The following is a 115,343-nucleotide window of genomic DNA, read 5'->3' on the forward strand; positions in this document are numbered from 1 at the left end:
TTGGAATGGTCCTATCGGAGTTTTTGAATTGTCAAATTTTGCTGGTGGAACCGTAGCATTGGGTGACAGTATTGCTGAAGCAACAAGATTAGGTGCTTTCTCTTTAGTAGGAGGTGGAGATAGTGTTGCATTCGTTAAGCAATTTGGATATGCAGACAAGGTAAGTTATGTTTCTACAGGTGGTGGAGCAATGCTTGAAAGTCTAGAAGGACTTGAGCTTCCTGGTGTAGCTGCTATCAATAATTAATAAGTATAAAAATTCAATATTTTAAAGCCTGCTAATAAAATTAGCAGGCTTTTTTTTGCTGTATTTTTCATTGAGGAATCCTGAATTGATCGTAGTTTCTATTGTATTTTGATATAACCTAAGGTTATAATTTGTTTAGGGGATTTGATTTACTGAATGTTACGTTTTCTTGTCATTTAGCACAGAGAAATTTAAGTTAATTTTCCTACTAAAATTGAAGAATTAATAGCATTTGGCTGATGGTTTTCTCTATTCAAAATTTATTATTATGTTTGAATTTTATAATTATTGGGTTGGCTTTAGGACTATATTTTATAACTTCTATTTTGGATCTGTTCAAGAATATTTTATATATATCCAGCTAATTTTAGTATCTATATTTGAGAGTTATGATATCTTAAATTCATAGTTGTTATGCTTCATTTTTTCTAAATAGTAGTGTAAGCAGGATTAATTCTTGCTCAAAAAATAACTTTTTACTGTTTAATTATGAAGGTAAATTCTAATAAGTATATTGATCTTTCTTTTGAGGCTTATTTTCTACATTTGCGAAGAAGTAGCTTATTCGAGAATCATTTATTGATGTACTTCTATAATGAAATAGAATCTCTGCTTTTATAATCTTACAATAGAGTGTTGTATGTTAATCACTTTTTTGTATTTAGGTTATGAAACTATGGATATAAAATTTTAAGATTACATTTTTATTCAATTTTTAATAAGTATTTACATGAGTTAATATGTTGATTATTAGATTGTATTATCATAATATTTTATTTACACGTTTTATTTTCCAATAATCATTCAGAAATTTCTCTTGTGGTTGATTTATTGTTTTAGCTATTTGATTTACAGTTAATAAGCTGGTTTTATTTATTGTTTTTAAATCTATAGATTTTGTGCAAACACTATTGTTTTTTAATTTTTTTGAAGTTTTAATCACTTTTTACATCTAGGAACAGATTTGAGGATTCATGCAAAGTCAATTTTATATTCATGTTTTATATAGAATTTTATTTTTTTGTAAAATGAAGATAAAATTTTTTACTTAAATTTTTTTAGTAATTGTTTAGGGTGACTTTGTGAGTTTTTTTAAACGAATGCATAATTTAAATTTAAAATTTTGTTTTTGGATAATTATTTGAAAAAGCCTAAAAATTGACTTTCAGAAATGGCTTAAAAATCAAAAAACTATAATTAATTATATATTTATATGTAAAAAGAAATTAGACTTTTATACGGCGTGTTTTTGGGGGAATTATTGTTATTGAATTTATTTTTTTCCTTTTGAGAATGTCATGTACAGTTTTTTTATTAGGTAGAATGTTTTAATGATCTTGTCATGGTTTTTAGAAAGATCATTATTTTGCTTTTTAAGGAGTGGTGACTTATATGATAGAGTAGGGGACTGGAAGAAAAATTAAATTTTAAATGAGTGTTTACTAAACTCCTGATCGTTGTGCTGTTTATATTTTGGAAATAAAAAAACTCAGAAGCAAATTTTCTGAGTTTTTTAAATTTTTTATTCTAAAATGCTAATTATTGGCTTTCAGAAATGGCTTAAAAATCGATTTTCTATCTTTTTTCGATAATATATATCAAACTTGAAAATTCGTTCGAAAATGAGGCTTTTATGTTCGAAATTGTTCCGTAGATACTTGCTTTTAGCCAAAATAGAGGTGATTTTTTATATTTTTCGCTTAGCATAGAGATATAGTATGAATCAAGGATCAATGGTTTAATCTTTCTCATTTTCCAATCTGATTTTTCTGAAATAAGATTTTCCATTCCATTTTTCGAAAAGTGGTAGATGTGTCTAGGAACATCATAAGCTGCCCAATATTCTTTATAATGTTTTGCATCGTATGAAGTAGGGTTGGGAACTGCAATAATAAGAAGCCCTTTCTCTTTTAATTTCGAATGAAAAATATTTAACATTTCATCCTGATTGTCGATATGTTCAAAGACATGCCATAGGGTAATAGCGTCTAAGCTTTTGTCTTCAATCTTTTGAATATCATCCAGAATTTTAGCTTTTGCTATCTTACCTTGTGCTGCTTTTCTGGCATCTGCGTCAGGTTCAAAACCAAAAGTTTCAAAATCATTTTCTATATACTTTACAAATTCTCCGGCACCACATCCATAGTCTAATACTTTTGATCCTTGTTGGATTCTTTCAACAAGAATATTTTTTTTGTACCGAAGATTAAATGACTGAAGAAATTTATATAATTTTTCTTTCAGGCTTCCTGAATCCTGGTGATGGGAAATATAATCTTCGCTTTCGTAGTACTTGGAAATATTAGATGGGATAGGGGTTGTTTTATACACACCCTGGGTTTCTGTTTCTTTAATTTCAAATATTTCCTGTGAAAGAAAATGATCTTTTATTTTCATTGAAGTCGAAATCTGTTATATTAAAAAATTAAGATATTCATCAACTTTAACAAGCTTAATAAATACCTTAATTTTCGTTTTTATTTTTATAAATGTTTCACGTGAAACATTTTCTTTTTAACGTCCTAAATACACTAGTAAAACGTTAATATCAGCTGGAGATACACCACTTATTCTTCCTGCCTGTGCAATTGTCTTAGGACGTACGTTAGTCATCTTCTGTTTTGCTTCTGCAGAAAGACTTGAAAGCTTCATATAATCAAAATCTTCAGGGATTTTAATGTTTTCAAGGCGATTTAGCTTAGCTACATTTTCTTTTTCCTTTTCAATATACCCTTTATATTTGATATTGATTTCCGCTTGTTCTCTTACTTCGTCATTATATTGTGAGGAAGTTTCTTTAATAAAATCAATCTCATCAAGTTTTTCTAAAGTGATATTAGGTCTTGTAAGAATTTGTGCTGCTCTATAAGCTTGATCTACAGGACTGCTTTCTACAGATGCCAGAACTGGGTTGATAACTCCTGGTTTTAAAGAAGTTTCTCGTAAAAACTCTTCAAGTTGCTGACTTTCAGTTATTTTGGTTTCTACTTTTCTTAATCTTTCTTCTTTTGCTAGTCCTAGCTTATATGCTTTCTCAGTTAATCTGATGTCTGCATTATCCTGTCGTAATAAAAGCCTGTATTCTGCACGTGAAGTAAACATTCTGTATGGCTCTTCTGTACCTTTTGTGATTAAGTCGTCAATCAGTACACCAATGTAAGCTTCATCTCTGTTAAGAATGAAATCTCCTTTTTCATGTACTTTATTGTGAGCATTGATTCCGGCAATCAGACCTTGACCTGCTGCTTCTTCATATCCTGTAGTACCATTGATCTGCCCAGCGAAATATAAATTGTCAATCAATTTTGTTTCCAGAGTATGCTTCAATTGGGTAGGAGGGAAGTAGTCATATTCGATTGCGTATCCCGGACGGAAAACTTTTACATTCTCAAATCCTGGAATATGTTTCATTGCTTTGATTTGTACATCTTCTGGAAGAGATGAGCTAAATCCGTTTACATAGATCTCTACAGTTTTCCATCCTTCAGGTTCTACGAAAAGTTGGTGTCTGTTTCTTTCTGCAAAACGATTAATCTTATCTTCAATACTTGGACAGTATCTTGGACCTAAGCTTTGAATTGTTCCATTAAACATTGGGCTTCTATCAAAACCTTCACGAAGAATATCGTGTACAGTTTCGTTAGTATATACAATATGACAGCTTAATTGTTTTGTTAATTTCGGAGTATCAAGGTAGCTGAACTTTTGAGGATTTTCGTCTCCTTTTTGTTCTTCCATTTTTGAATAATCCAAACTTCTTCCGTCAACTCTTGGTGGAGTACCGGTTTTCATTCTTCCGGCTTCGAAACCTAAAGTTACCAATTGTTCGGTGATTCCAAATGCTCTTGGTTCACCCATTCTTCCACCACCTAATTGTTTGTCTCCAACGTGAATTAAACCGTTAAGAAAAGTTCCGTTTGTAAGTACAACTGATTTTGCTTTTATCTCAATTCCTAAAGAAGTAATTACTCCGGTTACTTTATTATTTTCAACAACCAGTTGTTTCACCATATCCTGAAAGAAATCAAGATTAGGAGTATTCTCTAATGCAAGTCGCCATTCTTCGGCAAAAAGCATTCTATCATTTTGGGTTCTTGGGGACCACATTGCAGGACCTTTTGAAAGATTCAGCATTTTAAATTGGATGGCAGATTTGTCTGCTACGATTCCGGAGTATCCACCCATTGCATCAATTTCTCTTACGATCTGTCCTTTTGCGATTCCACCCATTGCGGGGTTGCAACTCATCTGTCCGATGGTCTGCATATTCATTGTAATCAATAGTGTTTTTGAACCCAGGTTGGCTGCCGCTGCTGCTGCTTCACATCCTGCGTGTCCTGCACCTACTACGATCACGTCATATATTTCTGAAATCATTTTTATCTCGCTTATTTAAGCTTTAAACCTTAACTTTAACCTTGATGTTTCACGTGAAACATTTTTGAAGAATGCACTCTAGGTAAACATATATTGTTGCTAGAATTGAGTACTTTAGATATCGGACTTTAAGTGATTATTTAATTCTAATTCTTTAAATCGCTATATTTAGCTAAGTACAGATCCTCCATTCTTCGCATCTCTTTTTCCTCTTCTTCCGTCTTATCTTTATAGCCTGCAAGGTGTAAAATACCATGGGCTAAAACTCTTCTTAATTCATCTTCATAATCTCGGGAAAGGGTAGAGGCGTTGTCTGAAATGCGTTGCAAAGATACGAAAATCTCAGCGCTTATTGTCTTACCTTTTACATAATCAAAAGTGATGATATCGGTATAATAATCATGCTGTAAATAATCCTGATTGATCTTCAAAAGATATTCATCATCACAGAAAATGTAATTGATTTCTCCTAGTTTTTTCCCTTCTGAAAGAATAAGATCTTCCAGCCATTTTTTGTAATCTGTATCTACCGATTCTGGTAAATTTTCGTAAAAGAATTGTATCATTGTATTAAAACCAGTGCCCTAAAATAACACTGAATATGCCTTTTTGATTGTTTTTTAATGAGTGGCTGAAGTTTACTTTTATCTGCCCGAAAGGAGATTTGTAACCAGCCGTAAGTCCAAGCGAGCTGAAATTTACTTTAACTGCATCTTCGAATTTAATGTCATTTGAAAGGTTTGCAAAGCTAAAGTTTCCGCTGATAAAATAGTTTTTATTAAACCTAAACTGAAGATCATTGGATGCTAAAATCACGTTATTGGTATGAAGTTGGGCAAAATAAAATCCTGCGAAACTTTTAAAATTAATAATATTCTGCTCAAATAATCCCCCCAGTCTGAACTGATAATAGGGTGGAAGGTTCTCTCCAAGAGTTACTCCCCCAAATAAGTTTAAGCGGTAGGTAAATTGTTTTCCAAGAGGAATATTAATCTTTAAATCTGCTTTGATCTGAACTATTCGTTTTTCAACTTCGGATTTTAAGAGATCTATAACCTTTCCTTCTGCTGCGAAATACACACCTTTAGTGGGGAATTCCTTATCATCCTGCGTATCTGTTTTAAGAAATACATATGGATTTAGAAAGCGGCTGTAGCGTCTATTATCGCCATTGATTTCCGCTTTAAAGTAATCATGGCTAATACCACCACCGATAGCGTATTTATCCTTCCATACAGACTGTATATAAGCCTCATTTCTCATCCATTCCCATTTATCAATAACATTATTATCTACATTCTTAAGATCAAAGCTCATTCCTGAAGAATAAATACCGAATCCTGGAATATATCCGTTATCAATAAAATAGTTTAGATAATATCGAAGTTTATCACCAACGATGACATCCACCGAAAGGTTTGAATTTTTAAATAATAGTCTCTTTGCTGAATAATTTAAAAGAAGCCCGGTTTTGAAAACTTCGTCATAATGAAGTCCGAATTTTAAGAAATGACGAGCATCATCTTCGGTCACATAAAGCTTTAAATAATTAGCATCATTCTCCTGAACTATATCATAATTGATAAATTTATAGTTGTTGGTAGCAACAAGTTTATCAATCATTTTATTGATGCTTCCATAGGTCTGCAGAGAGGGAAGGCGTAGTCCCATTTTACCTAAAGTATAGTTTTTACCATAAATTTTACTTCCTTCTATAGAAATACTATCTATCTTATATACGTTAGAGTATATGGGGTTTACACGTTGTCTGAGACGGTCAAAAGGACGCTTAGGTAATTGATCCAGTACTTGGGTATATTTTAAGCCTTCTACATAGCCACTGTCGAGAATTTTCTTTTTGTCATCATAGCTTGTAGCAGACATTCCTTTAAGATTAGGCTTAATATTGATGTCTGTATATTTATATTGTTTTCTGGTGTCTCTTTTAATCCCAAAATCAATAACCTGATTAAGGATGGAAATAATGTTATTTAAATCTTCTCTTTTGGAAAGGTCCTGGTTAAGGTCTACACCGATGACAATATCAATTCCTTTGTCTTTTAAAGGCTTTGATGGATAATTTACTGTCATTGCTCCATCTATATAAATACTATCTCCAATTTTAACGGGGTCCATTAAAGAAGGAAATGCTGAACTTGCCATAATAGATTGTACAAGATCGCCTTTTTCAAAGATCTGCATATTTCCACTTTCAAGGTTGGTGGCAACACATAAAAAAGGAATAGGCATCTTAGAAAAGTCCTCGATATTGGAAACATTTTTAAAAAGTTCTTTTAAAAGATAAACGTTTCTCTGTCCTGTACTGATGGAAGAGGGAAGTGTAATTTTCCCATTTTTTAAAGGAATAGATAAAAGATATTTGTCAACAGATTTATTAAAAAAGGTGGTTTCCTGTCTGGATTTTGGATCCATGATCAAAGAATAGAAATCGGTGTCCATGACAATTTTTTCTATTTCTTTACCAGAGTATCCGGAAGCATACAGTCCGCCCACGATAGCTCCCATACTGGTTCCGGAAATATAATCTACTTTTACTCCCAAAGAATCTAATACTTTAAGCACTCCGACATGTGAAAAACCTTTAGCACCACCACCGGCAAGTGATAGTCCTATTTTTGGGTTTTTGGGAATCACTAAATCTTTTCTTACCTGTGATTGAAACCACAGTAACTGGAATACGAAAAGAAGAATCAGGAGTTTTCTCATAGTTAATCTTTTATATAGATCCGCTTCACCCGAGGTGAAATGGATGTTAATACTTCATAGGTTATAGTTTTGCAGTAATCTGCGAATTCTTTTAAACTTGGTTTTGCATTAAATACGGTTACCATGTCACCTTCCTTTACATTAGGAACATGATCCACATTAAGCATCATCATATCCATACAGATATTTCCAACAATTGGAGCCAATGTTTTGTTGACACCAAGGCTTCCAACCTGGTTGCCTATTAATCTTGGAATACCATCTGCGTATCCTACAGGAATGGTAGCAATCTTGGTAAGATGGTCTGTTTTAAATCTTCTGCTGTATCCTACAGATTCGCCGTCTTCTACCATTGATATCTGTGAAATTACGGTTTTAAAACTTACCACAGACTGTAATTGTTTTTGTATTTGAGGATTTGGTGATTCTCCAAGCATTCCTATACCAATTCTTACCATGTCATATTGGTGATCTGTGTAGCTTGTAATACCGGAAGAATTTAAAATATGTCGGATAGGTGCATATCCTAATTTTTCAATCAGATAGCTTGAATTTTTATCAAATGTCTTTAATTGATTAAATGTAAATTCCTTTTCTTCAGGAACATCAGATGATGACAAATGACTGAACATACTTTGAACTTTAAGATTTTTACTACTTAAAGTTTCACTTAGCTGATCCAATTCAAAACCTTTAAATCCAAGACGGTGCATTCCTGTCTCTAGTTTAATATGGATAGGGTATTTCTTATCATATCCTGATTTTTGTACAGCTTCATAGAATAATTCCAAAACTCTGAAGCTATAAATTTCTGGTTCAAGATTGTATTCTATAATAGTCTGATAACTGTGTTGCTCAGGATTCATTACCACAATAGGAGTGGTGATTCCTTTTTTACGAAGTTCAACACCTTCATCGGCAAAAGCTACTCCAAGATAATCGATATGATGATGTTGTAAAAATTCCGAAATTTCATAACTTCCCAAACCATAAGCATTAGCTTTTACCATAGCCATCATTTTTGTCTGTGGCTTTAAAAGAGATTTATGGTAATTGATATTATGAAGAATAGCATTAAGATTAATCTCTAAAACGGTATCATGCTTTCTGAGCTCAAGAATATCTTTTAATTTTTCAATTTCAAATTTTCTCGCTCCTTTTAGAAGAATAATCTGATTTTCTATTTCAGACAAATGTTTACTTTCAATAAGTTCTTTGGTATCTATGAAAGTATACGTTTTAGATTTGAATAATTCACTATATTTTGAAATTTCATCACCAATCAGAAATACAGAATCGAAATGTTGTTCATTGACAAGCTCCGAAACTTCTTCATACAATTCCTGAGAATTAGTACTCACCCCTACGATGTCTGTTAAGACCAAAGATTTTTTCGGTTTATTATATTCATTCAAAAATTGAAGTGCAGTTTTCAAAGAATCGAGATCAAGATTGAAAGAATCGTTGATGACAATATTGCCTTTAATTCCTTCAATTGCTTCAAGCCTCATTTCGACGGCTTTTAAAAGATTGATTTTTTCGACGATCTTTTTATTTTCGACCTGTAACTCCTTTAGGACTGTAATAAGCGCTGTAGCATTGGTTAACGTCGATTCGTCTCTTTGATGAGCAGGAAAACTGATTTCTTCGCCAAAATAGTCAACAATGATGTTTTCATCTTTCGTATTTTTTTTGATGAAGACCTGATTTTTATTTTTAAGCCCGTAAGAGATCAGCTTTTTATCAGCGTATAATTTTTTTATTTTTTCTTCTACTAAAGAATGGTCACCATTATAGATGATCACTTCAGAATCTTTGAAAAGTTTAATTTTTTCATCGATCAGTTCTTCCTCAGAAGAAAAGTTGGCAGCATGTGCCGTTCCGATATGCGTTAATAGTCCAATTTGCGGATGGAAAATATTTTCAAGCTTTTCCATTTCATTCGGATGAGAAATTCCTACTTCAAAAATTCCCAGTTCATGAGAATCATTGATCTGAAGAAGAGAAAGCGGAAGTCCTATCTGAGAATTAAAACTTTTTGGGCTTTTTACCGTTGGAAATTCATTCCACAGACATTGATATAACCATTCCTTTAAAATAGTTTTTCCATTGCTTCCTGTGATTCCGATGGATCGTAAATGAGAATTTTCGAAGTGATGCTTTGCTAATTGTTGCAGAAAATCCACGGAATTCTTAACAATAATCCAAGTTATATTTTCAAACTGTGGATACTCATGTTCAGAAATAATAATATTAATTCCTCTGTCAATGGCAGCTTCAATGAACTTTTCACCAGAATTTTTATGTGTATTAATAGCTACAAAGGCAGTATTCTTAATTGAATAAATAATTCTGCTGTCATAAGCTATATTCTTAACCACTAGACTTTTGTCTCCAATAACCTGTGCATTGGTGATTTCTGTAATTTGTTGTACTGTATAGTTCATTGGTGCCCTTTCTGCTTTATTTTAAGGCGAAAAAGCAATAGGGTAAAATTGCCAAAAGAATAATAGCTCTTATTGTTCAGCTAATTTTTTCATCTTGAAATTTTAGAATATTGCTTTCACGTTTTTCATTTATATTAAGTGAATATATTTTATGTTTGATGCATTCAGCATTTACTGTGCGTCGTATTTATTATTATTTCCTTTTTGAAAGCACTTCATCAATAAATACACGTCGGCTTACAGCTTCATAGCTTTCAGTTTCTCCCAGCTCTACCAGATCGTTTCCTTGGGAAGTTCTCATAGAATAGTTGGCAAGATTACCTGTTCTCTTGCAAATAGCATGCACTTTTGTAACATATTCTGCGGTAGCCATCAAATTGGGCATCGGTCCGAAAGGGCGACCCAGAAAATCCATGTCTAATCCTGCAATTACAACTCGTATTCCGCTATTGGCTAATTGGTTGGCAACATCTACAATGCTTTCATCAAAGAACTGTGCTTCATCTATTGCAACTACATCACAATTGGAAGCAAGCAGAAGAATCTCGTTCGGATTTTCTACTGCAGTACTGCGAATTTTATTCTGATTATGAGAAACTACATCCTCTTCTGAATACCGGATATCCAGTTTCGGTTTAAAAATTTCCACATTCTGTCCTGCCATTTCTGCTCTACGCAATCTTCGGATCAACTCCTCGGTTTTACCCGAAAACATAGAGCCACAAATCACTTCCATCCAACCACTTTGTTTGGAATGATTAATTGTATTTTCTAAAAACATTTGTTAAATTAGCCGTATATTTTCAACATCAAAAGTAAGCAATTTTAATAAGAATCTTATTATGCAAAATATCCAAGATTTAAAGGAAAAGATTTTTTTTGAATCCATGAATATCATCGATAATCTGGACAAAATAAATAATGTGGACGAATTACTTTCCAAGCAAGATCTTGTAGATGAGCTTGCTAACAGGATTTCTTTTTTGAAATTACTGGAAAAAAATATCGAATACTTTGTAACAGAACAGCCCGTTCATCATTCCGAAATCCATACTGTTTCTTTTGCTTCAGGAGAGCTTGAACATCATGATTCCGGAAATGAAGTGACTGAGGAAGAAGCTATTTTTAATAACGAACTCAATGAAATTGATGAACATGAAAATGATAGCTTTATCATTGGATCTGACGAAGAGGAAGCGGTTTTCAATAATCAATTAAACGAAATTGTTGAGAATGAGTTTCATGAAAATATTGTCAGTTTTGTAGAAGAAAACAATGAAGATCAAACAGCTGAAAAAGCTCATGAAAATTCTTCATATGTGGGTGTTACAGAAGAAGAAGCTATCTTTAATAATCAATTGAACGAAATAGATGAAAATGAGCACTCAATTGCTGATGAAGCTGTTTTGAGTTTTGTAGATGAAGAAAAAATTCTTGCTGATGCTCAACCGGATTCTGACGAAGATATCAATGAAGATATGTTTACTAATGAAGACACAGAAGAAGAAGCTATTTTTAATAATCAGTTGAATGAAATAGATACTGATGATGAATCTGAAAAGAATGAAGTAGATTATGCTGTGGTAAGTGATACAAAAGAAAATAAAGTTACTGAGATTATTCCAAGTATTTTTGATACGGAAATGCTTGATGATGAAATATTAATGGAAGAAACTGAAGAACAGTTTGTCACTTCCAATATCTCTTTACAACAGGGAGAATTTGCATCTGAAACTTCTAATGTTGATAATATTCTGAATGAGATCAAAAATGACTATTCCGAAGATGAAAAAGAAGAAGAACAACTTCTGGCAGAAGTTTATGATCGAAGAAAAATTGTTGATATAGATAAACCTGTTCCCGAAGAAACAGAAAAACATCCTTCTGATGAAAGTTTTGAAAACTTAGATGAATACAATCAGGAGAAAAAAATAAAATTAGCCAATATCAAAGGGTTGAAAGTAGTTCAAACTCTCTTTGACGATGATCCTCTAGAAAGAGACTTCCCAAGAGAAAGCCAGTCAACACCAATAAAGGAGGATACGGGAAGTATTATTAAATCTAATATTCCTACCAACCTTATGGAAGTTGAAAAGTCTAAACCAGAGTTTAGACTTGATTTGAATGATAGAATTGCCTTTTCAAAAATGTTGTTTGAAGGAAGCCAGGCAGATCTGAATGATACAGTAGCCCAGCTAAATCATTTCAAAACACTGGAGGAAGCCAAAGAATACCTGAGCGACCTTTATTATGACAGAAAATGGAGTAATGTGGATGAATATGCACAGCGACTTTGGATATTGGTGGAAAATAAATTCTTATAATTTTGAGCGGAATCTTATATTTTGTTCCTACACCGGTTGGGAACCTTGAAGATATGACCTTCAGAGCGGTAAACGTTCTTAAGGAAGTTGATTATATTTTATGTGAAGACACCAGAACTTCTGGAATACTTTTAAAACATTTTGAAATCTCCAAACCTTTGAAATCCTATCATTTACACAATGAGCATCAGGCGACGGAGAAAGTTATTACAGACCTTAAAAACGGTCAGAATATTGCCATTATTACCGATGCGGGAACCCCGGGAATTTCAGATCCGGGTTATTTATTGGCAAAAGCAGGAGCTGATAATGATATTGAAATGATCTGTCTTCCAGGTGCTACAGCTTTGATTCCTGCATTAGTAGTTTCAGGACTTCCGAATAATGAATTTTTATTTGCTGGGTTTTTACCACAAAAAAAAGGAAGACAAACGAAGCTAAAGCAGCTTGCAGAAGAAAAGAAAACCATTGTACTTTACGAAAGTCCTCACAAGATCAATACCACTCTTGAACAGATCAAGGAATTCTTTGGTGAAAATACCAAGGCAAGTTTAAGCCGTGAAATTTCCAAAAAATTTGAGGAAACTAAACGCGGAACAATCACTGAGTTAATTGAATTTTCCAAGAGTAAAACTTTAAAGGGAGAGATCGTTCTTATTGTCAATAATTCTATTTAATTTTTAATTGAAAAAATTAGTTTTTGTATTGTGTTCTACAGTTTGTATGGCGCAAACTAACCAATACACTAAGGTTCTCCTTTCCAAAAAAACAGGGAAGGAGGTAAGCTCGTATTCTGATGGTTTTGGAATTGCTTATGACCCTGTTTCTAAAAAGCAAGGAGTGATAGATGCGAAAGGAAATATTACTTTTGAATCTCAATATAAAGGAGGGATTTCTCATATTTTCAAGAACAGGTTTATTCTTTATTCTGAAGAAGGAAACAAAAGAAAATCTGCTATTATCGACGAAAAAGGAACTGAATTAGTTCCTCTTGAAGATCAGGATTTTAATACGCCATGGTGGAGTAAAGAACGTATTATAGCTTCTAAACAGGGTAAAGAAATCCTTTACGACTATAATGGTAAACTAATTATTCCGGATTCGGATAGAATAAGGTTTGTGGGAAAGGATGCTTTTTTTGTTCTGAGAGATAAAAAATGGTTTCTGTATGATTTCAACGGGAAGCAGATTAGTAACAGAGAGTTTAAAGACGATTACAACTTCGAAAATGATAAGGCACTTATCATTAATGAAGAGAACCAGCCTGAAATCATTGGAAAAAACGGACAGACCTTACATAAATTTTCAAAAAATGTAGTAGATATCAATGCTTATCCTTATTTGATAACTCAAAATAAAGCAACTGGAAAGTATGGATTGATAGATATCAATGATACTCTGATAGCTGATGAAATTTACAGTGATATCACTCCTGAATACTTTGGTAAAAGAGACTATGTTTATCTCCGAAAAAAAGGTAAAGCAACTGTTTTTAATAAGAAAGACCAAAAGCTCTATCCCAATACTTTTAAATATCTAACTCCTTTATTCAATGATCTTTTCAGTGTTTATAGTGATAAAACTGATAAAGCAGGTATTGTAGATTTACAGGGAAATTTAATTATTCCCCAGGAATATGATTATATCAAAAACTTTACAATTGCAGGAAAAGATTTGATTTACCTTAAAAAAGGAAACGAAGAAAAACTTTTTGACACTACACTTAAGAATATTCTTAATGAAGAAGATCAGATCGTTGGTTTTTATCCCGATAATGTTTTGATTAAAAGAAAAGATCAATATTACAGATTTTCTGCTGCCAATCAGTCTGTTAGTGAGCTTAAAGGAATCAAAGTTGTTAAGAACCAAGGTCTTGAATATTTTAATATCCTCAATGAGTATTCCAAGCCTCTTGTTTGTATGAATAAGGATAATCTTTATGGTATTCTTGATGGAAAGGGTACGGAAATTGTACCGTTCGTCTATGAAGATATTATTACGTTTGATAATTTTGAAAATGAAATTGTTGTAAAGAAGGAGGGGAAATATGGGGTATCGAATTTTCAACATGAGCCTTTAACAGACATTGTTTACGATAAATTTTTCTGGATGAAAGAAGTTTTGAAAGTAACCAAAGATAAAAAAACAGACTTTATTTATTTCACCAGGTTTAGAAATGATTTGTAAGTACTTTAAAAAAATGACAGAAAATCTACAAAAAAACTAAGTATTTTAACGATTTCAATGTGTTGAATAACAATTTATAATATCTTTGCAAACCGTTTAATTCCGGAAGGGAATTATAAAGATTGAATGAGTCAGCGAACACAAGCTGAATGAGTTATAAAGAAAATAATTGTCATAGATATGAAAATATTAGAAGGAAAAGTAGCACTAATTACCGGAGCTACAAGAGGAATCGGTAAGGGGATTGCTGAAATGTTTGCTCAGCAAGGGGCAAAAGTAGCATTTACCTACGCCGGCTCTGTAGACAAAGCTAAAGAATTAGAGGCAGCTTTAAGTTCTGTAACCCAAATTAAGGGATATCAGTCTGACGCATCAGATTATGATGCAGCTCAAAAACTAGTGGAAGATGTAATGGCAGAGTTTGGGCAGATTGATATTTTGGTAAACAACGCAGGAATCACAAAAGATAACCTGTTGTTGAGAATGTCCAAAGAAGATTGGGATAAAGTAATCAAAGTAAACTTAGATTCAGTATTTAACCTTACAAAAGCGGTGATTAAGCCGATGATGAAGGCAAAATCAGGATCTATCATCAATATGACTTCAGTAGTTGGAGTAAAAGGTAATGCAGGACAAGCAAATTATGCTGCTTCTAAAGCAGGTGTAATCGGATTTACAAAATCTGTTGCGGCTGAATTAGGTTCAAGAAACATCAGATGTAATGCTATTGCTCCAGGATTCATTGAAACTGAAATGACTGCTGTTCTGGATGAGAAAACAGTTCAGGGATGGAGAGACGGTGTTCCTTTGAAGAGAGGAGGGCAGCCGGAAGATATCGCTAATGCTTGTGTATTCTTCGGAAGTGATATGTCATCATACATTACAGGTCAGACGCTAAACGTAGACGGTGGAATGTTGATGTAAAAAATACAAATAGGCTACACATTTTGTGTAGCCTATTTTTTTATGCAAATTTTTAAATTTTATCAGTTAAAAACTTGATTTTCCTGCTCCTGAACCCTGATAAAAGTAGTTCTTTTTGAAAGCTCTTTAAGCTTGGAAGCCCCTACATACGTACACGTAGAACGTACACCTCCTAGAATATCTTTCACTGTTTCGGCTACAGGACCTTTATATGCAACTTTTACTGTTTTTCCTTCTGAAGCACGATATTCTGCTACACCTCCGGAATGTTTATCCATGGCTGTTTTTGAACTCATTCCATAGAACATACGATATTTTTTACCGTTTTCTTCAATCATTTCACCGCCGCTTTCGTCATGTCCGGCAAACATTCCGCCAAGCATAACGAAATCAGCACCGCCACCAAAGGCTTTTGCAACATCTCCGGGAACCTTACAACCTCCATCTGCAATGATATGACCACCCAGCCCATGAGCAGCATCAGCACACTCAATAATAGCTGATAATTGTGGGTAGCCAACACCGGTTTTCACACGGGTAGTACATACCGAACCAGGACCAATTCCTACTTTTATAATATCAGCACCTACTAAAAGAAGCTCTTCTACCATTTCTCCGGTTACAACATTTCCTGCAATAATGATTTTATCAGGGAAATTAGTCCTTGCTGTCTTCACAAACTCAACGAAATGCTCGGAATAACCATTGGCAACATCGATACACAGAAACTCGATTTTTGGATGCTTTTCTAAGATAAGTCTGATTTTTTCTTCGTCCGCTTTTCCTGTTCCAGTACTTAAAGCAATATACTGATGAATACTTTCAGGCTGACTCTGCAGAAACTGATCCCATTCTTCAGGAGTATAATGCTTGTGAACAGCTGTGATAATCTTTTCTTTGGCAAGTTCTACAGCCATTTCAAAAGTTCCCACGGTATCCATATTGGCTGCAATTACGGGAACGCCACTCCATTTTTTCTGAGTATGTTTAAAAATAAATTCCCTTTCCAGATCTACTTCTGAACGAGACTTCAATGTTGAACGCTTTGGGCGGAACATTACATCCTTAAACCCCAGTTTTATGTCATATTCTATACGCATTTTGTAATTATTTGTCAGAATAAAGGTAGTAAATAATCTCAAATGACTTACTTTTGAAACAATGGATTTTCCTGTAACCTTTCATATATTTGGCAAAACAATTCTTGCACATCCTCTTTTCGAAGCCGTTGGAATGTTTCTGGGTATGAGGTATTATTTTTATCTTAAAAGAAAATCAAAAGAAAAACTTCCATTCAATACTTCTGCTGCCGTTCTCATAGGAGCAACTGCTGGGGCTTTGCTGGGTTCCAAACTGATAGGAAATCTCGAAAATCCCTATTTGATGTTTGATAACTTTAGTTTTCAAAAATTTTGGTCCAGTAATACCATTGTCGGAGGATTAGCATTTGGTTTATTGGGAGTAGAATTGGCTAAAAAAGTAGTGAATCATAAAGAAAGTACAGGAGATCTCATTGTTTTTCCTTTAATGTTGGCAATCATCATTGGAAGAATAGGATGTTTTCTTACTGGGGTTCATGAAGAAACGTATGGTATTCCCACGGACTCTATTTTTGGAATGCATTTGGGAGATGAATACCTTAGACATCCGGTTGCTTTGTATGAAATAGGCTTTCTCATTACTCTTTGGATCATTTTAAAATATATTCAGAAGCTTAGGAAATATCCGTCCGGTTTTCTTTTTCAGATCTTTATGCTGAGTTATTTTACATTTAGATTTTTGTTGGATTTTATTAAACCAAGAATTGAAATTGCAGGAAATCTGGGAACGATTCAGCTTGTATGTATTTGTGTAATTATTTACTACATTTATACTATTAAAAACACCAAATCAAATATTTAAAATGAAACCTTTAACAATTTTAGAAGCGGGTGATCTTACCGGATTGGTAATCATGATCGTTGGTATTATGATTTTGGGAGCTTTGTTCTTTTCTATAGTGATTACTTTTATTGTGAAACTGATCTATGAAAGTAAAGACAACAGAAAATTCAGTAGAAAACAATTTATCCAGACTTTTGTTATTTGCTTACTTGCCTTCGGTCTGATTAGCGGATATATCTGTGGATAAGCATTTTAAAAATCAATTATGCCAGTAAGAAACTATACCTATTACGATTATACCATAAGTCTTTGTCCAGAATGCCTGAAAAGGGTAGGTGCAAAGATCATTATAGAGGATGAAGCCGTTTTTATGACCAAAAGATGTCCGGATCATGGCTTTTTCAAAACAAAAATTGCTTCAGATGTCCATTACTATAAGAACATACGAAACTATAATAAAGCTTCGGAAATGCCTCTTCACTTTGGTACTGATGTAGAATACGGATGTCCGTATGACTGTGGGCTGTGTGTAGATCATGAGCAACATAGCTGTCTTTCTATTGTGGAAGTGACTGACCGTTGTAATCTGACCTGTCCTACCTGTTATGCTATGTCTTCACCCCATTATGGAAGTCATAGAAGTCTGGAAGAAATTGAAGCCATGTTTGATGTCATTGTTAAAAATGAAGGTGAACCGGATGTGGTTCAGATCAGTGGAGGAGAACCTACCATTCATCCTGAGTTTTTCAAGATCATGGATATTGCCAAGTCAAAACCGATCAAACATTTAATGTTGAATACCAATGGAATAAGAATTGCCAACGATCCTGGTTTTGCAGAAAAGCTAGCCACTTATGCTCCTGAGTTTGAAGTATATTTACAATTCGATTCTTTTAAGCCGGAAGTTTTAGAAGATTTCAGAGGAAAAGATCTTACTGCTGTAAGGATGAAAGCCTTAGAAAAATTGAATGAGCTTAACCTTTCCACGACATTAGTGATTGTGCTCCAGAAAGGCAAAAATATAGATGAAATCGGAAAAATTATTGAGTTTGCCCTAAAGCAGAAATGTGTTAGAGGAATTACTTTTCAGCCAGTAGAAATTGCAGGAAGAAACAGAGAAGATTCTGCTCATGAAAAAATTACCTTAACAGAAGTGAGACAGGAAATTATTAATCAGTTTCCGTTATTGAATTCTGATGATATTATTCCGGTTCCGTGTAATCCGGATGCTTTGGCAATGGGTTATATTTTAAAACTTGAAGGAGAAACTATTCCTTTAACCCGTTATATTAATCCTGCCGATCTTCTGAATAATGAATCAAGAAATACCATTGTTTACGAACAGGATCAAGGGCTTCATATGCAGCTGCTGGATATTTTCAGTACCGGTATTTCTGTTGATAAAGTAAAACCTAAGGTTAATCAGTTGCTTTGCTGCCTTCCGGAAGTATGTGCTCCGGATCTGGATTACGATAATTTGTTCAGAATTATCATTATGAACTTCATGGATGCCCATGATTTTGATGTAAGAGCAGTGAAAAAATCCTGTGTTCATATCGTAAACAAAGACCTGAAATTAATTCCGTTTGAAACTATGAACCTTTTCTACCGTGATGACAAGAAAAGCTATTTAGAGGAACTTAGAAAAGAAGATAAGGTATTATTTTAACACAGAAATAAATGAGTATTTCTAGCTAATTTTAAGCATAATCATCTGTGTTGATCTTCGAAAATCTGTAGTCCATCAAAGAATTTGGAATTTTTTATTTCCCATAGATTAAACTGATTTTCACTGATTATTGCGTATAAGTGATGGACATTGCTAAGTAAATCTGCGTTAGCTGCCCAATCTGCGAGAAAAAAACAAAAGCGTGAAATCAAATTTCACGCTTTTTCTATCTTAAAATAACAGTATTATTTAGATTCCTTCACGGCATTAAAAGCCATTACTTCTTCCAATGTTTTCATGTATTCGTAAGCTGTAAGATCAAACTTCACAGGAACAATCGAAATATATCCGTTTGCCAAAGCTGTTTCATCAGCATCTTCAGAATCATCCATATTGTTGAAATAACCTGTTAGCCAATAATACTTTTTACCATGCGGGTTTATTCTTTCGTCAAAGCTTTCTTCCCACTTAGCATTAGCTTGCTTGCACACTTTTACTCCTTTTATTTCCTCTGCAGGTAACTTTGGAATGTTTACATTAAGAACAATTCCTTTAGGCATCGGGTTCTCAAGAGTTCTTCTTACGATATTCTGAATATATTCTTTTGCCTGAGTAAAATCTGCTTCCCAACTGAAATCCAATAAAGAGAATCCAATAGCAGGGATACCTTCTACACCAGCTTCTACAGCTGCAGACATGGTCCCAGAATAGATTACATTGATAGAAGAATTGGCTCCATGATTGATCCCTGAAACTACAATATCAGGTCTTCTCGTAAGGATTTTATCCAATGCCATCTTTACACAGTCTACAGGAGTTCCACTACAAGAATAATCTTTTTGAGGTCCATCAAGAGTTACTTCTTCATAGCTTAAGGTAGAGTTGATTGTGATAGCGTGACCTTTACCACTTTGAGGAGAGTTCGGTGCTACAACAATTACTTCCCCGATTTCGTTCATAAAACTGATAAGATTTCTGATACCAGGAGCTGTAATTCCATCATCATTAGTAACCAGAATAAGCGGTCTTTCCATATATTATCTTAATTTTTTTTTATACAAATGCAGTACAATCTGTTCTTTTGAGAATAGAACAAAGTGAATTTTCAACACATCAAATGTAATCAAAAATAAGACGTAATAAAATAACAGACTTGTTATTCATTGCTTTAAGATGGTGAAAAGATGTTGTATTTCCCGAATTATAAGGATAAAATTTTACCCGTCATTCACCGTCAATAATTAATCAAGCGGTTTCTTTCCTGTAATGATGTTGTAAAGAATAACGATAATAGCTATTACCAATAAAATATGAATTAAGTATCCTGTGCTGATTCCTGGTACGATTCCAAGCATTCCTAATAGCCAAACGACGATGCAGATTACTGCAATTAACCATAATAAACTTCTCATGACATTACATTTTAAAGTTATATGTTTAATTATCAGCATATTTTGTGCCTTTATGAAGGAAAATGAGGTTTTGTGGTACCTATTTATGATTTTTTATGAAACCGTTTTATTTATGAATATCTTTTAACAGTTTAGAATTAATACCCTATTTTACTGTGAACTTGTGTGTTTAAAAATATAAAAAGGAAAGAGGCTGATATCACTTTGAATAAAAATACTTAAAACTGTGCGATATTTGTAAATAAGGTATTAAATTTGATCGTTTGTAACAGTTTGCAAATTATTGCTACTTATTACAATACTTATTTTTCAAAAATTAATAAATAAAGACAGTTTATGTGGAAAAATTTCAAACTGAATAAATTTTTACTTCTTATTCCATTAACCAGTCTAATGTTTTGCTTCAACTCGCCCAAGAACGATGATGAAAAAATGCAGACGATAATGGTGAGTGTAAAAAACACCCTTTCTTACCTGCATTATAGTCCCAAGTCTATCAATGATGCTTATTCTAAGGATGTTTATAAGCATTATTTCGAGTTAGTAGATCCTGCTAAAAGATATTTCCTGCAAACTGATATGGATGAATTCAGTAAGCATGAAACAAAACTTGATGATTATATCAATCAGGGAGATCTTACATTCTATAAATTGACAATCGACAGACTTTACCAAAGAGTAGATGAGATTGATAAGATTACTCAGGATATTTTCAGTAAGCCAATCAACCTTCAGGAAGATGAAACGCTTACCTTGGAACCAAAGTTAAAAAAAGTACCTGCCAACAAACAGGAACAGTATAACGAATGGAAAAAATTCATCAAATACAATATCCTTCAGGAAATTGAATCGATGAACAGCAAAGAGGAATTTCAAAAAGAGAAGAAAGATTCTGTTCAGAAATACAAATTAAAAGATACCATTAAGCTAAAAGTTCTTACTCAGGATGAGAAGATCAAAAAAGCTACAGACGAAGTAAAAGACCTTGTAAAAGATACCTTTACCAGATTCAAAAAGAGAAAGAAAATGGATTGGTTTACTGTGTATATGAATGCTTATACAGAGGTATTTGATCCACATACCAACTATTATTCTCCTAAAGATAAAGAAGACTTTGACACTCAGTTTACAGGAAAAGTAATCGGAATCGGAGCAATCATTCAGGAGAAAAAAGGAAACCTTTACCTTGGAGCATTGACTATTGGAGCACCGGCATGGAAATCTAAGCAGCTTTCAGAAGGAGATAAAATCTTAAAAGTAAGATCAAAGCCAAAAGATGACGCTGTAAACGTTGTAGGAATGCTTTCTGATGAAGCCGTAAGATTGATCAGAGGTGAAAAAGGAACGCCTGTTACATTAACTGTTCAGAAAAAAGACGGTAGTATCAAAGATGTAACAATGGTTCGTGAAGAGGTAGCTATCGAAGATACTTTTGCAAGAAGTATTGTAGTAAACGCACCGAACGGAAAGAAATACGGATTCATCAACCTTCCAAGCTTTAACGCAGATTTTGAAAATTCAAAAGGAAGAAATGCTTCTGATGATATTAAAAACGAAATCGTTAAGCTTAAATCTCAGAATATTGAAGGAATCGTTCTTGACCTGAGAAATAACGGTGGAGGTTCTCTAACGGAAGTAGGTGATATTATGGGGCTTTTCATGGATGCCGGACCTTATGTACAGGTGAAAGACGGAAATGGAAAAATACAGACTCTAAAGAACAAATACGAGGCTCCGATCTGGACAGGTCCGCTAGTGATTATGCAAAACGAACTTTCTGCTTCAGCATCTGAAATTTTAGCTGGAGTAATGCAGGACTACGGAAGAGCAATGATCATAGGATCTCCACAGTCATTCGGAAAAGGTACCGTTCAAACTTTTGTTGACCTGAACAGATTCCTTAATACTGAAGATGATTTCGGATCTTTAAAACTGACGATTCAGAAGTTCTACAGAGTTACAGGAGAATCTACACAGAGAAAAGGAATTGTTTCCGATATTCAGATGAAAGACTTCTTTACTTACGCAGAAGTAGGAGAACGTTATGATGATTTTGCTTTAGCCTGGGATAAAATTCCAGCTACCAAATTTGAAAAACTGAATTATTTCAACATTCAGGCTCTTGAAAAAGCAAGTGCAGACAGAATGGCTAAAAACAGCAACTACCAGCTTTTACTGGAATCTGCTCAATGGAGAGAGAAATTGGATAAAGAAGAAAATATTACTTTGAATATTAATAAGTTTAACGAGCTGATGAAACACAGAAAATCTCAGATCGAAAAGTTCAAAGTACTTACGAAATTTGAAAACGGACTTCAGTTTATCATGTATCCGGCTGAAGTAGAAAGAGAGAAAAAAGATGAAGCTTTCAAAAAGAAATCTGAAATGTGGATCAAGAATCTGAAAAAAGATCTTTACCTGCAGGAAGCAATGAATATTGTATCAGATATGGGAGTAAAATCATAAACATAAAAAAACCGATAATGAAAATTATCGGTTTTTTTATTGAATAAATGGATTACTTAATTTCTACACATCCCACTCTTCCGCCTGCATTTCCTGTAGGCTGAGTATGGAAATCATCGGCTGCGGCATGTACAATAAGCCCTTTACCGATAATGTTTTTGGATTCGTCTGTACATCCAAGACACCATTTATCCGTCTTGAATGTAAGGGTTGCAACTCCGTTTTGATCCGCTACCAGATTCCCTATATCTCCCATATGGAAATGCTCAGCACCCCATTTTCCATGGTCGTTCTTGGATGGGTTCCAGTGTCCGCCTGTAGAGGTTCCGTCTGCCGCAGAGCAGTCTCCTTTTTCATGAATGTGTACTGCATGGATTCCAGGAGTAAGGTTAGTTACATTCAGTTTCATGATGACATCATTCCCTTGTTGGGTAAACTTTGCCGTTCCTCCGGTTTGAGTTCCGCTTTTGGCATTTACAGAATATGTTTTTGTTGTTCCGCATGAAGCAGCTAAAAATGCAAATCCTGCCAATAATGCTAGTGTTTGTACTTTCATTTTTAAATGATTTATAGTAATATTTATGATAAATTTAAAAAAGTTTTTTCAAAGCGCTTTATGATTCTAGTCTTTTTTTTCGGAAGGAGTGTAGATGATACACTATGATTTACCCTGTTTTTATCTTGAAAAACAGCAAGAAAGGACAACAGAAATTTAAAATCAATCAATACTTTTGTAAGTAAAAACTTCTGATTTGGAAGAATATAAAAAACGGATTGTAAAAACAATTCAATACATCAATGCAAACCTTGACGCTGATCTTTCTTTGGAAAAAATTGCAGAGATCAGTGCCTATTCTCCATTTCATTTTCACAGAATATTCAGACTTATTACAGGAGAAACACTTCAGAATTATATTATCCGTAAGAAAATAGAGAAAAGCGCCCTTTTTCTGGCTGTTCATAAGCATGTAGAGATTAAAGAAATTTACCTCGATCTTGGATTTTCAAACCACTCCGTTTTCAGTAAGACCTTTAAAAAATATTACGGATTACCGCCTTCAGATTTTCGAAAAACGGCACCTGAAACTTTTCACAAGATTTTACAAACACAAAGCAAGAACGGACAAATTGATACGGTTTTCAGCCAATACATTTGTAGTATTGAAAACCTATTAAATTGGACTACAATGAATTTAAAAATCGAAGTAAAAGAAATGCCGGAAATGAATCTGGCAGCAGTAATGAGCCTTGGGATTGCTCAGGTAGAACCTTCCTACAACCTATTGATCAACTGGGCAAAAGAGCAGAACCTGTTTCCCAGAGAAAATGTTAAAATGATTTCTGTATACCATGACAGCTTTAAAGTAACACCCGCTGATAAGGTTAGAATTCATGCATGTATGCTATTGGATGAAAAATTGAGAGAACCAAAAGGTGAAGTCTTTTCCGAGACGATAGAAGCAGGAAGATTTATTGTAGGAAGTGGTGAAGTGACCCTTCAGGATTTTGAGCAATGCTGGGTATCATTGTTTCTATGGATGAATGAGCATAATTATTCCGTAAGGAGAACATTTCCGTTTGAAATCTATCATTCCAATTTTAAGGAACATCCGGAAGGTAAAATGATCGTTGATTTCTGCATTCCTATTCATTAATTTCCCGTTCAGTAACAAAACAATACCCTTCAGTAATTATTTTTTTACAGAAGGGTATTGGACGTGTTACTTTTGACATATAAAATAACAACCATGAAAACTCAGGTCTATAAAATATTCTTTCTCATTGCATTTACAGCCTTTATGATGGGGAATGCTCAAATAAAAATCTCTGGAAGGGTAGTGTTTAAGAATAAAGGAATAAGTGAAGTAAATGTCACTCTAAAGGATTCTTATGATGGGGCAACTACAGATTCACAAGGAAACTTCTCTTTTGAAACTTCGGAAAAGGGAAACCGTATCGTCACTTTCACTCATCAGAAATACGAAGAGGTTCAAAAATCGATTGGTATTGAAAATCAGGATATTTCATTAGGTAATATAGATCTTAAAGAACAGATCAGCGAGATTGATGCAGTAGTAGTTTCTGCAGGGTCTATTGAGGCAAGTGATAAGAAAAGAGCAACCGCTTTGCTTACTCCCATTGATATTTATACAACGGCGGGTGCAGACGGGCAGATTTCTTCAGCATTAACCTATCTTCCCGGAGTACAGAAAGTAGGAGGTACGGAAGGTCTTTTTATCCGTGGAGGTACCGGTACAGAATCTAAGATCTTTATGGACGGAAGTCTTATCAATAATTATTTTTCTAACTCTGTTCCCGGAATTGCAGGGAGAGATCAGTTCAATACTTCTCTTTTTAAAGGAAATATATTTTCCAGTGGTGGCTATTCTGCGTTGTACGGGCAGGCGCTTTCCGGAGCTTTAATGTTAGAAAGTGTTGACCTTCCAGATGAAACATCTTATAATTTCGGAATTTCACCCATTTTCCTGAGCGCAGGATTTCAAAAGCTGGGAGACAATAAAAATTACTCCTATGGTGCTACAGCAGGATATTCTCTTTTAAGTCTGATGCAGAAAGTCTTTAATTTTAATACAGATTTTGTGGAAGCTCCGCAAGGGCTTAACGGAGATATGAATTTCAGATTCAAAACAAAATCAGGCGGCTTTTTCAAATATTACGGAATGTTCAATTCCAATAAAATGGGAGTAAAATCAGAAAGTCTAGAGCCCGGATATGATTTCAGTCTGGTAAAACTTAATGGTAAAAATACTTTTCATAATCTATCTTTTAAGCAGAAATTTGGAAAATATCTCCTGAATGTAGGCGGTTCTTACTCTTACAACAGATCAAATCTTCATTTTTCTACGGAAACCAATGATCTTGAATCCAATCAAACTCAGCTTCTGACAGACGGAAATTATCTGAATTTTAAAGCAGTTCTTGAAAGAAAAATCAACAAAATAAGTGCCGTCAGAGGAGGAATTGAATTAAATAATACCGATGAAAACCTGAATTTTGAAACAGTGCAGAAACATTATAAAGACTTAATTTCTTCCGCTTTTGTGGAAACCGATTTTGGCTTCAGTAATGCATTATCTGCGAAAATAGGAGTGAGGGCAGAGCATTCTTCTTTTTTAGATAAAAACAATATTGCCCCTCGTTTTGCTATTGCCTACCGACTTGCAAAAGACTGGACAACTTCTTTAGCTTACGGACTTTTTTATCAGAACCCAGAAAGTAAATACATCAATGCTCCTGCGAATCTTGGATTTCAAAAATCTCAACATTATATTTTTCAGGTTCAGAGGGCTTCAGAGGGAAGAACTTTACGTTTTGAAGCTTTTTATAAAAAGTATGACCATTTGATTAAAACATTTAATGTAACACCGGATAAAGAACAAAATCAGCAGATTCAAACCGCTTTGAATAATGATGGATACGGATATGCAAAAGGAGTGGAGTTTTTCTGGAGAGATAATAAAAAGACATTTAAAAATATCGATTATTGGATTAGCTATTCATACCTGGATTCAAAGAGGGATTTCCTGAATTATCCTGTGAGCCTGCAACCAAGTTTTGCGGCTGAACATACTCTTTCGGCAGTAGCAAAAAGATTTATTCCGGAATGGAAACTTGGGGTTAACTTATCTTATACCTATGCAAAAGGACGCCCTTATTATGATATTGCTTCTACATTTGAGAATGGAAATGCAATTAATTATACCCGAAATGAAGGCAGGTTGAAAGATTATAATGCTTTGAATTTCAGTATCAATTATCTTCCGAATATTGGTAAAAAAGATGCTAAGGCATTTCCGGTATTTGTATTGAGTATCAGTAATATTTTAGGATCAAAGAATGTATATGGCTCCAATTTTTCTGCGGATGGTTCCAGAAGTTCTGCAATTGTCCCACCAGTGAATACTTTTGTCTTTATAGGAGCATTTATTAGTTTCGGAGTAGACAAAACGGATGATGCTATCAATAATAATTTATAAAAACATACCTTCGGGAAACGATAAAAACTAATTTTAAAAAATCAATTATTATGAAAAAATATCTTTTAAGCTTTGCTTTAGTTCTGATGAGCTTAACTTCTTTTGCACAGTCAGATTATGAAAAAATTATGTCCGAAAAGATTGCTAAAATTGAAACCTGCAAAACAGCTGAAGATTTCCAGACGTTGGCTAATGATTTTCAGAGAATAGGAAGTAAGGAAAGTTCACAGTGGCTTCCGGCATACTATGCTGCTTTTTCCTATATTCAGAAAGGAAGAATAATGATGAGAGATGGAAAGATGCAGGATCTGGATGGGGTGGCATCTCAGGCAGAAAAGCACTTGGCAATGGCTCAGAATCTTGCAGGAGCGGATAATGCCGAGATTCGTTTATTGAAAAAAATGGCTTACTCTTTAAGAATGATGGTAAATCCGCAGCAAAGGTATATGACAGATGGAATGAGAGCCAGTGAGGAGCTTAATATTGCGCAGAAACTAGATCCTGCTAACCCAAGAATTGCTTTGATTAAAGCAGAAGATATTTACTTTACTCCTGAGCAGTTTGGTGGAAGCAAAACTAAAGGATTAGAAATGTTCAAGGAAGCATTGGCGAAATTTAATGCTTACAAACCTAAAACAACATTAGACCCGAACTGGGGGAAAGGAGAAGCAGAATACTTTCTAAGTCTGCCAGCGGAACCATCAAAATAATAAAATGAACCTTCAGATAATGAAGGTTTTTTTATGTGATTTTAATAATAAAAAGAAAAAGTACCATTACTGATACTTTTTCAATTTTTTATATAAAAGAAGGGGGTTATACACATTGCTCAATGAATGCTGTACATCTTCCAAACTGGTTTCTGCACATAGTCCACCCGCATCCATCATCATTCCACGGGTCTTTTACAGGTAATTTACCACCTCCGATTTTCTTTTGCTCTTCTCTGGATAAGCTTTTTAAGCCCATCATTTTTTTAGATGTTTTCATTTTAATTTGTTTTTTGATAGTTCCTACTCTTTAAGCTTTTCGGATAACGCTGTTTTGTATTTCACTAAATTACGATAAATCTTAAAATAAATAAAATTATTTTCATTTAATTGTTTGTTTTGTAGGTTATTGTTTGTTAAAAATTCAAATTAATAATTAATTTGATAAATGCGTGAGTGCTATGTGAAGGATTAAAAATTGAAGCAATTTCTTTTATGATCCCGTTCAGCGAAGAAAAGTAACCGTTCGGTAAGAAATAATTTTTGATACCTTTAATAAAAGCTAATTTTGACTCAAGAAAACGAATCATGAAACGTAAGGATATTATAACGCTGTTTGTCATCTCATTCATTGTCTCTATGTTTTTCTTTTTTGCATTTACCTCAGAAAAGAGCATAGAAAACTTTATATACACAATACTTATTTCCTTAATTTATACGGTTGTATTGGGTGGCGGAAATGGATTTATTAACAGCTTTCTCAATAAAAGATTTCCCTGGTCTGAAGAAACTTCAAAAAGAGCGGTTATCAGCATCGTTTCTATTGTTATCGCAAATATTATACTGGTGTACTTCTGTAACTATATCAATTTTGTATTGATTCAGAAAGCAAGTACTACAGAAGAGTTTCTGGCTGGGAAATATAATATTACCAATTGGTTTACTATCAATATTGCATTGCTCATTTCAGCATTTTTACATGCGAAAGGATTTATGCAAGAATTGAAGAAGGCATCCAAAAAAGAAGTAGTGGAGCAGAAGCTTATTGCCAAATCTGCCAATGCTCAGTTTGAAAGTTTAAAAAACCAGCTTGATCCACATTTTCTTTTTAATTCTCTAAATGTTTTAAGCTCATTGATTGATGAAAACCCAAGCCAGGCACAGAAGTTTACTGCTTCAATGTCAAAGATTTATCGTTATGTACTTGAACAAAAAGATAAAGAGCTGGTAACTGTAGAAGACGAAATGGAATTTGCCAAAACCTATTGCGATCTTTTAAAAACAAGATTCGAAGACAGTGTGGATTTTATTTTTGAAGTCAAAAAAGAAGATTATAGGAAATATGTAGTTCCATTATCATTACAGCTCCTCTTAGAAAATTGTATAAAGCATAATTTTGCTACTTCCTCAAAACCTTTGATCATCAGAATATTTTCAGAGAATGATATTCTTTGCATTGAGAATAATCTACAAGTAAGAGAACAGATTAAAGAAAGCTCAGGAATAGGGCTTGCCAATATCGTACAACGTTATTCTTTACTCACAAAGAGAAATGTATTTATTGAGAAATCTGAAGATTATTTTAAAGTAAAACTTCCGATGCTGCTTAATAAACCTAATATTGTCAGTTCAGAACCGGATGAAAATTATAAGAGCTACAAAAAGGCACAAAAGCGAGTGAAAGAGCTTAAAGATTTCTATATGAATCTGATTTCTTATTGTATAGTAATTCCTTTTTTGATCTTTATTAACCTTTTTACGAGAAGCTCTTTTCATTGGTTTTGGTTCCCGGTATTTGGCTGGGGAATAGGATTAGCTTCACATGCCTTCCAGGTTTTTGGTGTCGGAGAATCTTGGCAGGAAAAGAAGATTCGTGAAATAATGAACAAACAAAAAAACAGAAATGATGGAAACATTTGACGAAAACGATATTGAATATCAGAAAGCAAAAAGACAGGTAGAAAGATTAAGAAGTTTCTATGCTCACCTATTTGTTTATGTGGTAGTAAACCTGATGATTGTCTATTACAACTATACTCATCTAAAGCCTGGGGAAAGCTACTTTCAGTTCAAAAACTTTTTCACGGCTACATTCTGGGGAATTGGGCTTCTTGCACATGCAGCAGTAGTTCTTTTATCCAAAAATGATTATTTACAAAGATGGGAAGAGAAGAAGATTCGTGAACTGATGGAAAAAGACCATTCAGAGAAGTTGTAAAAAGTTTCATCATTCGTCTAACACTAAATATCAATCCAATGAATGCTTTACACACGCTGTTTTTAATCTCTATGGTGGCATGGTTTCTTAGTGAATTTCTTTATAAAAACATGCTCAAATCCGGCAAAGAAGATAAAAGAGACAAAGATAAATCTACATTGAATATTCTTTGGTTGGCAATTCCTTTCTCCATTGCAGCAGCAGTTACCGTCTCCAATATTTCTTCACTGCCAATAATCCATCATATCTGGATTTATTATGTAGGAGAAGCATTCATCCTTATAGGAATTATTTTCAGGTTTATTATTATCAGATCGCTTGGAAAATACTTTACAGTAGATGTTACCATTAAACAAGATCATAAGATCAAAAAAGAAGGTTTTTACAAGTATCTGAGACATCCTTCTTATGCGTTTTCCCTGCTTACTTCATTGGGACTGGGGTTATATCTCAATAACTGGCTGTCACTTATTTTTGCTTTTGTACCACCATTTTTAGCCTTTGCTTACAGAATTAAAATTGAAGAACAGGTGCTTATAGAACAATTTGGTGAAGAATACATCAAGTATAGAAAAACAACGAAAAAGCTCATCCCGTTTATTTACTAAATTTCCTCACACATATAATCTGTTTTAAATAGCCACTAATGCACGAATAATTTTATTTGTGCATTAGTCGTAAAAAGTGTGGTTAATTAACTGAAAATCTCTGGTTTTATCACATCTTAAAATAGGGTGTTATTATACTGCTTTATGTACTCTAACAATAAGAATCTCCATCCATAAAATCTATTATTCCGGAATTTTTACCATTCAGTTAGCATTATCTACCACTCGGTAATATAAAGTTGATTTGATGCTTGTTGCTGCCATACCTTTGGCTCAAGAAAAAAACAAATTAACTCTTTAAAAATAAAAATTATGGAAACTTATACTAAAGAAACAACAGCTTACGAAAGAGCTTCAAAAAGAGTAAAAGAACTAAAAGAATTTTACGGAAACCTTACTTCTTTCTGTATCGTTATTCCCTTTTTAGCAATATTGAACCTGATGACAGCACCCGGATACTTATGGTTTTTATGGCCAATGCTTGGATGGGGAATAGGAATCGCTTTTCATGCAGTGAATATTTTCGGAATTGGGAAAAGATGGGAAGAAAACAAGATCAAAGAACTGATGGAGGAAGAAAAAAGAAAAATTAAAACACTTTAATAATTATAAACTACTAAAAACAAAATATCATGAATTACAACAACACAAACAACAGAGCTCAACAATTAAAGAAATTTTATAAAAACCTTATGTGGTTTGGAATCATCGCAGGAATCGTTATTGGAAATGATTTGATAAGAGAAGGGTTTCACTATAATGTATTGAGCGGACACTTTATATTGACTGTCTGGGCATTGATTCTTGTCGTAAAAGCAATATCTCTGTTTGTTTTTAATGACGAGTGGGAAAGAAAAATCATAGAAAAAGAAGAGGGTAAAAATAAAAAAATGATTGATTTATAAAATCTCCCTGTTTTTATCTAATTTTATTTTCTGAATTTAAAAACTATAAAACGATAACCAAAGATGATTAAAACAGTCATTATCGAAGACGAAAAACCTGCTTCAAGAAAACTGGAGAGAATGTTAAGTAACTTTCCTGAAATAGAATTGGTTGGAAAAATAGAATCAGTGGAAGAGGGGGTTGCCTGGTTTTCTGAAAACGAACATCCCCAGCTTATCTTTTCCGATATTGTTCTGGGTGACGGACTGTCATTTGACATCTTTGAAAAAGTACCTACCAAGGGCTTTATCATTTACACGACTGCATTTGATCAATATACCCTAAAAGCCTTTAAATTAAATAGTATTGATTACCTTCTGAAACCAATACTTGAAGAAGATCTTTCCGGAGCTGTAGAAAAATTTAAATCCTTTATTCCTTCTGGTGATACAATAGGATCGCAGGATATCAAGCAGCTGATTAGAAAAGAAAAATCTATTCTGTCCAGAGTGTTAGTAAAAATCGGGTATAATCTGAAGATTGTACAGACCCACGAAATAAGCTGTTTTTTCAGTGAAAATAAGATCGTTTATCTGCAGACTGAGGACAGGATTTATCCGTCGGATTTTACATTAGACGAACTCGTGGAGACTTTGGATGAAAAAAAATTCTTCCGGGTGAACAGACAGTTTATTATCAATTCGGATTATATCAAAAATATCCACACTTCACCGTATTACAAAGTAGAACTCAACTTCCAACCGGAAGAAGAAATTACAGTTAGCAGAGATCGAGTCAAAGATTTCAAAGACTGGCTGGTAAGTTAAATTAAACTATTTAAAACTAAAAATCACAACCATGGACCTTTTACTATTTCTTTTTAAACTCTTTCTCGCCATTTTTTCCTGAGCATTATTGAGCATAAAAATCACTGGCAGACTTTACGAAATGTTGGAAAGCCTCTGTAACTTCTGTTTTATTCTTATAAGTAAGAGGAAAGGGAACCATATGTGAATAATCGAACGGAAAATCCTTTATTTCAACTTCTACATTGATGTTCCTATAACCGCCTTGAAGAGTATTTAAAGCTTCCATTGGAGGAGCCACAGAATCTTTTTCCAAAACATAAGCTTTTATCTGAGATTGGATCTCTTTGATCCTTTTTTCCCTTTCATTTTGGAAATAATTGTACCTGAGCATCTTTTTGAACCAGCTTTCCTGTGGATGGAGATCATCATCCTGATAATGCTTTAATCTGTTATCAAATTTAAAGTCTGAACTCAATAGCTCTGTAAAAACTGATTGCATTTTAATGGTAGCCTGAGAATCCATAATGTATTTGGAGATAGGAAACATACGGTCAATAGTCATGCCTCCGCAGAAGCAAAAAACCTTAGATTGGGTGAAAAAACCCTGTGGATCTGCCATTTTAATGATCATAGATAAAAATGAACCAATGGAATAGCCAAACAGATCCAAACGTGCATCGGAAAAAATACTTTTGATCTTGCCCTCTCTGATTTCTTTTACCAATTCAATAATGTCAGAATAGGTCTGTAATCCGGACCAAAACATTCTTTGAGGGTGAGCTTCCAATCTTGAGCTTATAGCGGCATTTACATAAGAAAAATGAGTGTTTTCAGGATATTTGCTCTTTCTGAACTTTACAATTTCCAACATATGGTGACGATCACTCCAGATGGCTTCTGCACGATCCATATGAAAGGCAATAGGAAAGAGAATAACCGCTTTGTGAGTTCTCTGAGCCAATTCATGCGCCCAAGGAAGATATTTGTCCCATTTCTTTTCATTCAGCCCATGAAAAAAGATAATACAACCTTTTGTCATTTCCACATCAGCTCTTTTCAGAATATAATATTCAAAATTTTTATTACATTCAATATCAGAGTCTTTAATGTCTACGGAATGCTGATGGTATACTAAATAGGCATTTTCATTGATTTCCAAAGGTTGATGATGCTTCGGACAATCCAAATTTTTAGAACCATGAAGAAGATCTGAAACGTTGGATTCAAAGGGGACAGATTCAATGGTTAAGTTTAGGTTTTCGATCTCCACAATATTTTTTCCGGAATCAAAATGATCTTTCAAAACTTCATACAATTCATAATATTCCATAGCAAGATAATTGAAGGTTCATATTTAGAACAATCAATTTATGTAAATATTGCTATAACGTATTGAATTAAAGTGTTTAAATATATTCCAGGCATAAAAATAATTAAAATAAAAACCCAAAACAAATTCGTTTCGGGCTCATATGATAATTAGATTTTGATGTTTATTTTTCGCTTTTTTGATCATTTTTAGCTCCGTATTTCTGTACCATAACAGAAGTGAGAGCTAGTAAAACTACACATAAAATAAAATCAGATTTTTCCGGATGATAAATTTCCTGATAGATATTATAACCCAAAAGCATAGAAACTAAGAAGATCAATACATTATTGGCTGATGCATACTGATTGTTTGAAGTTGAAGTTTTCATAATAATATTTTTTTGTTGTTTATACAGTAAGTACGATAATTCAGAATACGTTACAGGGAAAATTTAATTTTTTTAAATATTATAAGAAGACGTATGATATTGTACTTGAAAAAGTAAATAAAGGCTTAACAAAAAAATACCCGAAACAAGACGCTTCGGGTTTTATATAAATATATTAGAATTAATTATTCTTTGGATGTGTTTTTTACCTGCTTATAACCGTATTTTCGGACCATAATAGAAGTCAAAACCACTAAGATAAGGCTTATAGCAATATTGGATTTTTCGGGATGTACAAATACCTGATAGAGATTGTAACCAAAAACCGCAGACACTAAAGCAATAAGAATATTGTTGGCATATGCATATTGATTGTTTGAAGATGAAGTTTTCATAATGATATTTTTTATTGTTATTTATCCAGTAAGTATGACAAATTGAAATACGTTACAAAATATTTTCAAAAACTTTTTATTTCAAAAGCAAACCCGAAACAAAAGTTGCTTCGGGTTTTATAATATCAAAGTATGATTTTTAATTTTTGTCTTAGTGAACAACCATTTCTAAATTCTGCCATCGGTATCACGTATCTCGAAACACGCACCCAATAACCAGGATCTCCTAAGAAATTACACCACTTCCGATAAGTTCTTCATCAATATACCATGATGCAAACTGTCCTTCAGCAATCGCAGACTGAGCTTCTTCAAATTCAACATAAAAAGCATTTTCAAACTGATGAAGTGTTGCTTTCTGCAAAGGCTGTCTGTATCTGAATCTTGCCATTACCTCCATAGATTGTCCATTCTGAAGTTTAAGATCCTCACGAACCCAATGAAGTTCAGAATTATCAATCTTTAAAGCTTTCTTGTAAAGCCCCTGGAAATGACTTCCTTCTCCTACAAAAAGAATATTGTTTTCCATATCTCTGGAAACAATGAAACAACTTTCTTTGTGTCCGCCTATTCCTAAACCTTTACTTTGTCCGATAGTGAAAAACTGAGCACCTTGATGCTTTCCTATTACTTTTCCATCGGCTTTTTTATAGTTGATTTTTTTTGAAAGGAATTCAAGTTCTTCTTCTTTAGATGAAAAAGCAGGTTGTTCTTCAGCAAATAATGGAGAATCTTTGAAAATTTCTACAATTTCTCCTTCATTTGGCTTTAATTGTTGCTGTAAAAACTGTGGAAGACTTACTTTCCCAATAAAACATAATCCCTGAGAATCTTTTTTATCAGCCGTTACCAATCCAATTTCTTTTGCAATTTCTCTTACCTGAGGTTTTGTTAATTCCCCGATTGGAAATAAAGCTTTTGACAGCTGATCCTGGCTCAATTGGCAAAGGAAGTAAGACTGGTCTTTATTGTTATCTTTTCCGGCAAGCAAATGGAATATTTCCTTACCATTCTCATCAAAAGTTGAGTTTACCCTTGCATAATGTCCTGTAGCTACCTTATCCGCTCCTAAAGACATTGCCGTTTTCATGAAAACATCGAATTTTACTTCTCTGTTACATAAAACATCGGGATTTGGGGTTCTTCCTTTCTCGTACTCAGCGAACATATAATCTACAATACGTTCCTTGTAAAGCTCGCTCATATCGATAACCTGGAAAGGAATTCCTAGTTTTTGTGCCACCATCAGGGCATCATTACTGTCCTCAATCCACGGACACTCATCTTCTAACGTTACGGAAGCATCGTTCCAGTTTCTCATAAACAAAGCCACTACTTCATGACCTTGCTGTTGTAGCAAATATGCTGTGACACTGGAGTCTACACCTCCAGAAAGACCAACTACTATTTTCATTATATTTCAATTTTACGAAACTCTTAACGGGAGTTCTTAGTTTGACCCGGCAAAAATACAACTAAATATATTCGTAAAAAAACCATAATTTTAAACATCGATAAAAACGATATTAATTATAATCATCATATTGATGACATAAAATATTACCAAAATAAAGTATTTACATATGAAAAAGTTTATTATTTCTATGATGCTGATGATCTCAGGATCAGTTTTTTCCCAGGTTTCAATAGGTGCTCCCGTACAGGAAAATAACAAATGGACTTTCGGTGGAGGAATCGGATTAGGATTTGGAAGTAACAGTTCCTTTTATTTACAGGCATCTCCAAGAGTAGGATACAGAATTACCGAAGATCTTGAAGGTGGAGCAGTGGGAAGTGTTTCATGGCAGACTTCAGATTATTACAGGTCTACCATGTTTGGAATAGGACCATTTATCAATTACTATATTGGACGCTCCTTTTATTTAAGTGGAAATTTTCAACACTATTTTATCAATTATAATGATAAATACTATGACTATAAATATAATAGAGAAGAAAATGCTCTGTACCTTGGAGGAGGATATATGCAAAGAATCGGAAATAATTCCTTTATGCAGATTGGTCTGATGTATAACGTACTTTGGAAAGAGAATTCTAGTGTATTCTCAAACGGTCTGGTTCCGAATATAGGATTTGTGGTGGGACTTTAATGATGGTATCCATTGAAAGAATCTGGCAGCATTCAATTGTATTGTAGACAAAATCTTTGCGTTTCACAACAATATTATTATTTAAATATAATCTCGGAGATTTTTCGGATTGACGCAGATAATTTTAGGCACTGCAATATTAATATTCAATAGGGATGGGCTTTAGCCCATCTTACAAAAATATAACATCAAATTGGCTTTAGCCAAAACTTATTAAAGTAAAAAGCATCGAGAAAACCCCGATGCTTTTCTATTGAAATTAAATTATTTATTTAAAATTAAGAAGACTTTTCTGCAGCTGAAGACTTCTTAGGTTTTGAAGTTTTTCCAACCAAAGCGTCTTTCGCTTCATTAAGATCAAGAACTACAGTTTCTCCTTCGTTCAGTTGTTTATTGACAAGCATTTCTGCTAATAAATCTTCAATATACTTCTGAATGGCTCTCTTCAATGGTCTTGCTCCGAAGTCTTTATCCCATCCTTTTTCAGAAATAAAGTTTTTCGCTTCTTCAGTTAATTCAACTTTATATCCTAATTTTTCAAGTCTGCCATAAAGCTTGTTCAGTTCAATATCAATGATTTTCTTGATATCATCCTGTACAAGAGAGTTGAAGATAACGATATCATCAATTCTGTTTAAGAATTCAGGAGCAAATGCTTTTTTAAGTGCATTTTCAATGGTACTTCTTGCTCTTGAGTCTGAAGTAGTTTTCTTCGCTGATGTACCAAATCCTACACCGTCTCCGAAATCTTTAAGATCTCTTGTTCCAATGTTTGAAGTAAGAATAATGATCGTATTTCTAAAGTCGATTTTTCTACCTAAACTATCTGTTACGTGACCTTCATCAAGGATCTGTAATAAGATATTGAATACATCCGGGTGAGCTTTTTCAATCTCATCCAAAAGAACCACAGCATAAGGCTTTCTTCTTACCGCTTCAGTCAATTGACCACCTTCTTCGTAACCAACATATCCCGGAGGCGCACCTACCAATCTTGAAACAGCGAATTTCTCCATGTATTCACTCATGTCAATTCGGATAAGAGACTCATCTGATTCAAAAAGTTCTCTCGCCATTACTTTTGCCAATTCGGTTTTACCAACCCCTGTTGTTCCAAGGAAGATAAATGTACCTATTGGACGGTTAGGATCTTTAAGACCAGCTCTGTTTCTTTGAATTGCCTTAACAACTTTTTTCACAGCATCTTCCTGTCCGATCACTTTTCCGTTCAGTTTCTCGTCCATCTGAGCTAACTTATCAAGCTCATTTTTGCCCACTTTCGTTACAGGAACTCCACTCATCATAGAAACCACTTCGGCTACATTTTCTTCGCTTACGGTTTCTTTTTTCTCTTTTACATCCTTATCCCACTTTTCCTGAGCGGCATTCAGTTCCATCTGAAGACGTTCCTCTTCATCTTTAAGCTTTCTTGCTTCAAGATAATCCTGAGCTTTTACAGCCTTTTGTTTCAGTTCTTTGATTTCCTCAATTTTCTTTTCAAAATCGATGATCTCAGTAGGAACTTTCATGTTCTTGATGTAGACTCTTGATCCAGCTTCATCCATTGCATCAATGGCTTTGTCCGGTAAGAAACGATCAGTAATATATCTTGATGTCAAATTGACACACGCTGCAATCGCTTCAGGAGTATAAATCACATTGTGGTGCTCTTCATACTTATCTTTAATCTGGTTCAGAATCTGAATGGTTTCATCAATAGAAGTAGGTTCCACCATTACTTTCTGGAATCTTCTTTCTAAAGCTCCGTCTTTTTCAATATACTGACGGTATTCATCCAGAGTAGTAGCCCCGATGCATTGAATTTCACCTCTTGCCAAAGCCGGTTTGAACATATTGGATGCATCTAAACTTCCTGTAGAACTTCCTGCACCTACAATAGTGTGAAGCTCATCAATAAATAAGATGACATCTCTGTTTTTCTCCAGTTCGGTCATGATTGCTTTCATTCTTTCCTCAAACTGACCACGATATTTTGTTCCGGCAACTAAACTTGCCAGATCCAAAGTGATCACGCGTTTTCCATAAAGAACTCTTGATACTTTTTTCTGTTGAATTCTTAAAGCAAGACCTTCCGCAATCGCAGATTTACCAACTCCGGGCTCCCCGATAAGAAGCGGATTGTTTTTCTTTCTACGAGATAAGATTTGAGAAACTCTCTCAATTTCTTTTTCACGTCCGATTACTGGGTCTAATTTTCCATCTCTAGCCAAAGAAGTTAAGTCTCTACCAAAGTTATCCAAAGTTGGAGTCTTACTTTTTGCAGAACCTAAATTTCCTGTAGGCTTTCTCATTTGCTCAAATTCCTCTCTTTCATCATCATCATCGTAAGCGCTCATCTGTGGAGACTGCCCGGAATTTTTAAGCATAGTCTGATACTCTCTTGAAACTCCTTCATAATCGATGTCATATGCTCCCAGAATATTTGAAGTAGGATCTTCATATTTATATAGAATACCTAAAAGCAGGTGAACGGTATTAATTTCATTGCTTTTATATTGACGACATTCTAGCTCTGCACGTTTAATGGCATGATCTGCCATCTTAGTGAAAGAAATATTGGTAACCTCTTCAGAAATAGGATTAAGACTTGTTGTATTTAAAGTTTCAATTTTTCTTCTGATTTGTGTTAAATCCGCATTAAGGTTTTGAAGGATTTCTTTTGCAGAGTTTTCCGTTTTTATAATACCTAAAAGTAGATGTTCTGTATTGAGAAATTCACTTTTCAGCCTTTTAGCTTCGCTTTTGCTTTGTTTGAACACTTGGCTCAAACCTTGTGAAAACTTATAATCCATAATATATCTCATTAGAATAAAGGCAACGTTACCATTTATTCATTATCTAAATTACAAATATTTTACCAAAAATCAATTAATGACTTTATGTCACAAAAAATTTTATTATCTTATTGAAAATGATTAAGTTTGTTATTCCTAAAAATTCCTCATGAATCCTGAAATTACTACTTATATTGGATACTCAGCCTCAGTTTTTATCGTATTGAGTTTCATATTGAAAGATGTAAGCAAAATCAGAGTTGTTAATATGATCGGGTGTATTTGCTTTGTCATTTATGGTATCTTTAATGGGATGCTTTGGCCGGTTATCATCCCGAACGGACTTATCTGCTTTATTCAAATCTATCATTTATTGCTTGGTAAAAAAGCTTGATGAAGAAAAAAATAATTACATCTGCCTTCAGTAATTTATATACAGACCAGCGTATTGAAAAGGTTTGCCGTACTCTTTATGAGAATGGATATGATATAGAACTCATTGGTAATGATTGGAATGGAGCTGAAGATATGCAGCGCCCTTACCCGTTCTCACGAATTCATTTATCGTCTAAAAGTTTAAAAACAGCTTACTTTGAATTTAACTGGAAGCTATACCATGCGCTGAAAAAAAAAGCAGATCGTAATACAATTCTTCATGCTAACGATATTGATGCATTATACCCAAACTATCTTATTGCTAAAAAGCTAAACATTCCATTGGTTTTTGATAGTCATGAAATCTTTTCAGAAATGCCTGCGGTTCAGGGCAAAATGTCACAAAAATTGTGGCGTTATGTCGAAAAAACTGTCATTCCGGAGCTGAAATGGATGATCACAGCAAGTGGAAGCTATGCAAAATGGTTTCAGAAAAAATATGGTATTCAACCGATAGTTGTTCAAAATGCACCAAGAAGATTAAATACTGCTATTGATATTCCTGAAAATAATCCTAAAATACTTTTATATCAAGGAGCAATCAATCCGTTTAGAGGTATTGATAAAGTGATCAAGGCGATGCATTACCTTGAAGATGTTATTTTAAAGATAGCGGGTGATGGTCCCAGAAAACATGAATACGAAAATCTTGTAATAAAGGAAAATCTTAATCATAAAGTTCAGTTTCTTGGAAAATTAATACCTGAAGATCTGAGAAAAATTACTTTAACAGCAGATTGCGGGATGAGTATTGAAGAAAATGGGGGAGATAGTTATCTTTATTCGTTACCTAATAAGGTTTTAGACTGTATTCAGGCTCATGTTCCTTTAATTCTGTCAGATCTTCCCGAAATGCAGAATATAAAAAACCAGTTTGATGTGGGTGAGATCATTAAAGATCATCAGCCGGAAAATATTGCAGCAGCCGTGAAAAAGGTTTTAAGAAAAGGAAGAATGAATTATAAGTCTGAACTCGAAAAAGCATCTCAGTTTCTTTGTTGGGAAAATGAAGAAATAAAACTATTACAGGTTTTTGAAAAAGCTTCTAACGCTTTATAGATGTGTTCTACAAGATAATGGTATTTGCCCAAGTAGACTTATGGTTTATGACTGAATGCCTAAAGCATAATTTATTATCTTTGCACAAAGAAATTTGATTAAAATGACCATTAAAGAAAAACAGCAGGAAATAATCGACGAATTTGCGTTTCTTGAGGATTGGGAGCAGAAATACGAGTACATCATTGATCTTGGAAAAGAACTGAAAGGACTTTCTGAGGATAAGAAAATTGATGACAACTTGATTAAAGGCTGCCAAAGTAAAGTATGGATCGACGCTGAATTTAAAGACGGTAAACTTTTCTTTAATGCTGATTCTGACGGAATTTTACCCAAAGGTATTGTTTCGCTTTTGGTGAGTATTTACAGTGGACATTCTACTCAGGAAATCCTTGATTCTGACTTTGAATTTATCTCAGAGATCGGATTGCAGGAATTTCTTTCACCATCAAGAGCCAATGGATTGATGGCAATGACTAAGCAAATCAAATTTTACGCAGTAGCTTATCAACTGAAATCATAACTGTGACTAGAATTTTAGCATATCGTTTTTCTGCATTTGGAGATGTTGCAATGACGGTTCCTGTTTTTAAGGAATTTCTTGAGCAAAATCCCGGTGTGGAGATTGTCATGGTATCCAGAAAAAACTTTGAAGCTTTATTTGCCGGAATTCCCAATGTTATATTTAAAGGAATTAATCTTGATGATTATAAAGGTTTTTTTGGACTGAGAAGATTGAGTAATGAACTGATGAGCGAGTTTAATCCTGATTATGTTGCTAATCTTCATGATGTGATCAGAACCAAAATTTTGGATAGATTATACCGAAGAAAAGGGTTAAAAGTTTTTAAAATAAATAAAGGAAAAGAGGAAAAAGAACATCTTACTGATGTATGGAATCTCGATAAAGTTCAATTGAAAAAAACAGTTGAGCGTTATGCTGATGTATTTAGAGAAATGGGTTTTAAAGTAGAATTGTCACATCAGCTTAGACCAATTTTAAGCCATAAATCCGGTGTTGGTTTTGCGCCTTTTGCACAACATAAAGGAAAGATGCTTCCTCTGGAAAAATCCTTTGAATTAGCTCGCATTTTAGCCCAAAAATATACTATATACTTCTTTGGGGGCGGAAAAAAAGAAACGGAAACCCTTGAAAAATGGGAAACCTTGATCCCCAACACCAAAAGCCTTTCCGGAAAACTAAGCCTTACTGAAGAACTTCAAAAGATTGCAGAACTGGATGTTATGATCTCCATGGATTCTGCGAATATGCACCTTGCCAGTATTGTGGGAACCAGATGTGTTTCTATATGGTGTGCAACACATCCTTATGCCGGATTTTTAGGATTCGGGCAAAAAGAAGAAGATGTAGTTCAGGTAAAGGATCTTTCCTGTAGACCATGCTCTGTTTTTGGAGATAAAGAATGCTATAGGGGAGATTGGGCATGTCTGGAAGAATTTACCATCCAGAAAGTCATAGATAAAATCTGATGAAATGAAGCTTTCTATCTGTATTCCCGTCTATAATTTTGATGTTCGTGAATTGGTTTTTGATTTAAAAAAAGAAATTGAAGCCGAAGAAATTGAAGCCGAAATTATTTTGATCGATGATGCTTCAAAAGAAAATTTTAAAGAGACTAATAAAAACCTTGAAGATCAGGTTTATCATTTTGATTTTCTTGAAAAAAATATTGGACGTTCCCGCATCCGTAACCGTTTTCTGACGTTTTCAACAGGAGAATATCTGTTATTTCTAGATTGTGACGGAAAGGTTATTGGTAAAAACTTCCTGAAAAATTATATTCAGTTTATACAAAATAATCCACAAACAGGTATCATTTACGGAGGTAGGACTGTTTCCGGATACTTTCCTGATTCTGATCATTATTTAAGATGGAAATTTGCTGTAGAAAGAGAAAATCTTTCCGTTGAGTCACGGATAAAAAAGCCTTATTTAAGTTTTCAGACTAATAATTTTGTAATCCGTAAAGAAATATTGGAAAAAATTGGTTTTAATCCTGAATTTCAGAAATACGGATATGAAGACCTTCTTTTTGCTATGGACTTAAAGTCTGATAATATAAAGATTGATCACATTGATAATCCAATTTTTAATAATGATTTAGAGAGTAATATCGTTTATCTGGGAAAAGTAGAGGAATCGGTGGAAAGTTTATCACATATGCTAAAGGACGAAATGCTGAGGTCAAAACTTTCAGAGGTAAAGTTGGTTAAATTATACAATAAACTTGCAAATTCACCTCTAAAATTCATTTTAAATATTTTCTTTAATATAGGTGAGGGAGGTGTAAAAAGAAAGCTTTCTAAAGGAGATGTGAGCCTTCGTTATCTTGATATATATAAACTGGGGCTTCTTTTAAGGAAGATGAAATAATATTTTTCTTTAGACCAGATTCAAAAATAAACAGATATATTTTTATTGAGATTTCCAACAATAATTGTTATAGATGAGGTTATAAGGCTATCCTTACCTTCATTAATTCTATTATATTTTAGTATTTCAACCGCAGAAATATTTTTTTATTAATATCTCTATTTTATCTAATTCAGTGGGAATTTTAAAATAAGAGATCTGATTAAAATTTAACCTTAGAATAGCAAAGTGAATAAAATTAATATAAAAGATATGAGCGTAATGTAGACTAGATGCTTACTTGTGTTTTGTAATGAATTATTTTCAATAAAACAGGTTGTTTGTTTAATGATTGTTGTTTATTTTGTTTATTTTATATTTTTTATTTGTTTTTTTAATATAATTGTTGAGATATTCTATTGTGTGAATATTGTTGAAAAACTAAAAATTTTAAAAAGATGAAAAAATTAATCTTAATTGTTGCTCTTGGAGTAACTGGAGTTATGAGTGCAAAAGAGGTAGCTGATAAAAAAGTTGATACTACGGAGAAGAAAGCTATTAGTAACAAAACTTCTAATAAAGCAAAGGCTGTTTTTTATCAGTGGATAGGAGTTTCTACTTGGTGTGGTAAAGTATTTTATCTAGATGCAAGTGATTATACAGGTGTAGGGGAGCTGAATGATGCTGCTACTCAGTTTACAAATCAGCAATGTGCTGGTGCTTCTACATTTACAGGTCAGTATACATAGGGGAAATTATTTTTAACTTGAATCAGTGGCTTTTAAGTTGCTGATTCTTTATTTATATTAAATCATGAAATATTATTTATTTATATTTTCTTTTATTATCATATTAACTAATGGACAAAGTATTATTACTCCAAATTTTTCAATTAAAACTTCTCCTTATGAAGTTACCAACTATGGAATAAGTTCATATAATATATATTATAGAGTGAATTTTCTTGATAATGCGCTATCTTCTACTAGTAATAAAGAGGTAATGTGTATTCTTGAGTTAGGGGATAATAACATTTCTAAATTTTTAGATTATAATCAGATAAAGATAGATTCCCTTGATGAGAGATTTAGTGGGCAAGATAGAATTGGATCTGAAGAGATGGCAGATTATCTGAAAGTAAGAGTTTTGTGGAATAATGTTGTATTCAAAAATAATAACTTATTAATAGTTCAGGATAGGTTCAAATCTGTATATCAATATGAGGAAAATCAGCCAAAACTTAACTGGAATTTGGAAAGTGGAGAAAAAATATTATTAGGAAGCAAGTGTAATAATGCGACAGTTCACTATAGAGGAAGAGACTACATTGCCTGGTATACTACTGATATTCCTATTAATAACGGGCCTTATATTTTTGGTGGGTTACCTGGACTTATTTTAGAAATTGAAGATGTTGATAAAAAGTATACTTTTGAAGCAGTGGGAATAACAAAAACACCAAAGCCTATCTATCTAAGAAAGGAGAAAAATATATTAAAGACTACCAGGGAGAAATTTAGAAATGTACAAAGAGCTTATAAGGAGAATCCTAGTGCTTTTTATAGTGGTAAAGCCTATAATGAAGACGGAACTCCAATAGTCTTGAAACAACAGAATATTAAATATGAACCAATGGAAATTGAATAATATTAATAAGTTTTTTTATTAGATTGTGAAAAATAGTATTGAATACAATCTAAAATAAAAAAAATCTCTCAGAAATCTGAGAGATTTTTTGTGGGTCCTGAGGGATTCGAACCCCCGACCCTCTGGGTGTAAACCAGATGCTCTGAACCAACTGAGCTAAGAACCCGAATTTTTTTTGAAAAGGTTTCGTTTCCTTTTTGTGGGTCCTGAGGGATTCGAACCCCCGACCCTCTGGGTGTAAACCAGATGCTCTGAACCAACTGAGCTAAGAACCCGAATTTTTTTTGAAAAGGTTTCGTTTCCTTTTTGTGGGTCCTGAGGGATTCGAACCCCCGACCCTCTGGGTGTAAACCAGATGCTCTGAACCAACTGAGCTAAGAACCCTCTAGACTTTTTTGTTGTTTTCTCGTTTAGAGTGGTGCAAATATACAACTTATTCTTTAAACTCTAAATTTTTTTCTAAAAAATCTCCAACAACAAAGTTGCTTCCGCCAATAAAAATCATTTCTTCACTCGTACATCGTTCTTTTGCAGATAGATACGCTTCCTGTACTGAATTGAAAATTTTATAAAAAATTTTCGCCTCCTGAAGTAAGTTTTCGTAATCTTCGGGGTGTCTTCCCCTGTTGATGGATGGTTTGGCAAAATAAAACTCAGAATTTTCAGGAAGCAATTCCATCACTTCATCTATCTTTTTATCATTTACAAAACCCAAAATGATGTGCTTGTACTTGTTAATTGAATTTAATTGAGAAAAAACATACTCAAGTCCTGCTTGATTATGTCCGGTATCGCAAATCGTAAGCGGATCTTTTGAAAACTCAAACCAACGTCCGATGAATCCTGTGTTTTGATGTACACTCAATAATCCGGTTTCAATATGTTCATTTGAAATATCTACCTGAAATTTCTTCAATTCTTCAATAATAGCTAGCACTACCCGGATATTCTTTTTCTGGTAATTTCCTTTTAAATCAGAAGAAAGATCTGTGTGAAGTAGAGTAGCATCAATAAAAGGAGCGTTTTCATGAGTCGCTTTTTCTTTAATAATGTTTTTTACCAATTCAGTTTCATCTCCGGAAATAATAGGAATATTCTTTTTAATGATTCCTGCTTTTTCCATTGCAATTTCTTCGATAGTATCTCCTAAAATATTCTGGTGGTCAAGTTGAACATTTGTAATTGCAGAAACCAAAGGATTGATAATATTGGTTGAATCTAATCTTCCGCCTAAGCCTACTTCAATAATGGCAAAATCAACCTGCTGCTGATAAAAATATTCAAATGCCATAATGGTGGTAAACTCAAAGAATGACGGACGAATATCTTCAGGTATATTTTTAAGTTTTTGAATAAAATCAAAGACAAATTCTTTATTACAGTTTTTACCATTGACTTTTATTCGCTCTGTAAAGTCTATAAGATGAGGAGAATTATATAACCCTATTTTATAACCAGCTTCCTGAAGGACAGAAGCCAGCATATTACTTGAAGAACCCTTTCCGTTTGTTCCTCCGATATGAATGCACTTTATTTTTTCCTGCGGGTTTCCAAAATATGCACAAAGCTTAGTAATATTGTCCAGCCCCGGTTTGTAGGCTTTTTGTCCATCTATCTGATAGTTGGGCATCTGTACGAAAAGCCAGTCAATAGCCTCCTGATATTGTTCATTTGTCATGATACAAAATTCTCAAAAGTTTTATGAAAAAAAAACAATTTTTTTCAATCTGTAACTTTTTTATATTTACTTCGTCTAATAGGGAAAAATCTTAACATGAAAAAAACTTGGATTATCGTTTTCGGATTAGCTTGCTTGAGCATGAATGCTCAAAAGAAATGGTCCTTAAAAGAATGTGTTAGCTATGCAGTGGAGCATAATCTTCAGGTTATCCAAAATCAATATACCAAGCAGAATCAAGACTATAACCTTAAAGCTGCCAGGAAAGAATATCTGCCTTCTGTATCAGGAAGTGTATCAAATGGAGTAAGTTTTGGGCAGGCATCGTTGGGAGCCGGAAGTTTTAGGAATGATAGATTTAATAACAGTGTAGGGGTAGGTGCAGATATTTTAATCTATAATAACGGAAGACTGGAAAAGAATGTAAGAAAACTTCAGTTTGATGTAGAAGCTAGCCAATACGATATTGAAGCAATTAAAAATGATATTTCTGTACAAATTGCACAGCAATATCTTACAGCTTTATTAAACAAAGAAATTGTTAAAATTTCTCAAAGTGCTGTGGAAAATGCTAAAAAGCAATATGACAGAGCAAAGATTACCACACAGGTTGGAACAACAGCCCAGACAGTTTTGGCTGAAGCAGAGGCTGCATTGGCCAGAGAAAAACAAAATCTTAAAACAGCAGAAGTTAATGTAGGAAGAGCGTTATTTGCTATTGTTCAGCTTCTACAGCTTCCTGACTATAAAGATTTTGATGTAGAAAATGTGGATGTTCCTGAACAGCTTGATTCACAGTTGGTAACTACAGACGAAGTTCTTACCAAAGCTTATGATCTACAACCCCAGATAAAAGCAGCAGAAAGCAGAATAAGATCTGCTGAAGCACAAACAGAAGTAAGTAAAACAGCATTCTGGCCAACATTATCGGCAAGTGCGGGGCTTTCTACATTCTATAATAATATTTTAAATGGAGGTCCTGTAAGTACTAATCAGGATGGGTTCTTTAAACAATATAAAGATCAGTTTGGACAAAATGTAGGACTATCCCTTAATATTCCTATTTTTAATAAAGGAAAAACAAAATTGCAGGTAGAGCAATCCAGGCTGAATGAAAGTGTAAGTAAAATTACCCTTGAACAGCAGAAACAATCTGTAAGACAAAATATTCAGAAAGCACAGTTTGATGCTGATGCCAACTATGAATCATATCTTGCCGCAGTAGAGGCAGAGAAGAGCTCGAAACTGGCTCTTGATTTTGCAGATAAAAGCTATACTGCAGGTAAAACAACGATTTATGACGTAAATGTTGCAAGAAATAATTATGCAAATGCACAGGGATCAGTAGCGCAGGCAAAATATAATTATCTTTTTAGTCTTAAACTATTGAATTTCTATGCAGGAATTCCATTAAGTTTGTAAGATGTCTATTCAATCATTAGAAAAATATTTACCTCAAAATACACTTAAATATTTAAGAATTTGGTTTTCAGACTACTATATTCATATAAAAGTCACGAGAAACAGAAATTCTAAACTGGGAGATTACAGAAAACTTCCGGATAATTCGCATGAAATTACGGTAAACTCTACGCTTACCCCACAACTTTTTTTCTTTGTGCTTACCCATGAACTGGCACATCTGATTGCTTTCGAAAAATATGGAAGAAAAATTTCTCCTCATGGTAATGAGTGGAAGGAAACCTTTAGAAATATGCTTATTGAAAGCCTTGAAATTTATGATGAAGACTTAAAGCCTATTATCGTAAAATTCTCAAAATCCCCCAAGGCAAAATTCATGGCAAGCCCCGATCTAGTAAGATATTTTCATACTGAAAAACAAGATGATAGGCTTCGGTTTATTGAAGAGCTTCAGAAGGGAGAATTTTTTATATACCGCAACGAAAAGTATTTATTGGAAGGTCTGATTAAAAAAAACTATCTTTGTAAGAACCTGGCTACTGGAAGGAAGTATTCTTTCAAGCCTTTAGCGAGGGTAGAAAAATGTAGCTAAGAATGTTAAAATCAGATAGATACTGTGTTATAATGGCGGGTGGAATCGGTAGCCGGTTCTGGCCGATGAGTACACAGAAATTTCCGAAGCAGTTTCAGGATATTTTAGGCACCGGACGTACAATGATTCAGCAGACCTATGACAGAATCAGTAAGGTTATTCCTAAAGAACAGATATTTGTAATTACAAATAAAGAATATGTAGCGCTGTCACATCAGCAGCTTCCGGAAATTCCTGAAGAAAATATTGTAGGTGAACCCCTGATGAAAAATACAGCGGCGTGTAACCTGTATATGGCAAATAAGATCACTGAAATTAACCCGAATGCTACTATGATTGTTCTTCCGGCAGATCATTTGATTCTAAAGGAAGATGTATTTTTGGAAAAGGTAGAAGTGGCTTTTGATCTGGCTTCTAAGCATGAGTATCTTGTAACACTGGGGATTACGCCTACAAGACCGGATACAGGATATGGATACATTCAGTTTGTAGAAAAGAAAAATTCAGAATATTTCAAAGTAAAAACATTTACAGAAAAGCCAATTCTTGAAATTGCTCAAAGCTTTTTGGAAAGTGGTGATTTCCTTTGGAATGCAGGTATTTTTATTTGGAACGTAAAAAGTATTCATCATGCATTTGAAATGTATCTGCCAGAAATGATGCAGCATTTTATGGCATGTGAATACAACTCTGAAAAAGAAAATAATTGTATTGAGCTTATTTACCCTAAAGTTCAGAAAATATCTATAGATAACGGAATTTTAGAAAAAGCTAAAAATGTTTATGTAATCCCATCAGATCTTGGATGGAGTGATTTGGGAACATGGACTTCCGTTTATGAGAATACAGAAAAGGATAAAAATGGTAATGCTGTAAAACTGAAACATTTGCTGGCATACAATTCAAAAGGAAATATTATCCGTTTAAAAAATAACAATAAGGCTGTTATCATCGACGGTCTTGAAAACTTTATTGTGGTAGATACTGATAAGGCCCTTCTAATTTGTCCTAGAGATAATGACCAACTTATCAAAGACTATGTTCTTGATCTTAAGAATTTTAAGAAAGGAGATAAGTTTATGTAATATTTGGTATCTTTTATGCTTATTTTTAGGCTATGATTAAAATTACACTCCGATTAGCAACTCTTACACTCTTGTTGTTTTCCGCTCTGGGATACGCTCAGGAGAAAAAGAAGTTTTCAAGTATTCCGAATATTTTACAGAAAATAAGCCCTGATGACAGAGTAGATTCGTGGGTTTTAGTATATAATAGTTACGGAAAAGGAGAGGAGATAAAAACATCAGGCGGTAAGCTAAGCTATACGCCTCAGTTTTCTGGATTTAATTTATTTCCCAGTGAGGATAGTTTTTATTATATCGCTTATTCTTTAGGAGGAAAAATTAATTACGTTATAGATGTAGAGGCACTTAAGAAGTTTGTAGGAAAGATTGACAACCCTCAGGAAGCTGCAATAATATTGACTGCAGACGGCTATATGGTCGATGAAGAATTCAAAGACCTTGCTGGAAATTACCATGAAGATCAATCGAATTACTACCTGGATCTTGGAAAAGTAACATCAAAAGAATGTCCTTATCAGAAAACACATTATACATTAACGGTAAATAAGTCTAACGGGCTTGTAACCAATGTAAAAGATAATGGAACTTATATTGAGCTTTACAATAAAAAATGTGCTAATAACCCAAGACTTTTAAAAGTCGAGAAAAAAGAAGAACCAAAGAAAGATGAGCCTAAAAAAACACCAAAACGCAGATAATACATATGAAACTGAGCGTTTAATACTTCGACCAATGTCTGCTGAAGACAGAGATTTTGTTTTTGAACTCTATAACAGACCGAAATTTATTCAACATATTGGTAACAGAAATGTGAATAGCGTTGAAGATGCAGAAAATTATATTTTGAATAGATTTGCTCCACAGATTGAAAGACTTGGATATGGAAACTATCTTTTAGTAACTAAGGATAATAATGAAAAAATAGGAGCTGTAGGAATCTTTGAAAGAGAAGGTCTTGATGTAGTAGATATTGGATATTCTTTACTGGAAGAGTTTGAAGGAAAAGGTTATGCTTTTGAAGCTGCTCAAAAGGTAAAATCAATAGGAATGGATAATTTCGGATTATCTAAAATATCTGCAATTATTTCAAAGGATAATCTTTCATCTCAAAAACTGATTGAAAAACTGGGATTAAAATTTAAAAAGCATGTAACCCTTCCTGGTGAAACAGAAGAACTAAACTATTACGAAACAGAATAGATAATAAAAAATATTCACAAATAGCACCGTCTATTTATTAGTGTTATTTGTGAATACTTTTGTGTTTAAAAACTATCCTTCCAGGATCTGATCAGCAGCTGTTTTTGAAGTTACTTTTTCAATCACTCTTGTACAGATTCCGTTTTCATCAAAGATAAAAGTCGTTCTTACAATTCCCATATAGGTTTTGCCAAATGTTTTTTTCTCCTTCCAAACTCCAAATTTTTCAATAATATCACGATTTTCATCAGCGATAAGGTCATAAGGAAAGGCAAATTTACTGTGGAAGTTTTTCTGCTTCTTTATGGTGTCTCCACTTACTCCCAATAATTGAAATCCTACCTTTTCAAGCATTGAATAATTATCACTTAGATTACATGCTTCCACTGTACATGTCGGAGTACTGGCTTGTGGATAAAAGAAAACAACCAGCTTTTTTCCGATTAATTGTGATGAGGTTACTGTTTCTCCATCCTGATTGAATCCTTCAAATTCAGGTAATTTGTCTCCAACTTTCAGCATAATGATTTATTTTTGTTCAAATTTAAGGGTAAAATGACAAAAAAGCAAAGAGCGGAACTCGTTCAGATAGAATTGGATAAATTATATCCTACTACACCTATTCCGTTGGATCATACCGATCCTTATACGTTGATGGTTGCCGTAGCACTTTCCGCACAAACTACGGATAAAAAAGTAAATGAAGTTACCCCAAATCTTTTCGAAGTGGCTGGAACTCCACAGAGAATGGCGAGACTGGAGGAATTTCAGATCAAGGAATTAATTAAAGAAATTGGATTATCCAATACCAAGGCAAAAAACCTGAAGAGAATGGCTGAGCTTTTACTGGAGAGGCATAATGGCATTGTTCCTCAGACTTATGAAGAATTAGAGGCGCTTCCTGGTGTAGGACACAAGACTGCTTCAGTAGTGATGAGCCAAGGTTTCGGATTTCCTGCTTTTCCCGTAGATACTCACATCCATCGTCTGATGACCCAATGGAAACTGACTTCTGGTAAAAACGTGGTGGAAACAGAAAAAGATGCTAAGAAATTATTCCCTGAAGAGGTATGGAATAAGCTTCACCTTCAGATTATTTTTTACGGTAGAGAATATTCTCCGGCGAGAGGAAAAGGAGAGAAGGACTTCATTACTAAAATGATGTTTGAGAAGTAAAAATTTGATGTTTTACCGAGCAAAATTCCCCTTCTTTGAAGGGGTGGATTTTTGCGCTGCAAAAAGACGGGGTAGTTTATAAGGATTATATGTCCAATAACCTTCTATGATAATTGATTTGCCCTAAATGATAGTCTAAATGAGCAATCAGGTGAATCAGAAAATAATCTGTAGTCATTGTATCCTCAAAGACAATAAGCGGATATTCCTTTTTCAGATCTTCTTCATTTAATTGTGGGAGTACAGAATCTATCATTTTTATAGTTGCTTCAATTTTTTCTATCAATTCTGTTCTTGGAATATCTTTTAATGAAAATTCAAGCTCCCGATGCCTTACATAACCCGTATTTCCAAGTTGTGCCCCTATAAAATGATTAAGATTTCCAATTAAGTGAAGGCAGAGATTTCCTGCAGAATTGGAAATATTCTTATCAAGCTTCCAAAGATTTTCTTCGTTTTGATAAGCTTCGATTTCAGTTTTTAATTTATTTAAATCCCTATCATAAAGAGATTTTAATGATTCTGTTATCATTGTGATTGTTTTTATGGTAAGTTTATTCAATAAAAAATGGGACAATGTAATGCCCCATTTATGTATCAATATTATTTTTGTTTTTTAGCCCAAAGCTCCATCTTTCTGTTCAAAACATCCAATGGAAGGCATCCCTGGCTTAATACTTCATCATGGAAGCTTGCCAGATTAAATTTATTTCCAAGTTCTTTCTGATATTTTTCTCTAAGTTCTCGGATTCTTAAAGACCCGATTTTATATCCTAAAGCCTGCCCCGGCATTGCCATATATCGTTCTACTTCAGCTACACCAGCTGCTTCGTCATAAGAAATATTACTTAGGAAATACTTAATAGCTTCCTCTCTTGTCATTTTTCCCGTATGTAAACCTGTATCCACAACCAGTCTTACTGCTCTCAGCATCTGATCACTCAGGTATCCCATTTTTTGATAAGGATCAGTATACAATCCAAACTCAGGACCTAAAGTCTCACAATAATGTGCCCAGCCTTCACCATAGGCACCAAACCAACCGAATCTCATGAACTTTGGAAGCTTTGTATTCTCCTGTTGTAAAGAAACCTGATAATGATGTCCTGGAATAGCTTCATGTAGGAAAAGAGATTCCATTCCTGAAGTCACATTGAACTTGGTAGGGTCTGGAAGAGGTACATAGAAAATTCCTGCTCTTTTTCCATCCGGAGTTCCCGGAATATATTCAGCACTGGCACTTGCTTCTCTAAATTTTTCTGTTTGTCTGATCTCGAATTTTGTTTTCGGAGTTACATTAAACATTGTTTTCAGTTTCGGTGTGATCTTAGTCAGAATGCTGTTGAATCCATCTAAAACCTCTTTTGAAGTTTTATAAGTCATTGCCTTTGGATCAGTTTTTACAAAAGTGATAAACTCTTCCAATGTTCCCTTAAAGCCAACCTGCTGCTTTACTTTTTCCATCTCTGCGCGAAGCATTGCTACTTGCTGCAATCCGATTTTATTGATTTCTTCAGGAGATTTCTTCGTAGTCGTCCAGTTTTTTACATAATAGCCGTAAATTTCATTTCCATTGGGAAGACTGTTGTACCCATCGGTATCACGTCCTTTTGGTAAATATTCTTTTTCCAGGAAAGCTCCCATTTTGGTATAAGCCGGAATGATTTTTTTCGTGATAGCTTCTTTATAAAGAGTAGAAAACTTATCCTTTTGAGCCTGAGTAAAGTTTTTTGGAAAACTCTTTATAGGTCCATAGAATATGTTTTTATCCATATCTGAAGTTGTAATTTCCTCAGCTTTCATTTGAGGAATCATTTTGACGATCAGTTTTTTAGGAAGAACAATTTTATTATTAATCCCTTCACGGAAATTTTCTGTAGCGGCATCCATCCATTCCGGAAACTTCTCCATTCTTTTCAGCCAGTCACTGTAATCTTTTTCAGTTTTGAAAGGTTGGCTTCCCTGTCCGCTTCCATATAAAGGAAAATTTAAAGGAAGACCTCCAAATTGCGTAAAAGGAATATATTCCGGATGATAGGCATAGGCTTCAATTTTATCTTTCAATGTATAATCCAGAACGTCATATACTACCTTATCATCATCAGAAAGAGATTTATAATCTACATTTTCCAATTGCTTCTGTACAGAATTGTAAAAAGCAACCTCTCCTGAGATGAAATCTTTATCAATATTGATGGGTAACTGGTCATTGTATCTTGTATCTCCTTGAGAAGTAGCATCTAAAGGATAGAGTTTAAGATACTGCTCATAATAATTGGATGCAATAGAATCCAGGTTGGTAGGAGTCACCTTGGTAAGGGGAGAATCGGATTTTTTGCACGAGGCAAGACCGATCATTAATCCTAGTCCCAGAATACTTTTCGAGATAATACTTTTCATTTTCAGAATCTTTATGATAACAAAAGTAAGTATTATTGGGAGATTCATACCCATTGGCAGTATTGATTTTAAAAAATAATTTTCAAAATCCTTTTCACATTAAATCAATTTTTTATCTTTGTCTAAAACGTTTAACAATCATATTATTACAGTTCTTTTTTAAGGAAAAATGAAAGGGATTTTAAAAATTTACCATCCGGACGAAACGCTAAAATACAATATTAGAAATACTTATTGTAAAGCAGTTTACAGTAACCAGCAACATTTTTTAGAAGTTGAAATTATAACGGATGACAGTTTGGATCACGTGGATGATGATTCATTACAGTACAACTTTCCTCAGCTTTCACTTGAGGTCTTCGATTTCCCTATAGATACGGCGGAAATAGAAGGAAAAACATTCAAAATCAATGATTCTGATGAAGACTCCTATACAGAGGTAGACCTTTTTGATGATGAAGATGCCTATGTCTATGATAATGAGCTTCTTTTTGAGAAAAACGAAGAAGGCGAGCTTCAGGTAATCTGGAAGGGAACCATTGACGATTTCTACACAGGATCAGATACGCCGATTCCGTTTAGGTTAAAATGTGAATTCGGACAGGATGATATTGAGGTAGACGAAGAGTAAGAACAGTCTCCCATCTTTTTATAAAATCAAATTTCTTTTCAAAATTTCTTTTTGGAAAGAAATTTGCTGTTTGCTAATTCTAACAAAATTTATGTTGTTTTTAAGCAATTTTTAAGATATCAATTCATAATATTCCACTACATTTGTCGTTGAAACTTTAATAAAATTCACATTTAATGCTGTTAACGGAACTTTCTCAGATTTTATTTGCACAAATCACTACGCCTGCAGTTGCCGCAGACAATTTAGAATTTTCATTTTGGAAAATCATGTTCCACGGAGGAGCTTTCGCTAAAATAGTGATGGCGACCGTATTATTGCTAGGCGTATTTTCCCTGTATCTGTTTTTCGAAAGGTTTTTCTTTATTAAAAGACTTACATCAAAGACAGATTCAAACTTCATGAATAATATTGAAGACTTTATCAAAGAAGGGAAGATAGAAGCAGCGGCTGACTATTGTAAAACACAAAACTCTCCCGAAGGAAGAATTCTGGAAAAAGGAATTTCAAGACTTGGGCGTCCTGTTTCTGATATTGTAAGTGCTATGGAATCACAGGCACAGGTAGAAGTTGCCAATATGGAAAAAAACCTGAATCTTTTGGCGGTAGTTCCAAGTATTGCACCGATGTTGGGACTTTTGGGAACCGTAATCGGGATGATTATTGCGTTCTTCAACCTATCTCATGCGACAGGATCTTTCTCTCCAAAAACACTTTCTGAAGGTATTTATACTGCGTTGGGACAAACGGCGGTAGGTCTTGCAGTGGCAATTCCTGCGAATTTCTGTTACAATATTCTTTTGACAAGAATTGACAAATTTGTATTGAAGGCACAGAATATGTCTGGAGAATTTTTAGATCTTATCAATAAACCTTTATAAATCTTTCTTAAGATGAAAATTCAAAGAAGAAATAAAGCAAATCCGGAATTCAGTTTAGCAGCGATGACAGATGTTATCCTGTTGATGCTGATCTTCTTTATGATCACATCTTCAGCAGCCAATCAGAGTGCTATTGATGTGAATCTGCCTAAAGCCGGAGCTGTGGATGATAATATTCCAAATCCTGTCATCGTAAGTATTAAGCCGGACGGATCTTACTTTGTAGATGATAATCCTGTGAATAAAGGTGAACTGGAGCAGATTATTGTAGATAAATTAACCAATCAGGCTAATAAGTCTTTCACGATCAGAGCGGACGAAAATACGATGCATAAAGATGTAGTTTTCGCAATGGAAATCGCTGAAAAACATAAGTTTAACATTGCGATAGCAACCGTTAAGGATAAATAATAAATAGTAAGAATCATTTTCAGATGAGAAGCTATACAGCAAACAAAAACGAAGAAAACCGAGACAGGATAAAGAGTGCTTTACTTTCTATTCTGATTTGGTGTGCTATTTTGCTTTTTGTTTTTTATTATAAACTAAAACCAGAACTGGATAAAGAACCAGAAGTGGTTACTACAATGCTTGTGAATTTCGGGGATAACAGAAACGGAAATGGAGTTGAAGAGCCAGCCGAACAGCCAGGAAGTTTAGCTGCCGCTACAGAAGAAGTTACTCCAGACCCGGTAGAGGTACCAGCTCCTGAAACGAAAACAGAAATCAAACCGGAACCTGTTCCCATACCTGAGCCCAAGAAAGTAGAAGTTAAAGAAAAGGTTGTTACAGGAAACAGTTCAAAAAATACAGTTCCTAAAAAGGAAGAGTCTAAAAAAGCTGAAAAGAAAGAAGCTACAAGTACAAGTGCTTCTAAAAATACTAAAAAGGCAGGTGCTACTACTGCCAATTCCAAAACAGGAAACGGAGACGGAAAAGGGAATGCAGCCATAGGAAATCTAATCAAAGGAAGAGGAACAAAAGCCGGTAGCCAGGGAACTGGTGAAGGGATCGGTAATGCGGGAGATCCTTTAGGAGGCGATGGAAATGGTGACAGTAAAGTAGGAATTGACAGAAAACTGGTTGGATATATTCCAGGTACAATGGGAAGAGGAGGAGCACAGCCATCTCACAGTTGTACAGCGAGTGGATCTATTACCGTTGCTTATACAGTAGATAAAGCAGGAAATGTAGTGTCAGCGAGAAGAGCTGGAGGAGTTTCAGATCCTTGTGTGGCATCTACCTCTGTAGCATGGGTGAAGAAATATGTAAAGGCAGAGAAAGCCAACGTGTCTTCTACCGGAAGTTATAAAATTACATTCTAAAAATATAAAAGCACTTTACTCAAGTGCTTTTTTTAATTCGTTGATTCTGTTAATCACAGGAAGTGCAAATATTCCGCTGGTTTGGAGATACAGCTCATAAAACGCTTTTGCTTTATCCTGAAAGTCTTTATTTTGCGCCTCTCTGCTCTTAAAGTAGAAAAGGTTTCCAAGCATTTCATAATAGTCTTTACGATCTCTTTCCTGTCTTTCATTCACAAGGGCAATCATATCTTCCTTAGACATTGAGGATACTTCTGTGAAATTCATTTTGAAAATATCTCTCATTAAAGTATCAAAATCTAGCTCCTTCTGCATTAAACTTTCTTCCGGTTTATCCAGAATAAGTTTCTCCAGTGCCTGGCTTAGCTGGCGTATAAGTCTTAATGTAAATTCTTTATCTGTAATCATAATGGGTAATTTTGTTGCTAGTTGCTAGTTGCTAGTTGCTAGTTGCTAGTTGCTAGTTGCTAGTTGCTAGTTGCTAGTTGCTAGTTGCTAGTTGCTAGTTATTGGGTTATGTACGCCAATTTAGCTGAACGTATTTTATAAAGTTATTTATTTTTCCTCCTAATAAGTTGTATTGTTCAGATTTCTCTTTAAATTTTGGGCTCAATTCTGGGTAAAGCCTTGTGATTTTTGATAAGTGACATACAGTTTCATCACAACTTGCCTGAGAGTATGTCAGGAATTTAATAAAATCTCCTTTATAGTTATTTCTTCCATAGCCTTCTGCAATATTTGTAACAACTGAGTCTGCTGAACGCCTTAATTGACTGCCAAGTTCATATAGTTCATACTTTGGTAGTTGCAGTGACAGTTGATGTGTTTCAATAAACAATTCAAAAGCAATATTGTAAATATCAAGTTTGTTGTAGCTCATATATCATTTTTTAGTGGTAAAAACTAGCAACTGACAACCAGGAACCAAATTATGCAAAGAATAAATAAGCCAACGCAATAGAAGTAATGATACCGACTAAATCGGCAAGAAGCATAGCAATTACAGTGTATCTTGTATTTTTAACAGCTACAGCCCCAAAATATACTGCAATGACATAAAACGTAGTATCTGAGCTTCCTTGAAGTACCGCAGCAAGTTTACCCTGAAAACTATCTGCCCCGAAAGTTGCCATAGTGTCTACCATCATTCCTCTGGCTCCTGAACCTGATAAAGGCTTAATGAGAGCAGTGGGAAGACCGTCTACAAATCTTGGATCAAGACTGGCTATATTGGCAATCCATTTCATCCCGTCAATAATAACATCAAAAACACCTGATGTTCTCAACAGAGAAATAGCGATCAGCATTCCAACCAGATAAGGAATAATCTTTACACAGGTTGTAAAACCTTCTTTAGCACCTTCAATAAAGGCATCAAAAACATTGATCTTTTTATAAACAGCACCAAGTACAATGGCAAGGAAAATAAAGAGAATAAGACCATTACTTAATACTTTACTGAAATCATCAAGTTCGTCTTTGCTCAATTGTACAAGATAGACTACCAATAACCCTATAATTGCTGAAATTCCTCCTACATAAGCAATAACAACCGGACGAAGAAGATTGATCTTTTGGTAAAGAGATACAATAATCATCGCTGCCAATGTTGCGGAAAAAGTGGCAATCATACAAGGCAGGAAAATATCAGTAGGTGTTTTAGAACCCATTGATGCCCTGATAGCAATGATAGATACAGGAATCAGCGTCATTCCTCCTGCATGGAGACACAGGAACATAATCTGTGAATTGCTGGCAGTATCTTTATTAGGGTTTAAAGTCTGAAGACTTTCCATTGCTTTTAATCCGAATGGAGTAGCTGCATTATCCAATCCCAGAAGATTAGCGCTGAAATTCATCAACATGTGCCCAAAAGCCGGGTGATTTTTTGGAATATCAGGAAATAATTTTGAGAAAAAAGGTTGAATCAAACGACTCAAAAGATTAATTCCACCTGCTTTTTCAGCAATACTCATGAATCCCATGAATAAAGTCATGATTCCAATTAATCCAAGACATATTTTTACTGCGGTTTCTGAAGTTCCGATAACACCATCTGCTTCCTGAACACGGTAAACTGCTACATTTTGTTTTAAAGAATCTGTTTTATAATGAATTCTGCTGTCTGCAAAATCATTTTTCTTCATCAGGCTGTCTTTTATGACAGGAGAAAGGGAGCTCATTGGCTGAGACACAATTTTCACGGTATCACCGCCTTTTCCTACCACCATATCATTGAAGATGGTTTTGTAATGGCTTGATGAAATATATTTTATACTGGCAATGGCAATGGCAATGATAATGAAAGCCGACCAAATTCTGCTGAGAACCATTTGATTGATTTAATTGTTTAAACTTATCAAAAATACTTTAAACCACAAAAGCTACAAAAGAATTAAGCATTTAAGTTTTTGAGTAGTGACGTGAATTCTGTTGATAATGGTTTCAAGCTTTTGAAAATCATTTGTTTTTAACGCAAAGTTCGCAATGATTTATTTTATGATGTAGATTTTCCGTTCGCAGCGGCGTTAGCACTTAGCAAAGAACACTAATTAGAGCACGTTGCTGAATGAAATGCCTTAGCGCTCAAAAAATATGCATAAAGCTTAATAACTTCTCTGCGTATTCTTCGCGGTTGAAATATAAAATATTACTCTTCTAAATAAACAAGATATCCTTCAAAATCATCATCCAGATTTTTTAAAACTTTAGCGTCATTCATCTTTTTTACTAATCCATCTACAAAGAAGCTTTTTTCGAAGAATTGGCGGTGGATTCCAGGCAAAAGCTCCATGAAATAATCCATTCCAAGTTTATTGTTGTGAAGATCCATTTTGGTTTCCAGCGGTTTGTTTGGAAACAGTTCTTCGTGGAGATCGGTCATTCTTTTGCAGAAGTCTAATGCTTTTTCAGGAGAAGAAACCTTACAGCAATACATCATAATAAAGCAGCACCAAAGGGCATGTCTGAAAGCATTTCCAATTCCGTTATTGGAGGCTGTTGCGGGGAATTTTGTCTGTGCAATCGTGAATGCTTTTACGGTAGCATGAAAACTCAGTATGGCAAAAAGAGGATGGGGAAGAACCAACGACAAAAGACGCATGATCTTCTTAAAGCTCATACTTCTGATGGTATTGAAAAAAATCTTAACAGTTCTCATAAATAAAAAATCTCTCCCCAATTAGAGAGAGATTGTATTGTTTTCGTTACAGTTGTTATGCTTTTACGGCTAATAAATTAACAGTTTTAGCAACAGTGTCCTGAATTTCTGTTCTCTTCACAATAAAGTCAACAAATCCTTTTTCCTGTAAGAATTCAGAGGTCTGGAATCCTTCAGGTAAGTCTCTACCGATTGTTTCACGGATAACTCTTGGTCCCGCAAAACCGATTAGAGCTCCCGGCTCTGCCATGATGATATCAGCAGTCATCGCGAAAGATGCTGTAATTCCACCAAAAGTCGGGTCACAAAGGTAAGCAATGTATAAAAGTCCTGCTTCTGAAAGCTGAGCCAGTTTAGCCTGTACTTTCGCCAATTGCATCAAAGAGTAAGTAGCTTCCTGCATTCTTGCCCCTCCGGATTGACAAATGATCATATACGGAAGTTTGTGCTTAATACAGTAATCGATAGCTCTTTTGATCTTTTCACCCATTACAGAACCTAAAGATCCGCCAATAAAAGCAAAGTCCATACAAGAAACTACCATTTCAGTTCCTTTTACAGTTCCTACAGCATTTCTGATGGAGTCTGTAAGCTTCGTTTTTGCTTTTACTTCTTTTAAACGGTCTTTATAAGGTTTTGTATCCTTAAAGTTTAAGATATCAATACTTTCAACATTGGCATCCAGTTCGGTAAATTTACCACCGTCAAAAAGGATGTCAAAAAATTCAGCACTTCCTATTCTCACATGAAACCCATCTTCAGGAGAAACATAGTTATTTCTCTTTAATTCATCATGTTCCACAACTTTTCCGGATGGAGTCTGATGCCAAAGACCTTTGGGAACGTCTTTTTTCTCATCAGTAGAAGTGGTAATGTTTTTTGCTTTTCTTTTAAACCAGTCGAATGCCATTTTTAATTGTATTAATGTATAAATGTAAAATGTATCAATGTAAATGCACTCTTTAGGAATACTTTTTACATTGATACAAATGTACAGTTCTTATTTTAAAGTATTTACGTTATTTAAATCTTCAAATGCTTGTACCAATCTTGTAGAGAAAGTATCCTCACCTTTTCTTACCCAAACTCTTGGGTCATAGAATTTTTTGTTAGGTTTTTCTTCTCCTTCAGGGTTTCCGATTTGAGTTCTTAAATATTCAACATTGTTAACCATATAATCTCTAACGCCTTCTGTATATGCAAACTGAAGGTCAGTATCGATATTCATTTTGATTACTCCATAGTCAATTGCCTCTCTGATTTCTTCCAAAGTAGATCCTGAACCTCCGTGGAATACAAAGTTAATTGGCTTATCAGCTGTTCCGAATTTCTCCTGAACATATTTCTGAGAGTTGTCAAGGATTTTTGGAGTAAGAACCACGTTTCCTGGCTTGTAAACTCCGTGTACGTTACCGAATGCCGCAGCAATAGTAAAGTTATCAGAAATAGCTTTTAGTTTTTCATAAGTATAAGCTACGTCTTCAGGCTGAGTATATAGTTTAGAGTTATCAACGTCTGAGTTGTCAACACCATCTTCTTCACCACCAGTTACCCCGATTTCTACTTCAAGAGTCATCTGAAGCTTAGCCATTCTTTCGAAATATTTAGCTGAAATTTCAAGGTTTTCTTCTAAAGATTCTTCAGAAAGGTCCAGCATGTGAGAAGAGTAAAGAGATTTTCCTGTCTGCTTGAAGAATTCTTCGTTAGCATCCATTAATCCATCGATCCAAGGAAGTAATTTCTTTGCACAGTGGTCTGTGTGAAGAATTACAGTTGCTCCGTAAGCTTCTGCAAGAGTGTGAATGTGTTTTGCCCCAGCAATAGCTCCTAAGATTGCAGACTTTTGTCCGTCATTGCTTAATCCTTTTCCTGCATTGAAAGCAGCACCTCCGTTTGAAAACTGAATAATTACAGGAGAGTTTAATTTCGCTGCAGTTTCCATTGTAGCATTTACGTTGCTTGATCCAATTACGTTTACTGCTGGTAATGCAAATTTGTTTTCTTTAGCATACTGAAAGATATCAGTAACTAACTGACCTGTGGCAACTCCTGCCGGAAAAATTCTGCTCATGTTTTACTTTTTATTATAAATTTATTAGGTGTTTATTTTCGTGTAAAGGTAATCATTTTTAAGAAATCATTAATTTCTTTTGTCACGTCCCCAAAGTAGCTTCTGACGGATGGTTTCGTAGAAACTTAAATTGTTGGGCTGTACCAGAAGAAGCTGAAAGTCTGCTTTCCTGATAATAATTTCCTTATCTGTTTCAATATGAATAAGTCTGGAGTCTAAAGAGAGAGAGTATTGTGGTACACGGCTTTCGACTCTGAATTTTATTTCTACCTTGTCATTTACTACTAAAGGTCTCACGTTCAGGTTGTGAGGAGCAATAGGAGTGATGACGAAATTTTCGTTATTGGGAGAAATGATAGGACCACCACAGCTTAAAGAGTAAGCAGTAGAACCTGTAGGTGTTGAAATAATAACTCCGTCTCCCCAGAACACGTTTAGAAATTCATCATTAATATAAGAATCTACCGTGATCATAGAAGTTGTTTCCTTTCTGGAAATTGTTACATCGTTCAATGCGTAAGGAAAGGAGCCCTCCAGGTTGGGAGAAACGACTTCAATTACTGAACGTCGGCTGGTTTTTACATCTCCTTTTAAAATGGAATCCAGTTCTTTAAAAGCTTCTTCCTTTGTAAAAAAAGCAAGGAATCCCAGTCTTCCGGTATTTACACCGACTACAGGAATCTCAAGATCTTCAATAAAGGTTAAAGAATTTACAATAGTTCCGTCTCCACCAAAGGTAAAGAACAGATCTACTTCCTTGTCCAAAAGGTCCTGTTTGTTGTTGAAAGTTTCGAATATTTTCGAAAACTGAAGGGCTTCAGCCATTTCATCATACAGAACAGATTTTACACCTCTGGTTTCAAGTTCAGAGATAAACTTGCTTAAATATAAAAAAGTATCAAGATCTTTTTTCTGAGAATAGATAGCTGCCTTCATGTTATATTTCTATAAATTTTTGGAAAAAACCGAATCGGTCCTTAAACAGATCGGTTCTCTCATCAGAATAGTATTTTTCTACGATTCTGTAATCATACCGTTCAAAAGTTGCGTCTATCGAGGCTAGATTTTCATTGCCGATCTTTATGGTAACATGAATGACTTCATCAGACATAAAGCTTATAAAACCACCATAAAACTTAGAATTGTTACCTTCAACAATATTCGCGATTTCCGTCATGGAGTATTTTCTGGCAGGAGTTTCTACAGTGAGAATAGCTCCGGATTCTGAAAATAAAGGATAACGGGAAAGATCCTGAAAAATGTCTTCACAGGTAATATAGCCCAGATATTTTTCATTCTTATTGATCACGGGGATCACATTGGAACTAAAGGTATAAAATAGGCGGATACTATCCATGATGTTATTATCTTCCAGAATGGCAAACCGCTCAATCTGATGTTCAAGATCCTTCAAGGTTCCTCCATCTTCTTCGTACAGGAAGTCTTTGGCAAGGGCTCCGTAAAAGTGATGGGATTTTTTGATGAAAATATGAGAATATCCGAAGTCCTCCAATGTATTTCTTGCCGACTCTATTGAATCCGACAGGCTAAAACATGGGAAGTCTTTTGAGATATAGTCCTTGATAAACATTGTGCTAATTTATAAAAAATTAAATGAAACTGTTTCTGAAAACACGACTTTTTTTGAGTTTAAATAAAAAAAATGGCTCCAAAATTTGTTTGTAAAGAAAAAAAAGGTACCTTTGTCGCCTTTCATTTTTACTTTTTATTAGATTTATTTCAAACTGCACTGTCTACTAATGACATATGCAGTTTTTTTATTTTAGGGCTTTTGCAAATTCCCACATCACAATTCCGGCGCATACACTTACATTAAGAGAATGCTTTGTTCCAAGCTGTGGAATTTCTAAAAATACATCAATATTGGGCAGGACTTCATCACTGATTCCTTCTACTTCATTTCCTAAAATAAGAGCATATTTTTTTGATCTGTCAATTGAGTAATCCGTGATCAATTGACTGTCGGTAGTTTGTTCTATTCCTATAATTTCATAGCCTTTGCTTTTCAGATCTGAAATTGCGGTATTTGTATCTGATTCATGTGACCAGTCTACACTTTCCGTAGCTCCTAATGCCGCTTTGTGAATTTCACGATGGGGTGGTTGCGGTGTAATTCCGCAAAGAATGATCTTTTCAATTAAAAAGGCATCTGCTGTTCTGAAGGCTGCACCCACATTGTGCATACTTCTGATATTGTCTAAAATGATGACCAACGGAATTTTTTCAACTTTCTTAAATGTTTCTACATCTATTCTGTTAAGTTCTTCCAATTTTAGTTTCTGTACCAATGTATTATTTTGTTGAGATTAATTTTCAGTCTTTGTAGACCTCTGTTTTTTTCAATGTTTCCGTTTTCACGGTATAGGCTATGTTGCCATTTCGTTTTTCAATGGCAAGTTTGTTTTTATGTAAAATTATATCAAAAGTAGTAAAATACTTATACTTAAACTCAAAATATTCTAAGAAAAAAGAATTCCTTTTGTTTCTATTGATTTTTATTTTTTGCTCATAATCTGATGAACGTTTTTCTCAATATTCTGAGCTAATGTTTCCATTGGAATATCATTCTCATCGTTGTTAAATGGATCCTCTATTTCTTCAGCAATAAGCTCAAGACTCATTAAAACATAGTATACAAAAACTGTAAGAGGAATCATGAAAAGTCCAATAGTGATTACATAAGCAATGGGAAGAGCAAATACATAAAGAATAATGAATTTCTTAATAAATGACGAGTAAGAATAAGGAATAGGTGTATTCTTAATTCTTTCACAACCGCCACAAACATCAAGAAATCCAGAAAGTTGGGTGTCCAAATATAACATTTCAACCTCGGTGATTTTTCCTTCTTTTTTTAATTGATTAAGCTTATGAGTGAGAAGAATGATAATTTCACTCGGTCCGTGGTTCTTTAATGTTTTCTCAATCTCAGAATAGTCCTCATCCAAAGCAAGTCGCGTAGATTCTTTAGAAAGATGTTTAGCTAAAAAGTGAGGAAAGTATTTTAAATACCTTGCAATCTGTTCTGCATCCTGACGGTTTTCTCCAAGAATTGTATTGATTTTTATGGCAAAATTTCGGGTGTCATTTACCAGTTTTCCCCAAAGTTTTCTTCCTTCCCACCATCTGTCATATGCCGTATTGGTTCTGAAAACAAGAAGCAGGGAAAGCACAAAACCTAGCAAAGAATGAATCATTCCCACATTACTGATTCCTGATTTTGTGGTAAGGTGAAAGTATTCTACTTCCAGATATTGAATTCCCCACGAGTAAAGTCCTACCATAATCATGCTTGGAAACAGTATTTTCAGGGTATCACTTTTGTGTAAGCTGAACAGGATTTTAAGGAAATGTTTGGTATTGTAGGCTCTCATAAATTCACTTAATACCACAAATATAAATTTTTCAGAATAAAGTAGGAAGTCCGAAACTTGGAGAGGAGAGCTATTGAAATCGAAAAATAAATTTAGATTTTTCATAAAAATCTTTTTATGAAATGATGTATAAAGGCTTATAGAAAATAGTAACCTCCCGCCTTCCTCTTCCAAGTTCCATGCTTTTTATCTTAATTTTCGCAGTTTTCAAAAAAAGCATTATTTTTATTTCGCATTAAATACAAAATACATGATCCTCGAAAACGTAGATGTAGTCAATGATATCAGTAAAGAAGATTTTCAGAAGAATTATTTCAAGAAGCACAAGCCGCTTCTCATTAAAAATTTTGCAAGCCGCTGGGATGCTTTTGATAAATGGAATCTTGCTTATATCCGTGAAAAAGCAGGCGATCAGGAAGTTCCTTTGTATGATAATAAGCCGGCAGACGCTGCTAAAAGTTCGGATGCTCCCGTAGCTAATATGAAGATGAAGGATTATATTGATACGATAAAAAGTAAACCCTCAGATCTTCGTATTTTTTTCTACATCATTACAGACAGACTTCCGGAATTACTTAAAAACTTTACATATCCTGATCTCGGAATGAAGTTTTTCAAAAGACTTCCTACTTTATTTTTCGGAGGAAGTGATGCACATGTTCTGATGCATTATGATGTAGATCTTGGTGATTTTATGCATATTCATTTTGAGGGTAAAAAGAGAATTTTATTATTTGATCAGGAGCAGTCTCCGTATTTATATAAAGTTCCGTTATCTGTACATACCATTTACGATCTGGATTATGAAAATCCGGACTATGAAAAATTTCCGGCACTCAAATATGCAAAAGGCTACGAAATTTTTATGGAACATGGTGATGCGCTTTTTATTCCCGGAGCTTTTTGGCATTTTAACAGGTATCTTGAACCTGGGTTCTCGTTATCATTAAGAGCTCTTCCTAATAAACCATCAGTTTTTGCTAATATGTTGTATCACGTTTTTATTATGAGATACACGGATAAATTGATGCGTAAACTTTTTAAAGCAAAATGGGTAGATTACAAGCAGAAATGGGCATATAAGAAAAGCTCAGAAGCTTTGGAGAAACACTTGAAGTCAGAAAGATAGAGTTTTTAATCATTTTAACGTAAGGAAAGCAAATTTGTAGACATTCCTCCTAGGAAGGGTTTGACTGAGCATTTCACTCAGCCAGAAGAGACTCTCGGTTGCTAAGCGAAGCGCCCTTGAGAACAAAAAATATGAAGAATCAATATTAACGTCTTTGCCTTTTAGCGTTAAATTTTAAACGTAACTTATTTGTTAATGAGTCCGAAAATTGTTGCATCCACAAACTTTCCTTTTTCAAAAAAATAGTCTTTTAAAGTCCCTTCTTCCTGAAAATTTAATGAGGTTAAAAGCTTTTCGGAGGAAATATTAGCAGGATCAATAAAAGCATCTACACGATGTAATCTCATACTTTCGAAACCAAATGTAAGAATAGGAAGAATAGCTTCTTTCATATAAGATTTCTGCCAGAAGAGAGGGTTCAATTCGTATCCTATTTCCGCTCTGAAATGTTCACGAAACCAATTGTGATAGCCACATGTTCCGATCACTTTTTTTTCCGATTTTAATTCTAATGCCCAGCGGAATCCTTTCCCTTTCTCAAATTCATTATTGAAGTGTTGGATGATTTGCTGCGCATCTTCGGACGTTTTGAAAGTTTCAAGGTCATAATATTCCATTACTTTATCTTGCGAAAAATACTCAAAAAGATCTTCTGTATCGTTCTGTGTAAGCTGTCGTAAAATAAGCCTTTCGGTTTCTAAAACAGGAAATTCCATGGATTTGATTTTATGGTGAAAATACGATTAATTCCTGATAGGGAAAAGTTTATTTAAGGATAAAACCCGCAAACAATTCCCCAACCCTGAATTTATTTTTCTAAATTTGGAGCTCATTTTTTACTATGGCAAAATCGAAGAAGGAAACTCCATTAATGACTCAGTACAATACCATCAAGGCAAAATATCCTGATGCGCTTTTACTATTCAGAGTAGGAGATTTTTATGAAACTTTTGGGCAGGATGCAGTGAGAACATCTCAAATATTGGGTATCGTTCTTACCAAAAGAAATAATGGTGAAGGAAGTGTAGAGCTTGCAGGATTTCCGCATCATTCCATAGATTCCTACCTTCCGAAGCTGGTAAGAGCCGGGATGAGAGTCGCGATCTGTGATCAGCTTGAAGATCCGAAAATGGTGAAAGGAATTGTGAAAAGAGGAGTTACAGAACTGGTAACACCAGGAGTAACATTCAATGATCAGGTTTTAAATTCCAAGAAAAATAACTTCTTACTTTCCTTACACAAAGAGAAGGAAAAATATGGAATTGCTTTAGTTGATATTTCAACAGGAGAATTTTTGGTGAGCGAAGGAAACCTTGAAAAACTCTTGCATATTGTCAATACCTTTGATCCAAGCGAGATTATTTTCCAGCGAAGCGTACAGATTCCGGAGCAGATCAAGAATAAAAATGCCTTTAAGCTTGAAGATTGGGCTTTTCAATATAATTTTGCCTACGAAAAACTGACCAGCCATTTTAAAACGAATTCTTTAAAAGGGTTTGGAGTGGAAAATCTTCCATTAGCTATCACTGCTGCCGGGGCTATTTTTGCTTATTTGGTTGAAGATACACATCATAATTTACTTTCACATATTACAAGACTTCAGGTTATTCCACAGGAAGATTACCTGATGATGGATAATTTTACATTGAGAAACCTTGAGATTGTTTATCCAAGCAATCCACAAGGAAAATCTTTACTGGATATTATCGATAAAACATCTACTCCGATGGGAGGAAGATTATTGAGAAGAAGAATTATTCTTCCTTTAAAATCTGTGGACGAAATTTCCAGAAGACTTTCCCTGATTGATTTCCTTAACGAAAATGATCACCTGAAATATGAAATCGGACAATTATTAAAGTCTATTTCTGATCTTGATCGTTTAATGGGGAAACTTGCTGCGGAAAAAATTTCTCCAAAAGAATTGGGGTATCTGCGTCAGAGCTTGATTAATATTCATAAAATCAAAGCATTATTACACCCTCATGCTGAGGTTTTGGCTTGGCTTGAGCCATTATTTGACCTTGAAGAATTGATTAATTTCTTACAAAATCGTCTTAATGAAGAGCTTCCGGTGAGTATTGCCAAAGGAAATGTTATTAAAGACGGAGTATCGGAAGAATTAGACAGACTGAGAAATCTTCAGAGTAAAGGTCGTGGATTTTTGGATGAAATGTGCCAAAGAGAGATCGAAAGAACAGGAATCACAAGCCTTAAAATTGATTTTAATAACGTTTTCGGATATTATATTGAAGTTCGAAATACACATAAAGATAAAGTGCCTTCAGATTGGGTAAGAAAACAAACCCTTGTGAATGCAGAGCGATACATTACCGAGGAACTAAAAGAATATGAAAACCAGATTCTGGGTGCTGAGGAAAAAATCGGTGTTCTTGAAAATGAGCTTTACAGAAATGTATGTTCAGAAACAATGGTTTATATTGACCAGATTCAAGGGAACTCAAATATCATTGCACAGCTTGACGTTGCAGCCGGCTTATCAGAACTGGCGGTTTCAGAAAGCTATACAAAACCTATCCTGAATGATGGGTATGCAATTGATCTGAAAGAAGCAAGACACCCCATCATCGAAAATGCTCTTCCCTTGGGAGAAAAGTATATACCGAACGATATTTTCCTGGATAAAGACTCTCAACAGATCATCATGGTTACAGGTCCTAACATGGCGGGTAAATCAGCGATTCTGCGTCAGACTGCAATTGTTTGTCTTTTGGCTCAGATTGGAAGTTTCGTTCCTGCAAAACATGCGGAAATCGGACTTTTAGATAAGATTTTTACTAGAGTAGGAGCTACTGATAATATTTCTGCGGGAGAATCTACTTTTATGGTGGAAATGAATGAAGCAGCAAATATTTTGAACAATATTTCAGAACGAAGCCTTATCCTATTGGATGAAATCGGACGAGGGACTTCTACTTATGACGGAGTTTCCATTGCATGGGCTATCGCAGAATATCTTCACCAGCATACTACTCAGGCGAAAACTTTATTTGCTACACATTATCATGAGCTTAATGAAATGACCGTGAATTTTGAACGAGTGAAGAATTTCCACGTTTCTATTCAGGAAAATAAAGGGAATATCATTTTTATGAGAAAGCTTGTTCCGGGTGGTAGTGAGCATAGTTTTGGTATCCATGTGGCAAAATTGGCGGGAATGCCTTCAAAAGTGGTGAACAGAGCAAATGAGATTCTTAAAACTTTAGAAGCAAGTAGAACGCAGGATGGAGGTACATCAGAGAATATCAAAAGAGTGACTGAAGAGAATATGCAGCTTTCTTTCTTTCAATTGGATGATCCGGTTTTAGAGAATATCCGTGAAGAATTAAAGAAGATAGATATTAATACTTTAACACCCATCGAAGCTTTGATGAAGCTGAATACGATAAAAAAAATGATTGGAGGATAATCCAATCATTTTTCTTTTTATAGGGTTTAAAACATGTAATTAGCAACAATAACCATCTTTACCTCTTGGTCCGATGATAAGAAAATGACTTACTCCTCTGAGTTTGCATAAACCTTCTGCACAATTGGCAGCACCTCCGTTAATCTCTTTTAACTCAGCCTTCGTGAGCTTTCTTTTTTGAATGTTGTTTTTCATATTGTTTTGTTTAGGTTGTCATTAACAGCAAAGCCCATCCTGGATGCCTGGAACCCCTGAGCGTTCTTCGCCGGTATAGCGGTCTGTACAGCTTATTACTCTTGGGCAGACAGGTCTGAATCCGCCACTGATCTCTTTCAGTTCATTTTTACTGAGCTTTCTTTTTTGTGTGTCTGATTTTTTCATAATAATTTTAATTTGGTGAATGAGGTATGTTTTATAAACGTAATTTATTGTAATGTAGTATTTTGTGTTGCTGGATGTAATATTGGATTTGCTGTAAAAACAAAAATGATTGAAGATTACTCTTCAACCATTTTCTATATCGTTATTTACTAGCAGCAATATCCGTTTTTGTCGCCGGCACCAAGTTGCCATTCTTCAAATTCTCCTCTACGGCAGAATCCTTCAAAGCAAAGTCTACCACTACCGTTGACTTCTTTCAACTCTTTTTTTGTAAGTTTTTTCTTTTGAATGTTTGATTTTCTCATGATAATTTGGTTTTAAATTTGAGATTTTATGATGTTGGATTAGCAGCAACGTCCGCCTTCTCCGATAAGACCCGGCTCAAGCATTCCTGAATCCGCTATGCAGAAACCAGCACGGCATCTTATACCAGCACCACCATTAATTTCTTTTAATTCTGTTTTTGTCAATTTTCTTTTTTTGTTCTCTGAATTTTTCATGATTTTTTTATTTAGTTTATACGAATATACAAGAAAGTTTTAATAAATCTATAATTGGTGAAAAGTTTAACGATTGATTATTCTCTATATTGTGAAAAATAAAACTCTTTTTCCTTTTGTAATAAGTATTTGTATTGTAAATGATTGTGCTTTATTGCTGTAAGAAATGTTGAAGTTGTTATTTTTGTATTGCCTTTACGATGTATAATAGGATTTTATACCAATAAATCTAAAACCGTATCTTTCGAATTAATAAAAACCAATCATGAAAAAAATATTTTTAGTATTCTTATTGATTTCACTATCCTCATGCAATAAAGCTGCAAAAGAAAGGGAAGAACAAAAAATTCATGATTCTGTAGCAGTGGTATATAAAGCGTATATGGATTCACTAGCAATAATTAAAAGACGGGATGATTCTATTAAAAAAATACAGGAAGAGTTTGACAGAACACACCCTAGACCAGCAGGATCAAGATATTGTGTTAACGGAACAATGGTTCATGTTGGAAGCGCTCCTGTTTCTAAACCAAAAAGTAAATCAAAAAGTAATAAATAAATATCTTTCACTAAATTTTCAGTGTGAGAATGATTAGGTAGCTTTCTGAATTACAATTATTTATTAATTTTGAATATGAAGAATTTATTAAAAATCCTGGTTGTTTTGCTATTTTCCTCGGTTTGTAACGCGCAACAGACAGATGTTTCAGTTTTGAAATATGAAGAGCTGGAAAAACGTATTCAGGAAGAAAAGGGCAAGGTTCTTGTGGTTAACTTTTGGGCTACAACCTGTGCGCCTTGTGTGAAAGAACTTCCTCATTTTATGGAAATCAATAATAAACACAAAGGAAATGCAACCTTTAAAATGATTTTGGTTTCTCTGGACAGGCTTGTAGATAAAGAAAGAGTTTTGAAATTTATTAAAAATAAAGATCTTACCGCTGAGGTTGTCCTGTTGGATGATATCAAAAGAATGAATACCTGGATTCCGCGTTTTGAAAAAGAATGGGATGGAAATATTCCGGTAACTTTATTTTACAAGGACGGAGAAAAAGTATACTTTAATGATGGTGAAATGAGTAAAGAAGATCTTGAGAAAACAATTACTGAAAATTTACAATAACAATATTATGAAAAATCTGAAAATTTTAGCAACTGCTCTTATTGCCGGGCTGGGGATGTTAAGCTTTACATCAGTAAATAAAGACGAAAATAAACCTCAGAAAGAAATAACCGCTGTTGCAAAAGGATACGAAGTAGGAGATGAAGCCACGGATTTTAAACTTAAAAATATCGATGGTAAAATGGTTTCGTTGAGTGATTTTAAAACAGCAAAAGGATTTATCGTGATATTTACCTGTAATCACTGTCCTTATGCCAAGAAATATGAAGACAGAATCATTGAGTTGGACAAAAAATATAAAAGCCAGGGATATCCTGTAATCGCTATCAATCCGAATGACCCTAATGCACAACCAGAAGATGGCTATAAACAGATGATTGAAAGGGCAAAGCAGAAAGGCTTTACATTTCCTTATCTGGTGGATGAAGGACAGAAAATCTATCCACAGTATGGAGCAACAAAAACACCACACGTGTTTATCCTGCAAAAAGAAAACGGTAAAAATATCGTGAAATACATTGGAGCTATTGATAATAATTATGACAATCCGAATGATGTATCAGAATATTACGCTCAGGATGCTGTAAATTCCTTGATAAAAGGAGAACCGGTGAAAACTACAAAAAGTGTTGCTATCGGATGTACAATCAAAGTAAAGAAATAATATATTTGCTAAATAACAATCGGTGTTCTTCTGAATGCCGATTTTTTATGCCCAAAATCGAATAAAACAATCCCATGAAATTCCAATTTAGCCTGAAATATTTCCTGATTTCCATTTTTATTTTCCTGATCGAAGTCCTGATTGCGACCAAGCTGAAAGATGTCTTCTTTGTACGCGCTTATCTTGGAGATGTAATTGTCGTAATGCTTCTTTACACTTTGATTAAGAGTTTTTTCAGCGTAAATAATGAAAAACTTATCCTTGGAATTTTAATTTTTTCCTGCCTCTTGGAGTTTGCACAATACTTTAATATTGCAGAAAAGTTAGGCTTCCGAAAGGGAAGCCTGATGTATATTATTATTGGAAATTCATTCTCGTGGATTGATATTCTGTGCTATGGCGTGGGATGCTTGTTGGTTTATCTTTTTGTAAAGCTTAAACCAAATTTTTAATTAAGTAAAAAAACTAAAGGTTGTCTCATTACCGCTCTTACCGGAACACCATTTTTTTCAGCAGGAGTCCATTTTTTATTGATCTTTTTCAAGGCTCTCAGAAATTCTTCTTTCACTACATCATTTTGGGAAGATTCTATTGCAAACTGTTTCATTACACCATCCGTATCTACAATAAAAGTAGCTATAGCCTCAGCTCTTTTAATGTTTAAGCTGGCAGGAACAGAGGTACGGAAATACCTGAGAACCTCTTGTGTAAAAGCTGCATGCCCACCAGGAAACTCTGGATTTTTAAAGGATCTTGCAGAATCAGCTACCGGAATTTTTGAAGGTTCTTTTTGAGCAGAGACAGAAGCTGAAAATAGGAATGCACTAACAAAAATTATTGCCAAAAATCCTTTGTATAGAATTGAAGTATTTTTTTTCATAAATATTTTAATTTCTATAAGCTATTCAAATCCTGTGCTATAAGCCATCCTTCACTCCAGCATGCCTGGAAATTGAAACCACCCGTCACAGCATCAATATTTAAAACTTCACCGGCAATATAAAAATTTGGAAGAAGTTTGGAAGACATGTTTTTGAAGTTAATTTCTTTTAAATCAACACCTCCCGCAGTTACAAATTCATCTTTAAAGGTAGACTTTCCTGTAACCTGGAATTTTTTTCTGCAAAGATTCTCAAGAATTTTCTGCATTTCTTTTCCTGAAATATTGGCAACCTGTTTATTAAGATCAACCTTTGAAATCTCAAGAACTTTCTGCCAGAACCTGTTCGTAATATCAAAAATCTTAGATTGCCCAATCGTTTTCTTTGGATTATTCTGTCTAAAGGATTGAAAAGCTTCTTCTGCTTCATCTATATCAATTGAAACGAAATTAACCTCTATTTCAAAGTTATATTTAAGTTTTGCAAGACTTATCGCTTCCCACGCAGAAATTTTTAGAACCGCAGGACCTGAAAGACCCCAGTGAGTAATCAGTAAAGGTCCGCTCTCCTCTGTTTTCAGTTTAGGGATAGAAATGCCCGCATTTTCAAAACTTGTCCCTGGAAGATCTTTTAACAAGTCGTCTTTGATATTAAATGTGAAAAGAGAAGGTACCAGATCTACAATCTTATGTCCCAGATTTTCAACCATTTTTAAAGATTTGGGGGAACTTCCGGTCGTGTAAACGATGTAATCCGCTTCAAAATCTCCGGAATTGGTTTTTACAAGATATTTTTCATCCTGTTTTTCAATCTCTTTTACCGTACATTTTGTTTTTACTGTGACATTTTTCTTCTGGGTTTCATTCAAAAAAGTATTGATGATAGTCTGTGAAGAATTGCTTTCCGGAAAAGTTCTGTTGTCATTTTCTATTTTTAACTTAACATTGCGTTGGTCAAACCATTCCATAGTATCTCCCGGCTGAAATTTGGTGAAAACACTTAATAGTTCTTTGTTTCCACGCGGATAAAACTGTACCAGTTCTCTGGGATCAAAGCATGCGTGAGTAACATTACATCTTCCGCCTCCGGAGATTTTTACTTTCTGAAGTACGTCAGAGTTCTGTTCTAAAATCGTAATTGTGTATTTCTTTTCGTCAAGGTTGGATGCGCAGAAAAAGCCTGCAGCACCGCCTCCGATAATAATGATCTGTTTCATGTATGTTGTAATCCTATGCTGAAGATTATTTTTTCAAAAGTACAATTTTTATAAACCATCTTATTTGAGTATTTTTGAAGATTATTATTTTTAATGATACCAAAAACGATTTTCATATGATTTTCTACCATAAATTTGAAGTGCGATGGAGCGACCTTGATGCCAACAAGCACTTAGCTAATTCATCGTATGTACAATATTGTGCACAAGCCAGAATGGCTTTTATGACCAAAGAGAAAATGGGAGTTACCCAGCTAAGCAGATGGGGAATAGGTCCCGTTATTCTGCATGAAAGGTATTCTTTCTTCAAAGAGATCTATGCAGATCAGACGGTAATTGTAAGTGTGGAAATAGACGGATGTTCAGATGATTCATCTATCTATCGTTTCGTTCACAAATTCTATACGCCGGATGGAGTACACTGTGCTACTTCTGAGGCAACAGGAGTGTGGATCGATATGATGCTTAGAAAAATGACAACTCCACCGGATGATGTAGTGGAAGCAATGAATAAATATAAAAGCCCGGAAACAGTGGTATTATCGAAGGAAGACTTCAAGAAGTTTCCTTTCCATCCACACAATATTGATCCGGCAGAATTTACAAAGTAATTCAAAGTTTAAAGTTCAGGGTTCAATGTTATGAAAGACTTTCAGGTCCCGAATACGTTTTACATTGTACATTAATACAACAAAAATATGTTTGAAGATAAATCACAGGAGCTGACGCCCATTTCAAAATTAGGAGAATTCGGTCTTATTAAGCATTTGACTGAAAGTTTTCCGTTATCCAATGAATCTTCGGTGCTTGGAGTAGGAGATGATGCGGCAGTTATTAATCCTGACAATAAAAAAGTGGTTCTTACAACCGATGTTTTGGCAGAAGGTGTACATTTCAATCTTGGATACGTTCCGTTAAAGCATTTAGGCTATAAAGCTGTAGTGGTGAACCTGAGTGATATCGCAGCAATGAATGCCGTTCCTACACAAATTTTGGTTTCTCTTGCTGTTTCCAACCGTTTTCCGGTGGAGGCTCTGGAAGAAATTTATGCAGGAATTCAGGCAGCTTGTACAAGATATAAAGTAGACCTTATCGGAGGTGATACTACCAGCTCAAATGCAGGATTGGTAATGAGTATAACGGCTGTAGGAATTGAAGCTGAAGAAAATATTGTGAAAAGAAGCGGTGCAAAGCCAAATGATCTTCTTGTGGTTACAGGAGATTTAGGAGGCGCATACATGGGACTTCAGATATTGGAAAGAGAGCATGCTGTTTACCTTGCCAACCCGAATATGCAACCTGAAATGGAAGGCTATGATTATATTTTGGAAAGACAACTGAAGCCTGAAGCAAGAACAGACGTTAAAACGATTTTGGAAGAACTGGATATCAAGCCAACTTCTATGATTGATATTTCAGACGGTCTGGCTTCTGAGATTCTTCACCTTTCCGATCAGTCGAAGGTAGGATTCAGATTGTATGAAGAAAAAGTACCATTAGACAGTCTTACAATCTCTACAGCAGACGAAATGAATTTAAATCCCGTAGTAACAGCATTAAGCGGAGGAGAAGATTATGAACTTCTGTTCACCATTTCACCAAATGATTTTGACAAGATTAAAAATCACCCTGATTTTACCATCATCGGACATGCTGTAGAAAAAGAAGAAGGAAACTTTATGGTAGCAAGAGGTTCTAACCAATTAGTAGCTCTTACAGCTCAAGGGTGGGATGCCTTTTTAAATCAATAAACCCGAAAAATTATATTTAATTTTAAATATTGTAGAAAACCGCAGCACTTTTTTTGCTGTGGTTTTTGTTTATTACCCAACGATTTAAAAATACAGTGATGATTACCCCAGAAAAAGAGATCCCTGTTCACCATCTTACATCTGAAGAGTTTCAGATGAGTACTCTGAGCGCTGCAGGACCTGAAAATTTTCACGATGTTCACCGACATAATTTTTTTGAAATCATCTGGTTCAGAGAAGTATATGAATACAGCCATCTGGAATTGGATTTTGAGAGTTATAAACTTGATAACAATCAGATCTGTATCATTGCACCAGGGCAGGCATTCAATATGAAAATAGAAGGAGAAGAAGGATATGCAATGGCAATAAGCCGAGAAATCTTCAACGAAGCATGTGATATAGAATCGGTGCTCACAGGAGGTGTGCTTCCCTTTTTTCTAGATCCTAAGAATGAAAAAACCTGTAATACAATCATTTCACTGATTGAGCAGGAATATAAAGCAACTGCCAGAAAGGAACTTTTAAAGGCATATTTGAAAGCATTTTGTATTATCATTGGAGAACAGATTAACCCGGAGGAACCATTGCTGAATGACCGCCAACGCGTTCAGGAACTAGTGGGGCTTATCGAGAAGCATTATATTGTACATAAAGAAACCAGCTTCTATGCTGAAAAATTAAAAATAACCACCCATCATCTTAATGACATTCTACGTATTTTGAGAGGAACTACGGTGAAAAAAATGATTTCACAACGTCTTATTCTGGAAGCTAAGAGAGAACTCAGCTTTGGAGCGCTTACTGTGAAAGAAATTGCTTTCAAACTCGGTTTTAACGATACTTCATATTTTTCAAGATTTTTCAAGAAACATACAGGGCAAACGCCGGATTATTTTAAGAATAATGAAAAAAGGTGATCTTCAATATTTACAATATTAAAAGGTTAAAATCAACAAATTTCATCTTTTTTAGTGCTTTAATCTTCAATTTGTCCTATACTTCCTTCAGTTCTTTTATTGTAAGCGCTTACTTTTTAAGGCAATTTTGCATCCTGAAAAAAGTCGCCTGTGAAGGCTTATAATTTATGAAGAAGTTAGGCATTGTAGTGTTTATTTTAGCACTACTCAACACGTTAGAATCGTTAAGTATAGATCTTTATCTCCCTGCTTTCCCAAGTATGGCAGAAATTTTTAATACCGATATCGGGCATATCCAGGTGTCTATTTCGGTTTTCTTTGCCGGGTTTGCATTCGGACAATTATTATGGGGTCCTTTGTCTGATAGAACAGGACGTAAGCCGATGTTATACTGTGGGCTTTTCCTTTTTATCATAGGAGCTGCAGCTATTTATTTTACCTCAAATATTTATGTTTTATGGGCAATGCGTTTCCTTCAGGCATTCGGAGGAAGTGCGGGAATTGTTATTGGTAGGGCAATCATCATCGATCTTTATGATAAACAAAAATCTGTAGCAATATTTTCCCAGCAAACTCAGATCAGTGGAGTGGCGCCTATTATTGCGCCTTTATTGGGAAGTGTATTTCTTAAATACTGGGGTTGGAACAGTTCGTTTGCCTTTCTGGTAATACTAGGGATTATTACATTTATTCTTGTATATAAATGCGTTCCTGAAACTAATGCCAGATTAGTGTCCAAAGATGCTGAAAATGCAGAAGAAAGAACAAATCTGATGGAGCAGCTTAAAGTAATTATTGCCAATAAAGACTTTATAAGTAATACCATGGTAGGAAGTGTAGCTTTTGCATCTTTGATCATCTATATCTCCAATGCACCTTTCCTTTTTATGGAATTACACGGTTTTTCCAGTGAAGTTTTCGGGCTTATATTTGCCTTCAATTCTGTAGCATTGATTCTTGCTGCATATATTACTCCGAGACTGATCAAAAGAATGGAGGAAACCAGACTGAAATTTATCGCAACGGTTATTTTGTTTTCTTCATGTTGTCTGCATATTTTAGTCTCTATGTACCAATTATCTGTAGGATTGGAAATTATACTGTTACACATTTCATTACTGGCGATAGGAATCTTATTCCCGATAACCTCTGCTCATGCTTTATCATCCTTTAAAGAGGGGCGTGGTACTGCTGCTGCACTGATGGGCTTTATGCAGCTTATGGTCACCTTTATTATTTCGGGTATTGTAGGATTAATGGAAGCTCAATCTATCATTCCGATGGTGGCTACAAGAGCTTTAATTGCCATTATTGCTGTATGGTTTGCCTATCGTTCTCTGAAAAGTATCAGAGCATTTGCTTAGATATTCGAAAGTACTTAAAAACATCATCCTGTTACTTTATCTGTTGGTCATCACAGACCTGCACTTAATCAAGTAATTTTTGTAAAAAACCGTCAAAGGGCTCTCTTTGCATAAAATTTAGAATATGAAAAGAAACCTTTTGACGGCTTTTTGCTGTCTGTTGCCGTTAGGGTATTGGGTGAGTGCACAGTCGGGAATCTCGGCAGAACTTAAAACTGAATACATTCCTTCTTCCAACTACATTCGCCCGGAAGACAGTCTTAAAACAGATTCCAAAAGTGATTTTAAAAGAGCAACTCTGAATCTGAGTATCCCTTTATCTGTAAAGAAAGACAGTGCAGGAAGAATAAAAGCATGGTCAATGCTGTTGAGTGGATCATACGCAAAAATGTCTCATAAAAAATATGAAACACCTTTGTTTCCTGATCAAATGCTGAATGCTCAGGTAGGATTACAACATATAAGACCCCTAGGAAAAAAATGGAGTATGATGATGATGGCATCTGTAGGACTGTATACAGATCTGGAAAGAATAAGCTCTGATGATATTTTGGGACAGGGAGGAGTTTTGTTTATCAGACATTTTAATCCAAACCTGGCATTGGGAGGAGGACCGGTGCTTACCACAGCATTTGGACCGCCAATGGTTTTACCCTGGATTTATTTCGACTGGAAAACAAACGGGAAAGTGAAGTTTAAGCTGAACTTCCCCGAAGGTGCTGAAGCCGGATACGAATTTTCAGATGCGCTCACTTTAAAAGCTGTGGTAAACCTCAGTGGAATGGTTGTGGAGAGAAATAAAGACGGAAAATCTACTATGTTTGGCTATCAGCAGATTACGGCGGGGCTCAGACCGGAAATCAAAATTACGGATAAACTAAGCTTAGGAGTTACAGGAGGCTCAACTCTTGTGAGAAGCTTTAGCGAAAGCGAAAGAAAAATTAAAAGCATTTTTAAAGATAAAAAAATAGCAGACCCAAAGTTTGCCAGTACTTTTTATGTAGCTGTTTCTCTACGTTGGAATTTACCATAAAATAAGGAGAAAAGAAGCTGGAGTGCTTTTGAGATGTTTTTTAACTTCAAGAATTTCCCCGCCCAGTCTCCAGCTTCCCTCTTTTATTTACTGATCAACTTTTTATATACCACCTGATTCAATAGTTCTTCTTTTCTGGTACGGGAAATAGGAAGCTCCGTTTTATTAATGTATAATCGCCCTCCGGAAATCATATCAATGTGAATGATATTGATCAGAAATGACTTATGAATTCTGAAGAAATGTTCGGAAGGGAGTGACTCTTCAATTGCCTTCATCGTCTGATGGATGATCAGCGATTTATCCTTAAAATGCAGCTTGGTATAGTTCTGCATACTTTCAATATATAAAATATCTACCCAGGAAACCTTAATGAAGGTATCAGATTGCCTTACATACAGAAAAGGATCATCCAAAGAAGTGTTTTTCTTTAGCTTTTCACTGATGATAAACTGCTGCTGAGCCTTATTCACTGCCTGATAAAAACGGTTGAAAGCAATAGGCTTTAAAAGATAATCTACGACCTGAAGACGGAATCCTTCCAAAGCATATTCAGAGTAAGCTGTGGTGAAAATACATAAAGGCGGGTTTTCAAGCTGCTCCAAAAAATCAATACCGTTAAGATAAGGCATATTGATATCCAGAAAAATAAGATCGATTTCGCTTTCTTTTACTTTAGCATCAGCTTCTAACGCAGTAGCACATGTTCCTTCCACTGATAAAAAGTCAATCTGGTCGGCAAGCTCTTTAAGGTGGAATCTTGCCAGAGGTTCATCATCTACAATCAGGCATTTCATTTTAGGAATATTACTGCTCATTTTTCTCAGAGAGTTTTAAGGTTAAACTTACTTTATAGACAAGATTATCGGTTTCAATTTTCAGATCATAAGCTTCCGGATATTGCAGTTTTAAACGTTTTTTTACATTTTGCAGACCGATTCCTCCGTCCTTCTTTTTATGAATAGCAATATCAGAATATGAATTTTCAATATAAAAAAAGAGGTTGTTGTTTTCCTCCTTACAGAAGATTTTGACGTAACCTATCTGTCCGGGAAGTCTGCATACATATTTAAAAGCATTTTCAATGAAAGGAATCAGAAGTAATGGAGCAATAAAAGCTTTATTGTTACTGATTTCCAAGGTGGATTGTACGTTCAGTTCATTCCCCCATCGTAGTTTTTCTACTTCAATCAGATTTTGCAGGTATTCAACTTCCTTATCCAAAGGAACCAGATTTTGATTACAGTGATACAGCTGATATCTTAGAATATCTGAAAACTTCATTAATAAAAAGTCAGCAAGTTCAGTATCCCGTTTCATCAGGATATGGATGTGATTCAGAATATTAAAAACAACATGCGGATTGATCTGATCCTGAAGAAGTTTAAGTTGATTCTCAAGATGTGCCTGCTGAAGAAGAATATGATCGCGTTCTATTCTTCCATGTTCTTTGTAGAATTTAATTCCACAGGCAGATCCGTTGATCAGGAAAGAAGCGGGCAAAGACATATAAAATCCCCGCCACAAAAAAGGTACATGATCTTTGAAATCCGGAGGAAGCTGATGTTTGGGACCAGCTTCAAAATATGTGAAAATAACAGCAAAAATTATACTCAGAATAAAAATAACCATGACCGTCTGAATCAGAAACTGTTTCATTTTTTTTTCCCGTAAAGCTTTTGGAAGCAGTTTGCTGGTTAAAAAATGAGTAAATGTAAAGGAGCTGGCAGATATAATAATTGCTTGCGCTATTGCAAGATAGGTGTCTGTCTCAGTCTGAAAGTTACACCATAGTACAATCGTGAGGACAAGCCAAAAGATGAATGTGAAAATGTATTCTTTTAAAACAAAAGGTTTTGTCATGAGAGCAATCTGAAGAGAGTTTATAAAAAATTAGAAACTGCAGGGTCACAGTTTCTAATAAGTAAAGATAATTCAAGTTTTTAGAATAAGAAATAACCGATCCCAAGACTAAAACTGTGGGGTTTGGATTTAAATTCCTTACTGATATTTGAAAGCCCGTTTTCGTACCGCAGATCTACAGTGAAGTTTTTATAATCTATTCCTATACCTCCCGTAATTCCGATATTGGATTTATCAAACTTATTAAAACCCTCCTGTATAGATTCGGACGTTGATAGCTTGTTGTTGAATGCATAGCTGTAAACACCGCCGGCAAATGCTCTTAAATTGAAATCATCTGTCTTGATGATCTTATATCCTACTACCACTGGAATATCAATAGCATTCCATGTCAGTTTTGCGGAACCACCAGACTTTTCTTCGTACGATGCTTTTCTTTTGTTGAATAGCGCTTCTCCTTGTACATACAGGCTTCCAATATCTACTCTTGTCATTACCCCTGCCTGATAGCCAAAACCGTATTTCCCTTCCAAGGAAGAAGATTCCGTTGAGGTTTTTGTAAAATTTGTTCCTCCTTTTACTCCTACATGAAGAGTTGGCTTCTGCTGTGCCTGTGTTTCTACAGAACAGGTAATACATAATAACAATGAGCAGAATGCTAAAAATTGTTGTTTCATAATTTTAATTATTGTTAGAAATTTGATGCAAAACAACAATTCTGAACGGAAGGCAGAAATTTTATTTGATGAACGGTAAAAGGATGTTGACGAGCTGTATATTTTTCAGGAATACACAGGTGTATATATTTATTTTAGAAGAATAGTTGGAGCAAAAAATAACCCCGGTCATCTGTACCGGGGTCAATTTTATTTTTTGAATGTTAAAACTAAAGGCATAATCACTGTAGATGATATCGGTTTTCCATTACTTTCTGCAGGTTTCCACTTGCCATTTTCTTTGATACGGTAGAAGGCTGCTTCAATGAATGCATTTACATCTTCATTATTTCCTTTTACATGAGCATCAAGAGCATTTCCTTTAGAATCTACTACAAAGGTTAATGTCGCTTTATAAGAGTCTGAAGAGTAATTTAAGAAAGCAAGATCAACTGCTTGGGATAATGACTTCTGAAAAGCAGCTTTACCAGTTTCGTAATCTGCTTCTTTCGTCACTTTTGTTTTTACAGGCGGATCGTTATTTAACACCTTTTTCTCGTCTTCAGCAATTTTATCAAGAGCATTTTTATAAGACGTTATTTTGTCTTCCGTAAGAAGCCACTCCAGCTTAGTTCTTAAATCGTTAGGCTTAGGATATTTGTTATACAGAGCCGTTTTCTTTCTTTCATATTTGGAATCAGCTTTTTGAAATGCAGATACCTGTGCACCCGCGAAAGCAAATGTAGATATGAACGCTAATGCTAAGAGTTTTTTCATCTTAATTATGCTTTTACGATGTTAATAATAACCTCAGTTGCTTTTTCCATGCTTTCTAAAGCTACATATTCGTATGGTCCATGGAAATTGATTCCTCCAGCGAAGATATTAGGACAAGGTAATCCCATATAAGAAAGCTGAGCACCATCCGTACCTCCTCTGATCGCTTTGATTTTTGGCTCAATACCAGCTTCAGTCATTGCTTTTGCCGCAAGATCTACAATGTGCATCTTACCTTCAAACTGCTGCTTCATGTTTCTGTATTGTTCTTTGATCTCCACTTCAGCAGATCCCTCACCATGTTTTTGGTTGAATTCAGCTACTTTTTCTTCCATGAATTTCTTTCTTGCTTCAAATTTGTCAGCATCGTGATCACGAATGATATACTGAAGTTTCGCCTCAGAAATGTCAGCATTGATATCCATTAAATGATAGAATCCATCAAATCCTTTAGTGGTTGCAGGAGTTTCATTAGCAGGAAGCATTTGAGCAAATTCAGAAGCTAATAATGCTGCATTGATCATTTTACCATAAGCATAACCTGGGTGTACGCTCAATCCGTGAATTTTTACCACAGCTCCAGCTGCATTGAAGTTTTCATACTCCAATTCTCCAACTTCTCCACCATCCATTGTGTAAGCCCATTCAGCACCGAATTTAGCTACATCAAACTTATGTGCACCTCTTCCGATTTCCTCATCAGGAGTAAATCCTACAGCAATTCTTCCATGCTTGATTTCTGGGTGAGCGATAAGATATTCAGCAGCTGTTACAATCTCTGCACAACCCGCTTTATCATCAGCACCTAGAAGCGTAGTTCCGTCAGTAGTAATTAAAGTCTGCCTAACGTATTTTTTTAAACTTTCAAATCTTGATGGAGACAAAGTGAATCCTGTAGTCTGGTTTAATAGAAGATCGTTTCCGTCATAGTTTTCCCAAACCTGAGGTTTTACATTTTCTCCACTGAAATCTGGTGATGTATCATAGTGTGAAATGAACCCAATGGTAGGTCTGTCATCATTTTCAAGGTTAGAAGGAACGTAGCCCATAATATAACCGTGTTCATCAATTGAAACATTTTCCAAACCAATTGTCTTAAGTTCTTCCGTAATGTAATTGGCAATATTCCACTGACGCTCAGTAGAAGGAGTAGACTCACTTTCAGCATCACTCGTTGAATATATTTTTACATAGCTAAGAAAACGGTTCAGTAATTTCTCTTTCCATAAAGGATTGAATTCTATTGTACTCATCAGATTTATCATAAATTTTAACAAAGTTAGCAAATTTGACGCTCAGAATGCATTATTTGATACTGAATATCAGTTATTGAAATTATAAATCAGTTATAAATATTTGAAAATCAAAATAATGTTAGCTTTGTATGTATTAGATACTAAATAGTTTAGTTTTATTATATTTGAGAAAATCAAAAAGTAAAAATGTTTCTTACCGAATGTCCTAGAGATGCAATGCAGGGATGGGGAGAATTTATCCCTACCAACAAAAAGATAGATTATATCAACTCCTTGATGGATGTTGGTTTTGATGTATTGGACTGTCTGAGCTTTGTTTCTCCAAAAGCAATTCCCCAGATGGCTGACTCTGATGAGGTTGCTGAAAATATAGATAAATCCCGTTCCAAAACTAAAGTTTCTGCAATTATCGGAAACTATAGAGGAGCAGAAAAAGCACTGAAGCATGAGTCTGTGGATATCCTTGGATTTCCGTTCTCTATTTCTGAAACATTTCAGCACAGAAATACCAATAAGAGTCAGGATGAAGCTTTTGAGGAGATCATTAAAATGCTGGAGCTGGTAAAAAGCGAAGGAAAACAATTGAATATTTACTTTTCCATGGCATTTGGAAACCCTTACGGTGAAATGTGGAAGTGGGAGGATGTAGATCAATGGGCGCAAAGATTCTCTGATATTGGAGTAAAGGATATTCTGCTTTCTGATACAACAGGGGTGGCAACTCCGGAAACCATTGCCCTTTTATTTGAAAAAATTCCGTCTAAATATCCTGAGATCAACTTCGGAGGACATTTTCATAACCGTTATGAAGAATCGTATTCAAAACTTAAAGCAGCTTATGACCAAGGATGCAGAAGATTTGATAGCGCGATCAAAGGAATCGGCGGGTGTCCTATGGCTAAAGATGATCTTGTTGGAAATATGCCTACAGAGCAGGTAATCAATTTTATGAGCGTTGAAAAAGCAGATCATAAACTGAATCTGCTGAACTTTGAAAGTTCTTATAATAAGGCGAAGGATATTTTTCATTTTTAAAATTATTTGAAATCTCTCGCAGATTTAGCAAATTACGCAGATAAGAAACTTGAAAATCAGGATCTGCGAAATCAGTGTGAAATAAAAAAATATAAATAGGAGCGGGCTTTAGCCCGCTTTGCTATATAGACCATTCATTGGTTTTAACCAAAACCTAATTAAGTTTAATCTAAAACAATCAGCAAAATGTCTCCAATCATATCATCATCCCAATTAAAAAACATTTCCAAAGATCATCTTGTCATCCTTGATGCAAGAGTCGGGAAAGAGGTAAAACAAAATTATTTTGATAAACATATCAAAGGAGCAAGATTCATTGATTTGGATACAGATCTGGCTGAAATAGGAGAAAATGCCGCTTTCGGAGGCAGACATCCGCTTCCGACTCCAGAAAAATTTGCAGAAACGCTTTCCAATCTTGGAGTAACTGAAGATGCTCATATTGTAGTTTATGATGATAAAAACGGTTCCAATGCAGCCGCTAGGGCTTGGTGGATGCTAAGGTCTTTTGGTTTTGAAAATGTACAGGTTTTGGATGGCGGAATTCAGGCTGCTGAAAAAGAGGGTGTGGAATTTTCATCAGGAGAAGAAATCTTTGAAAAAGCTCCACTGATTAATAGAATAGATTGGTCTTTGCCTGTTTCAAGCCTTGAAAATGTTGAAAATGAATTGAATAATAACTCTTCTACTGTTGTTGATGTAAGAGATGCTTACCGATATAGAGGAGAATCTGAACCAATCGATCTTGTTGCGGGGCATATTCCTGGAGCTATTAATATTCCTTTTTCTGAGAATCTGGATGAAAACGGATTATTCCTAAGCCCGGAAGCTTTAAAAGAAAAATACAGCCAATTATTGGAGAATAAACCTGAACATCTGATTATTCACTGTGGCTCGGGAGTGACGGCGTGTCATACGATTTTAGCGTTAGCTCATGCAGGATTTGATACTCCCAATCTTTATGTAGGTTCATGGAGTGAATGGAGCCGACGAGAAGGAAAAGAAGTTGCTAAAGAGGCATAAACCAGCCAAAACACCGGTTTTAAGAATACAAAAAAGGATGTCATTACTAGTATGACATCCTTTTTATATTTTTGTAGTTTACTTTTTAATTAAGTGAAATAAAGAGATTATTATAAATCCTATTCCTGTAATAAAAGGTGGCTGAGCCTTCATTTGAGCTCCTAAATAAAGCATGTATAACCCCAAAAAAGCAAGTAATATTGCGCCAATTTTTTTAATAACCATGATTTCTTAAAATTTCAAGTGCAATATATGATTTTATTGGGTTCAAAATGCCAATTTTTAAAGCATTCCTAATTCAAACTTTGCCTCTTCACTCATCATATCCTTATTCCAGCTAGGTTCGAAGGTAAGCTCTAAATCTACACTGTTTACATGTTCTACTTCTCCTACCTTGTCTTTTACTTCCTGAGGAAGTGTTTCTGCAACAGGACAGTTGGGAGTAGTAAGTGTCATGATAATTTTTACGTCAGCATCATCGGAGATCTGTACATCATAAATTAGCCCTAACTCGTAAATATCTACCGGAATTTCGGGGTCATATACGGTTTTCAGTACGCTGATGATTTCCTCACCAATGTCAGCAATTTGATCGTCTGTAAATTTCATTTTTTAATCTAAATTGATATTCCTTTTCAACAAATCTTCCTGACGCATACGTCGGAAAATATTTGCCAAAGTTAAGACATCTTTTTCACAATAGTCAACAATTCTCTGCAAGTCTTTTTCTATGTAGTAAATTGATGAAACCATTGAGCCGTCAATATCATCTTTTGGAGTAGGAATACCAAAGACATGAGCTAATAATTCCAATGATACAAAACTTTTATAATCCCCAAATTTCCACAGTTCCATCGTATCTATATGAGGAACCTCCCAAGGTTTTTTTCCAAACAATTGAAAAGGAGCCGGAGGTTGTATTCCATTGATCAGATATCTTCTTGCGATCCAGGGGAAATCAAATTCTTTTCCGTTGTGAGCGCAGAGAATGACATTATGAAGTCGCGGACTGTTGAAGATTTCTCCAAATTCCTGAAGCAGTTTTTTTTCATCATGTCCGGAGAAGCTTTTGATCTTTAACGTCTCGTTCTTTTCCAACATTCCAATGGTAATGCAGATGATCTTTCCAAATTCCGCCATAATACCGGCTCTGTCATAAAACTCTTCTGCTGAAATTTCTTCTTTTCTCTGAAACTTGGTTTTTTTATCCCAAAGATGCTGATCGGTTTCAGATAAATCATCCCAGGATGAAGCCTGAGGCACGGTTTCAATATCAAGGAATAAAACTCTTTCTAATGGTATGTTCTGTATCATTTGTGTTTTGTATTGTTATCCTACCTGCATTCCGTTTTTTGTAGGTAAAGAAGGGGTTAAAAGGGTGACATCATTTTTATCTTCACCATATAATCCTAAAACTAAACATTCACTGAAGAAATTGGCAATCTGCTTTTTAGGGAAATTCACTACCGCTAAGATCTGTTTTCCTATTAATTCTTCTTTTTCATAAAGAGAAGTAATCTGAGCAGAAGATTTTCTTATTCCTAAATCTCCAAAATCTATTTCCAATTGATAAGACGGGTTTCTTGCCTTTTCAAAATCGTTTACCGAAATAATCGTTCCGCATCTGATGTCTACTTTTTCAAAATCTGCCCAAGTAATGTCTGGTTTTGTGGTCATAGTAATGTGTTAATTAAATGTTCTACTTCTGTTTTCTGTTCTGCATATTTTTGTTGTAATTCTGAACCTTCACCCATTCTTTTGTAATATTCCAAGGCTTTACCACCGAAGAATTTTTTATGAAAATCCGAAACTTCAGGAACCTGTGGAAAAATTTTATGAAAAAGCATTTCATAGTACGCCTGAAATTCACGTTCATTTTTGTCTTCAATGACTTGTCCGTGAGCTTTTTGCCTTACATGAAGCATTTCATGAGCAATCATATTCAGGACCAGGTTCAGATCAAAATCAAATAAATTTCTGGGAATCATTACAGTTTGAGGTCCTCCCAATTCACCTTCTGCGGTAAGTAGCATTGAGGTTGGAGAAAGCTCTTCCCTGAAACCAAAACCTGCAAAATTCTCATGCTCAAGATCAAAAGAATGAATCAGATATTTTGCGGCATCCAGAATTTGATTGTGTTCCTTATAGGCGTCAAGGTGTAAATGGATCTGCTCGAAATTCATTTGGAATATGTTTTATAACAAATGTATTAAAATATTGAGAATACAAAGACTGTTTGCTGGAATATTGACCTTTAAATATTGTTGAATTAATCATTTATATGATCATCTGCGACGAAAATGCTTTAATTGTATCCGTTTAAATTAAAAAAACTGTATCTGTGCTTATTCATACATTCTTCAGAACTTTACTTAAAGATAAATACATAATAACAGAAGCATGAAAATCACAATAGTAGGCTATAAAATGGAGAAAAAATTTTCTCAGGGTGTGGCGAATGATGAGGATACGGAATTAATTAATTTTTTGATTAGTAAAGGTTTGGATGTTGTTACTTCCATCTGGAATGATGAAAATATAGACTGGAGTAATTTTGACGTTGCAATTATTAAATCTCCGTGGGATTACCATAACCATTTGAATGAATTCGTGGATTGGCTGGAAAGGATTGATAAACTGGGTGTTAGAGTGTTGAATCCGGTTGAAATTATTAAATGGAACTCAGACAAGCATTACCTGAAAGACATTGCTGTTAAAGGACTTCCGGTAATTCCAGCAGAATATCTTGACAAAGACTCTTCTTTTAGCAATCATTTTTTTGATCTTTTCAAAACAGAGAAGCTAGTGGTAAAACCTTGCGTAAGTGCGGGAGCCCAAAATACAATTACCGTAAGCAGAAACAACTTTGATGAACGTTCAGCAGAAATAGAACAGCTTTTGAAAGGGCAGGATTATATGGTACAGCCTTTTGTAGAGGAAATCCAAAACGGAGAATGGTCATTCCTTTTTTTCAATGGAAAATACAGCCATTGTTCACTAAAAAAACCTAAACAAGGTGACTTCAGAGTACAGCATTATCATGGCGGAACAATCAGCTATCCTGTGCCAGATCCTTTACATATAGAGCAGGCAGGTGCTTATTTAAAAAGTTTACCACAATCAACTCTTTATGCGCGGGTAGATGGAGTTCTTATTGATCACTCATTCAGGTTAATGGAACTGGAACTTATTGAGCCTTATCTGTTTTTGAATGGAAACAATACTTTATTGGAAAATTATTATCAGGCATTAATGACCCTGGTTTCTTAATTTTTAAATTATTTTGTAATAGACCGTTTCTGCTTTGAGACGGGTTTTTATTTAATAATTGAGAGTGATATTTTAAAATATAAAAAGGACCGGAGGGCAAGTTCCGGTCCTGTTAAACAAGATTAAGTGTAAAATTTAGCCTTATAAAGGCAAAAAAGGATACAAATGTGTACAGATTTTTATTGAGTCTTAATCTATGTTTAGGGGGATTGATAGTAATGGTACTTTATTTTTATACGCCATGATGGCTGTTTTGCTTCGATGGAAAAGAGATTCTACGAGATTGTATCGATAAGGAATCATAGTCAAAAGGTCAGCATTGGTCAGTTTTACTTCCTCTTCAATGGCTTTTACCACTTCCATAGACTGGATCATTTTAAAACTGTATTTAATATCATCCATGTCATATCCGGAATTCAGATCTATATCTTGAATGACTTCCGTAAAATCTTCGAGACTCTCACTTACATTGAATACTTCAATCTCTGCATTGAACTCATTGATGAAATAATAAATATCATTCATCGCAGACCAGCTCATACATTTATGAGTATCATACGCAAAAAGAATCTTTCGTACGCCAGTATATTCAATATGTCCGGGAACAATCAATATTGGTTTTTTGATTCTGTGGATGGCTTTTGTAACAGTATTTCCCAGCAGTCTCTGTTCAAGAGTCTTCTCTGCCATTCCCATAACGATAAAGTCACAGTTTGTGATCTGGATACAATTATTAAGCTCGTCAATGAAACTACCTGAGGCAAGATGATATTCTGTTTCTATAGAATACATTGTATTGATTTCATTTACCTTATCAGACAGTTTTTTTTGATTTTTAAGAGTCTGTTCATAGAAAAAATCAGCAGAGGCTTGGGCATTCAGGGCGTGAATGGAAACACTCTGTAAATTGAACAGAACCATCTTATATTGGTTTTCCTTGGCAATAGATGCCGCATAATGAGTGGCATTTTCGGCTTCTTTGGAAAAATCTGTGCAGACAATAATTGTTTTCATTGTACAGGATTTAATAAGGTAAAATTATAGAAGAAACAGATCTCTTGTCTTAAAAATATGGTGATGTTGCATAAAATGATGATGAAATGTATTTTTCAGGTGATGAAACGTCAGCCTTCATTTGAACTCCTGTATTTTACGTTTCATATGCAGTTTTGGCGGTCTCGTCTAAAATAGAACAGAGTCTTCTAAAATCTATTTTTATATTTACACTCACAAAGACCCGGAAATGAATAAGATTTCTACCATAAGAAAAAATTTAATACGCAGTAAAAAGATCCTTTCCGCAATGAAAAGGAGGCTGGTGATTTGGGCGGTGGCGGTGCTGGCTTTCTGTGGGTTTTCTTATCTGATAGATCCTTTTGATCCCGTCTGGCAAAGTTATTTAGATACTCCATTAAAAATGGTGGTGGAAGATGCTTTATGGATTCTTCTTTTCTCCGTTATCATTTCTGAAGTAAGTATCCTTATTGATATGGCACTCAATAAATTGCTTCCCTGGAAAGACAGGACGGTCAAGAGATTACTTATTCAGGGTTTTATTCAGATTGTAGGAAGTGTTCTTATTGTAGTGATTGTGAATGCTATTGTAGAATGCACATCAGACAATTTACCGGAAATGGATTCCCGAAAAGAATATACCTTGATGGGGCAATGGGTAGCAACCAATATTGTAATATCATTGATCATAAGCGGTTTTAATACGGTGGATTATTTACTTCAAAACTGGAAAAGAACAGCGGTAGAAGCAGCTCAGCATAAAATAAGAGCTTCCAAACATAAACAGGCGGCAATGGCAGCAGAACTTCAGGCACTCAAACTGCAGATAGATCCTCATTTTATCTTTAATAATCTGAGTGTGCTTTCTGAGCTTATCCTTGAAGATCAGCAACTCGGATATGAATATTCAGAAAAATTTGCACGTGTGTACAGATACTTATTGGTTAATTCCAAAAAAGATATCATTGCTGTAGAAGAAGAATTGAAGTTTTTAGATTCTTATATCTTTCTGATTGAGAAAAGAATAGGAGAAGGGGTTATATTTAAAATAGACATTCAGGAAGAATATAAATCGATGTACACCCTTCCATTATCTCTACAGCTCTTGGTTGAAAATGCCATCAAACATAATCAAACCTCTAAGGCGAATCCACTTGAAATCCATGTATATACAAACACACAAGGAGAACTGGTGGTTTCCAATACGTTTTTACCTTTGATCAATAAGCCGGATTCCTCAGGTGTAGGGCTTACCAACGTTATGACAAGATATGAGATCCTTGGATATGCAAAACCGATAATAGAAAAGACTGAAGATACATTCACTGTAAAACTACCATTGATATGAAGCTCAACAAAATTTTAATAATAGAAGACGAAAAACCCAATGCAGACAGGCTGAAAAGACTTTTACTAAAGCTACGACCTCATGTGGAAATACTCTCTGTAGAAGATTCCATCGTTTCAGCAGTTCATTGGCTTGAAAACAACGTGGTTCCGGATATGATCATGATGGATGTAAGACTGGCAGACGGACTAAGCTTCGAGATTTTTAATAAAATTGAAATCAAAAGCCCCGTAGTTTTTACAACGGCTTACGACGAATATGCAGTGCAGGCTTTCAAATATAACAGCATAGATTATCTTCTGAAACCTATAGAAGAAGAAGAGCTTGAAGCGACTTTAAAACGGTATGAAACCTTTATGGAATCAGTTCCTTTCATCGGTTCGGCTATTGAAGGGTTATTAAATTATATCCAACCTAAAGACTATAGAAAACGCTTTTTAATTGTACATCGTGACGGATATAAAACGGTGCTCGCCGAAGATATTCTCTATTTTTATACAGAATTAGGAATAAGTAAAGCCATGTTGAATACCGGTGTAGTAGAAAATATTCCTCAAACGCTGGAAGAGCTTGAAAAACAATTGGATCCAAGATACTTCTTCCGTGCGAATCGACAATTTATTATCCACATTGATTCTGTAAAACAGATCTATAACCATTTTAACGGGAAACTGAAGCTGGAACTAAGAAAACAGCCTGAAATGGAAGTGATTGTAAGCCGGGAAAAGGCTTCTATATTCAAATCCTGGATGGATTATTAATGAAAGAAATTAAATACTTAAAAGCTGTCTCAATGGGACAGCTTTTATTTTTTCTGCTTTGTCCTTTACACTACATTCTCTGAAATTACAATTACTAAAAATTTAAATTATTGTCTTATTCTTTGTTTTATTAATACCAGATAGTCATATAGAAAAATAGGCAGAATCGGGAATTTTAAAAGTGAAACGTAGAAATTTAAAGCTTAACCGTATTTTTAGAATACTAAACCGAAAACACTCTTTTTTATCGATCTGAATAGTAGGAATACCCGTCTTTCCTTTCATTTTTAGTATGCTACGTTTCACCTGCGATTAATTACGCTTCACCTTATTTTTAGATCAGTATCCTTATTATATGAACTTATTTTGCTGTTGTAAAATTTAAAATCAAAGGTTATGAATTATAAAAAAGGATATCTGGCACTTTCACTCGCGGCGGCTGCAATATTGTATTCGTGCGGTTCGGGAAATGCTCAGGAAAATGCTCAGCAGATGCAGCAGGCTCTTCCTACAGACTTTATCCAGGTGAAATCCGGAAATGAAGATGTTTCCACGGGATATCCCGGAAGTATAGAAGGGCAGGATAATGTAGAGATTAAAGCTCAGGTAACAGGATACCTGGAAGCGGTTTATATAAAAGAAGGACAGTATGTGAGTAAAGGGCAAACTCTATTCAGGATCAATCCGTCTGTGTACAATGAACAGGTGAATACCAATGCAGCAGCTTTGAAATCTGCTTTGGCAGCTCAGGAAACAGCAAAACTGGAAGTGGAAAAATTAAGACCTCTTGTAGAAGGAAAAGTAGTTTCTGATATGCAGCTGAAAACAGCTCAGGCAAACTTAAAAGCAGCATCAGCACAAGTGGCTCAGGCACAGTCTTCATTAGGCTCTTCAAAGATCAATGCCAATTTTACTTATATCAAGGCTCCTGTAAGCGGATACATAGGAAGAATACCAAACAGGGTAGGAAATCTTATCAGCCCTTCTGATGCTTCACCGCTGACGACTTTATCAAACATCAGCACCGTAAATGTTTACTTCTCGATGAATGAAGCTGATTTTATTGCACACAGCAGAGCTACGGCTTCAGGTGAAAATGCAGAAAATGTAGAACTTATTTTGGCAGATGGTTCCACTTATGGCTTCAAAGGAAGATTGGAAAATGCGAGTGGGAATTTTGACAGAAATACAGGAAGTATCCAGATGAAAGCTGTTTTCCAGAATCCTGATAAACTATTAAGATCAGGAGGAACCGGAAGAGTGATGATCCATAATGCTTTAGATGGAGTTATTAAGCTTCCGAAAACATCTGTAAAAGATATTCAGGATAAATTCTTCGTCTATAAACTTGCCGGTAAAGATAAGGTGAAAATGACTCAGATTAAAGTATCAGGAAGTACGCCTGAAGATTACTTCGTGAAAGAAGGAGTTGCTGCAGGGGATAAAATTGCTGTAAACAGAATAGATGCCCTTACAGACGGAGCACAAGTTGTGGCTAAAGTAACTCCTTCGAAATAATTTTATAATCATTCTTAGAAAATTCGAAAATGTTAAAAAAGATAATAGACCGTCCGGTATTGGCGACGGTAATATCCCTTATCATTGTCATTTTGGGGATCATTGGATTAAACCAATTGGCAGTGACCAGATTCCCGGACATTTCTCCACCTACCATTACGGTTTCAGGTTCTTATCCTGGGGGAAACAGTGAAACAGTGATCCGTTCTGTGGTAACTCCCTTGGAAGAACAGATTAACGGGGTAGAAGACATGAGTTACATGAAATCCACGGCAAGTAATGACGGTACATTTACCATCTCAGTTATATTCAAACAGGGAGTGAATGCCGATCAGGCTGCGGTAAACGTTCAGAACAGAGTGCAACAGGCAACTCCGATCTTACCTCAGGAAGTGATAAGAATGGGGCTCACAACCTCAAAACAACAGAACAGTATGGTGTTGATCTTCAATATCTATACTGAAGATAATAAGCAATATGATGAAACCTTTCTTCAGAACTATGCCAATATCAATCTTATCCCACAGATCAAAAGGGTAAAAGGAGTAGGACAGGCACAGATTTTCGGGGTAAAAGACTATTCCATGAGAATATGGCTTAATCCTCAGAAAATGTCCTCTTACGGTCTTGAGCCTTCAGATGTTTCCAATGCAATTGCCGATCACAGTTTAGAATCTGCTCCGGGTAAACTGGGAGAAGAATCAGATGCGGCACTGGAATATGTAATCAGATATAAAGGGAAAAAGAATAAGCCAGAACAATACGAAAACATTGTGGTCAAAAATGACGGAACAAATGTCATCAGGCTTAAAGATGTGGCAAGAGTAGAATTTGGGTCTATCAATAACAGTGGAGATAACCTTTCTAATGGTAAAAATGCCGTTACTGTTGCCATTATGCAGACCACAGGTTCCAATGCGAATGAAATTGAAATTGGAGTAAATAAAGCCATTGACCAACTTTCAAAATCATTTCCTCCAGGTATCAAATATACCAAGGTGATGAGTACTAAAGAAAGATTGGATGAAGCAACAGGACAGGTAAAATCTACATTGATAGAAGCATTTATCCTTGTATTTATCGTAGTTTTCATCTTTTTACAGGATTTCAAATCTACGATCATTCCAGCGATTGCGGTTCCTGTAGCAATTATTGGTACATTCTTCTTCCTTCTGGTGTTAGGATTTACCATCAACGTACTAACGTTATTTGCCCTTGTACTGGCAATCGGTATTGTCGTTGATGATGCGATTGTAGTGGTGGAAGCAGTTCACAGTAATATGGAAGGAACAAACCTTTCAGGAAGAGATGCTACCCACAAAGCGATGAATGAAATTACCGGAGCTGTTATTTCCATTACATTAGTGATGTCTGCAGTATTTATTCCGATTGGATTTATGTCTGGTTCTGCAGGATTATTTTACAAGCAGTTTGCTTACACATTAGCAATTGCGATTATTATTTCCGCAGTAAATGCATTGACATTAACGCCGGCTTTATGTGCGGTATTCTTAAAGAATCACCATGCAGAAGAAGGTGGAAAGCCAAAAGGATTTGGACAAAGATTCGCGGTTGCTTTTAATGCCGGGTTTAATAATATGACAGACCGTTATGCAAAAGGAGTAAGATTTTTGATTGGAAAAAAGTGGATTGCAGCAGGCTTGGTAGCCGGAATTATAGGACTTTCAGCATGGTTGATGTCAAGCACAACCAAAAGTTTTGTTCCAATGGAAGATGACGGGTTCTTCATCTATTCTTTGAGTATGCCACCAGGAACGGGATTGACAAAAACAACAGAAGTTTCCAATAAAATCAATGCCATCTTAAAAACTGTAGATGCGGTTCAGGAAAATACTTCCATTACAGGTTTTAACCTGTTAAGCAACAGTGCAGGACCTGCTTATGCAATGGGATTTGTAAAATTAAAACCTAAAAAAGAAAGAGGAGCGGTTCAGAATATTGATGAGATCATGAATATTGTTAACGATAAATTATCCGTGATCAAGGAAGGAAGTGTAATGAGCTTCAGAATGCCTCCGGTAGAAGGATATGGTGTAACCAATGATGCAGAGATCGTGCTTCAGGATCGTATGGGGAGAGATCCACAGGTTCTTAAAGCCAAAGCAGATGATGTGATCGGACAATTGATGCAGGTTCCGGAAGTTGCTTACGCATATACCATGTTCAGAGCAGATTATCCACAGCTTGAACTTGAAGTAAATGAAGACAAAGCGAAACAATTAGGAGTAAGTATTTCTAATTTATTGGGATCAATTCAGACCTATTTCTCAGGAGATCAGTCTCAGAATTTCTCAAGATTTGGGAAGTTCTACAGAGTGAATATCAAAGCTGATGGTGTTTTCAGAATGGATGAGCAGGCTTTCAATGATATCTTCGTAAAGAATAATAAAGGAGAAATGGTTCCAGCCAATACTTTAATCACCTTGAAAAAAGTATACGGTCCGGAATCAGTACAACGATACAATCTTTATAATTCATTGAACATTAATGTGGTACCGAAACCTGGAATCAGTAATGGAGCCTTGATGGATAAAATAGAGCCTACATTGAATAAACTTCCTTCCGATTATAGTTATGAATGGACAGGTTTAAGTTTGGAAGAAAAATCAGCAGGAAATCAAACTGCAGTAATTCTTGGATTGTGTTTACTCTTTGTATATCTGTTACTTGCAGCCCAATATGAAAGTTACATTCTTCCGTTAGCTGTAATGCTTTCCATCCCGACAGGTATTGTAGGAGCATTCCTGGGAATCAAAGCTATAGGACTGGATAATAATATCTATGTACAGGTAGGATTGATCATGCTTATCGGTTTGTTAGCAAAAAATGCCATCCTTATTGTGGAATTTGCAGTTCAGCGAAGAAAATCAGGGCTTTCCATTCTGGATTCAGCATTGGAAGGAGCAAAAGCGAGATTGCGTCCGATTATCATGACATCACTTGCCTTTATTGTGGGAATGATTCCGTTGATGATCTCTACAGGAGGAATGGCTTCGGGAAACAAATCCATCAGTGTAAGTGCTGCCATAGGAATGTTGAGTGGAGTAGTGTTGGGAGTATTTGTAATCCCTGTACTTTATATGTTCTTCCAATATCTGGATGAGAAATTTTCATCTAAAAAGAAGTATCCTGTAATCCAAAATCAATTGACAAATGAGAATATTTAATATAAAGAACTTCCTTATTTCAGGCGCATTGGCATCAGTATTGATGTCCTGCGCCGTGGGGAAACCCTATGCAAGAACAGATCTTCAGGTACCGGAAACCTATAAAGAATCCGTACAGGTAACAGGAGATACAGTGGTGCTTCCATGGAAAACTTTCTTCAAAGATCCTAAATTGGTAGGATTAATAGATAAAGCTTTAACCAGAAACAATGAGGTAAATGTTGCTTTAAAAAATATAGAACAACTGGATCTGATCTACAAACAGGCTAAGCTGTCTCTCCTTCCAACGCTGGATTTCAGTGCAGGAGCCAACAGAAGCTGGGCTTCCACAAATACGCTTAACGGATCACTTAATGAGCAGTTTGCTGGAACAACTCATATGGATGATTTCAGTGCCAGTGTGAGACTTTCGTGGGAAGTAGATATCTGGGGAAAAGCAAAAATGCAGAAAGAGTCAGCCGCAGCAGAATACTTTGCTCAAAAGGAAAACCTGAATGCCATAAAAAGTAGAATCATCGTTCAGGTAGCACAGGCTTATTACAACCTGATCAGTCTGGACGAGCAGATGAAAATAGCAGAACAAAATATTGAGCTTAGCAATAATACACTTAAAATGATGGATCTTCAGTTTAAAGCCGGACAGATCAATTCATTGGCGGTACAACAATCTGAAGCACAAAAGAAAACAGCTGAACTCCTGATTCCTCTGGCAAAACAGAATATTTCCATTCAGGAAAACGCCTTGAGTATTCTTTGTGGTGAATATCCTGCTAAAATTGAAAGACAGGGTAATCTGAAAATGATGATTCCTGAAAACAAACTTTCAGAAGGATTACCGGCACAATTGTTAAGCAGAAGACCAGATCTGAAAATGGCAGAATTTAATGTCATCAGCCTGAATTCAAAAACAGGATTGGCAAAAGCAGCCATGTATCCAAGTATCAGTTTAAGCCCACAAATTGGGGTTAATTCTAATAAATTCAGCTCATGGTTTGATATTCCGGGATCTATTACAAAAGCTGTTGCTGCCAACTTAGCGGCACCTATTTTTCAGAAAAAACAGCTGAAAACAGCATATGAAACCGCTTTGATAGAACAGGAGAAAGCTGCTATCAACTTTAAGCAATCGGTAATGACGGCTGTAGGAGAAGTTTCTGACGCTATGGCAAAATCTCAGGGATCATCCGAAAGATTACAGCTTTTGGAACAGAGAACAAGCATTTTAGACAAAGGGATCAATGATGCATTGAAATTGTATAAAAGCGGAATGGCAACCTATCTGGAAGTCATTACAGCACAAAACAATAAGCTTCAGAACGACCTAGAAGCCATCAATGTTACCCTTGAAAGATTAAATGCTGAAGTAGACCTATACAGAGCACTCGGCGGCGGAACAGAATAAAATTTTAACGATTAATACAGAAGAGGAAGTTACACTATGTAGCTTCCTTTTTTAATGTGAAATTGAGAAGAAATATTAATTTCTGTTAGAAAAGTATTTGTTTTAATTGAATTTTTCATTCATTAAATCAATTAGTTATGAAAAATGTTGTCTTTTTTAAAAAATATCATGCAAGATTTCCGGAAAAGACGATTTATATCAATGAGTACTCGAAATAATTAATGTTTAATGAAAAAAATAATGTACAATGAAAAAATTTACAGTAACTCAACTTTTGACAGCTATTTTAATTGTAATGACAGGTTTCTCTTTGTTCTCATGTAATAATGATGGTCCGGATATTCCTCCCGTAAAGCTGGAAGATGTTAACGGAAACTACAAAGGAAGACTGATTACCATACAGGGAAGTGTAAAAACAGAAAAAATTAAAGATTTTAAAGTCAAAAAAGATACGATAACGTTTGCAGAGTTTCCCATACAGGAAATTGTAAGAACAGTGATAAAAGATCCGGCAAAGGCTGATGAAGCAGTCAAAACAATAGGAAAAGTGAAGTATAATATTAAATACACCTCATCAATAAATACAACCAGCAATGTGATAGAGTTATCCCTTGCTCCCAAAACTCTGGAAATAAGAATTCCGGTAGATGGCGTTTTAAAAAAGACAGAAGTAGCATTGGCAAGCAAACAAAAAGGTTTTTATGTGGGGATGGATGAATCATTGAGATTTGCATTGGTGGCAGAAAAGATTACGGTGGATGGTACGGTACTCGGTTCCTATGAAGCTATTAATTATAATTTTCCGTTCTGTGTAAAGAATTAATGAATAGATATTATGATAATGGATTGCATTTATAAGATGCAATCTATTTTTGCCTTCAAATTTTAATTAATAGTCGAGGATACTGTAGCAGTACATGGAAGAAAGTAAAGAACAGATTTTGGTAAAACGCCTTCTACAGAAGGAAGAATCCGCCTGGAAAGAGCTTTTTGGAGCTTATTCCGGTAATCTGACCTATGTGTGTGCCAGATATGTATCCGAAAGAGAAGACGTTCATGATGTGCTTCAGAATAGTTTTATTAAAATGTTTCGTTGCATAAAGTCATTTGAATATAGAGGAAACGGCTCTTTGAAAGCGTGGGTGACAAGAATTACCGTCAATGAAGCCCTGAAGCATATAAAACAGAAAAATGATTTCAGATCTACAGTTGAGGTTGAGGAGCTTCCGGACATTCTTGACGAAGAAGAACCTGATTTTGAAGAAGTTCCTAAAACAGATATCATGGAAATGATAAGATCACTTCCGGAGGGTTACAGAACCGTATTCAATCTGTATGTATTTGAAAAGAAAAGCCATAAAGAAATCGCTGAATTATTGGGAATTGCAGAGAACTCTTCTGCATCACAGTTCCACCGGGCAAAGGGGCTGCTTATTCAGAAAGTAAAAGAGTTTAAAATGTCAAAAAAAGCACAGTATGAGTAATGAATGGCTGAATAACCTGCGAAACAGAATGGACGACCATGAAGAGGAAGTCCCGGACGGGTTGTGGAATGACATCAGGGATGAGCTGTTCTCAGAAAAAGACGAGAATGCCATCATCGCAGGAAGCATCCCGACAGTAGGTAATGAAGAGGAGAAAAATAATGAAACAATAGCACCAAAATCAGGAAACAGATCTTTGTTTTATCGTATCGGAGGAGTAGCCGCAGCAGCTGTTTTAGTATTTATGATGATAAAGCTTTTGCCTGAAGATGATAATAAAATCTTTTCAAAAAAGACTTCGGATTTAAATAAGGAATTGCATCGTAAGGAAAGTTTAAAAACAATTGAAAATCAGAATAATATAGATGTTGAAGAAAGTTCTAATGTGGACATTCCTTTAGCTCAGAATCAATCAAATAATATAGAATCAGAAAAAAATATAAAGAAAATAAAGTTTGAAAATGTAGAAAGAAAAAAATCGGGAAGTAATGAAAATTTCCAAGTGATCACAAAAGTTACTGATGTTATAACGCCGGTAGCTCAGAATGATAAAAATTCACCGGAAATACCTTTGGTTAGTGAATCTCAGGAAAAAAAGATCAATGACAGGGAGGTAGAAGAGGATATTTTTAAAAAAGATGAATCTAAAAAGTATGCCGACAATACAAAGCATAAAACATCGGAGACAAAAAGAAAATGGATGCTGAGTATGCTTACAGGAAATGCGTCATCCAATGCTGCAGAACAGCAGTTTCCAGGCTATGCTTCCATCAATGGAAAGCCTATGGATGTGGAAGAAGTATGGTGTGCTTCTGAATTTGTAGAGGATCCTTTGACGCAGATATTACTGGCAAATCAAAGCCAGCCTGTAGAGGCAAGAATCAGACATAGACTTCCGGTAACATTCGGGTTATCGGTTTATTATAATCTTGGCAAAAGATGGGGAATAGGAACAGGATTGAATTATACAAAACTGGTATCTGAACTGCATTCAGGAAGTAATGAAAATTATATTAAAGGAGATCAAACCATCCATTATGTAGGAATTCCGGTGCAGGTCAATTATAATGTGATTCAAAAAGGAAAATTTACAGGATATGTAACAGGAGGAGCGTTGGTAGAAAAACCTGTGTCTGGTAGTATTACAACAACATATGTAGTGAATGATGAGGTACAAGAATCTTCAAAAGAAAGCCTGAATAAAAAGCCAGTGCAATTTTCTGTGAATACTGCAGTAGGAGTTCAGCTGAAAGTTATTGATCGATTGGGGATCTATGCAGAACCTGGGATAGGTTATCATTTCAAGGATGAGAAAGCTCCCAATACTTTTTATAAAGAAAAGCCATTGCATTTCAATGTGAAATTCGGGATCAGGCTATTGATCGATTAAATATAGAAATCAACCTTAAATGTCTACATATGAAAACAAAACTAATTTTTTTAACATTTTTACTGTTCGGTCTTCTGAGCATAAAAGCACAGTGTAATCCTACCATTACCAGCCCAAGGCTCGGACTGAGAACACCCAATACGATCTTATTCTGCAGTGATGAGAATGAAATACTTTCTACTCAGGCATTCGGAAGCTACCAGTGGTATAAGCAGGAATGGACGTGGCAGACTCCTAATAATAATCCTTGGGTTGCTATTCCCGGAGCTACTTCACAACAATTAACTCTAAATGGATACAACGACCAGCTTTTCTATTATAAAGTAGAGGTCACTCAAGGAGATTGTACAGCGGAAAGCCAAGCTGTTTTTGCTGATGGATATATGTATGGGCTGCCGGCGATGATGTCTACTTACACGCCTGGGACTTATCAGGAAGTGGATATGGGCGTGGTAAATGTATGTAAAGGAGCTTCTGTGAAATTTGATAATGTTTTTCCTGTGGTTTACGAAAATCATACATGGTTTAAGTGCGTTCCTACCACAAACGCTCCATTTTCAGGAGATCCTTGCGTTGTGACCGGAGTGACCGGAGATACTTTAATTGCTACAGAATCTGGTAAATACGGGTTTTATGCATGTACAGAATATTGTCCAAGCCAGTGTGAACTTTTAGATCCTTTTTCATTCGTTCAGCTGAATTTTGGAGAGTGGGATTTCTGTGGCGAATTGGGAACCGGAGAAACCAAGCTTAAAGACAATAATCTTAAAGTATATCCAAATCCTACAGCACAATTACTTTACATCGGTAAAGAAACCGACAAAGCATATACTAAAGTGACGATCTTCGATATGTTCGGGAAACTTGTCATGCAGAAAAATGATCATAAATACAATCAGCCTATTGATGTAAGTGGTCTTACAGCAGGTAATTATATCATTGTTTCTGTAGCTGTTAATGGTACAGAATACAAGAATAGATTTATAAAGAAATAAGGATTTTAATTAATCTTTTCGTTAGTTTTTAATAATGGTTAGGTCGGTGCAAAGCAATTTGTACCGGCTTTTTTAATTGCATTAATCACAGTATGACAAGCGAAAGAACTTTAGAGCAGAGACGAAGGTATTATTATATTTGTAATTGATAACCTTTTTAATATTAAACTATGATCAGTTCCGCCAACATTATTTCAGATGAATTTGTCTTTTTCTCACTCTTTTGTGCTTCTTTGTTCCTGCGGTGCTGTACACAGTTTCTGTTTTAATCTATCATATCATTAAAAAAGAGCTGAAAAGCTTTCTATATTACTTCTTATCTTTTATTCTTTCAGGAGTTGTAGGTTTGGCTTTTATTGCATTCTTTGGTTATACTCTTTTGGTATGAGAATTTTAAAAGTATCATCTTTTTATAATCAAAAAACCAGACCCAATAATGAGTCTGGCAAAAAACAAAGATGTTAGTTAGTTATTATTTATAAAGTCCCGCCTGATCTCCAGATTCACCGGCTTTCCAGTACGAAACGGCATGTAGAGATCTTGCATCCAGAGATTCATCCGCTTTGAAATATTCCCGAAGTTCTTTCACTGTAGTATATTCTGCAGCTACATACACGTACTTTTTCTGTGCTTTTTCCGGAAATTCAAACCTTTTAGCTATTTCTGTAATTCGGCTTCCTTTTTCCGGGGTAGGATTATGAATCCATTCAATATCTACGTTGGCAGCAGAGCAGGAGAGGATTTCGTCTTCCTTTCCGAAGGTTTCCATGATCACTTTAGCTTCCACACCTGCAGGCAGTTGTTCTACAATAGTGCTGATAACGGGAAGTGCTGTAGCATCACCCACCAAAAGATAGAAATCTGCATCAGGAACCAAAGGTCTTGTGCTTTCCTTCATTCCTATACCTAGAAAATCTCCTTCTTGTACTTTTAATGCCCAGGCTGATGCAGGACCATTATCTCCGTGCGCTACAAAGTCAATGCTCAGCTCCCTGTTTTCAAGGTCAATTTTACGGTTGGTATACGTCCTTACGATACCTAAAGAATCAGGTTCTCCGTTAGGAATAAAAATTTTGTTATTTGAACCAGATTTTACATGAGTAAGCATTTCTGCCTGACTATCATTTATATCGAAAATAACCCTTATGAAATGTGGCGTAATATATTCCTTATGTTTCACATGAAACACTGAGCGTATTTTTTTTGTTTCGGTTGAGTTCATATTATTCAATTTTTATTGGAAAAGCTCAAATTTTACTTTGTTATTTGTTGTATGATGAAGTCTGTATTGAATTGTAATTCCTGAATTACGCTTTCTACTCGTTCTTTGGAACTTTCGCCAAATATTTTCCATAAGTAAATATTTAAATTATATATGTTAAATGATTAAGAGTGTTTGTTTTAATAATGTAAAGGAAGATTTATAATCTATCATTCCTTACTGAGGATTAATTTGATGTTGCAAAGTTGGGCATGCCGAAAATGAAAACCTTTGAATTAGGTTAAAAAAAGTAAAAAAATATCTAATTTTTATATTCCAGAGTTTCCATTTCATGATGTACTGTGGTTGTCCAAAAGTCTAATTCCCATTCTTTTTTGCGGATTACTTCAAGTGAATATTCACCTTTGTAATAATTTTTAATAAGTTCCTTTCTTTGAAATTCTATCAGCTGAAGCTCAATGTTGAAATAGGTTTTTCGCCATTCTATACGGCTGGTAGATTGAGATATTTCATTTTTGGAAAGCTCAGTTTCCTCTTTTTTCAGTTTTTCAATCATTCCGGTTACAATTTTATCTGTCATTGTTTTACTTCCATTCATGTTTTCTAGGTATAAAAGGGATTGATCAATCAGAAGAATATTCAGCTCTTTTTCGTTCTTTTCCTCTTCTTCAGCAGGTTTTACAAGTTTTATAAGATTAGGTAAAGTCAAACCCTGGATCAATAAAGTAAAAATGATAACCACAAAAGTGATAAAGAGAATGGTACTTCTTTGTCCAATTAAAATACCATTGTCATCATATAGAGGCATTGCCAATGCGGCAGCCAGTGATACAACACCCCGCATTCCCGACCATGATAAAATGATATATTCTTTCTTTGCCTGCGAGAAAAATCCAGTCTCCTTTTTTACCTGATTCACAGAGAATAAAGGGAAAGAACAGATGACAAACAGACGGATAATGATTAAAATCCCAAAAATAAGCAAGCCGTAAAGAATGAGAACCGGAAGATTCGAATGCGGAATATCTGCAATGATCTGAGGAAGCTGCATTCCCAGGATAAGAAATACCAATCCGTTCAAAACAAAGACAATCACATCCCAAAAATGACTCATCTGTATTCTGCTGCTGGAGCTGAAAAGAGAAAATGAATTCCATGAAAGAAACATTCCCAAAACAACAACCGCCAAAACTCCTGAACATTCAAGATGCTCTGCCATGCTATATGTAGCAAAAGGTAAGAGGATAATCACGAAAGTTTCTGCGTTACTGTTCCCATTAAGAAATCTGTGAAGTTTAAGGAAAGCGTATCCGATGGCGAGCCCAACGATTATTCCACCTAAACTGATTGTCACAAATTGAAATCCTGCCTCACGAAAAGAGAAAACACCACTTACAATAGCAATCAGGGCACATTTATAAGCAATCAGAGCAGAAGCATCATTCAATAGACTTTCTCCTTCAAGAATGGTAACCAGTTTTTTAGGCAGCGGAAGCCCTTTGGTAATACTTGTGGCTGCCACAGCGTCCGGAGGTGAAATAATAGCACCTAAAATAAATGCCAATGACCATGAAAACCCGGGAATGATCATATGAGCGATCAATGCAATGATTGTAGTTGTAAGAAAAACAAGCCCTACTGCAAGAAGAGATATTTTAGAGAATTCTTTTTTAAACTCAGGAATTGAAGTATTCCATGCTGCATCAAACAAAATTGGTGGTAAAACAACATAGAAAATCATTTCCGGGCTCATATCTATTGATGGAACCAATCTTGTAAGACTTAAAATAAGTCCCGCCAAAAGAAGTAAAAGAGGAAGTGCCAATTTCAGCTTCTCTTTTACCAAAATAATGACGATCAGAATAATAGAAATCCATATAATTTTTTCAAGTTCTGCCATGTTTTTTTATTATGGAGCAAAATTATAGAGCAAGGAAAAGCAAAACTTTGACTTAGATCAAAAACGGTAATAATGAAAAATAAGTAGTCGAAAATATAAAATAAAGCCCTCCAATAAGCTGGAGGGCGAAAATAATGATCATTTTTTTATTATTTCTGCTGGAGAACAGAAGTAATAAATTCTCTGGAGTTATTAAATGAAGAGTCGATGATTTTATTTTGCCTTAGCTGGTAAAAATTATCAGTGATAATTCGTACTGCACTATTGGCTTTATTTCTTTTTTCAAAGATGATGTTGTATAACGAATCTAAATTCTCCTTTTGTAACTTCTGTTCTAAAATATCATAGAAAAATACATCTCCAAAGACTACCTGCTTTGCACTAAAGTCTATTTTTTCCTGACGAGACTTATTTCGGGCAATCTTTTTTTGAAGAGCTTTTACAATCTTTTTTTGATCAGAAGGAGTAATGCTGGCATCATCCATTGTCTTTTTCAACATTATCATTGCCTTAGACGTGTCTTTCCCATAGCGGTTATAAGAATCATAAAAATCCTTTATATCTGCTAATTGAGCATCAATATTGTTGATATTCTGTGGTTTCGTAAGCTTTTCAACAGCTGGTTGATTATGCTCTTGCTGTGCGTTATAACTTGCTACAATAAACAGGAATACTATTGATATGACTTTTTTATACACCATACGAGATTAATAAATACTACATTGAGTCCACCAATCTCCGGTATCAGAGGTGTACTTTGTTACAACATTATTATTTTGAACACCTGTGATCGCGTTAAGACCTCTGATATTAAGCGAACTTAATGCTACGGTTTCAAAACCTCCGCTAGCCAATGAGTTTGCCATTGTTACCATTCCGGTAGATACATCTATTCCTGTGATTACTGCTGCGTGAAGACCTCCATCCGGCATTATTAATGTTGCTAAAACAGGATGCCCTTGTCCTACATGCGTGTTTATATCCGTTGAAGACGAAATATTAGTACTGGTAAAGAAAGAATTAATAGCGGTAAGGTATTGTGATGGAGTTGTTCCAGCACCTATTTCAAAAGTATTGAAGGCATCTGCAGGTGTTTTTGCTCCGAAAAATTCAGCAAAATCATCTTTATTCAGACCTGAAACACCTAAATATTTACCTACCCAATCCAGTGCTCTTACAGCGCAACTTCCTGAATATGATGCTTGTTGACACATTGCAGGAAGAGTTCCTGGAAGATTATTGGGTGGAGGTGGGGTGTTGTTATCATCAATACCACCTCCGTCTGGTGGAAATGGATCATCGCCATCGTTCCATCCCGGTGGATCATCATCATTCCATCCTGGAGGATTACTGCCATCATCGAATCCGCCATCGTCATCGCCACCATGATCTGGAGCTGGGATAATGACTTCAGGGATTTCTGTTTCACTCTGCCCTCCGGCAAGTCCGCCTTTGAATGAATACAATTCATTCTCGTTCAACAGCTCCAGTGTGCTGTTGAGTTCTACTACGTTTGAGTTTCTCATTTATTTAAAAGTTTAAAAAAGGTTATTATCAGTAAGTAATCAGTTTTCCCGTATTATCTGTTTTAATGGGAGCGATAATACTGTCAATAGAATTTTCTTTTTGTCTATGGGACCATGAAAAGACCTTAATATATTTGTCCCAGTTTTTATACATTTTGTTTAAAATTGATTCGTGATTTTGAGGAAGCAGGATAGGAGCCTGGTGAAGACTATATTCTTTTCCAGGAAGATAATCGCTTGTATAGGCTTCATACCCATCAGAAGTAATGAATGAATTTCCTCTATGAAAAAGCAACCAGATATCTACAAACGGGAAGGTGTATTCATACCCATTTTTGTATTCACCATTTTCATAAAAAAATTTATAATATTCAAATCCTGTTTTATGCCAGATGCTTTTAGTGTATTTTATAATATTTTCTTCTTGAACCGCATCCAGAAGAGTCTGAATTTCTTGCTCATCCATACATAGATCTACATCATCATCCCAAGGCATGATATCATCGTGTCTGACAATTCCCAATAATGTACCTGCATGGGCAAAAAGGTTTAAACTAAGTTCTTTTGATTTATTGGCTAAATAAGTCATAATGCTAATAGCCTGTTCTTTATGGTTGCTTTCCCATACATTAATCTCCTGTATTTTTTCAAGGAAGAAGGAACTTCGGCTTTGATATACCGGACAATTTTTTTCATTAAACTCAAACCAATCCGTATCTATCAGAAGAGTCTTTAAGGTATTATTGAATGATGCTTCAAGAATTTCCTCATCTACAGGCTGTCTGATGGCTTTTAGAGATAATAATTTCTCAATATTTCTACCATTAACAATATAAAAGTAGCTTCCCCAATAGTACCCAAGCCTACTTGGGAATATTTCATTCTTTAAATCGGTTTCTACATTCAGTTTATTGTAAGGAATTACGATATCCCAATCATTGGAGGTGGGTTCTGTATCATTAGCAATTGTCTCGTAAGTGCAATTTAACCTTACATCATTTTCGATGATAACGCAAGGAGCTTCAATATTGTGTTTTAAAATATACTCCCAAATAAATATATGTGCAGAATAGTTTTGAATATCTTGTGGACACATTTCGAAGCCATACTTTTCAGTATGATAATGGGTATTGCTCTTTTGTAAAGGGGTGTCAGAGGAAATTTCAATGATTTCATGATTATTATGAAGAAATACAGAGTCTCTATTAATGTGGAATATCATATTCTGGGGTTTTAGTTCTTAATGCTTTAGCGGTTATATAGTCTATAGGAAGGGTTATTTTGATATTTTCTTCATTTCCCTCTATGAGCTTTATCGTGTACCCGGAATATTCAGCCACTGTGGCATCATCAAAAAAATGTGATTGGTAAGAGGTTTCGTAAGCTTTTTTTATCACATCGGATCTGAATACCTGAGGAGTCTGAATGACTTTAAATTCATCCCGGTTCACCCCTATATTACCCTTTTCATTTATCCTTCTGATTGTTGGAATCATTGATATAGAAGGAACAACGGCGTCATGCTCTCTTATCTCAGTAAAGGCTGTATTGATCACTTTTTTACTTACAAAAGGTCTTACTGCATCATGAATTCCGATGTAACAATGAGGATCTTCAATAGTATCCAAGGCATTTTTTACAGAATGAAAACGTTCCTTGCCACCTATCACAATTCTGAATGAATGGTCATAATTGAATAGTTCACAAAAGCTCTTCCATATTTGTATATCATCTTTGTTAAGGACGAGGATAATTTCAAAGTTATGATCTAGATTATTGATGAATTTATCAATAGTGTGCATAAGGATGGGCTTGCCATTCAATGGGAGAAACTGCTTTGCCATTTCGGCTCCTAATCGGTTTCCTTTTCCGGCTGCCAGTATAATAATATAATTCTTCATGTATTTCAATCGTTTCCTGTTTTTATGGTCGGGTCAAAACTATGACATGTAGAAATTCTTTTTATTAATGGACTGTGAACATATCTTTAAATCTCTGGTGAAGGGTTTTTTGGTGTTTTTTAGTGTCCTTATTTTGCAAAAAAAACTAATGATAAGACGATTTCCGCAGGAAAGGCAGTATGATAAAATGGATTGCGGTCCCACATGTCTGAAAATAGTAGCCAAACACTATGGACGATTTTACTCACTTCAATTTTTAAGAGAATTATGCAGTGTGACGAAAGAAGGCGTTTCACTTGCGGATTTGATTTACACCGCAGACAAAATAGGGTTAAAGTCGCATGCCGTTAAGTGTACCGTAAATGATTTAAAGACACAGGTAAATCTGCCGGTTATTCTTCATTGGGGAGAAAGCCATTTTGTCGTTCTTTATAAAATTAAAGGCAATAAAATCTATATATCCGATCCAGCAAAAGGAAAAATCGTTTACGGATTCGAAGCTTTCCAAAAAAAGTGGCTTAAAGAAAATAATAAAGGAGTTGCTCTTTTATTACAACCCTCAACTCATTTTAAGACGATCAACATAGAGGAAAGTGTTGAACAAAAAAACGGTCTGTTTGATTTCTTAAAATACTTTTCAAATTATAAACGAATACTACTCCTATTACTGCTCGTAATGGGTATAATAACAGTGTTAAACCTGTTCTTACCATTTATCTCGAGATCAGTGATTGATATTGGAGTAAGCAAAAGAGATCTTAAGTTTATAGAAATGATTCTTCTGGCAAATCTGGCACTCATCGTGTGTTCATTTTTTGCAACCGTTGTCAGAGATTGGATCATTCTTCAGGTTTCAAATAGAGTGAGTGTGAACATTATCTCAGACTATCTGGCAAAATTACTAAGATTGCCATTCAGTTTTTTTGAAAATAAACATCCGGGAGATATTTTACAGCGAGCACATGATCATGAGCGTATCCGAAGCTTTATTATGGGAAACTCTCTAAATATTATCTTCTCTCTGCTGTCATTTTCAGCATTTATATTTGTATTGCTGATCTATAATGTTCCTGTTTTTCTGATTTTTATGGGAGGTACCATAACTTATCTTGTATGGATATTTCTATTCTTTAAGGCAAGAAAGCAGGTTGATATGAACTATTTTGCATTAATGGGTAAAGATCAGGGATTTTGGATTGAAACAATCAATAATATCCAGGAAATCAAGATCAATAACCATGAAACCGCAAGAAAGTTAAAATGGGATGAGATTCAAGCCAAAATTTTTAAACAAAACCTTCAGATGCAGTCTATTACGAATAGACAGAATTCTGGAGCACAGGTGATTGATAACCTTAAAAATGTGAGTATTACATTTTATTGCGCCATGCTGGTCATTGATTCCAAGATGACGTTGGGAGAACTGATTTCAATACAGATGATTTTAGGTTTACTTAATGGACCGATTCAGCAGCTTGTACAGTTTTTTCTGAGCTTTCAGATGGCTAAGCTGAGTTTTAACAGGATTCGCGAGATAAAATCATTGAATGATGAAGATCAAAATGAGAACAATAATAATGAGCAGCTGTTCTCTTCAGGGGCACTTCGTTTCTCAAATGTTTATTTTCAGTACTCACCAAGACAGCCTTATGTGCTTCAAAATTTAAATTTTACAATTCCGGATGGAAAAATAACAGCTATCGTAGGAGATAGCGGAAGTGGAAAATCTACCATTCTGAAGCTATTGTTAAGACTCTATGAGCCATCTTCAGGAGATGTGAAAATAGGAGATATGAACTATAAGCATATTAATATTTCTCATTGGCGTAATCAGTGTGGAAGTGTGTTTCAGGACGGAAAAATCTTTAATGATACTGTTCTCAATAATATTGTTATGAATGCCGAAGATGTTGATTACGAGCTGTTAAAACAAGTGGTGAGTGCCGCTAATATGACCGGGGAAATTGAAAATATGCCGCTAGGTTATAAAACGAAAATAGGAGAAAACGGCAGAGGGATCAGCGGAGGGCAGAAGCAGAGAATACTTATTGCCAGAGCATTATACAGAAATCCAAAGTATGTCTTTCTGGATGAAGCAACCAATGCATTGGATTCTATCAATGAAAAAAAAATAGTCAATTCTCTTTCCAAGCTTTTTATCAATAAAACAGTGGTGGTAGTGGCACATCGTCTCAGTACTATTGTAAATGCAGATCAGATTATTGTAATGAAAGATGGAAGAATCATTGAAAAAGGAAATCATCAAACTTTAATGGAACAAAAAGGATACTATTATCTATTGTTTGAAAGTCAAATAAATGTTTTAAATGGAGCTGAAAAATTATACACAGAAGTTGAAACAAACTAATTCGGAAGAGATCACATTTTTGGTTTCAAAGATTCCCAGTAGTATCAATATCAAAATATTTACGCTGATTAGTATTCTGTTAATCATGATTCTCATTGGAGTATTCAGTATACGATATCCGGATTCATATAAAGGGTCTGTTACCATCATTGCAGATAACCCGTCTTTAAACCTGGTTGCCAGCTATCATGGACCTATTGTAATACTGAAAAAAGACCATGAGATTGTAAAGAAAGGAGATGTGATTGCTTATATTGAAAATGAATCAACATTTGATGAGCTTATAGAACTTGAGAAAACGATTTTAGCCTTTAATTCAGAAATGGATTATAACCATTATTACAATACACTTCCTAAAATTGTTCATCTTGGAGAAATAAACAGCAGTTACTTTACCTTTATGAATGCGTTGCAACAATATATATTCTTTGCAGAAAATAAATTGTATGATAAGCAGCATCAATTATTGAGTGATCTTGCTCAGAAGCAGGAAAAACAGCTTCAACTACAGCAGCAGAGAATCCATATATTGAATAAAAACGATAAACTTGCTCATAATAAAGTAAAAAGAGATTCCCTATTAAAGCAATCTCTCGTAATCAGCCAGGAACAATATGAAAATACAGAACAAAATTATTTGAATTCAAGACAATATAAGAATGCAACACAACAGGATATCTATAAGCTGGATCAGGAAATATTGAGTACAAAAAGTAAAGGCAATGAGGCTTTAATTTTAAAGACAGAAAAGACAGAAAAACTGGCATCTGATCTGTATAATAGTTACAATGATCTGGTGAATAAAATTAGATCCTGGAGAAGAACTTATCTCATTACGGCTCCTGTTCACGGTAGAGTGCAATATTTGAGCTTCTTGAAAAACAGTCAGTTTATTAATCATCAGGATCCTATATTTGCTGTAGTCCCTATCTCAAGTAAGATGAACGGGCAGATGCTGGTATCAGATTTTGGGATGGGAAAAATTAAAGAAAATCAGGATGTTTTGATAAGACTTAATAACTTTCCGCATGAAGAATATGGCTCCATAAAAGGGAAAGTTTTGAAAGTTTCATATGTAGGAAACCTTGTGAAAACAACGAATGGGGAAGAAAAAAGATACCTGATAGATCTTGCCATTTCATCTTCTGATAATCATATTACATTAACGGATGGCGTGATGGGAGAGGGCGAAATTATGACAAATAATAAGAGGCTTTATGAAAGAATTCTTGAAAGAATATTATTAAGTGTATATCGCTAGTTATCGTTCTTGTCAGTTTTTTCACGATATTTATCAAAATATTAAAACGATGAAACTGAATTTTAATAAAGTATTTTTATTTCTCATGGCATTTTGCAGCATGCTGATGTATGCTCAGAAAAATACTGAAAACTTTGATGGTGTTTATAACTCCAAAGGAGCGGCTTTTGTGATCAATAAAAATAAAACATTTTTAGTTATCGCTTATGGAACCCTGATCAAAGGAACATGGACTGTTGAAAAAGATATTCTTCATCTTAAACCTAAAAACCCTGATGCAAAGTTTTACGTTTACGCCCGAAAGAATCCTGATATTAAAAAAGGAATGCGGATGAGTTTCATGGGAGATGGTGTTGGAAGTAATATTTTAGTAGGAGAGTTCCCTAATAAAATGCAGCCACTTTTTAATGATGATGCCAATTGTATGGATTACCCTAATGTTCATGTTTTTAAAGAAAAATTGCCTGCAATAACATTCTTGGAAGAACAAAATTATGAAAACGGAAGAGGTGTAGATATTCCGAAGTTAATGTATAATTTTCCCACTGGTGAGTACAACGATTTTATTGTACAATACATGAAGGATAGCCTTTATTATAATGATTTTGTTTTTAAAATAACAAAACAAGGATTATCAGAAATGAATGAAGGAGCAGAAAAGCCTTTAAAGAAGTCTTCTCAAAAAGAACTTTCCGATGAAAAAGAATTGAATTTTCTTAATCAATCTTTTGACATGGCATTTGATGCAGATTACAAACTTGTAAACAATGCCTACAATATGAATGATGATATGGCTGAAAAAATAGATTTAGCGAGCTATAAATATGACAAACAAAGAAATATCTATGTAAATCCCACTGTTCCGGCAAAGGAACTGAATTATAAAAGCGATGATTTTCACTATAATGATGTTCTGATGAAATTTGATAAAATTACAGGTACTTCACAGGCACAAGTTACAGTGAAAAAATTATCAAAGCCTTTATTTGTTGCTAATTGTAATAACTAGGTATAACCTCGAAATAAATATAAAGCCATTGCGTTTGCAGTGGTTTTCTTTTTTCTATTACTGAGAATATTCTATTCATATTAAATCTACGATTGGATTTTCTAATCTTCATTTTTCTTAAAAGTATTTTTATAATTTATTGTAAGATAGAATATTATGCATTTAATTGTCTTTATTTTAAAATAGTATATTCATTATTTTTACCTCAAAAACACATTATGCTGATTAAAATTTACGGCAGTGCGATTCATGGAGTTGCTGCACAGACTATAACCATTGAAGTAAATGTAGATACCGGAGGCGTAGGCTATCATTTGGTGGGACTTCCCGATAATGCAATCAAAGAAAGTAGTTACAGAATTTCTGCCGCATTGAAAAACGTTGGTTATAAAATTCCAGGAAAGAAAATTACGATTAATATGGCTCCGGCAGACCTCAGAAAAGAAGGTTCTGCTTATGATTTAAGTATAGCTATTGGAATTTTAGCCGCCTCAGACCAGATTCTTGCTGAAGAAATTCAAAATTATATTATTATGGGTGAGCTTTCTCTTGATGGAAGCCTTCAACCTATTAAAGGGGTTTTACCCATAGCGATTCAGGCGAGAGAAGAAGGTTTTAAAGGAATAATTCTTCCCATTCAAAATGCCAGAGAAGCAGCAATTGTCAACGATCTGGATGTATATGGAGTAGAGAATATTAAAGAAGTGATTGACTTTTTTAATGAAGGAAAGCCTATCAATAAAGTTATCCTGGACACCCGAAAAGAATTTCATGAAAAAATCAATAATTTCCCTTTTGATTTTTCAGAAGTTAAAGGGCAGGAAACGGCAAAAAGAGCTATGGAAGTAGCTGCTGCTGGTGGTCATAATATTATTTTAATAGGTCCTCCAGGCAGTGGTAAAACGATGTTGGCAAAACGGGTTCCCAGTATTTTACCTCCTTTGACTTTGAAAGAAGCTTTGGAAACGACAAAAATACATTCCGTAGCAGGAAAAATAGGAACAGAAGCTTCATTGATGACGGTACGTCCCTACCGTGCACCTCATCATACGATCTCAGATGTTATTGTATATAATGTAACCATTAATGAAATTATTCTATTTGTATCGGGTATAATTAATTTTTAAGTTTTATCTTGCAGAAAATGAAAAAGCTTTATATTACGTCTTTTTAGCTAAAAAATTAAAACTAATAATCTGATAACTTTAAAATTAATAACTATGATATTTCTATTATTCGAAATTGCCGTTGCGTTTGATTGCATAATTTTATCAAAATCTACTATAATAACTAATAGATAGGTTGTTATTACACGTAAAGTAAAAGTCTATTAATTTACAATTGATAAAATATTTTGCAA

The 115,343-nt window shown here is 34.9% G+C and carries 115 protein-coding genes, 3 tRNA genes and 1 pseudogene (1 of these 119 cut by a window edge); 63 read left to right on the forward strand and 56 right to left on the reverse strand.

Annotated elements, in window-relative coordinates; genetic code table 11:
* Window positions 1–247, forward strand: the 3' portion of a protein-coding gene (locus tag BW983_RS10235; protein WP_076552262.1) for a phosphoglycerate kinase. The gene continues 944 nt to the left of window position 1, outside the view; 247 of the gene's 1,191 nt are visible here — the last part of the coding sequence; the start codon falls outside the window, past its left edge; the stop codon is at window positions 245–247.
* 1,575 nt (window positions 248–1,822) lie between these two features.
* Here BW983_RS10235 and BW983_RS10245 read toward each other — a convergent pair.
* The 6 genes from BW983_RS10245 to BW983_RS10270 form a co-directional block, all read right to left on the reverse strand.
* Complete coding sequence (locus BW983_RS10245; RefSeq protein WP_076551878.1) at window positions 1,823–2,644, reverse strand: class I SAM-dependent methyltransferase; 822 nt, start codon at window positions 2,642–2,644, stop codon at window positions 1,823–1,825.
* 117 nt (window positions 2,645–2,761) lie between these two features.
* Complete coding sequence (gene mnmG / locus BW983_RS10250) at window positions 2,762–4,624, reverse strand: tRNA uridine-5-carboxymethylaminomethyl(34) synthesis enzyme MnmG (RefSeq protein ID WP_076551879.1); 1,863 nt, start codon at window positions 4,622–4,624, stop codon at window positions 2,762–2,764.
* 146 nt (window positions 4,625–4,770) lie between these two features.
* Complete coding sequence (ybeY, locus tag BW983_RS10255; protein WP_076551880.1) at window positions 4,771–5,190, reverse strand: rRNA maturation RNase YbeY; 420 nt, start codon at window positions 5,188–5,190, stop codon at window positions 4,771–4,773.
* A gap of 4 nt (window positions 5,191–5,194) precedes the next feature.
* On the reverse strand, window positions 5,195–7,351 hold the full coding sequence (locus BW983_RS10260) for a patatin-like phospholipase family protein (protein ID WP_076551881.1): 2,157 nt from the start codon (window positions 7,349–7,351) through the stop codon (window positions 5,195–5,197).
* Window positions 7,352–7,353: 2 nt separating this feature from the next.
* Complete coding sequence (locus BW983_RS10265; RefSeq protein ID WP_076551882.1) at window positions 7,354–9,798, reverse strand: bifunctional UDP-N-acetylmuramoyl-tripeptide:D-alanyl-D-alanine ligase/alanine racemase; 2,445 nt, start codon at window positions 9,796–9,798, stop codon at window positions 7,354–7,356.
* A 193-nt stretch (window positions 9,799–9,991) separates the two neighbouring features.
* Window positions 9,992–10,579: a thymidine kinase gene (locus BW983_RS10270; protein WP_065395550.1), complete on the reverse strand. Its 588-nt coding sequence runs from the start codon at window positions 10,577–10,579 to the stop codon at window positions 9,992–9,994.
* A 61-nt stretch (window positions 10,580–10,640) separates the two neighbouring features.
* On the opposite strand from BW983_RS10270, the gene BW983_RS10275 reads away from it, so the two are divergent.
* From BW983_RS10275 to fabG, 4 genes are all read left to right on the forward strand, one after another.
* Complete coding sequence (locus tag BW983_RS10275) at window positions 10,641–12,122, forward strand: hypothetical protein (protein WP_076551883.1); 1,482 nt, start codon at window positions 10,641–10,643, stop codon at window positions 12,120–12,122.
* A gap of 2 nt (window positions 12,123–12,124) precedes the next feature.
* Window positions 12,125–12,799, forward strand: coding sequence for a 16S rRNA (cytidine(1402)-2'-O)-methyltransferase (rsmI, locus tag BW983_RS10280; RefSeq protein ID WP_076551884.1), 675 nt, complete (start codon window positions 12,125–12,127; stop codon window positions 12,797–12,799).
* A 46-nt stretch (window positions 12,800–12,845) separates the two neighbouring features.
* The gene (locus BW983_RS10285) at window positions 12,846–14,309 is read left to right on the forward strand and encodes a WG repeat-containing protein (RefSeq protein ID WP_076551885.1); all 1,464 of its coding nucleotides are present in this window, start codon (window positions 12,846–12,848) and stop codon (window positions 14,307–14,309) included.
* A 180-nt stretch (window positions 14,310–14,489) separates the two neighbouring features.
* The gene (gene fabG / locus BW983_RS10290; RefSeq protein WP_065395554.1) at window positions 14,490–15,233 is read left to right on the forward strand and encodes a 3-oxoacyl-[acyl-carrier-protein] reductase; all 744 of its coding nucleotides are present in this window, start codon (window positions 14,490–14,492) and stop codon (window positions 15,231–15,233) included.
* Between the two features lie 62 nt (window positions 15,234–15,295).
* Here the strand turns inward: fabG and BW983_RS10295 are convergent, their stop codons facing one another.
* Entirely contained in the window at window positions 15,296–16,333 is a 1,038-nt protein-coding gene (locus BW983_RS10295) for a GMP reductase (protein WP_076551886.1), read from the reverse strand.
* A 61-nt stretch (window positions 16,334–16,394) separates the two neighbouring features.
* Between BW983_RS10295 and BW983_RS10300 the strand changes: the two genes are divergently transcribed.
* From BW983_RS10300 to BW983_RS10310, 3 genes are read left to right on the forward strand one after another with little or no spacing between them, the layout of a single operon-like run.
* Window positions 16,395–17,135 (forward strand): prolipoprotein diacylglyceryl transferase, encoded by a 741-nt coding sequence (locus BW983_RS10300; protein WP_076551887.1) that lies wholly within the window; start codon window positions 16,395–16,397, stop codon window positions 17,133–17,135.
* Window position 17,136: 1 nt separating this feature from the next.
* Window positions 17,137–17,364: a hypothetical protein gene (locus BW983_RS10305; protein ID WP_076551888.1), complete on the forward strand. Its 228-nt coding sequence runs from the start codon at window positions 17,137–17,139 to the stop codon at window positions 17,362–17,364.
* Window positions 17,365–17,382: 18 nt separating this feature from the next.
* Complete coding sequence (locus BW983_RS10310; protein WP_076551889.1) at window positions 17,383–18,786, forward strand: radical SAM protein; 1,404 nt, start codon at window positions 17,383–17,385, stop codon at window positions 18,784–18,786.
* Between the two features lie 245 nt (window positions 18,787–19,031).
* Here the strand turns inward: BW983_RS10310 and surE are convergent, their stop codons facing one another.
* Both surE and BW983_RS23845 read right to left on the reverse strand, forming a co-directional pair.
* Window positions 19,032–19,820, reverse strand: coding sequence for a 5'/3'-nucleotidase SurE (gene surE, locus BW983_RS10315; protein ID WP_076551890.1), 789 nt, complete (start codon window positions 19,818–19,820; stop codon window positions 19,032–19,034).
* 207 nt (window positions 19,821–20,027) lie between these two features.
* Window positions 20,028–20,198: a lmo0937 family membrane protein gene (locus tag BW983_RS23845; RefSeq protein WP_139329256.1), complete on the reverse strand. Its 171-nt coding sequence runs from the start codon at window positions 20,196–20,198 to the stop codon at window positions 20,028–20,030.
* A gap of 336 nt (window positions 20,199–20,534) precedes the next feature.
* Here BW983_RS23845 and BW983_RS10320 point away from each other — a divergent pair, with 336 nt between their 5' ends.
* The gene (locus tag BW983_RS10320) at window positions 20,535–22,664 is read left to right on the forward strand and encodes a carboxy terminal-processing peptidase (RefSeq protein ID WP_076551891.1); all 2,130 of its coding nucleotides are present in this window, start codon (window positions 20,535–20,537) and stop codon (window positions 22,662–22,664) included.
* Between the two features lie 52 nt (window positions 22,665–22,716).
* Here the strand turns inward: BW983_RS10320 and BW983_RS10325 are convergent, their stop codons facing one another.
* Window positions 22,717–23,220, reverse strand: a complete 504-nt coding sequence (locus tag BW983_RS10325; RefSeq protein WP_076551892.1) for a superoxide dismutase family protein — start codon at window positions 23,218–23,220, stop codon at window positions 22,717–22,719.
* 196 nt (window positions 23,221–23,416) lie between these two features.
* Here BW983_RS10325 and BW983_RS10330 point away from each other — a divergent pair, with 196 nt between their 5' ends.
* The 3 genes from BW983_RS10330 (at window position 23,417) to BW983_RS10340 (ending at window position 27,372) form a co-directional block, all read left to right on the forward strand.
* Window positions 23,417–24,319 carry an AraC family transcriptional regulator gene (locus BW983_RS10330; RefSeq protein ID WP_076551893.1) on the forward strand — a complete coding sequence of 301 codons (903 nt, stop codon included), beginning with the start codon at window positions 23,417–23,419 and terminating at the stop codon, window positions 24,317–24,319.
* Window positions 24,320–24,412: 93 nt separating this feature from the next.
* Complete coding sequence (locus BW983_RS10335) at window positions 24,413–26,662, forward strand: TonB-dependent receptor (RefSeq protein ID WP_076551894.1); 2,250 nt, start codon at window positions 24,413–24,415, stop codon at window positions 26,660–26,662.
* A gap of 50 nt (window positions 26,663–26,712) precedes the next feature.
* Window positions 26,713–27,372, forward strand: coding sequence for a hypothetical protein (locus BW983_RS10340; RefSeq protein WP_076551895.1), 660 nt, complete (start codon window positions 26,713–26,715; stop codon window positions 27,370–27,372).
* A gap of 106 nt (window positions 27,373–27,478) precedes the next feature.
* On the opposite strand, the gene BW983_RS24015 is transcribed toward BW983_RS10340, so the two are convergent.
* Window positions 27,479–27,652 (reverse strand): hypothetical protein, encoded by a 174-nt coding sequence (locus tag BW983_RS24015; protein ID WP_167369978.1) that lies wholly within the window; start codon window positions 27,650–27,652, stop codon window positions 27,479–27,481.
* 308 nt (window positions 27,653–27,960) lie between these two features.
* On the opposite strand from BW983_RS24015, the gene BW983_RS10345 reads away from it, so the two are divergent.
* From BW983_RS10345 to BW983_RS10370, 6 genes are all read left to right on the forward strand, one after another.
* Window positions 27,961–29,292, forward strand: a complete 1,332-nt coding sequence (locus BW983_RS10345; protein WP_076551896.1) for a 2TM domain-containing protein — start codon at window positions 27,961–27,963, stop codon at window positions 29,290–29,292.
* Window positions 29,276–29,590, forward strand: a complete 315-nt coding sequence (locus BW983_RS10350) for a 2TM domain-containing protein (RefSeq protein WP_228408994.1) — start codon at window positions 29,276–29,278, stop codon at window positions 29,588–29,590. The genes BW983_RS10345 and BW983_RS10350 overlap by 17 nt, the downstream gene beginning before the upstream one ends.
* Before the next feature lie 38 nt (window positions 29,591–29,628).
* Window positions 29,629–30,198, forward strand: a complete 570-nt coding sequence (locus BW983_RS10355) for a methyltransferase family protein (protein WP_076551897.1) — start codon at window positions 29,629–29,631, stop codon at window positions 30,196–30,198.
* A gap of 312 nt (window positions 30,199–30,510) precedes the next feature.
* A complete protein-coding gene (locus tag BW983_RS10360) occupies window positions 30,511–30,801 on the forward strand; it encodes a 2TM domain-containing protein (RefSeq protein WP_065395563.1) in 291 nt (96 codons plus the stop codon).
* Between the two features lie 29 nt (window positions 30,802–30,830).
* Complete coding sequence (locus tag BW983_RS10365; protein WP_076551898.1) at window positions 30,831–31,103, forward strand: 2TM domain-containing protein; 273 nt, start codon at window positions 30,831–30,833, stop codon at window positions 31,101–31,103.
* Window positions 31,104–31,166: 63 nt separating this feature from the next.
* Window positions 31,167–31,910 (forward strand): LytR/AlgR family response regulator transcription factor, encoded by a 744-nt coding sequence (locus BW983_RS10370; RefSeq protein WP_084184429.1) that lies wholly within the window; start codon window positions 31,167–31,169, stop codon window positions 31,908–31,910.
* 85 nt (window positions 31,911–31,995) lie between these two features.
* Here BW983_RS10370 and BW983_RS10375 read toward each other — a convergent pair whose 3' ends face one another.
* The 4 genes from BW983_RS10375 to mnmA all read right to left on the reverse strand — a co-directional run bounded on the left by BW983_RS10375 (window position 31,996) and on the right by mnmA (window position 35,401).
* Complete coding sequence (locus BW983_RS10375) at window positions 31,996–33,222, reverse strand: DUF6051 family protein (RefSeq protein ID WP_076551899.1); 1,227 nt, start codon at window positions 33,220–33,222, stop codon at window positions 31,996–31,998.
* Between the two features lie 163 nt (window positions 33,223–33,385).
* Window positions 33,386–33,592, reverse strand: a complete 207-nt coding sequence (locus tag BW983_RS10380; RefSeq protein WP_076551900.1) for a hypothetical protein — start codon at window positions 33,590–33,592, stop codon at window positions 33,386–33,388.
* Window positions 33,593–33,777: 185 nt separating this feature from the next.
* A complete protein-coding gene (locus tag BW983_RS10385; RefSeq protein WP_076551901.1) occupies window positions 33,778–33,987 on the reverse strand; it encodes a hypothetical protein in 210 nt (69 codons plus the stop codon).
* 226 nt (window positions 33,988–34,213) lie between these two features.
* A complete protein-coding gene (gene mnmA, locus BW983_RS10390; RefSeq protein ID WP_076551902.1) occupies window positions 34,214–35,401 on the reverse strand; it encodes a tRNA 2-thiouridine(34) synthase MnmA in 1,188 nt (395 codons plus the stop codon).
* A 169-nt stretch (window positions 35,402–35,570) separates the two neighbouring features.
* Here mnmA and BW983_RS10395 point away from each other — a divergent pair, with 169 nt between their 5' ends.
* On the forward strand, window positions 35,571–36,098 hold the full coding sequence (locus tag BW983_RS10395; protein WP_084184431.1) for a hypothetical protein: 528 nt from the start codon (window positions 35,571–35,573) through the stop codon (window positions 36,096–36,098).
* Window positions 36,099–36,376: 278 nt separating this feature from the next.
* Here the strand turns inward: BW983_RS10395 and BW983_RS10400 are convergent, their stop codons facing one another.
* The gene (locus BW983_RS10400) at window positions 36,377–38,911 is read right to left on the reverse strand and encodes an ATP-dependent Clp protease ATP-binding subunit (protein ID WP_076552265.1); all 2,535 of its coding nucleotides are present in this window, start codon (window positions 38,909–38,911) and stop codon (window positions 36,377–36,379) included.
* A gap of 151 nt (window positions 38,912–39,062) precedes the next feature.
* Here BW983_RS10400 and BW983_RS24350 point away from each other — a divergent pair, with 151 nt between their 5' ends.
* The 7 genes from BW983_RS24350 to BW983_RS10435 all read left to right on the forward strand — a co-directional run bounded on the left by BW983_RS24350 (window position 39,063) and on the right by BW983_RS10435 (window position 44,408).
* Window positions 39,063–39,287, forward strand: a complete 225-nt coding sequence (locus BW983_RS24350) for a uroporphyrinogen decarboxylase (protein ID WP_076551904.1) — start codon at window positions 39,063–39,065, stop codon at window positions 39,285–39,287.
* Window positions 39,287–40,387, forward strand: coding sequence for a glycosyltransferase (locus tag BW983_RS10410; RefSeq protein WP_084184433.1), 1,101 nt, complete (start codon window positions 39,287–39,289; stop codon window positions 40,385–40,387). Before BW983_RS24350 ends, BW983_RS10410 begins: the two co-directional genes overlap by 1 nt.
* Before the next feature lie 103 nt (window positions 40,388–40,490).
* Entirely contained in the window at window positions 40,491–40,910 is a 420-nt protein-coding gene (locus BW983_RS10415; RefSeq protein WP_076551906.1) for a SufE family protein, read from the forward strand.
* 2 nt (window positions 40,911–40,912) lie between these two features.
* Window positions 40,913–41,878, forward strand: a complete 966-nt coding sequence (locus BW983_RS10420) for a glycosyltransferase family 9 protein (RefSeq protein ID WP_228408995.1) — start codon at window positions 40,913–40,915, stop codon at window positions 41,876–41,878.
* A 4-nt stretch (window positions 41,879–41,882) separates the two neighbouring features.
* Window positions 41,883–42,782 carry a glycosyltransferase family 2 protein gene (locus BW983_RS10425; RefSeq protein ID WP_076551907.1) on the forward strand — a complete coding sequence of 300 codons (900 nt, stop codon included), beginning with the start codon at window positions 41,883–41,885 and terminating at the stop codon, window positions 42,780–42,782.
* A 437-nt stretch (window positions 42,783–43,219) separates the two neighbouring features.
* Window positions 43,220–43,510 carry a hypothetical protein gene (locus tag BW983_RS10430; protein ID WP_076551908.1) on the forward strand — a complete coding sequence of 97 codons (291 nt, stop codon included), beginning with the start codon at window positions 43,220–43,222 and terminating at the stop codon, window positions 43,508–43,510.
* 64 nt (window positions 43,511–43,574) lie between these two features.
* Entirely contained in the window at window positions 43,575–44,408 is an 834-nt protein-coding gene (locus BW983_RS10435) for a GLPGLI family protein (protein WP_076551909.1), read from the forward strand.
* Window positions 44,409–44,499: 91 nt separating this feature from the next.
* Here BW983_RS10435 and BW983_RS10440 read toward each other — a convergent pair.
* The 4 genes from BW983_RS10440 to BW983_RS10455 form a co-directional block, all read right to left on the reverse strand.
* Window positions 44,500–44,574: transfer RNA gene (locus BW983_RS10440), tRNA-Val, on the reverse strand.
* Window positions 44,575–44,608: 34 nt separating this feature from the next.
* Window positions 44,609–44,683: transfer RNA gene (locus BW983_RS10445), tRNA-Val, on the reverse strand.
* A gap of 34 nt (window positions 44,684–44,717) precedes the next feature.
* Window positions 44,718–44,792, reverse strand: a tRNA-Val gene (locus BW983_RS10450).
* Window positions 44,793–44,841: 49 nt separating this feature from the next.
* Entirely contained in the window at window positions 44,842–46,086 is a 1,245-nt protein-coding gene (locus BW983_RS10455; protein WP_076551910.1) for a bifunctional folylpolyglutamate synthase/dihydrofolate synthase, read from the reverse strand.
* A gap of 96 nt (window positions 46,087–46,182) precedes the next feature.
* Between BW983_RS10455 and BW983_RS10460 the strand changes: the two genes are divergently transcribed.
* From BW983_RS10460 to BW983_RS10480, 5 genes are read left to right on the forward strand one after another with little or no spacing between them, the layout of a single operon-like run.
* Window positions 46,183–47,508, forward strand: a complete 1,326-nt coding sequence (locus tag BW983_RS10460) for a TolC family protein (protein WP_076551911.1) — start codon at window positions 46,183–46,185, stop codon at window positions 47,506–47,508.
* Window position 47,509: 1 nt separating this feature from the next.
* A complete protein-coding gene (locus BW983_RS10465) occupies window positions 47,510–48,100 on the forward strand; it encodes a SprT-like domain-containing protein (RefSeq protein WP_076551912.1) in 591 nt (196 codons plus the stop codon).
* Between the two features lie 2 nt (window positions 48,101–48,102).
* Window positions 48,103–49,185, forward strand: a complete 1,083-nt coding sequence (locus tag BW983_RS10470) for a mannose-1-phosphate guanylyltransferase (RefSeq protein ID WP_228408996.1) — start codon at window positions 48,103–48,105, stop codon at window positions 49,183–49,185.
* Between the two features lie 32 nt (window positions 49,186–49,217).
* Window positions 49,218–49,883 (forward strand): hypothetical protein, encoded by a 666-nt coding sequence (locus BW983_RS10475; protein ID WP_076551913.1) that lies wholly within the window; start codon window positions 49,218–49,220, stop codon window positions 49,881–49,883.
* On the forward strand, window positions 49,852–50,385 hold the full coding sequence (locus tag BW983_RS10480) for a GNAT family N-acetyltransferase (protein ID WP_076551914.1): 534 nt from the start codon (window positions 49,852–49,854) through the stop codon (window positions 50,383–50,385). The genes BW983_RS10475 and BW983_RS10480 overlap by 32 nt, the downstream gene beginning before the upstream one ends.
* A 72-nt stretch (window positions 50,386–50,457) precedes the next feature.
* Here the strand turns inward: BW983_RS10480 and bcp are convergent, their stop codons facing one another.
* Window positions 50,458–50,907: a thioredoxin-dependent thiol peroxidase gene (bcp, locus tag BW983_RS10485; protein ID WP_076551915.1), complete on the reverse strand. Its 450-nt coding sequence runs from the start codon at window positions 50,905–50,907 to the stop codon at window positions 50,458–50,460.
* A 33-nt stretch (window positions 50,908–50,940) separates the two neighbouring features.
* Here bcp and BW983_RS10490 point away from each other — a divergent pair, with 33 nt between their 5' ends.
* On the forward strand, window positions 50,941–51,561 hold the full coding sequence (locus BW983_RS10490; protein WP_076551916.1) for an endonuclease III domain-containing protein: 621 nt from the start codon (window positions 50,941–50,943) through the stop codon (window positions 51,559–51,561).
* Window positions 51,562–51,646: 85 nt separating this feature from the next.
* Here BW983_RS10490 and BW983_RS10495 read toward each other — a convergent pair whose 3' ends face one another.
* The gene (locus tag BW983_RS10495; protein ID WP_185116864.1) at window positions 51,647–52,093 is read right to left on the reverse strand and encodes a DinB family protein; all 447 of its coding nucleotides are present in this window, start codon (window positions 52,091–52,093) and stop codon (window positions 51,647–51,649) included.
* A gap of 71 nt (window positions 52,094–52,164) precedes the next feature.
* Window positions 52,165–53,961, reverse strand: a complete 1,797-nt coding sequence (locus BW983_RS10500) for a DUF885 domain-containing protein (RefSeq protein WP_076552269.1) — start codon at window positions 53,959–53,961, stop codon at window positions 52,165–52,167.
* A gap of 169 nt (window positions 53,962–54,130) precedes the next feature.
* Here BW983_RS10500 and BW983_RS10505 point away from each other — a divergent pair, with 169 nt between their 5' ends.
* The 4 genes from BW983_RS10505 to BW983_RS10520 all read left to right on the forward strand — a co-directional run bounded on the left by BW983_RS10505 (window position 54,131) and on the right by BW983_RS10520 (window position 56,798).
* Entirely contained in the window at window positions 54,131–54,592 is a 462-nt protein-coding gene (locus BW983_RS10505; protein ID WP_076551917.1) for a hypothetical protein, read from the forward strand.
* A 176-nt stretch (window positions 54,593–54,768) separates the two neighbouring features.
* On the forward strand, window positions 54,769–55,473 hold the full coding sequence (locus BW983_RS10510) for a MotA/TolQ/ExbB proton channel family protein (RefSeq protein ID WP_076551918.1): 705 nt from the start codon (window positions 54,769–54,771) through the stop codon (window positions 55,471–55,473).
* 12 nt (window positions 55,474–55,485) lie between these two features.
* Window positions 55,486–55,884 carry an ExbD/TolR family protein gene (locus BW983_RS10515; protein ID WP_076551919.1) on the forward strand — a complete coding sequence of 133 codons (399 nt, stop codon included), beginning with the start codon at window positions 55,486–55,488 and terminating at the stop codon, window positions 55,882–55,884.
* A gap of 23 nt (window positions 55,885–55,907) precedes the next feature.
* The gene (locus tag BW983_RS10520; protein WP_076551920.1) at window positions 55,908–56,798 is read left to right on the forward strand and encodes a ferric siderophore ABC transporter substrate-binding protein; all 891 of its coding nucleotides are present in this window, start codon (window positions 55,908–55,910) and stop codon (window positions 56,796–56,798) included.
* 15 nt (window positions 56,799–56,813) lie between these two features.
* Here BW983_RS10520 and BW983_RS10525 read toward each other — a convergent pair whose 3' ends face one another.
* From BW983_RS10525 to BW983_RS10570, 10 genes are all read right to left on the reverse strand, one after another.
* Complete coding sequence (locus BW983_RS10525; RefSeq protein ID WP_076551921.1) at window positions 56,814–57,206, reverse strand: hypothetical protein; 393 nt, start codon at window positions 57,204–57,206, stop codon at window positions 56,814–56,816.
* A gap of 106 nt (window positions 57,207–57,312) precedes the next feature.
* Window positions 57,313–57,678, reverse strand: coding sequence for a four helix bundle protein (locus BW983_RS10530; protein WP_076551922.1), 366 nt, complete (start codon window positions 57,676–57,678; stop codon window positions 57,313–57,315).
* Window positions 57,679–57,727: 49 nt separating this feature from the next.
* A complete protein-coding gene (locus BW983_RS10535) occupies window positions 57,728–59,131 on the reverse strand; it encodes a nucleoside recognition domain-containing protein (RefSeq protein ID WP_076551923.1) in 1,404 nt (467 codons plus the stop codon).
* A gap of 317 nt (window positions 59,132–59,448) precedes the next feature.
* Complete coding sequence (locus tag BW983_RS10540) at window positions 59,449–59,958, reverse strand: DUF6973 domain-containing protein (RefSeq protein WP_076551924.1); 510 nt, start codon at window positions 59,956–59,958, stop codon at window positions 59,449–59,451.
* A gap of 55 nt (window positions 59,959–60,013) precedes the next feature.
* Complete coding sequence (gene accD / locus BW983_RS10545) at window positions 60,014–60,868, reverse strand: acetyl-CoA carboxylase, carboxyltransferase subunit beta (RefSeq protein ID WP_065395590.1); 855 nt, start codon at window positions 60,866–60,868, stop codon at window positions 60,014–60,016.
* A 90-nt stretch (window positions 60,869–60,958) separates the two neighbouring features.
* Complete coding sequence (gene fbaA, locus BW983_RS10550; RefSeq protein WP_065395591.1) at window positions 60,959–62,029, reverse strand: class II fructose-bisphosphate aldolase; 1,071 nt, start codon at window positions 62,027–62,029, stop codon at window positions 60,959–60,961.
* Between the two features lie 69 nt (window positions 62,030–62,098).
* Entirely contained in the window at window positions 62,099–62,965 is an 867-nt protein-coding gene (locus BW983_RS10555) for an NAD kinase (protein WP_076551925.1), read from the reverse strand.
* 1 nt (window position 62,966) lies between these two features.
* Window positions 62,967–63,620, reverse strand: coding sequence for a CBS domain-containing protein (locus BW983_RS10560; RefSeq protein WP_076551926.1), 654 nt, complete (start codon window positions 63,618–63,620; stop codon window positions 62,967–62,969).
* Between the two features lie 187 nt (window positions 63,621–63,807).
* Entirely contained in the window at window positions 63,808–64,338 is a 531-nt protein-coding gene (locus BW983_RS10565; RefSeq protein WP_076551927.1) for an RNA methyltransferase, read from the reverse strand.
* 207 nt (window positions 64,339–64,545) lie between these two features.
* Window positions 64,546–65,529 carry a bestrophin family protein gene (locus BW983_RS10570; protein ID WP_228408997.1) on the reverse strand — a complete coding sequence of 328 codons (984 nt, stop codon included), beginning with the start codon at window positions 65,527–65,529 and terminating at the stop codon, window positions 64,546–64,548.
* A 145-nt stretch (window positions 65,530–65,674) separates the two neighbouring features.
* Between BW983_RS10570 and BW983_RS10575 the strand changes: the two genes are divergently transcribed.
* Window positions 65,675–66,553, forward strand: coding sequence for a cupin-like domain-containing protein (locus tag BW983_RS10575; protein WP_076551928.1), 879 nt, complete (start codon window positions 65,675–65,677; stop codon window positions 66,551–66,553).
* 185 nt (window positions 66,554–66,738) lie between these two features.
* On the opposite strand, the gene BW983_RS10580 is transcribed toward BW983_RS10575, so the two are convergent.
* Complete coding sequence (locus BW983_RS10580) at window positions 66,739–67,269, reverse strand: GNAT family N-acetyltransferase (RefSeq protein WP_076551929.1); 531 nt, start codon at window positions 67,267–67,269, stop codon at window positions 66,739–66,741.
* A gap of 125 nt (window positions 67,270–67,394) precedes the next feature.
* Between BW983_RS10580 and mutS the strand changes: the two genes are divergently transcribed.
* Window positions 67,395–69,983 carry a DNA mismatch repair protein MutS gene (gene mutS / locus BW983_RS10585; protein WP_076551930.1) on the forward strand — a complete coding sequence of 863 codons (2,589 nt, stop codon included), beginning with the start codon at window positions 67,395–67,397 and terminating at the stop codon, window positions 69,981–69,983.
* Window positions 69,984–70,022: 39 nt separating this feature from the next.
* On the opposite strand, the gene BW983_RS24020 is transcribed toward mutS, so the two are convergent.
* From BW983_RS24020 to BW983_RS24030, 4 genes are all read right to left on the reverse strand, one after another.
* Window positions 70,023–70,178 carry a hypothetical protein gene (locus tag BW983_RS24020; protein ID WP_165602262.1) on the reverse strand — a complete coding sequence of 52 codons (156 nt, stop codon included), beginning with the start codon at window positions 70,176–70,178 and terminating at the stop codon, window positions 70,023–70,025.
* A 21-nt stretch (window positions 70,179–70,199) separates the two neighbouring features.
* The gene (locus BW983_RS23850; protein ID WP_139329257.1) at window positions 70,200–70,364 is read right to left on the reverse strand and encodes a bacteriocin; all 165 of its coding nucleotides are present in this window, start codon (window positions 70,362–70,364) and stop codon (window positions 70,200–70,202) included.
* A 149-nt stretch (window positions 70,365–70,513) separates the two neighbouring features.
* Window positions 70,514–70,669: a hypothetical protein gene (locus BW983_RS24025; RefSeq protein WP_167369979.1), complete on the reverse strand. Its 156-nt coding sequence runs from the start codon at window positions 70,667–70,669 to the stop codon at window positions 70,514–70,516.
* Window positions 70,670–70,708: 39 nt separating this feature from the next.
* Window positions 70,709–70,864 carry a hypothetical protein gene (locus BW983_RS24030; RefSeq protein ID WP_167369980.1) on the reverse strand — a complete coding sequence of 52 codons (156 nt, stop codon included), beginning with the start codon at window positions 70,862–70,864 and terminating at the stop codon, window positions 70,709–70,711.
* Between the two features lie 265 nt (window positions 70,865–71,129).
* Here BW983_RS24030 and BW983_RS10590 point away from each other — a divergent pair, with 265 nt between their 5' ends.
* The 4 genes from BW983_RS10590 (at window position 71,130) to BW983_RS10605 (ending at window position 73,103) form a co-directional block, all read left to right on the forward strand.
* Window positions 71,130–71,423 (forward strand): hypothetical protein, encoded by a 294-nt coding sequence (locus BW983_RS10590; RefSeq protein ID WP_076551931.1) that lies wholly within the window; start codon window positions 71,130–71,132, stop codon window positions 71,421–71,423.
* 75 nt (window positions 71,424–71,498) lie between these two features.
* On the forward strand, window positions 71,499–71,987 hold the full coding sequence (locus BW983_RS10595; RefSeq protein ID WP_076551932.1) for a TlpA disulfide reductase family protein: 489 nt from the start codon (window positions 71,499–71,501) through the stop codon (window positions 71,985–71,987).
* Window positions 71,988–71,994: 7 nt separating this feature from the next.
* Entirely contained in the window at window positions 71,995–72,651 is a 657-nt protein-coding gene (locus tag BW983_RS10600; RefSeq protein ID WP_076552271.1) for a thioredoxin family protein, read from the forward strand.
* A gap of 74 nt (window positions 72,652–72,725) precedes the next feature.
* A complete protein-coding gene (locus BW983_RS10605) occupies window positions 72,726–73,103 on the forward strand; it encodes a ribosomal maturation YjgA family protein (RefSeq protein WP_076551933.1) in 378 nt (125 codons plus the stop codon).
* On the opposite strand, the gene BW983_RS10610 is transcribed toward BW983_RS10605, so the two are convergent.
* Both BW983_RS10610 and BW983_RS10615 read right to left on the reverse strand, forming a co-directional pair.
* Entirely contained in the window at window positions 73,100–73,531 is a 432-nt protein-coding gene (locus tag BW983_RS10610; RefSeq protein WP_076551934.1) for an energy transducer TonB, read from the reverse strand. The genes BW983_RS10605 and BW983_RS10610 overlap by 4 nt on opposite strands.
* Window positions 73,532–73,545: 14 nt before the next feature.
* Complete coding sequence (locus tag BW983_RS10615) at window positions 73,546–74,748, reverse strand: BaiN/RdsA family NAD(P)/FAD-dependent oxidoreductase (RefSeq protein ID WP_076551935.1); 1,203 nt, start codon at window positions 74,746–74,748, stop codon at window positions 73,546–73,548.
* A gap of 116 nt (window positions 74,749–74,864) precedes the next feature.
* On the opposite strand from BW983_RS10615, the gene BW983_RS10620 reads away from it, so the two are divergent.
* From BW983_RS10620 to BW983_RS10640, 5 genes are all read left to right on the forward strand, one after another.
* Window positions 74,865–75,359 (forward strand): acyl-CoA thioesterase, encoded by a 495-nt coding sequence (locus BW983_RS10620; protein WP_076551936.1) that lies wholly within the window; start codon window positions 74,865–74,867, stop codon window positions 75,357–75,359.
* A gap of 87 nt (window positions 75,360–75,446) precedes the next feature.
* Window positions 75,447–76,499, forward strand: coding sequence for a thiamine-phosphate kinase (gene thiL, locus BW983_RS10625; RefSeq protein WP_076551937.1), 1,053 nt, complete (start codon window positions 75,447–75,449; stop codon window positions 76,497–76,499).
* Window positions 76,500–76,597: 98 nt separating this feature from the next.
* Window positions 76,598–77,419 carry a helix-turn-helix domain-containing protein gene (locus tag BW983_RS10630; protein ID WP_076551938.1) on the forward strand — a complete coding sequence of 274 codons (822 nt, stop codon included), beginning with the start codon at window positions 76,598–76,600 and terminating at the stop codon, window positions 77,417–77,419.
* A 167-nt stretch (window positions 77,420–77,586) separates the two neighbouring features.
* Complete coding sequence (locus BW983_RS10635) at window positions 77,587–78,783, forward strand: multidrug effflux MFS transporter (protein WP_076551939.1); 1,197 nt, start codon at window positions 77,587–77,589, stop codon at window positions 78,781–78,783.
* 124 nt (window positions 78,784–78,907) lie between these two features.
* The gene (locus BW983_RS10640) at window positions 78,908–79,816 is read left to right on the forward strand and encodes a DUF6268 family outer membrane beta-barrel protein (RefSeq protein ID WP_076551940.1); all 909 of its coding nucleotides are present in this window, start codon (window positions 78,908–78,910) and stop codon (window positions 79,814–79,816) included.
* Between the two features lie 83 nt (window positions 79,817–79,899).
* Here the strand turns inward: BW983_RS10640 and BW983_RS10645 are convergent, their stop codons facing one another.
* The 5 genes from BW983_RS10645 to pepT all read right to left on the reverse strand — a co-directional run bounded on the left by BW983_RS10645 (window position 79,900) and on the right by pepT (window position 84,365).
* Window positions 79,900–80,634, reverse strand: coding sequence for a LytR/AlgR family response regulator transcription factor (locus BW983_RS10645; protein ID WP_076551941.1), 735 nt, complete (start codon window positions 80,632–80,634; stop codon window positions 79,900–79,902).
* Window positions 80,624–81,475 (reverse strand): sensor histidine kinase, encoded by an 852-nt coding sequence (locus BW983_RS10650; protein ID WP_228408998.1) that lies wholly within the window; start codon window positions 81,473–81,475, stop codon window positions 80,624–80,626. The genes BW983_RS10645 and BW983_RS10650 overlap by 11 nt, the downstream gene beginning before the upstream one ends.
* A 284-nt stretch (window positions 81,476–81,759) precedes the next feature.
* On the reverse strand, window positions 81,760–82,356 hold the full coding sequence (locus tag BW983_RS10655) for a porin family protein (RefSeq protein WP_076551943.1): 597 nt from the start codon (window positions 82,354–82,356) through the stop codon (window positions 81,760–81,762).
* A gap of 189 nt (window positions 82,357–82,545) precedes the next feature.
* On the reverse strand, window positions 82,546–83,112 hold the full coding sequence (locus BW983_RS10660) for an energy transducer TonB (protein WP_076551944.1): 567 nt from the start codon (window positions 83,110–83,112) through the stop codon (window positions 82,546–82,548).
* A gap of 5 nt (window positions 83,113–83,117) precedes the next feature.
* Complete coding sequence (pepT, locus tag BW983_RS10665; protein WP_076552272.1) at window positions 83,118–84,365, reverse strand: peptidase T; 1,248 nt, start codon at window positions 84,363–84,365, stop codon at window positions 83,118–83,120.
* A 189-nt stretch (window positions 84,366–84,554) separates the two neighbouring features.
* Here pepT and BW983_RS10670 point away from each other — a divergent pair, with 189 nt between their 5' ends.
* Both BW983_RS10670 and BW983_RS10675 read left to right on the forward strand, forming a co-directional pair.
* Window positions 84,555–85,403, forward strand: coding sequence for a hydroxymethylglutaryl-CoA lyase (locus tag BW983_RS10670; RefSeq protein WP_065395612.1), 849 nt, complete (start codon window positions 84,555–84,557; stop codon window positions 85,401–85,403).
* Between the two features lie 186 nt (window positions 85,404–85,589).
* On the forward strand, window positions 85,590–86,426 hold the full coding sequence (locus tag BW983_RS10675) for a sulfurtransferase (RefSeq protein ID WP_076551945.1): 837 nt from the start codon (window positions 85,590–85,592) through the stop codon (window positions 86,424–86,426).
* 282 nt (window positions 86,427–86,708) lie between these two features.
* Here the strand turns inward: BW983_RS10675 and BW983_RS10680 are convergent, their stop codons facing one another.
* From BW983_RS10680 to BW983_RS10695, 4 genes are read right to left on the reverse strand one after another with little or no spacing between them, the layout of a single operon-like run.
* Entirely contained in the window at window positions 86,709–87,035 is a 327-nt protein-coding gene (locus tag BW983_RS10680; RefSeq protein ID WP_065395614.1) for an SUF system Fe-S cluster assembly protein, read from the reverse strand.
* A gap of 3 nt (window positions 87,036–87,038) precedes the next feature.
* Window positions 87,039–87,740: a 3'-5' exonuclease gene (locus BW983_RS10685; RefSeq protein ID WP_076551946.1), complete on the reverse strand. Its 702-nt coding sequence runs from the start codon at window positions 87,738–87,740 to the stop codon at window positions 87,039–87,041.
* Between the two features lie 15 nt (window positions 87,741–87,755).
* Window positions 87,756–88,103 (reverse strand): tRNA-binding protein, encoded by a 348-nt coding sequence (locus tag BW983_RS10690; protein ID WP_076551947.1) that lies wholly within the window; start codon window positions 88,101–88,103, stop codon window positions 87,756–87,758.
* On the reverse strand, window positions 88,100–88,609 hold the full coding sequence (locus BW983_RS10695) for a hypothetical protein (RefSeq protein WP_076551948.1): 510 nt from the start codon (window positions 88,607–88,609) through the stop codon (window positions 88,100–88,102). The genes BW983_RS10690 and BW983_RS10695 overlap by 4 nt, the downstream gene beginning before the upstream one ends.
* A 217-nt stretch (window positions 88,610–88,826) precedes the next feature.
* Here BW983_RS10695 and BW983_RS10700 point away from each other — a divergent pair, with 217 nt between their 5' ends.
* Window positions 88,827–89,696 carry an ATP-grasp domain-containing protein gene (locus BW983_RS10700; RefSeq protein WP_076551949.1) on the forward strand — a complete coding sequence of 290 codons (870 nt, stop codon included), beginning with the start codon at window positions 88,827–88,829 and terminating at the stop codon, window positions 89,694–89,696.
* Between the two features lie 189 nt (window positions 89,697–89,885).
* Here BW983_RS10700 and BW983_RS10705 read toward each other — a convergent pair whose 3' ends face one another.
* Window positions 89,886–90,710, reverse strand: a complete 825-nt coding sequence (locus BW983_RS10705; protein WP_076551950.1) for a universal stress protein — start codon at window positions 90,708–90,710, stop codon at window positions 89,886–89,888.
* A gap of 229 nt (window positions 90,711–90,939) precedes the next feature.
* On the opposite strand from BW983_RS10705, the gene BW983_RS10710 reads away from it, so the two are divergent.
* The 9 genes from BW983_RS10710 (at window position 90,940) to BW983_RS10750 (ending at window position 102,796) form a co-directional block, all read left to right on the forward strand.
* On the forward strand, window positions 90,940–92,058 hold the full coding sequence (locus BW983_RS10710) for a sensor histidine kinase (protein WP_076551951.1): 1,119 nt from the start codon (window positions 90,940–90,942) through the stop codon (window positions 92,056–92,058).
* Entirely contained in the window at window positions 92,055–92,819 is a 765-nt protein-coding gene (locus BW983_RS10715) for a LytR/AlgR family response regulator transcription factor (RefSeq protein WP_076551952.1), read from the forward strand. Before BW983_RS10710 ends, BW983_RS10715 begins: the two co-directional genes overlap by 4 nt.
* 396 nt (window positions 92,820–93,215) lie before the next feature.
* The gene (locus BW983_RS10720; RefSeq protein WP_076551953.1) at window positions 93,216–94,337 is read left to right on the forward strand and encodes an efflux RND transporter periplasmic adaptor subunit; all 1,122 of its coding nucleotides are present in this window, start codon (window positions 93,216–93,218) and stop codon (window positions 94,335–94,337) included.
* Window positions 94,338–94,366: 29 nt separating this feature from the next.
* A complete protein-coding gene (locus BW983_RS10725) occupies window positions 94,367–97,525 on the forward strand; it encodes an efflux RND transporter permease subunit (protein WP_076551954.1) in 3,159 nt (1,052 codons plus the stop codon).
* On the forward strand, window positions 97,512–98,927 hold the full coding sequence (locus BW983_RS10730) for an efflux transporter outer membrane subunit (RefSeq protein WP_076551955.1): 1,416 nt from the start codon (window positions 97,512–97,514) through the stop codon (window positions 98,925–98,927). The genes BW983_RS10725 and BW983_RS10730 overlap by 14 nt, the downstream gene beginning before the upstream one ends.
* A gap of 247 nt (window positions 98,928–99,174) precedes the next feature.
* Window positions 99,175–99,750 (forward strand): DUF4840 domain-containing protein, encoded by a 576-nt coding sequence (locus BW983_RS10735; protein WP_076551956.1) that lies wholly within the window; start codon window positions 99,175–99,177, stop codon window positions 99,748–99,750.
* 94 nt (window positions 99,751–99,844) lie between these two features.
* Window positions 99,845–100,411: an RNA polymerase sigma factor gene (locus tag BW983_RS10740; protein WP_076551957.1), complete on the forward strand. Its 567-nt coding sequence runs from the start codon at window positions 99,845–99,847 to the stop codon at window positions 100,409–100,411.
* Complete coding sequence (locus BW983_RS10745; protein WP_076551958.1) at window positions 100,404–101,801, forward strand: porin family protein; 1,398 nt, start codon at window positions 100,404–100,406, stop codon at window positions 101,799–101,801. Before BW983_RS10740 ends, BW983_RS10745 begins: the two co-directional genes overlap by 8 nt.
* 29 nt (window positions 101,802–101,830) lie before the next feature.
* Entirely contained in the window at window positions 101,831–102,796 is a 966-nt protein-coding gene (locus tag BW983_RS10750; protein WP_076551959.1) for a T9SS type A sorting domain-containing protein, read from the forward strand.
* 472 nt (window positions 102,797–103,268) lie between these two features.
* Here the strand turns inward: BW983_RS10750 and BW983_RS10760 are convergent, their stop codons facing one another.
* The 6 genes from BW983_RS10760 to BW983_RS10785 form a co-directional block, all read right to left on the reverse strand.
* Window positions 103,269–104,018: a siderophore-interacting protein gene (locus tag BW983_RS10760; protein WP_076551961.1), complete on the reverse strand. Its 750-nt coding sequence runs from the start codon at window positions 104,016–104,018 to the stop codon at window positions 103,269–103,271.
* Window positions 104,019–104,319: 301 nt separating this feature from the next.
* Window positions 104,320–105,918 carry a Na+/H+ antiporter gene (locus BW983_RS10765; RefSeq protein WP_076551962.1) on the reverse strand — a complete coding sequence of 533 codons (1,599 nt, stop codon included), beginning with the start codon at window positions 105,916–105,918 and terminating at the stop codon, window positions 104,320–104,322.
* A gap of 149 nt (window positions 105,919–106,067) precedes the next feature.
* Window positions 106,068–106,619, reverse strand: a complete 552-nt coding sequence (locus BW983_RS10770) for a hypothetical protein (protein ID WP_076551963.1) — start codon at window positions 106,617–106,619, stop codon at window positions 106,068–106,070.
* Window positions 106,620–106,625: 6 nt separating this feature from the next.
* Entirely contained in the window at window positions 106,626–107,444 is an 819-nt protein-coding gene (locus tag BW983_RS10775) for a C39 family peptidase (RefSeq protein ID WP_076551964.1), read from the reverse strand.
* Between the two features lie 28 nt (window positions 107,445–107,472).
* A complete protein-coding gene (locus tag BW983_RS10780) occupies window positions 107,473–108,666 on the reverse strand; it encodes a LicD family protein (RefSeq protein ID WP_076551965.1) in 1,194 nt (397 codons plus the stop codon).
* Complete coding sequence (locus BW983_RS10785) at window positions 108,650–109,345, reverse strand: 2-C-methyl-D-erythritol 4-phosphate cytidylyltransferase (RefSeq protein ID WP_076551966.1); 696 nt, start codon at window positions 109,343–109,345, stop codon at window positions 108,650–108,652. The genes BW983_RS10780 and BW983_RS10785 overlap by 17 nt, the downstream gene beginning before the upstream one ends.
* Window positions 109,346–109,493: 148 nt before the next feature.
* Between BW983_RS10785 and BW983_RS10790 the strand changes: the two genes are divergently transcribed.
* The 4 genes and pseudogenes from BW983_RS10790 to BW983_RS10805 all read left to right on the forward strand — a co-directional run.
* Window positions 109,494–111,713 (forward strand): peptidase domain-containing ABC transporter, encoded by a 2,220-nt coding sequence (locus BW983_RS10790; protein ID WP_076551967.1) that lies wholly within the window; start codon window positions 109,494–109,496, stop codon window positions 111,711–111,713.
* Window positions 111,673–112,974, forward strand: a complete 1,302-nt coding sequence (locus tag BW983_RS10795) for an HlyD family secretion protein (RefSeq protein ID WP_076551968.1) — start codon at window positions 111,673–111,675, stop codon at window positions 112,972–112,974. Before BW983_RS10790 ends, BW983_RS10795 begins: the two co-directional genes overlap by 41 nt.
* A gap of 49 nt (window positions 112,975–113,023) precedes the next feature.
* Entirely contained in the window at window positions 113,024–113,983 is a 960-nt protein-coding gene (locus BW983_RS10800) for a hypothetical protein (protein WP_076551969.1), read from the forward strand.
* A 218-nt stretch (window positions 113,984–114,201) separates the two neighbouring features.
* Window positions 114,202–115,047, forward strand: a pseudogene (locus BW983_RS10805) (YifB family Mg chelatase-like AAA ATPase); the annotation flags it as partial.
* Window positions 115,048–115,343 lie beyond the last annotated feature (296 nt).

Origin of the sequence: Chryseobacterium ureilyticum, from assembly GCF_900156735.1 — a bacterium.
GTDB classification, from domain to species: Bacteria; Bacteroidota; Bacteroidia; order Flavobacteriales; family Weeksellaceae; genus Chryseobacterium; species Chryseobacterium ureilyticum.

Bases quoted from the DNA above. Each gene is read 5' to 3' on its own strand.
- BW983_RS10245 (WP_076551878.1), bottom strand. From the start codon at position 2,644: ATGAAAATAAAAGATCATTTTCTTTCACAGGAAATATTTGAAATTAAA.
- mnmG (WP_076551879.1), bottom strand. From the start codon at position 4,624: ATGATTTCAGAAATATATGACGTGATCGTAGTAGGTGCAGGACACGCA.
- ybeY (WP_076551880.1), bottom strand. From the start codon at position 5,190: ATGATACAATTCTTTTACGAAAATTTACCAGAATCGGTAGATACAGAT.
- BW983_RS10260 (WP_076551881.1), bottom strand. From the start codon at position 7,351: ATGAGAAAACTCCTGATTCTTCTTTTCGTATTCCAGTTACTGTGGTTT.
- BW983_RS10265 (WP_076551882.1), bottom strand. From the start codon at position 9,798: ATGAACTATACAGTACAACAAATTACAGAAATCACCAATGCACAGGTT.
- BW983_RS10270 (WP_065395550.1), bottom strand. From the start codon at position 10,579: ATGTTTTTAGAAAATACAATTAATCATTCCAAACAAAGTGGTTGGATG.
- BW983_RS10275 (WP_076551883.1), top strand. From the start codon at position 10,641: ATGCAAAATATCCAAGATTTAAAGGAAAAGATTTTTTTTGAATCCATG.
- BW983_RS10285 (WP_076551885.1), top strand. From the start codon at position 12,846: ATGGCGCAAACTAACCAATACACTAAGGTTCTCCTTTCCAAAAAAACA.
- fabG (WP_065395554.1), top strand. From the start codon at position 14,490: ATGAAAATATTAGAAGGAAAAGTAGCACTAATTACCGGAGCTACAAGA.
- BW983_RS10295 (WP_076551886.1), bottom strand. From the start codon at position 16,333: ATGCGTATAGAATATGACATAAAACTGGGGTTTAAGGATGTAATGTTC.
- BW983_RS10300 (WP_076551887.1), top strand. From the start codon at position 16,395: ATGGATTTTCCTGTAACCTTTCATATATTTGGCAAAACAATTCTTGCA.
- BW983_RS10305 (WP_076551888.1), top strand. From the start codon at position 17,137: ATGAAACCTTTAACAATTTTAGAAGCGGGTGATCTTACCGGATTGGTA.
- BW983_RS10310 (WP_076551889.1), top strand. From the start codon at position 17,383: ATGCCAGTAAGAAACTATACCTATTACGATTATACCATAAGTCTTTGT.
- surE (WP_076551890.1), bottom strand. From the start codon at position 19,820: ATGGAAAGACCGCTTATTCTGGTTACTAATGATGATGGAATTACAGCT.
- BW983_RS23845 (WP_139329256.1), bottom strand. From the start codon at position 20,198: ATGAGAAGTTTATTATGGTTAATTGCAGTAATCTGCATCGTCGTTTGG.
- BW983_RS10320 (WP_076551891.1), top strand. From the start codon at position 20,535: ATGTGGAAAAATTTCAAACTGAATAAATTTTTACTTCTTATTCCATTA.
- BW983_RS10325 (WP_076551892.1), bottom strand. From the start codon at position 23,220: ATGAAAGTACAAACACTAGCATTATTGGCAGGATTTGCATTTTTAGCT.
- BW983_RS10335 (WP_076551894.1), top strand. From the start codon at position 24,413: ATGAAAACTCAGGTCTATAAAATATTCTTTCTCATTGCATTTACAGCC.
- BW983_RS10340 (WP_076551895.1), top strand. From the start codon at position 26,713: ATGAAAAAATATCTTTTAAGCTTTGCTTTAGTTCTGATGAGCTTAACT.
- BW983_RS24015 (WP_167369978.1), bottom strand. From the start codon at position 27,652: ATGAAAACATCTAAAAAAATGATGGGCTTAAAAAGCTTATCCAGAGAA.
- BW983_RS10345 (WP_076551896.1), top strand. From the start codon at position 27,961: ATGAAACGTAAGGATATTATAACGCTGTTTGTCATCTCATTCATTGTC.
- BW983_RS10350 (WP_228408994.1), top strand. From the start codon at position 29,276: ATGATGGAAACATTTGACGAAAACGATATTGAATATCAGAAAGCAAAA.
- BW983_RS10355 (WP_076551897.1), top strand. From the start codon at position 29,629: ATGAATGCTTTACACACGCTGTTTTTAATCTCTATGGTGGCATGGTTT.
- BW983_RS10360 (WP_065395563.1), top strand. From the start codon at position 30,511: ATGGAAACTTATACTAAAGAAACAACAGCTTACGAAAGAGCTTCAAAA.
- BW983_RS10365 (WP_076551898.1), top strand. From the start codon at position 30,831: ATGAATTACAACAACACAAACAACAGAGCTCAACAATTAAAGAAATTT.
- BW983_RS10370 (WP_084184429.1), top strand. From the start codon at position 31,167: ATGATTAAAACAGTCATTATCGAAGACGAAAAACCTGCTTCAAGAAAA.
- BW983_RS10375 (WP_076551899.1), bottom strand. From the start codon at position 33,222: ATGGAATATTATGAATTGTATGAAGTTTTGAAAGATCATTTTGATTCC.
- BW983_RS10380 (WP_076551900.1), bottom strand. From the start codon at position 33,592: ATGAAAACTTCAACTTCAAACAATCAGTATGCATCAGCCAATAATGTA.
- BW983_RS10385 (WP_076551901.1), bottom strand. From the start codon at position 33,987: ATGAAAACTTCATCTTCAAACAATCAATATGCATATGCCAACAATATT.
- mnmA (WP_076551902.1), bottom strand. From the start codon at position 35,401: ATGAAAATAGTAGTTGGTCTTTCTGGAGGTGTAGACTCCAGTGTCACA.
- BW983_RS10395 (WP_084184431.1), top strand. From the start codon at position 35,571: ATGAAAAAGTTTATTATTTCTATGATGCTGATGATCTCAGGATCAGTT.
- BW983_RS10400 (WP_076552265.1), bottom strand. From the start codon at position 38,911: ATGGATTATAAGTTTTCACAAGGTTTGAGCCAAGTGTTCAAACAAAGC.
- BW983_RS24350 (WP_076551904.1), top strand. From the start codon at position 39,063: ATGAATCCTGAAATTACTACTTATATTGGATACTCAGCCTCAGTTTTT.
- BW983_RS10410 (WP_084184433.1), top strand. From the start codon at position 39,287: ATGAAGAAAAAAATAATTACATCTGCCTTCAGTAATTTATATACAGAC.
- BW983_RS10415 (WP_076551906.1), top strand. From the start codon at position 40,491: ATGACCATTAAAGAAAAACAGCAGGAAATAATCGACGAATTTGCGTTT.
- BW983_RS10425 (WP_076551907.1), top strand. From the start codon at position 41,883: ATGAAGCTTTCTATCTGTATTCCCGTCTATAATTTTGATGTTCGTGAA.
- BW983_RS10430 (WP_076551908.1), top strand. From the start codon at position 43,220: ATGAAAAAATTAATCTTAATTGTTGCTCTTGGAGTAACTGGAGTTATG.
- BW983_RS10435 (WP_076551909.1), top strand. From the start codon at position 43,575: ATGAAATATTATTTATTTATATTTTCTTTTATTATCATATTAACTAAT.
- BW983_RS10455 (WP_076551910.1), bottom strand. From the start codon at position 46,086: ATGACAAATGAACAATATCAGGAGGCTATTGACTGGCTTTTCGTACAG.
- BW983_RS10460 (WP_076551911.1), top strand. From the start codon at position 46,183: ATGAAAAAAACTTGGATTATCGTTTTCGGATTAGCTTGCTTGAGCATG.
- BW983_RS10465 (WP_076551912.1), top strand. From the start codon at position 47,510: ATGTCTATTCAATCATTAGAAAAATATTTACCTCAAAATACACTTAAA.
- BW983_RS10470 (WP_228408996.1), top strand. From the start codon at position 48,103: ATGTTAAAATCAGATAGATACTGTGTTATAATGGCGGGTGGAATCGGT.
- BW983_RS10475 (WP_076551913.1), top strand. From the start codon at position 49,218: ATGATTAAAATTACACTCCGATTAGCAACTCTTACACTCTTGTTGTTT.
- BW983_RS10480 (WP_076551914.1), top strand. From the start codon at position 49,852: ATGAGCCTAAAAAAACACCAAAACGCAGATAATACATATGAAACTGAG.
- bcp (WP_076551915.1), bottom strand. From the start codon at position 50,907: ATGCTGAAAGTTGGAGACAAATTACCTGAATTTGAAGGATTCAATCAG.
- BW983_RS10490 (WP_076551916.1), top strand. From the start codon at position 50,941: ATGACAAAAAAGCAAAGAGCGGAACTCGTTCAGATAGAATTGGATAAA.
- BW983_RS10495 (WP_185116864.1), bottom strand. From the start codon at position 52,093: ATGATAACAGAATCATTAAAATCTCTTTATGATAGGGATTTAAATAAA.
- BW983_RS10500 (WP_076552269.1), bottom strand. From the start codon at position 53,961: ATGAAAAGTATTATCTCGAAAAGTATTCTGGGACTAGGATTAATGATC.
- BW983_RS10505 (WP_076551917.1), top strand. From the start codon at position 54,131: ATGAAAGGGATTTTAAAAATTTACCATCCGGACGAAACGCTAAAATAC.
- BW983_RS10510 (WP_076551918.1), top strand. From the start codon at position 54,769: ATGCTGTTAACGGAACTTTCTCAGATTTTATTTGCACAAATCACTACG.
- BW983_RS10515 (WP_076551919.1), top strand. From the start codon at position 55,486: ATGAAAATTCAAAGAAGAAATAAAGCAAATCCGGAATTCAGTTTAGCA.
- BW983_RS10520 (WP_076551920.1), top strand. From the start codon at position 55,908: ATGAGAAGCTATACAGCAAACAAAAACGAAGAAAACCGAGACAGGATA.
- BW983_RS10525 (WP_076551921.1), bottom strand. From the start codon at position 57,206: ATGATTACAGATAAAGAATTTACATTAAGACTTATACGCCAGCTAAGC.
- BW983_RS10530 (WP_076551922.1), bottom strand. From the start codon at position 57,678: ATGAGCTACAACAAACTTGATATTTACAATATTGCTTTTGAATTGTTT.
- BW983_RS10535 (WP_076551923.1), bottom strand. From the start codon at position 59,131: ATGGTTCTCAGCAGAATTTGGTCGGCTTTCATTATCATTGCCATTGCC.
- BW983_RS10540 (WP_076551924.1), bottom strand. From the start codon at position 59,958: ATGAGAACTGTTAAGATTTTTTTCAATACCATCAGAAGTATGAGCTTT.
- accD (WP_065395590.1), bottom strand. From the start codon at position 60,868: ATGGCATTCGACTGGTTTAAAAGAAAAGCAAAAAACATTACCACTTCT.
- fbaA (WP_065395591.1), bottom strand. From the start codon at position 62,029: ATGAGCAGAATTTTTCCGGCAGGAGTTGCCACAGGTCAGTTAGTTACT.
- BW983_RS10555 (WP_076551925.1), bottom strand. From the start codon at position 62,965: ATGAAGGCAGCTATCTATTCTCAGAAAAAAGATCTTGATACTTTTTTA.
- BW983_RS10560 (WP_076551926.1), bottom strand. From the start codon at position 63,620: ATGTTTATCAAGGACTATATCTCAAAAGACTTCCCATGTTTTAGCCTG.
- BW983_RS10570 (WP_228408997.1), bottom strand. From the start codon at position 65,529: ATGAAAAATCTAAATTTATTTTTCGATTTCAATAGCTCTCCTCTCCAA.
- BW983_RS10575 (WP_076551928.1), top strand. From the start codon at position 65,675: ATGATCCTCGAAAACGTAGATGTAGTCAATGATATCAGTAAAGAAGAT.
- BW983_RS10580 (WP_076551929.1), bottom strand. From the start codon at position 67,269: ATGGAATTTCCTGTTTTAGAAACCGAAAGGCTTATTTTACGACAGCTT.
- mutS (WP_076551930.1), top strand. From the start codon at position 67,395: ATGGCAAAATCGAAGAAGGAAACTCCATTAATGACTCAGTACAATACC.
- BW983_RS24020 (WP_165602262.1), bottom strand. From the start codon at position 70,178: ATGAAAAACAACATTCAAAAAAGAAAGCTCACGAAGGCTGAGTTAAAA.
- BW983_RS23850 (WP_139329257.1), bottom strand. From the start codon at position 70,364: ATGAAAAAATCAGACACACAAAAAAGAAAGCTCAGTAAAAATGAACTG.
- BW983_RS24025 (WP_167369979.1), bottom strand. From the start codon at position 70,669: ATGAGAAAATCAAACATTCAAAAGAAAAAACTTACAAAAAAAGAGTTG.
- BW983_RS24030 (WP_167369980.1), bottom strand. From the start codon at position 70,864: ATGAAAAATTCAGAGAACAAAAAAAGAAAATTGACAAAAACAGAATTA.
- BW983_RS10590 (WP_076551931.1), top strand. From the start codon at position 71,130: ATGAAAAAAATATTTTTAGTATTCTTATTGATTTCACTATCCTCATGC.
- BW983_RS10595 (WP_076551932.1), top strand. From the start codon at position 71,499: ATGAAGAATTTATTAAAAATCCTGGTTGTTTTGCTATTTTCCTCGGTT.
- BW983_RS10600 (WP_076552271.1), top strand. From the start codon at position 71,995: ATGAAAAATCTGAAAATTTTAGCAACTGCTCTTATTGCCGGGCTGGGG.
- BW983_RS10605 (WP_076551933.1), top strand. From the start codon at position 72,726: ATGAAATTCCAATTTAGCCTGAAATATTTCCTGATTTCCATTTTTATT.
- BW983_RS10610 (WP_076551934.1), bottom strand. From the start codon at position 73,531: ATGAAAAAAAATACTTCAATTCTATACAAAGGATTTTTGGCAATAATT.
- BW983_RS10615 (WP_076551935.1), bottom strand. From the start codon at position 74,748: ATGAAACAGATCATTATTATCGGAGGCGGTGCTGCAGGCTTTTTCTGC.
- BW983_RS10620 (WP_076551936.1), top strand. From the start codon at position 74,865: ATGATTTTCTACCATAAATTTGAAGTGCGATGGAGCGACCTTGATGCC.
- thiL (WP_076551937.1), top strand. From the start codon at position 75,447: ATGTTTGAAGATAAATCACAGGAGCTGACGCCCATTTCAAAATTAGGA.
- BW983_RS10630 (WP_076551938.1), top strand. From the start codon at position 76,598: ATGATTACCCCAGAAAAAGAGATCCCTGTTCACCATCTTACATCTGAA.
- BW983_RS10635 (WP_076551939.1), top strand. From the start codon at position 77,587: ATGAAGAAGTTAGGCATTGTAGTGTTTATTTTAGCACTACTCAACACG.
- BW983_RS10640 (WP_076551940.1), top strand. From the start codon at position 78,908: ATGAAAAGAAACCTTTTGACGGCTTTTTGCTGTCTGTTGCCGTTAGGG.
- BW983_RS10645 (WP_076551941.1), bottom strand. From the start codon at position 80,634: ATGAGCAGTAATATTCCTAAAATGAAATGCCTGATTGTAGATGATGAA.
- BW983_RS10650 (WP_228408998.1), bottom strand. From the start codon at position 81,475: ATGAAACAGTTTCTGATTCAGACGGTCATGGTTATTTTTATTCTGAGT.
- BW983_RS10655 (WP_076551943.1), bottom strand. From the start codon at position 82,356: ATGAAACAACAATTTTTAGCATTCTGCTCATTGTTATTATGTATTACC.
- BW983_RS10660 (WP_076551944.1), bottom strand. From the start codon at position 83,112: ATGAAAAAACTCTTAGCATTAGCGTTCATATCTACATTTGCTTTCGCG.
- pepT (WP_076552272.1), bottom strand. From the start codon at position 84,365: ATGAGTACAATAGAATTCAATCCTTTATGGAAAGAGAAATTACTGAAC.
- BW983_RS10670 (WP_065395612.1), top strand. From the start codon at position 84,555: ATGTTTCTTACCGAATGTCCTAGAGATGCAATGCAGGGATGGGGAGAA.
- BW983_RS10675 (WP_076551945.1), top strand. From the start codon at position 85,590: ATGTCTCCAATCATATCATCATCCCAATTAAAAAACATTTCCAAAGAT.
- BW983_RS10680 (WP_065395614.1), bottom strand. From the start codon at position 87,035: ATGAAATTTACAGACGATCAAATTGCTGACATTGGTGAGGAAATCATC.
- BW983_RS10685 (WP_076551946.1), bottom strand. From the start codon at position 87,740: ATGATACAGAACATACCATTAGAAAGAGTTTTATTCCTTGATATTGAA.
- BW983_RS10690 (WP_076551947.1), bottom strand. From the start codon at position 88,103: ATGACCACAAAACCAGACATTACTTGGGCAGATTTTGAAAAAGTAGAC.
- BW983_RS10695 (WP_076551948.1), bottom strand. From the start codon at position 88,609: ATGAATTTCGAGCAGATCCATTTACACCTTGACGCCTATAAGGAACAC.
- BW983_RS10700 (WP_076551949.1), top strand. From the start codon at position 88,827: ATGAAAATCACAATAGTAGGCTATAAAATGGAGAAAAAATTTTCTCAG.
- BW983_RS10705 (WP_076551950.1), bottom strand. From the start codon at position 90,710: ATGAAAACAATTATTGTCTGCACAGATTTTTCCAAAGAAGCCGAAAAT.
- BW983_RS10710 (WP_076551951.1), top strand. From the start codon at position 90,940: ATGAATAAGATTTCTACCATAAGAAAAAATTTAATACGCAGTAAAAAG.
- BW983_RS10715 (WP_076551952.1), top strand. From the start codon at position 92,055: ATGAAGCTCAACAAAATTTTAATAATAGAAGACGAAAAACCCAATGCA.
- BW983_RS10720 (WP_076551953.1), top strand. From the start codon at position 93,216: ATGAATTATAAAAAAGGATATCTGGCACTTTCACTCGCGGCGGCTGCA.
- BW983_RS10725 (WP_076551954.1), top strand. From the start codon at position 94,367: ATGTTAAAAAAGATAATAGACCGTCCGGTATTGGCGACGGTAATATCC.
- BW983_RS10730 (WP_076551955.1), top strand. From the start codon at position 97,512: ATGAGAATATTTAATATAAAGAACTTCCTTATTTCAGGCGCATTGGCA.
- BW983_RS10735 (WP_076551956.1), top strand. From the start codon at position 99,175: ATGAAAAAATTTACAGTAACTCAACTTTTGACAGCTATTTTAATTGTA.
- BW983_RS10740 (WP_076551957.1), top strand. From the start codon at position 99,845: ATGGAAGAAAGTAAAGAACAGATTTTGGTAAAACGCCTTCTACAGAAG.
- BW983_RS10745 (WP_076551958.1), top strand. From the start codon at position 100,404: ATGAGTAATGAATGGCTGAATAACCTGCGAAACAGAATGGACGACCAT.
- BW983_RS10750 (WP_076551959.1), top strand. From the start codon at position 101,831: ATGAAAACAAAACTAATTTTTTTAACATTTTTACTGTTCGGTCTTCTG.
- BW983_RS10760 (WP_076551961.1), bottom strand. From the start codon at position 104,018: ATGAACTCAACCGAAACAAAAAAAATACGCTCAGTGTTTCATGTGAAA.
- BW983_RS10765 (WP_076551962.1), bottom strand. From the start codon at position 105,918: ATGGCAGAACTTGAAAAAATTATATGGATTTCTATTATTCTGATCGTC.
- BW983_RS10770 (WP_076551963.1), bottom strand. From the start codon at position 106,619: ATGGTGTATAAAAAAGTCATATCAATAGTATTCCTGTTTATTGTAGCA.
- BW983_RS10775 (WP_076551964.1), bottom strand. From the start codon at position 107,444: ATGAGAAACTCAAACGTAGTAGAACTCAACAGCACACTGGAGCTGTTG.
- BW983_RS10780 (WP_076551965.1), bottom strand. From the start codon at position 108,666: ATGATATTCCACATTAATAGAGACTCTGTATTTCTTCATAATAATCAT.
- BW983_RS10785 (WP_076551966.1), bottom strand. From the start codon at position 109,345: ATGAAGAATTATATTATTATACTGGCAGCCGGAAAAGGAAACCGATTA.
- BW983_RS10790 (WP_076551967.1), top strand. From the start codon at position 109,494: ATGATAAGACGATTTCCGCAGGAAAGGCAGTATGATAAAATGGATTGC.
- BW983_RS10795 (WP_076551968.1), top strand. From the start codon at position 111,673: ATGGAGCTGAAAAATTATACACAGAAGTTGAAACAAACTAATTCGGAA.
- BW983_RS10800 (WP_076551969.1), top strand. From the start codon at position 113,024: ATGAAACTGAATTTTAATAAAGTATTTTTATTTCTCATGGCATTTTGC.